This window comes from Streptomyces sp. NA04227 (assembly GCF_013364195.1).
Lineage (GTDB): Bacteria > Actinomycetota > Actinomycetes > Streptomycetales > Streptomycetaceae > Streptomyces.
Window position 1 is genome coordinate 1,160,866 of sequence record NZ_CP054918.1, and the last position, 115,343, is coordinate 1,276,208.

The following is a 115,343-nucleotide window of genomic DNA, read 5'->3' on the forward strand; positions in this document are numbered from 1 at the left end:
TCGGGCGTGCGGCGACCGCCGTGGAACGCGGGTTGTGGCGCGATCACCGGGGCTGGGGCGCGCTCTACACCGCCCTGTGCGTCTCGGGCGCCGTGGGCGCCGGAGCGCTCGCCGCGCGCGCGGTGCGCAACTTCCCCGTGGGCGCCGTGGCGTTGACGGCCACCGCCACCTGGGCCGTGGTCGGCGGCACCTCGCTGGCCCGTGAGGCGCAGGCGATCGGCGACGCCCTGGAGTCGGGCGACGTGAGCGCCGCCCGCGCCCGGCTGCCCCATCTGTGCGGGCGCGATCCACAGGCACTCGACGAGGCGGGCCTGGCCCGCGCCGTCGTGGAATCGGTGGCCGAGAACACCTCGGACGCGGTGGTGGGCGCCCTGGTCTGGGGCGCCCTGGCCGGGGTCCCCGGACTGCTCGGCTTCCGCGCGGTGAACACGCTGGACGCGATGGTCGGTCACAAGTCCCCCCGGCACCTGCGGTTCGGCTGGGCCTCCGCCCGCCTCGACGACCTCGCCGGAGCGCCCGGTGCGCGGCTCACCGCCGTACTCGCCGTGTGCGCCGGAGACGATCCGCGCGCGGCACTGCGGGCCTGGCGCGAGGACGCCCAGCGGCATCCGAGCCCCAACGCGGGCCCCGTGGAAGCCTCGTTCGCGGGCGCGCTCGGCGTCCGTCTCGGCGGCACGCTGTCCTACGCGGGCCGGGTCGAGCACCGGCCGGTACTCAACGGCGAGGGCCGGGACGTACGACCGGCCGACATCGCGCGGGCGGTACGGCTCTCGCGCCGTGTGACGGCGCTGGCGTTCGGAGTGTGCGCGGTGGCCGGACTGCTGCGCCGCCGGAAGGGTGTGCGATGACGACGGCCGGACGCGGCGGACTGCTGGTCGCGGGGACGACCTCGGACGCCGGCAAGAGTGTGGTGACGGCGGGCATCTGCCGCTGGCTGGTGCGCCGCGGGGTGAAGGTGGCGCCGTTCAAGGGCCAGAACATGTCGCTCAACTCCTTTGTGACCAGGGAGGGTGCGGAGATCGGCCGGGCGCAGGCGATGCAGGCCCAGGCCTGCCGTATCGAGCCGAGCGCGCTGATGAATCCGGTCCTGCTCAAGCCGGGCGGCGACCGCACCAGCCAGGTCGTCCTGATGGGCAGGCCGGTCGGCGAGCTGAGCGCGCGCGGCTTCTTCGGCACCGAGGACGCACGGCTCGGCTCGGGCCTGCACGGCGGCGGACGCGAGGCGCTCCTGGAGACCGTCGTGGGCTGCCTGGAAGAGCTGCGGGCCACGCACGACGCGGTGATCTGCGAGGGCGCGGGCAGCCCCGCGGAGATCAACCTGCGCCGTACCGACATCGTCAACATGGGCATCGCACGCGCCGCCCGGCTGCCGGTCCTGGTGGTCGGCGACATCGACCGGGGCGGGGTGTTCGCCTCCTTCTTCGGTACGACGGCGCTGCTCGCGCCCGAGGACCAGGCCCTGCTCGCCGGGTACCTGGTCAACAAGTTCCGCGGCGACGTCTCGCTGCTCACGCCGGGCCTGGACATGCTGCGCGGGCTCACCGGCCGCGCCACCTACGGCGTACTGCCCTTCCAGCACGGGCTGGGCATCGACGAGGAGGACGGCCTCAACGTCTCGATGCGCGGGGCGGTGCGCGAGTCCTCGGTGGCCGAGCCGTACGGCGAGGACGTGCTGCGGGTCGCCGTCTGCGCCGTACCGCTGATGTCGAACTTCACCGATGTGGACGCGCTGGCCGCCGAACCGGGCGTCGTGGTGCGGTTCGTGGACCGTCCCGCGGACCTCGCCGACGCCGATCTGGTCATCGTGCCCGGCACCCGCGGCACCGTGGGCGCGCTGCGCTGGCTGCGCGAGCGCGGGCTCGCCGACGCGCTGGCGCGCCGCGCGGCCGAGGACCGTCCGGTGCTCGGCATCTGCGGCGGCTTCCAGTTGCTCGGCGAGCACATCGAGGACGAGGTGGAGTCCCGGGCGGGCTCCGTCGAGGGACTCGGACTGCTGCCGGTGCGGGTGCGGTTCGCGCGCGAGAAGACCCTGGCCCGGCCGAGCGGCAAGGCGCTGGGCCAGCCGGTCGAGGGCTACGAGATCCACCACGGCGTCGCCGAGGTGAACGGCGGCGAGCCCTTCCTGGACGGCTGTCGCTCGGGCGCCGTCTGGGGCACGCACTGGCACGGCTCGCTGGAGACCGACGGCTTCAGGCGCGCCTTCCTGCGGGTGGTCGCCGCCGCCGCGGGCCGCCGCTTCGTGCCCGCGCCGGACACCTCGTTCGCCGCGCTGCGCGAGCAACAGCTCGACCGGCTCGGCGACTTGATCGAGGAGCACGCCGACACCGACGCCCTGTGGCGCCTGATCGAGTCCGGCCCACCGCCCGGCCTGCCCTTCGTGCCACCGGGGGCGCCATGACCACCGGCGAGGAGCGGGCCCGCACCCCGGGCCCCGCACGCCGTCCGCGGACGATCCCTGGCACATCCCCAGCCCAACCCCGTATCCCCGAAGGCCATCTGGAGGGCGAGCAGTGAGCAGCACCCCCTATCCGTTCACCGCACTGGTGGGCCAGGACGACCTGCGGCTCGCGCTGCTGCTGAACGCCGTGTCCCCGGCGGTCGGCGGCGTGCTGGTACGCGGCGAGAAGGGCACCGCCAAGTCCACCGCGGTACGGGCCCTTTCGGCACTGATGCCACAGGTGACGACCGTGGCCGGGTGCCGTTTCTCCTGCGACCCGGCGACGCCGGACGCGCGCTGCCCCGACGGGCCGCACGAGAGCGGCGGCGGTGTCGCGCGCCCCGCGCGGATGGTCGAACTGCCGGTCGGCGCCTCGGAGGACCGGCTGGTGGGCGCCCTGGACATCGAACGGGCCCTGGCCGAGGGCGTGAAGGCCTTCGAGCCCGGACTGCTCGCCGACGCGCACCGCGGCATCCTCTACGTGGACGAGGTCAACCTCCTGCACGACCACCTGGTGGACCTGCTGCTCGACGCGGCGGCGATGGGTGCCTCGTACGTGGAACGCGAGGGCGTGTCCGTACGGCATGCGGCGCGCTTTCTGCTCGTCGGCACCATGAACCCCGAAGAGGGCGAGCTGCGGCCCCAGTTGCTGGACCGGTTCGGGCTCACCGTGGAGGTGGCCGCCTCCCGCGAGCCCGAGCAGCGGGTCGAGGTGGTCCGGCGCAGGCTCGCCTACGACGAGGACCCGGAGACCTTCGCCGCCCGCTGGACGCCCGAGGAGCAGGCGCTGCGGGAGCGCGTTGCCGCGGCCCGCGCGCTGCTGCCCTCGGTACGGCTCGGCGACGGCGCGCTGCGCCAGATCGCCGCCACCTGTGCGGCGTTCGAGGTGGACGGGATGCGCGCGGACATCGTGATGGCGCGTACCGCGACCGCGCTCGCCGCCTGGGCCGGACGCGAGGACGTGCTCACCGAGGACGTACGCCAGGCCGCGCTTCTCGCGCTTCCGCACCGGCGCCGCCGCAACCCCTTCGACGCGCCCGGCCTGGACGAGGACCGGCTGGACGAGATCCTGGAGGAGAACCGGCCCGAGGAGCCGGAGCCGTCACAGGGCGCCGAACAGCCCGGCGAGGGCGAGGAACCCGGCGAACCGGAGCAGGGCACCGACCCGGAGGACGATCCGGACGGTCCGGGACCGGACGGCCCCGGCGGCGGCCTCCCGCCCCAGCAGGACGGGCCCCGGGACGGCCCGCCGCCCACCGACGCACCGGAAGCGACCGACTCCACCGAGGCCGAGGCGCCGGCCGTCCCGCCGCAGGGCCCGCAGCCCTCGGGCGTCGGCGCCGAGGAACAGCAGGCGGTACGGGCGGGCGAGCCGTTCCGTACCAGGACGCTCAGCGTGCCGGGGCTCGGCGAGGGCGCGGCCGGGCGACGGTCGCGGGCGCGCACCGAACTGGGCCGTACCACCGGCGCACGGCGCCCCAACGGCACCCTGACCAAGCTGCACCTGTCCGCGACGGTACGGGCGGCGGCGCCGCACCAGCGGGCGCGCGGGCGCAGCGGCCCGGGTCTGGTGGTGCGCCGTGAGGATCTGCGGCAGGCCGAACGGGAGGGCCGCGAGGGCAACTTGGTCCTCTTCGTGGTGGACGCCTCCGGTTCGATGGCCGCGCGGCAGCGGATGACCGCGGTCAAGGGCGCCGTTCTGTCGCTGCTCCTGGACGCCTACCAACGGCGCGACAAGGTGGGCCTGGTGACCTTCCGCGGCGCCTCGGCCGAAGTCGCCCTGCCGCCGACGTCCTCCGTGGACACCGCAGCCGCGCGCCTTCAGTCGCTGCCGACCGGCGGCCGCACCCCGCTGGCCGCCGGTCTGCTGCGCGCCCACGACGTCCTGCGCACCGAGCGCCTGCGGGACCCCGCGCGCCGGCCGCTGCTCGTGATCGTCACCGACGGCAGGGCCACCGCCGCGGGCCACCGGGCCACCGCACCGGACGGACCGCTGGCCCAAGCCGCCCGCGCCGCACGGCTGTTCGCCGCCGAGCGCACCGCCTGCGTCGTCGTCGACTGCGAGAGCGGCCCGGTACGGCTCGGGCTCGCCGGGCGGCTCGCCGAGGACCTCGGCGCCACCGTCACCACCCTGGACGGCCTGCGCGCCGACGCGCTCGCCGGGATCGTCCGGGACACCCGGGAGGCCGGTCCCGCGCGGACCGCCCGGGAAACCCGTCACACCATCACCTCCGGGAGGGCCGCGTAATGCCGCAAGGACAGCCCACCGTCGTCCCCGACGACGGTCTCACCACCCGCCAGCGCCGCAACCGCCCGCTGGTCCTGGTGCACACCGGCATCGGCAAGGGCAAGTCGACGGCCGCCTTCGGGCTCGCGCTGCGCGCCTGGAACCAGGGCTGGCCGATCGGGGTGTTCCAGTTCGTCAAGTCGGCGAAGTGGAAGGTCGGCGAGGAGAACGCGCTGCGCGTGCTCGGCGCCTGTGACGAGGGCGGCAGTGTCGACTGGCACAAGATGGGCGAGGGCTGGTCCTGGATCCAGCGCGAGCCCGCCGCCGGTGAGATGACCAACGAGGACAAGGCCCGCGAGGGCTGGGAGCAGGTCAAGCGGGACCTGGCGGCGGAGAAGTACAAGCTCTACGTACTGGACGAGTTCGCCTATCCGCTGCACTGGGGCTGGATCGATCCAGCCGAGGTCGTCTCGGTGCTGCGCGACCGGCCCGGCAACCAGCACGTGGTCATCACCGGCCGCAACGCCCCGCAGGAACTGCTCGACTTCGCCGACCTGGTGACCGACATGTCCAAGGTCAAGCATCCGATGGACGCGGGCCAGAAGGGCCAGCGAGGCATCGAGTGGTGACTTCGGTACCCCGGCTCGTCATCGCCGCACCGGCCTCCGGCAGCGGCAAGACCACCGTCGCCACCGGCCTGATGGCGGCGTTCACCGAACGCGGACTGGCCGTCTCCCCGCACAAGGTGGGCCCCGACTACATCGACCCCGGCTACCACGCCCTGGCCACCGGCCGCCCCGGCCGCAACCTGGACGCGTACATGTGCGGGACCGGCCTGGTCGCGCCACTGTTCGGGCACGGATCGCGGGGCTGCCAACTCGCCCTGGTCGAGGGCGTGATGGGCCTGTTCGACGGTGCGGCCGGCGCCGGTGAACTGAGTTCCACGGCGCAGGTCGCCAAGCTGCTCAAGGCACCGGTCGTCCTCGTCGTCGACGCCTCCTCGCAGTCGCGCTCGGTGGGCGCGCTGGTGCACGGCTTCGCCTCCTGGGACCCCGGCGTACGGCTGGCCGGGGTGATCCTCAACAAGGTCGCCTCCGACCGGCACGAGACGCTGCTGCGGGAGGGCCTGGACGGCTCCGGCGTACCGGTCCTCGGCGTCCTGCGCCGTGCGCCCCAGGTCGCCACGCCCTCCCGGCACCTCGGCCTGGTCCCGGTGGCGGAACGCCATCAGGACGCGCTCGGGGCCGTCCGCGCGATGGCGGCCCGGATCGGGGAGGGGTGCGATCTGGACGCGTTGCTCGCGCTGGCTCGTAGTGCGCCGCCGCTCGATGACGGGGCGTGGGATCCGGTGGAGGCGGTGCGGGGTGCGGGCGCTGGAGTGGGCGCCGGGGCCGGCGTGAGCGCAGGCGCGCAAGCGGGCTCGGACTCCGGCTCCGGCTCCGGCTCCGGCTCCGGCTCCGGCTCGGGCTCGGGCTCGGGCTCGGGCTCGGGCTCGGGCAGGCCGAGGATCGCGGTGGCGGGCGGTGCCGCGTTCACGTTCTCGTACGCGGAGCACACCGAACTCCTCGCGGCGGCGGGCGCCGAGGTCGTCCCCTTCGACCCGCTGCGCGACGAGCGGCTGCCCGAGGGCACGGCGGGCCTGGTCATCGGCGGCGGCTTCCCCGAGGTGTACGGGCCCGAGTTGTCCGCCAACGAGCCGCTGCGCGCGGCGGTCGCCGCACTGGCGCGTGCCGGGGCGCCCATCGCCGCCGAGTGCGCCGGACTGCTGTATCTCTCGCACTCCCTGGACGGGCGCCCCATGTGCGGCGTACTGGACGCGAAGGCGCGCATGTCCGAGCGGCTCACCCTCGGCTACCGCGAGGCGGTGGCACTCGGCGACAGCCCGCTCGACGCGGCCGGAACCCGGGCCCGCGGCCACGAGTTCCACCGCACGGTCATCGAACCCGGCGCGGGCGCCGCACCGGCTTGGGGGTTCACCACTCCCGAGCGCCGGGTGGAGGGTTTCGTCCAACGCGGCGTGCACGCCAGTTATCTGCATACGCACTGGGCAGCGCGCCCGGAAGCCGCGCGCCGGTTCACCGAGCGGTGCGCGGGCCGATGAGCCGGGGCGGGGCCAGGCAGGGGGCGGACGGTGCCGGGAACGGGCAGGGTGCGGACGGTGCCGGGGACGGGGAGAGTGCGGACGGTGCCGGGGACGGGGCAGGCGATGTCGGGGTACGTGCCGTCGGGACGCGAGCTGTCCGGGCGCGCGGCGCCGGGGACTGCGCCGGTGACCCCACCGCCGCCGACGAGTTGGTCCTTGTCGTAGGTGTCGGTGCCTCGACGGGTGCCGCCGAAGCCGAAGTGTCCGCTCTCGTAAGTGGCGCGCTGGCCACTGCGGACCAGTACCTCGCAGGGCCGCCCAGGCTCCGGGTGGCGGCACTGGCCACTCTCGACACCAAGGCGACGGAGCCCGCGCTCGTGGCGGTCGCCGCCCGGCTCGGGGTGCCGTTGCTCGCGTACTCGGCCGCGCGGTTGGCGGCCGTTCGTGTCCCCCACGCCTCCGACGCCGCGCTGTCGGCGGTCGGCACGCCTTCGGTCGCCGAGGCCGCCGCCCTCTGTGGTGGCGGTGAACTCCTCGTCCCCAAACGGAAGTCGGCGGCACACCCGGCCCGGGCGACCTGCGCGGTGGCACGTACCACCGCCCCCCAAGTTCCCTGGCCCGGCGGCGACTTCGCCGCGCCTCCACCCCCGGACGCCCTTCCCACCACTGAGTTCACAGACGCCTGTCCCGTAACCCCGCCCCCCGGAACAGGCGCGAGCACCCGCACTCCTCAGCACACCAGGACCAGCACGGCGATGCACCTCTCCCCTCCCGTACGCCCCGACGACCTGTCCCCCGACCGGGCCTCGGACCGCCACACGCACCCCCGAGAAGAGCGGACCGAAGCCCCCGCCCCCGCCCCCGCTCGCGGACACGGACATGACCTACGCCACCACGGCGACGCCGAAGTGCGCGACGACGGCGCGGAGTTGACCGACCTCGCGGTGAATGTGCGGACCGGCACTCCCCCGGCCTGGCTCGCCGAGCGGATCGCCGGTTCGCTCGGCGGGCTCGCCGCATACCCGGACGGACGCGCCGCGCGAGCCGCGGTCGCCGCGCGGCACGGGCTGCCGGTGGAGCACGTACTGCTGACCGCCGGTGCCGCCGAGGCTTTCGTCCTGCTCGCCCGGGCGCTCCCGGTGGCCCAACCCGTCGTCGTACACCCGCAGTTCACGGAGCCCGAGGCGGCGCTGCGGGACGCGGGACACCGGGTCGGCCGGGTGGTCCTGCCGGCGGCCGACGACTTCCGGCTGGACCCTGAGTCAGTCCCGGACGACGCCGACCTGGTCGTCATCGGCAACCCGACCAACCCGACCTCGGTCTTGCATCCCGCCGAGCCGATCGCCCAACTCGCGCGCCCCGGACGGTACTTGGTGGTCGACGAGGCGTTCATGGACGCGGTCCCCGGGGAGCGGGAGTCGCTGGCCTCGCGTACCGACGTACCCGGCCTGATCGTCCTGCGCAGTCTCACCAAGACCTGGGGTCTCGCGGGCCTGCGCATCGGCTACGTACTCGCCGCACCCGACACGATCGACCGCCTCGCCCACGCCCAGCCCCTCTGGCCGGTCTCCTCCCCCGCCCTCGCCGCCGCCGAGGCGTGCATGACACCGAGGGCTCTCGACGAAGCGGCCACGGCCGCCGAGCAGATCGCCCACGACCGCGCCGCCCTGCTCGCCGGTCTGCGCCGCTTCGCCCCGCACGGCCTGACCGTGGCGGGCCCCGCCGAAGGCCCGTTCCTCCTCGTCCGGGTCCCGCGCGCCGACACAGTACGCGCCCGCCTGCGCCAACTCGGCTTCGCCGTACGCCGCGGCGACACCTTCCCGGGCCTGGACACGGACTGGCTGCGCATCGCCGTACGGGACGAGGAGACCACCGGCCGTCTGCTCACGGCGCTGGAGAGGGCACTCGGAGAGCCCGAGTAGATCGGCGAGCCCGAGTAGATCGGCGAGCCCGAGTGGAAAGGCACGTCCCCGCCCCCGCTTTCGCCGCCCCGGCACCCACCCCGCCCGCCCTCGGCCCGAAGACCGAGAGCGGGGGGGCGGGCGCCTCACGCCCAGGTCACCGTGCCGCGCTCGCGCACTCGTGCGGCCAGGTCAGCCCCGACGGCGCCGAGCCAGTGCGAAGGCGCAGGCGCCCGCGCCGAGCAGGGCGATCGCGCCGCTCACCAGGTACGGGGTCTGGGAGCCACCGCCGGTGGCGGCGAGGTCGTCCTGCGAGGTCTGCCGCTCGGTCTGGGGCTCGGCCCCCGTCCCCGCGCCGTCCTTGCCCTCCGGCCGCTCGGGCTTCCCGGCCTCGTCTCCCCCGTCGTCGGGCCCGCCGGGCTTCTCCGGCTCCGCGGGCTTCCCGGGCTTCGCGGCAGGCGTCTCGCAGGTCGCCCCGGCCAGCGTGACCCGCCCCGTCACCTTGGCCACACCGAGCTTCAACGGGTCGACGGAGACGGCCAGTTCGAGTGCGGAGGCGGCGGCGGTACGGGAGGTGGTGTGGCGCTTGGCGAGGTCGAGTCGTACCTCGCCGACGCCCGGCACCGTCACCTGGGTGGTACCGCTCGTGGACAGTGTCACCTTCTTGCCGAGGACGGTCACGGAGCCGAGCAGGTTCGCCTCGGCGACCGGTTTGCGGCCCGTTTCGCAGGTGGCGCGGGAGCTGACCGCGCCGACCTCGATCAGGGACAGCAGGGGCAGCCCGGGCAGGTTCAGCTTGGCGTGGGCCAGTTCGGTGCGCCCCTCGGCCCTGGTCCCGCTCACGGTCGCCTTGGCGGAGGCCACGTCGGCGCGCAGCACGCTGAACGGCTTGCCGTGGTCGACGCCGTCGAGCCGGGCGGTCAGCGCGGTCTTCTCGGCGCTCTTCGGCGCCCGGACCTCGTTGAGGGTCAGGGTGAGCGGCACGTCGACGGTCTTGTTGAGCAGCGAGACGTCGAGATCGGTGCGCAGGACGACCGCACTGGCGCGCCCGGTGTCCGGCCGGTCCGTCGTGGTCGCCTGTGCGGTGCCCGCCCAGGCGGGAGCTGCCGGGACGGCGAGCAGGGCGAGGCCCGCGCAGCCCGCGGCGAGCCGGGGCACGGCGGTCCGTACGGACCCGTTTCGGGGCATGCGGAAGGAAGTGGTGCTGTTCAAGGTGGTGGGACCCCCACAGGAGATGTTCGGTGGAGGACGCCTTCGCGCACCCGGCACGAGGGGACCGGCCTTGGCCGCGTCGGCGTCCGTGCCGGGAATCCTGACTCAGATCGGGTGAACCGGCGGCAATCCGGGACCGGTTCACCCCAAAGGGGTGCACCGGCACCTTCATTCGATTTCGGCCCGGGTCCACAAGCGGCCAACGGCGGTCGCGGCAAAGGGAGTTCGGCTCCGCCCCGGCGCCCACCACAATGCGGTGGTCAACGACCGGCGCGGCAACGGGAGTTCAGCCCGCCCTCGCCGCCCCTCCCGTCAGCGAACCACCACTCCCCCCACCACCACATGCCGCGGATCCGCGAGCACCCGTACGTCCGCCCGCGGATCGCTGTCGTAGACGACGAGGTCGGCAGGGGCGCCCTCGTCCAGCCCAGGGCGCCCGAGCCAGGCGCGCGCGCCCCAGGCGGTGGCCGAGAGGGCTTCGAGGGGCGGGATTCCCGCGGTGACGAGTTCGGCGACCTCGTCGGCGACCATGCCGTGCGGCAGGGAGCCGCCCGCGTCGGTGCCGACGAAGATCGGTACGCCCGCGTCGTAGGCGGCGCGGACGGTGTCGTAACGGCGTTCGTGCAGCCGCCTCATATGGGCCGACCAGCGGGGGAACTTCTGCTCGCCGCCCGCGGCCAGCTTCGGGAAGGTGGCGATGTTGACGAGGGTGGGCACGATGGCGACGCCGCGTTCGGCGAAGAGCGGGATGGTGTCCTCGGTGAGGCCGGTGGCGTGCTCGATGCAGTCGATGCCCGCTTCGACCAGGTCGCGCAGCGAGTCCTCGGCGAAGCAGTGCGCGGTGACCCGTACGCCGAGCGCGTGCGCCTCGGCGATGGCGGCCTCCAGGGCGCCGCGCGGCCAGCAGGGGGTGAGGTCGCCCGCCTCGCGGTCGATCCAGTCGCCGACGAGCTTGACCCAGCCGTCGCCGCGCCCGGCCTCCTGGGCGACGAAGGCGGGCAGCAGGGCGGGCTCGATCTCGTGGCCGTAGTTGCGGATGTAGCGGCGGGTGCGGGCGATGTGCCGGCCCGCCCGGATGATCTTCGGCAGATCGGCGCGGTCGTCGATCCAGCGGGTGTCCGAGGGCGAGCCCGCGTCCCGCAACAGCAGGGCGCCCGCGGCCCGTTCGGCCAGCGCCTGCTCCTCGGCGGTCTCCTTCGGCACGGCGCCGTGCGCGTCGAGGCCGACGTGACAGTGCGCGTCGACCAGGCCGGGCAGCGCCCAGCCCTGGACGGTGCGCACCTCACGCGCTTTGGCCGGGCGTTCGTAGGTGATCCGCCCCGAGACGACCCAGAGTTCGTCGCGTACGTCCTCGGGCCCGACGAGCACCCGCCCCTTCACGTGCAGCACCGCGTGATCGCTCATGCCCGCACCCTAAACCGACGGGGCCGCGGGCTGGAGAGGGCCTCGGCGGCGTTCGGGCAACTAGGCGCGGCGAACGCCCAGTTGCCCGTGGAAACGCCGCTGGACAGGCTCTAGGAGACCTTGTCCGGGGGCGGCATGCCCTCTTCGACACTGGCTGCCGCCGGGTCGAGTACGCGGGCCAGGAAGTGCCGGGTCCGCTCGTGCCGGGGCCTGCCGATGACCTCGGCGGGCGGGCCCTGTTCGACGATGACGCCGCCGTCCATGAAGACGACCCGGTCGGCGACCTCGCGCGCGAAGCTCATCTCGTGGGTGACCACCATCATCGTCATGCCCTCGTCGGCGAGCATGCGCATGACGGCGAGGACATCGCCCACCAGTTCCGGGTCGAGCGCCGAGGTGGGCTCGTCGAAGAGCATCACCTCCGGGCCCATCGCCAGCGCCCGGGCGATCGCCACGCGCTGCTGCTGGCCGCCGGACAGGGACGCGGGGAACGCCTTCGCCTTGTCGGTGAGGCCGACGCGTTCCAGGTTCTCGGCGGCGATACGGCGTGCCCGCGCCTTGTCCCGGCCCAGTACCCGCCGCTGCGGCAGGGTGAGGTTGTCGGTCACCGACAGGTGCGGGAAGAGGTTGAACTGCTGGAAGACCATGCCGATGCGGCGTCGTACGGCATCGATGTCCACATCGGGGTGGGTGAGTTCGCTGCCGCCCACGAACACCCGGCCCGCGCTGGGCTCTTCGAGCAGGTTGACGCAGCGCAGCAGCGTGGACTTGCCGGAGCCCGAGGGCCCGATGACACAGACCACCTCGCCCCTGGCGACCGTGAGGTCGATGCCGCGCAGCACCTCGTTGGCGCCGAAGGACTTGTGCAGGTTCTCGACGCGGATCTCCGGTTCGCCGGGCGCCGCCGCCTCGTCGGGTGCCTTGTCCAGGGGCGTGCGCTTGCTCATCGGCCGGCCTTCCTCGCGAGCCTCGTGCCCGTCGTCCGCGCTCATCGGGTGGACTCCGCCGCCCGTGACTCCAGTTTGCGCACCACGAAGCCCAGCGGGACGGTCACCAGGAGGTAGCAGAGCCCGGCGACCAGGATCGGGGTGGAGTTCGCGGACTCGCTCGCCAAGTCCCGTCCGAACTTGGTCAGTTCGCGTTCCTCCAGGGTGACGCCGAGGAACAGCACCAGCGAGGAGTCCTTGAAGAGCAGAACGAGTTCGTTGGTCAGCGGCGGGATCACGATCCGGAACGCCTGCGGGATCACGATCGAGATCATCGCCCGCGGGTGCGAGAAGCCGAGCGAACGCGCCGCCTCCAACTGCCCCTTGGGCACGGCCTGGATGCCCGCCCTGATCGTCTCCGCCATGTACGCGGCGGAGACCAGACCGAGGGCGAGCGCGACCTTGCCGTACGTGCCGCCGGGGATCTCGGTGCCGGGGAAGGCCAGCGGGACGGCCACCCCGACGAAGATGAAGATCAGCAGGGCGGGCAGACCGCGGAAGATCTCGATGTAGATCCCCGCGAGCCAGCGGTACGGCGCCACCGACGACAGCCGCATCAGCGCGATCACCATGCCGAGCACCAGTCCGAGCACGAAGCCGGAGAGGGTGTACACCACGGTGTTGCGCAGCGCGATGGTGATGATGTCCGGGAAGAGTTCCTTGGCCAGGTCGGTCTGCGCGAACTGGTTCTTCAGCCGGTCCCAGTCCGCGCTGACGCCGATGGCGACCACCGCGGCGAGGAACACCGCGTACTGCAGTCCGCGCGAGATCGCCCGCTTCTGGCGCCGGGTCAGTCCGGTCCTGGTGGGGGTACGGCTGCTCTCGGCAGTGCTCATGACGCGGCGGCGGAGGGCTCGGCGGCCGACTGGTAGGGGCCGATCCACTTCTCGTACAGCTTCTTGTACGTGCCGTCGGCCTTGGCGTCCGCGATCGCCTCGTTGATGGCCTTCAGCAGCTTGGTGTTGCCCTTCTTCACCGTGATGCCGTACTGCTCACCGGTGTTGAGGTTCTCGACGACCTCGAAGGCCTTGGCGTTGTCCGGGTCCTTCAGCCAGCCCTGGACCACCGGGTAGTCGATGATGACGGCTTGGACCTGCTTGGTGCGCAGACCGTTCAGGACCGCGTCGGAGCTCTCGAAGGAGGTCGCGCCGAGCTTGTTCTTGGTCGCGTACTCCTCACCGGTGGTCTGCGCCTGGGCGCCGAGCTTCTTGCCCTTGGCCTTGAGGTCGTCGAGCGAGTCGATACCGCTGCCCTTGGCGACCAGGACGGCCTGCGTGGCCTCGAAGTAGGGGTCGGAGAAGTCGACGTTCTTCTTGCGCTCCTCGGTGATCGTCATGCCCGCGGCGGCCAGGTCGCACTGGCCGGAGTTGAGGGCGGCGCCGGTCTTGAAGTTCTCGAAGGGGATGTCCTGGATGGTCTGCTTCACCTTGAGCTTCTCGGCCACGAGGTCGACCAGCGCGACGTCGAAGCCCTGCACCTTGCCGTCGATGTTGGACTGGAACGGCGGGTAGGGCAGGTGCGTGCAGGTCGTCAGCTTGCCCTCCTTGACCACCTCGACGCCGCCCGCGGCGGTGCCTCCCTTGTCGTCCGAGGAACAGCCCGTGACGACTGCCAGCACGGCGGCGGCGGTGAGGGCGGCCAGGGTGCGGGCTCTGCGGCCGGGGACCGTCGGATTCACGGGGAACCTCCAAAGAAGAAGCGAACCGGCGGGCGGGGTTGCCGGTGTGCCGGTGGGGCTGACGGCCGGGCCGGGACCCGGTCGCCGTACGGGGCTTGGGGCGTGCCGACTGTACGACCAAATGCCGGTCCCCGCCCCGTAGCGGAAGGACCCGGCCGCCGCTGTGTCGTGATCCGGTCGGCGGGGGCCGGATCACGACGCGGAAGCGGCCGTTCCACTGCGCTCGGGGCACCGGTTTCCGGCCACCCCGTCAGGGCGGCGCGAGACCGGCACACAGATGCAATCACACCCCTCGCACCGACATCGGACCTGGTCCGCCGCTGGTCGTCGGTCCCGTGCGGGCACGGCTGCCGGTCCTGCGCGGGTGCGCCTGGGAGCGGTTTCCGGGAGGTGGTGGCCTGAAGGGGAAGCCCGCGGTCGATCGCCGCGCATGCCTACGAACTGGTCGGGTGCACACAGGCGGGCGGACCGGTCGTTCACGGACGACCTCGGGGCCGGATCCGCACGTTCGGGCGGCATGCGTGTACCGGACAGGCTTAGGGTCGAGTGAGGCCCTGCCCGCCCCGCACCGGAGAGCAGCACCGTGACGCACCCCTTTCTCGACCTGCCCCCGATGAGCGCCGCGCAGTTCGCCGCGATCGAGGAGCGGGTGGCCCGGCTCCTCGGCACCCGGCAGGACGTGGTGATCACCCAGGGCGAGGCGCTGCTGCCCCTGGAGGGATGCATCCGCTCGGCGGCCGGGCCCGGCACCACCGCGCTGAACGTGATCACCGGCCCGTACGGGCAGACCTTCGGCGGCTGGCTGCGCGACAGCGGGGCGAAGGTGGTGGACCTGGCCGTGCCCTTCGACGGGGCGGTCACGGCCGCGCAGGTGAAACGGGCGCTCGCGGACGAACCGGCGATCGACTTCGTCTCGCTGGTCCACGCGGAGGCCGCCACCGGCAACACCAACCCGGTCGCGGAGATCGGCGAGGCGGTGCGCGCGCACGGCGCCCTGTTCATGCTCGACGCCGTGGCCTCGGTGGCCGCGGAGCCGCTGCTGCCCGACGAGTGGGGCGTGGACCTGTGCGTGATCGGCGCCCAGAAGGCGATGGGCGGTCCGGCCGGGGTGTCCGCGGTCTCGGTGAGCGCCCGGGCCTGGCAGCGGATGGCGGACAACCCGACGGCTCCGCGCCGCTCCTATCTCTCGCTCCTGGACTGGAAGCAGCGCTGGATCGAGCCTGGGCGCACCGCCCTGCCGCACGCGCCCGCCCAGTTGGAGATGCTGGGCCTCGCGGCCTGCCTGGACCGCATCGAGGCGGACGGTCCCGCCGCGTTCGCGCACCGGCACGCGACGGCGGCCGCGGCCACCCGGGCCGGGGTGCTCGCGATGGGCGGCGGCCTGGAGCCGTACGTACGCGACAGCGCGGCGGCGGCCCCGGTGGCCACCACTCTGCGCACGACGGGCGGCATCGACGCCGCGGCGCTGGTGCGGTGCGCGCTGGCGCCCTCGGACGAGCTGCCGCTCGCCGCGGGCGGTGGCGCGCTGGCGGCGGAGCTGGTGCGGCTGAACCACTACGGGCCGATGGCCACCCCCGAGGTGGTCGACGCCGCCCTGTGCGCGCTCGGCGCCGGGCTCACCGAACTGGGCGGGTCCCCGGACGTACGGGCGGGCCGCAGGGCCGCGGCTGCGCTGTGGGAGTGAGCGCGGCGGGCGCGGCAGGGGCCGTCCGGCCGGGGGCGGCCCGGCATGGGGCGTGGACGGATGCGAGGAACCGAGGGGGGTACACGATGACGGGAATGCGACCCGGTGTGACGGCGTGCGCCGCGCGGGGAGGGCGTGAGCGCCGTGCGTGCGTCGTGTCCGCCGCCGGGTTCCCGGGCGACACGCGCCCTCGGGCCCTCGCGAGCTTCCGGAAGCCCGCGTGCGCGTCGCGCGGGAATGCGCCCCGGCGCACCACCGGTTCGGTCACTTTGCGCTCCGCACTTGTCACAGAGTGCCGTTCGGGGACTTCTGTGATATTCCCTCGGGGCAGCGGAACACTGAATTCACCATTATCTCACGAGAAACACTGGTGCGCTTTTTCAGCGTAGCTTCCCATTCGCTTCTGCCCTGTTTTCGGGAAGCTAAACGCAAAGATTGCGTGAGAACAGAGCCACGTAATTCGGGCTGGTCTCCGGAGAGTTACGGGCCTGTGACACACTCCACAGCTCGCCCGATACGCCCGAAACATCCAGGACAAATTCCATCATCTCGCCGGAGCTTTGTGCGGGCGGGCGCGCACGCGCGATAACACAGAAACGCGGTCTTGGTAACCCCTGCTGGCGATGCAATTTTCGGAATTGCTCGGTAAATTCAATTTGCATGACCGCTGCACAGGCAGACCTCGTACGTGCCCGCCAGGGCTTTGCAGAAATGCCGGAGGGACTGCGGCTCGACACCCCGGAGGTGGAGGACGGAGCCGCTGTCTGGCGCATTGCCCGCGACTCCAAGACCCTCGACCTCAACTCCTCGTACGCCTACTTGCTGTGGTGCCGTGACTTCGCCGGCACCTCGGTGGTGGCCCGCGACGAGAGCACGGATGAGCCGGTCGCCTTCATCACCGGCTACATCCGGCCCGAGCGCCCGCAGACCTTGGTGGTCTGGCAGGTCGCCGTCGACGCGTCGCACCGGGGTAAGGGCCTGGCCGCGGCCCTGCTCGAAGGCCTCGTCTCGAAGGTCGCCGAGCAGCAGGGAATCGACTGTCTCGAGACCACGATCAGTCCGGACAACGCCGCCTCCCAGCGCCTGTTCACCGCGTTCGCGGAGCGCAGGGGCGCGAAGGTCGCCCGCAAGGTGCTCTTCGACGCGGGCATGTTCCCCGAGGAAGGACACGAGCCAGAGGTGCTGTACCACATCGCCCCCCTGGCCCAAGCTTCGTGATCACACGGCCCGCGCTGCCTCGCGAGCCGTCCTCGACACCCCCTCTCTTCAAGCCCCCATCTCCCAGGAGATCGCTGTGACCATCACCCAGCCCGACCTGAGCGTCTTCGAGACCCTGGAGTCGGAGGTGCGCAGCTACTGCCGCGGCTGGCCCACCGTCTTCGACCGGGCGCAGGGCAGCCGTATGTACGACGAGGACGGCCACACGTACCTCGACTTCTTCGCGGGCGCCGGCTCGCTCAACTACGGCCACAACAACGCCGTACTCAAACGCGCGCTGATCGACTACCTGGAGCGTGACGGGGTCACCCACGGCCTCGACATGTCCACCACCGCGAAACGCGCGTTCCTGGAGTCCTTCCAGAACATCATCCTGCGCCCGCGCGACCTGCCGTACAAGGTCATGTTCCCGGGCCCGACGGGCACCAACGCGGTCGAGTCCGCGCTGAAGCTGGCCCGCAAGGTCAAGGGCCGGGAGTCGATCGTCTCCTTCACCAACGCCTTCCACGGCATGTCGCTCGGCTCCCTCGCGGTGACCGGCAACGCCTTCAAGCGCGCGGGCGCGGGCATCCCGCTGGTGCACGGCACCCCGATGCCCTTCGACAACTACCTCGACGGGCAGGTCCCGGACTTCCTGTGGTTCGAGCGGCTGCTCGAGGACCAGGGCTCCGGCCTGAACCAGCCCGCCGCGGTGATCGTGGAGACGGTCCAGGGCGAGGGCGGCATCAACGTCGCCCGTGCCGAGTGGCTGCGCCAGCTCGCCGACCTGTGCGAGCGCCGCGACATGCTGCTGATCGTGGACGACATCCAGATGGGCTGCGGCCGCACCGGCGCCTTCTTCTCCTTCGAGGAGGCGGGCATCGTCCCGGACATCGTGACGGTCTCCAAGTCCATCAGCGGCTACGGACTGCCGATGTCGCTGTGCCTGTTCAAGCCCGAGCTGGACGTCTGGGAGCCGGGCGAGCACAACGGCACCTTCCGCGGCAACAACCCGGCCTTCGTCACCGCGGCCGCCGCCCTGGAGACCTACTGGACCGACGGCGCCGCGATGGAGAAGCAGACCCTCTCCCGGGGCCAGCAGATCGAGGAGACCCTGGCCGCCCTGCGCGAGGAGCACAGCGCGGACATCAAGCAGTACCGGGGCCGCGGCATGGTGTGGGGCGCCGAGTTCCACGACAAGCCCAAGGCCTCGGCCGTGGCGCAGCGGGCCTTCGAGCTCGGCCTCCTGGTCGAGACCTCCGGCCCGGAGAGCGAGGTCGTCAAGCTGCTGCCCGCTCTCACCATCACGCCCGAAGAGCTGGACGAGGGACTGCGCACCCTCGCCCGCGCGGTGCGCGAGACCCTCTGACCGTCCCGCCGCCGGACTCCGAACAAGCAAGAAAGGCCCAGGCACACCGTGATCGTCCGTTCGTTCCAGGAGATCGAAGACACCGACCGCCATGTGAAGAGCAAGTCAGGCACATGGGAGAGCAAGCGGATCATCCTCGCCAAGGAGAAGGTCGGCTTCTCGCTGCACGAGACCGTCCTGTACGCGGGGACGGAGACCTCGATGTGGTACGCCAACCACGTCGAAGCCGTCCTGTGCGTCGAGGGCGAGGCGGAGCTGACCAACGACGAGACCGGCGAGAAGCACTGGATCCGTCCCGGCACCATGTACCTCCTGGACGGTCACGAGCGCCACACCCTGCGCCCGAAGACGGACTTCAGGTGTGTGTGCGTCTTCAATCCTCCTGTGACCGGACGGGAGGACCATGATGAGAACGGCGTCTACCCGCTGCTGACCGAGGAGGGCTGAGCGATGACCGTCACCCCGGAGATCACCGACCTGTACCCCAGCCGTGGAGCCACCGAGGTGGCCCTGCCGCGTACGGACCCGGTCGTCTGGAGCGCCCCCGGCGCCCCGGGACCGATTTCCGAGTCCGAGCTCACGTCGTACGAGCGTGACGGTTTCCTCGCCATGGAGCAGCTGCTCACTCCGGACGAGGTGGCCACGTACCGTGCGGAACTCGACCGCCTGGTGACCGACCCGATGATCAAGGCCGACGAGCGCTCCATCGTGGAGCCGAAGTCGCAGGAGATCCGCTCGGTCTTCGAGGTGCACCGGATCAGCGAGATCTTCGCCCGACTGGTGCGCGACGAACGGCTGGTGGGCCGCGCCCGGCAGATCCTCGGCTCGGACGTGTACGTCCACCAGTCGCGGATCAACGTGAAGCCCGGCTTCGGCGCGTCCGGCTTCTACTGGCACTCGGACTTCGAGACCTGGCACGCCGAGGACGGTCTGCCGCGCATGCGTACGGTGTCGGTCTCGGTCGCGCTGACCGAGAACTACGACACCAACGGCGGGCTGATGATCATGCCCGGCTCGCACAAGACGTTCCTCGGCTGCGCGGGCGAGACGCCGAAGGACAACTACAAGAAGTCGCTGCAGATGCAGGACGCGGGCACGCCCTCGGACGAGGCGCTGACCCGGTTCGCCGACGCACACGGCATCCGCCTGTTCACCGGCAAGGCGGGCGCGGCGACCTGGTTCGACTGCAATGCCATGCACGGCTCGGGGGACAACATCACCCCGTACCCGCGCAGCAACGTCTTCATCGTCTTCAACAGTGTGGAGAACGAGGCGGTCGAGCCGTTCTCGGCGCCCGTGCGGCGGCCCGAGTTCATCGGCGCGCGCGACTTCACGCCGGTGAGGTGACACCGCTGCCGTAGGCGGAGTCACACAGGCGAGACCAGCCGAGACAGACGAGAACGAGCAGGAACGAACAGGTGGACCCGGCCTCCCCCGTGGAGCCGGGTCCGCCTGCTTTCGCGCCCGCCCCCGTGCGGACCGCTTCGGGAGCGGCTCGTCCGTGCCGCTCCCGCCGGCAGATCACGGGCCCGGGTGGTCATGGCTGTCCCCCGGAGACTCACTTGGCCGGCCAAGGAGTCGACATGGACACTGTAGCCCAATGATTGGTCGACCAAGGTACCCTGGGGCGCGGCCTCGACGAACCGAACCGCGTGACGACCGAGGAGCCCCCGTGCAGACCGGACCCGCAGGACAGCGCGCCACCGCGCCACCCGCCGACCCCGACTGTCGCGGCGCCTCGTCGGCGGCGCGGTGCGGAGAGGTGAGCCATGCGGTGACGCGTGTGGCCCGGCTGCATCGGGCCACGGCGGGGCGGCTCCTGCGTCAGGCGGGGATCTATCCCGGCCAGGAGCTGGTGATGATGCTGCTGTGGGAACGCGGCACCATGCGGCAGTCGGAGCTCATCCGGTCCGTGGAGCTCGACCCTTCGACGGTCACCAAGATGCTTCAGCGTCTGGAGCAGTCCGGCCATGTGAGCAGGCACAGTTGTACCGACGACCGGCGGGCGGTGATGGTCGAGGCGACCGCGTCCAGTCGCGCGCTGCTGTCCGCCGTCCAGGCGGCCTGGGAACGCCTGGAGGACATCACCCTCGGCGGACTCGAACCGGACGAACGCGCCCAACTGCTCGCCCTCCTCGGCCGGGTGGAGGCGAACCTCTGCGCACAGACCGAGGAGGACGGCGCCAAGTGCCCCGGGACGGGCGGGAGTTGACCCTCACGGCCACTGCCCGCACCGCGCCCCCGGGCGTGGCTCAGCCGGAGAGCGCGTCGAGCAGCCGGTCCACATCGGCCGCCGCGTTGTAGAGGTGGAAGGCGGCGCGCAGATTGCCCGCCCGCTCGGAGGTGACCAGGCCCGCGTCGAGCAACGCGGCCTGGCGGTGGCCGAGTTGCGGCACCGAGACGATCGCGGAACCGGGTGCGGGCACGGGCTCGATCCCGAGCCGGTCGAGTCCGGCGCGGAAGCGGTCGGCGAGGGCGAGGTTGTGGGCGCGTACGGTCTCGGCCCCGATCTCCTCGACCAAGGCCAGTGAGTGCCGGGCGCCCGTGAACGAGTGCAGGCTCGGGCTCTCGTCGAACCGCCGTGCGGAATGGGCGAGTTCGGCGACCGGGCCGTAGCAGTTGTCGAAGGGGTGCTCCCCGGCCACCCAGCCCGCGAACGCCGGGATGAGACCGCCGAAGTCCTCGGGCACGGTCAGGAAGGCCACGCCCCGCGGCGACATCAGCCACTTGTAGGCGACGTCGACGGTGAAGTCGTAGTCGCTCGCGTCGAAGTCCAGCCAGCCAAGGCCCTGCGAGACATCGATACAGGTACGTGCCCCGTGGGCGGCCGCGGCCGTGCGGAGCGCGGGCAGATCGGCGATCCGTCCGTCGGCGGACTGCACGGCGCTGACCGACACCAGCGCCGTGTCCGGCCGCACCGATTCGGCGAGGCGTTCCAGCGGCACCATGCGCACCTTGAGGTCGGCGCGCATGTGGAACGGGTTGACCGCGGAGGAGAAGTCGCCCTCGGCGGTGAGGACTTCGGCGCCCGAGGGCAGCGAGGTGGCGATCAGTCCGACGAAGGTGGCGACCGAGGCGCCCGTCGCGACCTGCCGGACGGGGACGCCCGCGAGCCGCGCGTAACTCTCCCGCGCCGCCTCCACGTCGGCGAACATGTCCACGGGAGCGCCGTCGGCGACGGACTGCATCGCCTCGTGGATGGCGGTGACGGCACGGGCCGGGATCAGTCCCGTGCTCGCGGTGTTGAGGTAGGTGGACCGGGGGGCGAACTCGTCGCCTGCGAGGCTGCCAGCCAGATTCTCCATGCAGCCACTGTGCGGCCCGCCGTGCCCCCAGTCCATTGCGAATCCTTACGTGATACGTCCAAGGGATCCTTATGCATGCCCGCCGACCTGCGCTTCGGCAGGGCGTAGGGCGCCGTCGGGGGCGGAAATCCGGTCGGCGGTGAGTCGTTCGCGAAGGCCCAACATGCCGTCGGGCAGAGGCGGTTGACCTACGACGGACGCAGCCTCGGGGCGGCTCCCGGTCACGGGCGCGGCTTCCGCTGGGCGGCCCGTACGCCCCCGCCCGGCGGGTGGCCGCTCATCCCCCGAGCAGCGGTACCTCAAGGCGCAGCGCGAGGTGGTGATCGCCCTCGGCGGGCGGAAAGGCCGGATCCGGGGTCCAGCCGTGGTGCGCGTAGAAGGCCCGCGCCCGCGCGTTGTCCACATGGACGTCCAGGACCGCGAACCGGCGGCCCTGCCGCTGCCACCCGGCCACACAGGCCGCGTGCAGAGCGGTGCCGATCCCGGCCCGCCACCGGGCGGGCTCGACGTGGAACTGGTACAGCTTCACCGTCTCCTCACCCGCGCCCTCGGCGGTGCGGAACGAGGCGATGCCCGCCACCTCCGGGCCGTCCTGCGCGGGTGCCTGTCCCGCCTCGGGCACGGCGCAGAGCACCACCGTGTCCGGGCGCGCGATCACTTCGCGCCAGCGGCCCGGCCAGTCGATTCCGTCGTCCGGAAGACCGTCCGGGTAGTACGTGGAGCGGGCACGGTGGTGCAGGGCGGCGACCGCCTCGGCGTCGGTGGGCAGGGCGTTTCTGATCATGCGGGCAAGGACGTGCCGGTGGCCGTCGCGGTTCCGCCACTCCCCTGCCGTCACCACCCGCGGCGGCGCGCGGTCAGGGCCTCACGGCGTCCAGTGCGGGTCCCGGCCACTGAGACCGATCACCCGGTGGAGCAGCGGGGCGGACTCGGGGACCTCGATCACCGGCCCGAAGATCGGCGGGCGTTCCTCCTCCTGTGCGGCCATCGCGAGGAAGCCGTGCGCCGTCTCCAGGGCGGCCGGGTCGGGCCGGTAGTCCTGTCCGGTGGCGCGCGCCAAGTCCCAGGCGTGCACGACGAGTTCGTCGGCGGCCACGAGTCCCGCGACCTGGCCGGGGAGGTCCATGCCACCGGCCTGGGTCATGCCCTCCCAGGCCGCGGGCTCGCGCCAGGTCTCTGCCAGCGAGTCGAGAAGCCCGGGCAGTTGCGTGCGCCAGTCGGGGCCGATGTCCGGCTTGCTGGAGCCCGGATCCGTGCCGGTGAGCGGCCCGAGGTTCTTGCGGCCCGCCTCGCGGAAGGCCTCGGTCAGTCCGAGGATGTGGCCGAGCAGATGGCGTACCGCGTAGTCCGGGCAGGGCGTCGGGGCGTCCAGCTGGTCCTCGCGCACCGCACCGGCCAGGCGCAGGACCTCCTGTGTCTGCGGTCCCAGGTCCAGGGTGTCGGTCATGGTGCTGCTCCTTCCACGGCGCCCGGGCGGCGCGCGGATCGCTCTTCTCGGATCATCCGGCTGCAAGAGGTAGACCGCCCGGCCGGACGGAACTCATCGGAGGCAGCCACAACGGCGGCGGACAGCCGCGCCTGAGGTACCCGTACGAGGTCCGCGGTCCCGTCTGAGGTACCCGCCGCACGAAAACATGCGGCAGATGCCCGATCCTCTCCGCCGCGCCGCGGCCCAGCATGAACTGCCATGACAGGAACGATCGGGCGAGTCCTGCGGGACCGCAACGCGAGGCTCTTCCTCGCCTCGGTGCTGGTGTCCGGCTTCGGCTCCACCGCGATGTGGCTCACGGCCGGTGTCTGGGTGAAGGACCTCACCGGCTCCGACTCGCTGGCCGCGCTGTGCGCCTTCGCCCTGTGGGCGCCCGCGCTGGTGGGCCCGCTCCTCGGGGGCTTGGCCGACCGCACCCGCCGCAGACCGCTGCTGATCACCGGCAATCTGGTCCTGGCCCTGGTCACCGCCACGCTGTGCGTGGTGGGCTCGCGGCTCTGGTTCCTCTTCGCGGTGCTCGTGCTCTACGGCGCCCTGGGGCTCGTACTCGACGCGGCCGAGGCGGCACTGGTCGCCTCCGTGGTGGACGAGGAACTCCTCGGCCAGGTCAACGGGTTGCGGATGTCGGCGAGCGAGGGCACCAAACTGCTCGCGCCGCTGGTCGGGGCGGGACTGTACGCGGCGTACGGGATCCGCGCGGTCGCCGTCCTGGACGCGCTGAGCTTCCTGCTCGGCGCCCTGCTCGTGCTCGCGCTGCGGACCACGGAGCCCCGGCCCGAGCGCGGCGGCGCCGGACGGCTCGCCGGGACGCTGGAGGGCGGCCGGTATCTGTGGCGCTCGGCGGCGCTGCGGCCGCTGGTGCTCGCCGCGGGCGCCGTGATGCTGCTCGCCGGAGTCAACGGCGCGCTCGTCTTCGCGGTGGTCGACGACGGACTCGGCCGCCCGCCGTCCTTCGCGGGCGTGCTCTACGCGGCCCAGGGCGCCGGGTCCATCGTCTGCGGCCTCGCCTCGGGGGCCCTGCTGCGCAGGCTGGGCGAGCGGGGGCTGTGTGCGCTCGGCGCGGCGGTGTTCTCGGTGGCCCTCGCCCTGCGCGCGGTCCCCTCGGTCGAGGTGTCCCTGCTGTGCAGTGCGGCGATCGGTGCCGGACTGCCCTGTGTCCTGGTGGCCGCGCTCACCGCCGTCCAGAAGCGGACCCCGAACGCCCTGCTCGGCCGGGCCGCCGCCACCGCCTCCTCGGCGATCTTCCTGCCCAACGCCGTGGCGCTCGGCCTCGGTTCGGGCCTGGTCGCCGTGGTGGACCACCGGATCCTGCTGCCGCTCCTCGGCTGTCTGGGTCTGTGCTGCGCCGCGGCGCTCCTGCGGCTCCGGGCTCCTGCCGCCGAGCACCTCGCGTACGGAAGCGGCGGGGCCCGGGCAGCAGAAATCCCCCGGTGCGATCACGGAGATCGTCACCGGGGGACCTCGGGCTGAGGCGGCCGAGGCGGGTGGGCCCCGGCCTCGGCCGTCAGGCTTCTCCTACCGCCCCGCTGCGGTGGGTCAGTGCGCGATGACCGGCACCTTCGCCTCGTCCTCGGCGCCTTCGCCACCGGCCTCGGGCGCCTTCGGGACACCGGTGTTGATGAAGGTCGCCGCGATGAACGCGGAGACCAGGAGGATGCCCACCGCGACCCAGATGGCCGTGGTGTAGCCGTTGACCATGGAGTCCAGGCGCAGCAGCTCCATCGCACCGGCGTTCTTCGCGGTGTCGGCGACATGGTCGTCGAAGTACGACGTGGTGGCCGAGGCCGCGATGGTGTTCAGCAGGGCCGTACCGACGGCGCCGCCGACCTGCTGCGAGGTGTTGACCATCGCGGAGGCGACACCGGCGTCACGCGGCTCGATGCCCTGCGTGGCCAGCGACATGGCGGGCATGAACGCGGTACCCATGCCGAGGCCGAGCAGCAGCTGCGCGGGCAGCAGCAGGCTGGCGTACGAGGTGTCGACGTCCAGCTGCGTCAGCATCAGCATGCCGACCGAGCCGACCAGGAAGCCCGGGGCCATCAGCAGCCTCGGCGGAACCCGGTTCATCAGGCGGGCACCGATCTGCGTCGAGCCCGTGATCATGCCGACGATCATCGGCAGGAACGCGAAGCCGGTCTTCACCGGTGAGAAGTCCTTCACGATCTGCAGGTAGTACGTGAGGAACAGGAACAGGCCGAACATGCCGATGATGGCGAGTCCGAGGGAGAGGTAGGCACCGCCCCGGTTGCGCTCCAGGACCACGCGCAGCGGCAGCAGCGGCGCGCTCACCCGCGACTCGACGAACACGAACGCGGCAAGCAGCACCGCCGATGCGACGAACATGATCAGCGTGACCGAGTCGGTCCAGCCGTCGGACTCGGCGCGAGTGAAGCCGTACACCAGCGCGACCAGACCGCTGGTGGACAGCAGCACGCCGGGGATGTCCAGCGGCGAGCGGTTGCGGCTGAAGGAGGGCTCGGCGATGACCGCGATGGCACCCGCCGCGGCGATCACGGCGAACGGGATGTTCACGAAGAACGTCCAGCGCCAGTCCAGGTACTCGGTGAGGAAGCCGCCCAGGATCAGACCCACGGCGCCACCACCACCGGCGATCGCACCGAAGATGCCGAAGGCCTTGGCGCGCTCCTTGGCGTCGGTGAAGGTCACCGTGAGCAGCGACAGCGCGGCGGGCGCGAGCAGCGCGCCGAAGACACCCTGCAGGGCGCGGGCGCCGAGCAGCATGGCCTCGTTCTGCGCGGCGCCGCCGATCGCGGACGCGGCGGCGAAACCGACGAGTCCGGTGATGAACGCGCGCTTACGGCCCCACAGGTCGGCGATGCGGCCGCCGAAGAGCAGCAGACCACCGAAGGCCAGGGCGTAGGCGGTGATGATCCACTGGCGGTTGCCGTCGGATATGTCGAGGTCCGTCTGGACCGAGGGCAGTGCGATGTTCACGATGGTTGCGTCGAGCACCACCATGAGCTGGGCGAGGGCGATGAAGACCAGCGCTTTCCAGCGCCTGGGGTCGGGGGTGATCCCGGGGGACAACCCCGGTGAGGACTGAGACATATGAGCTTCCACCTTGCGGTACGGGGCGGTTGTACTGGTCGATCCTGCTGCGAAACCTGTGCCGAACGCCGTTGGTTTTCGAACCAGTTCGAAGGTTCACAGGACTTCGCGGGTCATTTGCTGTTTGGTTGGTCGGTTGGCACCGACACGGCGGGCAGCCCTGGGGGCGGCCCGGCCGGTGGCCGGTACACAAAAACGTGGGTGCCGTCGGAACTCCGGCAGAGCCGGAAGCGGTGCGGCAGGAGGCATGTGACCGCCCCGGGCAGGCACTACGGACCCGGGACCCGCGCGGGTCGACGTGACGCGGCGGTGTCGTGGAGCGGGATGCGCGGGCGCTCGGTGCGCCCTCATCCGTCCCTCAATGCCTCCAAGGTGGCCGGGACTCCCGGCAGCCGGGAGCGGGCGGGCGCCATCAGGCCGTCCAGGAAGACTTCCAGGTGGCGGCGCACGAACTGGTCCATGTTCAGGCACGCTGTCCCCGGCAGCGGCCTGGTGAGCTGGGCGAGGGCGACCATCAGGTCCCCGACGTCGACGTCGTCACGCAACTGTCCCGCCGCCCGCGCCTCGGTCATGAGCGCGCCGACGGCCTTGTCGATGCGTTCACGCGCGGCGACGAGATCGGGATGGTTCCGGTCGAATTCCGCGGACAGTGCCGGGCAGAGGGCGCCGATGCGCTTGTCCGCGGCACCGAGCGCGAAGGCACGCAGTGCGGCGAAGGCGTCCCCGCCGGGCTTGTTCGCCTCGACGAGCAGACGGCTCGCGAGCGCCTGCACACTGTCCATGACCTCCAGGAGGACCGCGTGCATCAGCTGCGTGCGGTCCGGGAAGTGCCGGTAGACCGTGGCGTTGCCGATACCGGCCCGCCGCGCGACCTCGTCCAGGGCGATCTCGGCGCCGTACTCGACGAACATCTCGCGCGCCGCGGCGACGATCCGTTCCCGGTTGCGCAGGGCGTCGGCCCGCGGCTTCGGGGCCCGGCGCTGTGTCTCGGTCACGGCACTCACGACGGCATTCCCCCATTCCTGGTCACAGTCGGTCATGGGGACCGACTCCTGGTACGCGATCCGGACAAGAACTCCCCGTTTCGCTCGGACACCACGGTAAACGGGGAAACAGTCCCCACTAATTCCACCGCGGGAGTGATCCGCGTCATAGCCGCCCTCGCGGGTCGGACAAAGCGGGACGAACAATTAGGAACCGCGACGGTGAGTTTGGCCGACCGAAGGCGTGTGAAGTAAGGGAACGGTAAAGCGGGGTCGCTCGTTACTCCTGGCATGACAGCTATGACCCCCGGCTCGAACATCCCCCTGCCCGTCTCGACGGTGGCCGTCGAGGTCGCCGCCCCGGTGCGGCTCGACGTGTCGGGCCTGCTGCTCACCGCCTCGGGCAAGGTGCGCTCCGACGACGACTTCATCTTCTACAACCAGCCCAATGGCCCCGGTGTGACGTATCAGGGCGGAGGCGGTGCGGCCCCCGACTCGGTCACCGTGAACACCGCCGCGCTGCCGCCGGGCATCGAGAAGATCGTCATCACCGCGAGCCCCGACGCCGCGGGCCAGACCTTCCAGGGCGTCGAGCCCACCGCGACGGTGCGCGACCCGGCCACCGGCTCGGTACTCGCCACCTTCACCCCGCCCCAGCTCGGCACCGAGACCGCCCTGGTGGTGGTCGAGGTCTACCTGCGCAACGGCGCCTGGAAGGTCCGCGCGGTGGGCCAGGGCTACGCGAACGGACTGGCCGGCATCGCCACCGACTTCGGTGTGACCGTCGAGGAACCGGCCGCACCCGCCCCGCAGGCCGCACCTCCCGCCGCGCCCCCGGTGGCCGCGGCCCCGCCGCCCCCGGCCTCGCCGCCCACTCTGCCCGGCACCCCCGACCCGCGGCTCGCCGCGCCTCCCGCGGCGGCTCAGGCCCCGGCCGCGCCCGCCGCCCCGGTGCCCGGCGCGGGCAAGATCAGCCTGGACAAGGGCCGGGTGAACCTGCAGAAGAACCAGACGGTCTCGCTGGTCAAAGGCGGCCGCCCGCTGCTCAGCCAGGTCAAGATGGGCCTCGGCTGGGAGCCTGCCTACCGCGGCAAGGACATCGACCTCGACGCCTCGGTCATCGCCTACGGCCCGCAGCGCAACCACCTCGACAGCTGCTACTTCGGCAAGCTGTCCATCCTCAACGGCTCCGTCAAGCACTCCGGCGACAACCTCACCGGCGAGGGCGCGGGCGACGACGAGGTCATCATGGTCGACCTGGGCAGGCTGCCCCAGGAGGCCACCGGTCTGGTCTTCACGGTCAACTCCTTCTCCGGCCAGAAGTTCTCGGACGTCGCCAAGGCGTACTGCCGCCTGCTCGACGCCCAGACCGGCGAGGAACTGGTCCGCTTCGACCTCACCGGCGCCGAGCCGCAGACCGGCGTGATGATGTGCAAGCTCATCCGCCAGTTCTCCGGCGAGTGGGAGATGACCGCCATGGGCTCCTTCGTGAAGTCCCGCACCGTACGCGGCATGGTCAAGCCCGCGGGGCAGGCACTGTGACCGTAGGCGCGAACTGACGCGAGGACCCCACGACACAGCTCAACACCGCGGCGCCGGACGGGAGTCCGGCGCCGCAGTGGTTCCGTGCCTCTGATCGCCCGCCTCCCCCAGCCCTATGGATATCGGGTTGCCGACGCCCGGGCCCCGGTGTTGGCTGGCCGGGACGAGACGGGGAGGCAGCATGCCGCGCAAGCCGAGGATTCTGACCGTGGACGGCCAGAGGTTCACGGTGACCAAACGGGGCTCGGGCGTCTACGACTTCGAGTGGGTCTCCGGCCCGAACCCGGGCTACGGCTTCACCACCTCGGTGCACGGCGCGAACCGGCTCACCGAGGCCGAACTGGAGGAATCCGCCCGGGACTTCCTCAGTCAGATCGACCCGGAGACGGGCTACATCGACTGATCTGCACGGGGGTACCGGGGGGTACGGGGGTCTCGTACGCACCGGTCGCCGGTCCCGTACGTCCCCGCGGCGGTCTTTGTGCGTCTTTACGGCGCTCCCGTACGTCCGTTGCCAGGGCGCCGATGACGCCCAGGTGCCCAACGCCCCTCAGGAACCGGCGACTTCGCGCGGCTTGTGCGGCTCGACCGGCGCGTCCGGCTGCCGTACCCGGATCCCCTCCACGAGCAGGGCCAGATAGCGCCCCGTGGTCTCGTCCGAGGCTCCCGGCCCGGCGAGTTCGGCGGCGGAGGTCACCGCGTGCACCAGACGCAGCAGATCGGCGGCGTCCAGGTCGCCCCGTACCTCGCCCGAGCTCTGCGCGGCGGTGAGCAGTTCCCGCGCCGCCTCCCTGATCCGGCCCGCGCAGAGCGAACCGTCCGGCGTGGCCGGGCCCGCGGCGGCCGAACCGAGCAGTGCACGCAGCCCCTTGACGCCCGCCATCTGCCGGGCGAAGGTCAGCATCCACTCCTGGAGAGCCACCCCGGGAGGTTCGGCCTCGGCCAACTCCCGTGCTCTGCACGCGACTTCCTCGACACTGCCCTCGTGCACGGCCTCCAGCAGATCGTGGCGGCTCGGGAAGTGCCGGTAGAGGGTGCCCGAGCCGACCCCGGCCCGCTTGGCGATCTCGTCGAGCGAGGCGTGCTCGCCGCGCTCGGCGATGACAAGTGCCGCCTCCCGCAACAGGCGTTCGTGGTTACGGCGTGCGTCGGCACGCATGGCTCTGGCCGGGCGCGGAACGTTCACCTCGGTCATGGACGCAGCTCTCACCTAAGTAACGGAATCCCCGCTCCTCGGTGCGGCGCGGGGAGGCATCATCGCACGCCCGGCGCCGAGTTCAAGAGGCGCTTTCACGCCCTTGAAGAGGCCGGGGGCCCGGCGCGCACGCCAGGCCCCCGCACCTCCGACTCCCGCTGCGGCGCGGTCAGTTCAGCCACGGCCAGTCGGCGTCCCGGCCGGCCTCCAGCAACGGGACGAGCCGGAAGGCCGCGTCCGTCAGTCCGCCGAAGGTGTGCCGGTTCGCGTCACCGCTCGGGCCGTGGCCCACCTCGTATCCGGCCAGGTTCCAGGTGTAGACGGGGACGTGCTGGGGCACCTGCGAGGTCGGGTCGCCGCCGCGGTGGTGCGTGTACTGCTCGTCGGTGACGATCAGTACACGGTCGTGGCGGCGGTAGTGACGCCGTACCGCCTCGGTGGTGTCGGTGCCGCCGAGGTCGCCGAACCGATCGATGATCTTGAGCACCGACTCGCCCTTGCGGTAACGCACCACGGCGCTCTCGGTTCCGAACTCGACCAGGTCCGCGTCCGCCGCGCGCAGCGCGAGCGCGGTGCCGAACACGGCGGCGCCGTCCGCCCTGGTGAGATCGGACCGCTCCGACAGCCGCGACCAGAACATCGACCCGGAGCGGTCCACCAGGATCAGGGTCCGGCCGGGCAGCGCGGGCACGTTCGCCAGGGAGTGCCCGAGGGCCTTCTCCAGCGGGTACGACCAGCGCAGCGAGGGCGCGTGCCGGTGGGCGGCGAGGTAGCGGAACGGGAACTGCCGCGAGCGCGCCACCTCTTCGGGGTCGCTGATCCTCGCGGCGACCCGGGCCGCGGTCTCGTCCGAGACACCGGCCTCGTCGAAGTTCCGCAGGTTGCGCACCAGCGCCATCGTGCCCATCGACGGGATCACGGCCTCCCAGGCCGCACGGTCCATCGGACCCTGCAGCCATCCGGCGAGCGCCTCCCAGGTCATGCCCGCCTCGGCGAGCCGCTCGGCGGCGTCCGGTGCGGTGACCACGGCGCGGCGCCGGTCCACGGGCAGCGCCATCAGCGCGCGGTGCGCCGTGAGCATCCGGGCGGCGGCGGGCGGGACCGCGTTCTCGGGGTGGTGCCGCCGGTCGAGCGCGTACTGGAACAACGGGCCCTGCCACGGCTTGCCCGGATCGGGCGCCGCGTGCACCAGGTTGAGTACGTCGCCGAAGCGGTAACCATGCGAGGCGGTGTCGTACTTGAGCAGTGCGCGGGCGTCGTACATCCGGCGCACCGCGTCGGCCACGCCCCGCTTGACGGGCTTGGGCACCGCACGGCCGTAGCGCGCGGTCCAGTAGCCGAGCAGTTCGCCCGGCTCGTCGGGGCGCCGCAGCACGGAGGCGATCACCTGACGGTTCGCGGGGCCCGTGGTGGCCCCGGCCTCCAGGCGGGCCCTGACGTACTCGGCGGCGCCGACGAGCGAGGCGGTACGCATCGCGCCGGGTCCGCGCAGCCAGCCGAGCAGGCCGGCGGTCCACTTGGGGTCCTCGACGGCGAGCCGTCGCACCAGCGCGGTGAACCGGTCGTCGCGGGCCTCGCCGCTCTCGTAGAAGGTCTGCTGCGTCACGAAGTTGGCGACCGCGAGCAGAAAGAGCTCGCCCCGCGCGTCCCGCAGCTCCCCCCGGCCGCCCTCGTGGGTACGGGCGCCGCCGCGGCCCGCCGAGCGGACCGGAGAAGTGATACGGGCGCGTGCGAAACGGGTGTTGAAACGCGCCATGAGAATTCCCCCGAATTCGATGTCTTGCGGTGTGCTTCGGTTTCTTGCGAGGCACTTCGGTTTCTTGCGAGGTCTTGGGCCCGGAACTCGGGCAGGGAAACGCGGAGCCCGAAAGGGCGCCGAGATCCGGAAAGGCACTGCGTGCATGCCCGTGTGCGCACAAGGCACGTACACACGAAGGGACATGAAGACGAGGGAGACGGAACACCGGATGCCCGAGGTCGAAGTCGGCGGCGGTACAGGTTCCGTATGCTCTACCCACTGAGCTACACCGGCCCAGAGCCGATGACGGGACTCGAACCCGCGACCCTACGATCAAGAAGTAACCGCTGCCTGCGCACCGGGCATCCGGCGCCTGCCTCCCGAGATCAGGTGGATCGCGGTGGGATTCTTGGAGAGAGAAGTAACCGCGTTCCGCGCACCGGGAGGTGCATGAAATTGTCCATCCGGAGTTCAGGGCGGCGGGACCATATTTGGTGCTCTGCCCCTGAGCTACACCGGCACGAATGCCGGTGGCAGGATTCGAACCTGCGACCTCCCCATTAAGAGTGGAAGTAGGTCCTGCCTTCGCACCCGGACAGAAAGAACTCTAGGCGGCGGGCCGCTTGTGGGGCCAAGGGTTTTTCGCGCCCCTCCGGGCCCGGCGTGCCCACGACTCCCTTTCACCGAGGGCCACTTGGGACGAAAGCGCGCCGCCGCCCACCGGAGGACCGGGGGCGGCGGCGCGTACGACGTGCCGCGGGGCGGCGGAAGGCGTCAGCGGCGGGGCTGGCGCTTCCAGGGGCCGGTGATGGCGTACATGATGCCCGGCTCCTGCACGTTGGCGAACAGGGTGCGGCCGTCGGGCGAGAAGGTGACCCCGGCGAACTCGCTGTACTCCGGCTCCTCGGCGGTGCCGATGTTGAGCTGGTTGCGGGCGATCGGGTACGTACGGCCGCTGTCGGTGGCGCCGAACAAGTGCTGGATGCCCTCGCCGTCCTCGGCGAGGATCAGGCCGCCGTACGGGGAGACGGTGATGTTGTCCGGGCCGTCGAGGGCGCCGTCCTTCGAGGGGTCCTCGTTGACGCCGAGCAGCACCTTCAGGGTGAGGGTGCGGCGGCCCGGGTGGTAGAACCACACCTGGCCGTCGTGCTGCTCGGGGCTCTCCTCGCGGGCGTAGGAGGAGACGATGTACACACCGCCGTCACCCCACCACATGCCCTCCAGCTTGCGGGCCCGGGTGACCTCGCCGTCCGTGAACTGCTTGCGCACCGAGACGGTCTTGGCGTCGCGGTCGGGGACGTCGATCCAGTCGATGCCGTAGACCGTGCCGATCTCGGTGGCGCGAGACAGGTCGTCCACGAACCGGCCGCCGGAGTCGAAGCACTTGAAGGCCTGGAGCACGCCCGCGTCGTCGGCGAGCGTGGCCAGCTTGCCCCGGCCGTGCTCGAAGCCGCGCGGCGGGGTCCAGCGGTAGAGCAGGCCGTTCGGGTCGCTGGCGTCCTCGGTCAGGTACAGGTGGCCCCGGCGGCGGTCGACCACGACCGCCTCGTGGGCGTAGCGGCCGAGCGCCTTGATGGGCTTGGGTTCCCGGTTGGCGCGCTCGTCCTCGGGGTCGACCTCGAAGACATAACCGTGGTCCTTGGTCATGCCCTTCTGACCGGCCTTGTCCTCGGTCTCCTCGCAGGTGAGCCAGGTGCCCCAAGGGGTGGCGCCACCGGCGCAGTTGGTGGAGGTGCCCGCGATACCGACCCACTGGCCGACGTGGCCGTCGCGGCGGACCTCGACGACGGTGCAGCCACCGGCGGCGGCCGGGTCGTAGACACGGCCCTCGGCGAGCGGCACCGGGTGCTCCCAGTCCGCGCGCTTGCCCTTGAGCTCGTGATTGGTGACCAGGACGGTGGCGCCGCGGCGGCCCTCGAAGGCGGCCGTGCCGTCCTGCTTGCCCGGGGTGAACTCGCCGCTCTCCAGCTTGGTCTCACCGGTGCGGGCGAGCACGCGGTACGAGAATCCGGCGGGCAGGGCGAGCAGGCCCTCCGGGTCGTCGATCAGCGGGCCGTACCCCAGCCCGTGCACCCGGTCGTGGTCGTCGTCGGAGCCCGCCGTCTCGGTGTCCTGCGTGGCGAGGGCGCCGGGCGCGGTGGCCAGGACGCCGACGGTGCCGACCAGAGCGACCCCGGCGCCTGTGTACGCCGAGCGTCGGGCGAAGTCCCTGCGAGTGAGCGACATGTGGTGTCTCCTGTGACCTTCGATGACCGAGGACCGGACCCGAAACCCCGGCCCGCGGACCTGCGCGCCTCAGGAGTGCGCGGGGGACCCGGGTTTCGGCCACACGGTTCCGCCCGTACATGGACAGCAGTTGAACGAGGGCCGAAGCGGGCGGATCTCCTTACCGGCATCTGGGCCGCGACCGCCGCCGCGCCGCCAGGAGTACGACGCGCGGCTCACCCGTGCACCGGCCCCGAAATCCCCCCACCGCTCACCGGGAGCTCAGCGGCCCGAGCCCCCGTCCCGCCTCAACTGCCCTTCTGCGAACGGGCCTTGAACGCGGCCTTGCGGGCCTCCTTGGCCACCCTCTTGTCGGGGTGCAGGCGCCCCATGGCCTCCAGGACCGCGGCCGTGGCCGGGTGGTCCACCCGCCAGGCGGACTCGAAGAAGCCGCTGTGCTGCTGGGCCAGGCCCTCCACCAGGGACTGGAGCTCGGGGGAGTTGCCCTCGGCGGCGAGCTGCGCGGCCAGGGTGTCCACGGTCAGCCAGAAGATCATCGACTCCGAGGGCGGGGGCACGTCCCGGGCCCCGTGCTCGGCCAGCCACACCCGGGCCAGACCGCCGAGCTCGGCGTCGTCCAGGACCTCCCGCAGGGCGGGCTCGGCGGAGGTGTCGACCAGCGACAGGGCCTGCTGACAGCGCAGCCTGCGCAGCGGGGCACCCTCGTCGCCGCCGCGCGCGGCGGCCAGCAACTCCCGTGCGGCGGCCAGGGTTTCGCGGTTGCCGAGCCACTGCTCGATCTCGCTCTGGGCGGCGGACTGCGGATATCCGGAGGTGCCGTCGAGCAGTGCGTCGGCGCCCTTGCCGGACAGTTCGCCGACCACCGGCGCCGCGATTCCGGCCTCGGCCAGCCGCGCCCGCATCCCGTACAGACCGAGCGGGGTGAGCCGGACCATCCCGTACCGGGTGACGTCGGAGTCGTCGACCGGGGCGGGCGCCGTCTGCTCGTCCTCCTCGGCCAGCAGCGCCTCGTCCACCGGCTGGAAGTCGACCAGGCCGATCGGCTCGATGAGCCGGAACTGGTCGTCCAGCCGCACCATGGCGCGGGAGACCTCTTCGAGGACCTCGTCGGTGGGCTGCTCCATGTCGTCGGGGACCAGCATCGAGGCGGCGAGCGCGGGCAGCGGTACGGGAGCCGGCTGGGCGGTGGAGTCCTCGCCGACGGTGAGCAGGTACAGGTTGCCGAGGACGCCGTCGAGGAAGTCCGCCTCGGCCTCGGGGTCCCAGTCCACCTGGTCCAGGTCGAGGGTGCCCTCGCCGTCCAGGGCGCCCAGGAGCCCGTCCAGTTCGGGCACACCGGCGTCGGCGAGCACGGTCTCCAGCGCGGTCAGCCACAACTGGAGGACGTCCTGCGGGGAGCCGGACAGGAGCCGGTCGAGTTCGGCGCCCCGGGTGACGGTGCCCTCCTCCTCGTCGGTGATCTCCACCAGTTCGCAGTCGACGGCGACCCGCCAGGCCTCACTGGCGTAGGCGGGGCCGTCCTCGTCCCCGGCGAGCCCCAGCGCGTCGGCCGCCGCCTCCAGTTGCTCGTCGACGAGCTCGCCGCCCGCACCCACCCGGGTGTCGGCGTCCGCCCACCGGGCCAGCCGTACCGCACGCGTGAGGAGCGGCGCGGCGAGCGCGTCCCGCGCGAGTTCCGCCTCGGGGCGCAGCCGCACCGGCGGCAGGGGGGCACTGTCTGGCATCGGATGGATCTCCTCCGGCGTAAGCGTCGACGAACCAGCGTAGAGGGTGCGCGGCGGTTCCGGCGTCAGCTCGGCGGCCAGTGGCCGGACCCGGCCGTTGTGGCCGAAGGGGACCGTCGCCCGCCACGTCCGCCCGGGCCGGCCGAACGGGCTCCCCGAACCCCTCGCCCCCTTTCGCCCGAGGTGCCCAAGTAACCCGGTTCATACGGTCTTTGGCCTGCGTACACCCGGCCAACCTTGACAACAGGTGCGGATGCGCACGAGATTGACGCGCGTAGAAATCGAACGCCGGTCTAGGACTCCGCGCCCCGCTCCAGCAGTGGCCCGCACAGCGGCACACGGCTTTGCGCTCCACCGTCCAGCCCGTCCGGCGCACTCCCCGTCCCCGGAGGGATTCCCTTGCCCAGCAAGACCACTTGGCGCCTCGCCGCGCTCACCGTCGCCGCCGTCAGCACCGCGACCGGCGCCGTGGTGCTCTCCTCGCCCGCCTCCGCCGACGAGGTCCGCGTCCACGACGTCCAGGGCGAGACCCGCACCTCCCCGCTGGCCGGTCAGCAGGTGACCGACGTCCCCGGCGTCGTCACCGGCGTCCGCACCTACGGCTCCAAGGGCTTTTGGATCCAGGACACCGAGGGCGACGGCGACGAGGCCACCAGTGAGGGCGTCTTCGTCTTCACCAGCTCGGCGCCCCAGGTCGCCGTGGGCGACAAGGTGCTGGTCGACGGCACCGTCACCGAGTACGTGCCCGGCGGCGCGAACAGCGGGAACCAGTCGCTGACCGAGATCACCGAGCCGACCGTCACCGTGGAGTCCTCGGACAACGAGCTGCCCGAGGCCGAACTCCTCGACGCCGAGAGCGTTCCGGACGCCTACTCCCCCGAGGGCGAGGGCGAGGACGGCTCGGTCAACGGCCTGCCGCTGCGCCCGGACACCTACGCGCTGGACCGCTACGAGTCCCTCGAAGGCATGAACGTCCGCATCGGCACCTCCCGGGTGATCACCGCCACCGACGCCCACTACGAGCTGTGGGTCACCGTGAAGCCGAAGGAGCGCCCCACCGAGCGCGGCGGCTCCCTGTACAACGGTTACTCCGCGCAGAACGGCGGACGGCTCCAGATCCAGTCCCTGATACCCGCCGCCGACCAGGCCTTCCCCAAGGCCGATGTCGGCGACACCCTGGCCGGACGGACCGAAGGCCCCCTGGACTACTCGCAGTTCGGCGGTTACACGCTGACCGCGCGCAGCCTCGGCGCCGTCGAGAAGGGCGGCCTGAAGCGCGAGAGCACCCGCCCCCAGCAGCGGGACCAGCTCGCGGTCGCCACGTACAACGTGGAGAACCTCGACCCGACCGACCCGCAGTCGAAGTTCGACCGCCTCGCCGAGGCCGTGGTGCGCAATCTCGCCGCGCCGGACGTGCTGGCCCTGGAGGAGATCCAGGACAACAACGGCGCCAAGAACGACGGCACGGTCGCCGCCGACGCGACGCTGGAGAAGTTCACCGCGGCGATCGAGGCCCAGGGCGGCCCGCGCTACGAGTGGCGCTCCATCGACCCGGTCGACAAGGCGGACGGCGGTGAGCCCGGCGGCAACATCCGCCAGGTCTTCCTGTTCAACCCGGACCGGGTCTCCTTCACCGACCGCCCCGGCGGCACCGCCACGGACGCCGTCGAGGTCCGCGAGAACGGGGACGGCAAGGCCGCGCTCAGCGCCTCCCCGGGCCGTATCAGCCCCGACGCCGACGCCTGGAAGAACAGCCGCAAGCCGCTGGCCGGCGAGTTCGTCTTCCGCGGCCGCACGGTCTTCGTGATCGCCAACCACTTCGCCTCCAAGGGCGGCGACCAGGCCCTGCACTCGCAGTTCCAGCCGCCGGTCCGCGGCTCCGAGGAGCAGCGCCACCAGCAGGCCCGCGAGGTCAACTCCTTCGTCAAGGACCTGCTCTCGGTCCAGAAGAACGCCCGGGTGATCACCCTCGGCGACATCAACGACTTCGAGTTCTCCGCGACCACCCGCCTCCTGGAGGACGACCGCGCGCTGTACTCGGCGATCAAGTCCCTGCCGAAGAAGGCCCGTTACTCCTACGTCTACCAGGGCAACAGCCAGGTGCTCGACCAGATCCTGGTCAGCCCCGCCGTCCGCGACCGCGGCTTCTCGTACGACAGCGTGCACATCAACGCCGAGTTCGCCGAGCAGAACAGCGACCACGACCCGCAGGTGCTGCGCTTCAAGCCGTGAACTCCCCTGTAGCCGAGGGGACTTGCACGCTCGCATAGGAACGTGGCCCGCGTCCGCCCGGACGCGGGCCACTCGCGTTGTCGTGGCAGGACCTCGTCGTGGCAGGACTTCACTGTGCTCGGTGTGGTCGGTCCTCACGCGGGGCGTCCTCACCCTCGGCGGACGGGCCGGGCGGGCCGTTCTCCCCGCCCGCGAGTGCGGCGGATTCCGGACCGTCCGTACCGTCGCCGTCGCCGTCGAGTGCGGCCCGGGCGGCGGCCACGAAGCGTCGGCTGGTGGCGAACCGCACACGCAGCGCGGCGGAGCGGGCGTCGGGCGCCAACTCGACGGCGCTGAGCGGGACTTCATGGCCACTCTCGCGCTGGTCACCCGCGCCGAACGTCGCCCGTTCACCCACCGCCCCGGCATGCGTACGGAACTCCTCGGCCAGTCCGCGTACGACCGCACGCCCGGCCCCGGCCACCTCCTCCGGCCCCGTGAGCTGAACCCGGATCAAGGCCTCGTCGACGGCACGCCGCGCGGTGAACCCCGCCTGCCAGGGCAGGGGTTCGGCGAACGGGCGGGCCGTCCAGCCCTCGTCCAGGACGCGGTAGGCGGCGTCCACCCGGCCGAGGAACTGCTCGTAGGCCAGGCCCCGGGCCTCCCGGCGGGCAGCCGCGCGCTGCTCCGCACGCTCCTCGCGTGCGAGTGCCGCCTGGTGCCGGAGCTGCCGCGCGGTCGTCCGGGCGGACACCAGGGCGGCGAGCCCGGCCGCCGCCAGCGTGGACAGCGCGGTGATCAGGGCTACGGCGACGGTGGGGTTCACGGGGGCATTGTTTCGCGGGACCTCGGCGAATACGAGGGGCTCGTACGCACCGAGAACACCTCTCGAAGCCGCGAGCTTCCTCAACGTCGACGATCTCTATCTGTGGCCTACCCGTCGAGCGGCAGGCTAAGTGCCCCGATCATCGCCGAGCTAAACTTGTACCGTCCGTAACATGATGGGTTACTTATGGCATTTCGGTATCGCTGATCAAGAAGGCAAAGAATCAACGCAATAAACCATAATCAGTCGCATTAGAAGCAGCTTCAGGCAGTGCCACTCCCACCAAGCTGCAACACTTTACAGCTACCGGCGGAGCCATGCCGTCAACAGTGCTCCCACTACGACACCGAGGAGCGAGGCGCAAAAGGTTGTCACCCTCTGCACTTCCTGTGTGTGTTGCGACTCGAGAATATCCAGTGTCTTCTCAGCGGTTTCCAGTTCGGCTTCGAAAGTCTCAGATAATCCCTTATGCGTGTAGGGGTGGATGATTCGAACAGAGCGATCAGCGTAAACACTAGAAATGAGATCCTCATCTGCCCTGAGTTCATTCACTGCGGTCAACTTCGCCTGAAGCAGGGAAAGCCTGAGCCCCAGCAAGTCGCGCTTGTTCCGAAATACACGCCTAAAGTAGGCAATCACTCCGCGCTGCGCATAAGTATCCGCCAGACCTTCAGCAAGCCCGACGGTAGACGTGGCGCGCTTCATCCTCTTCGCGCTATCAATTTTTACGCGGTAGAACGCCGAAATTTCTGGAATCAGCCAAGCGAAAACAAACTCGAGCGCATTCCCTAAGGATGTGGAGCCCTGTTCGTAGCAGAATCTGAAGTCATGGTAGCCCGGACGCTCCTTCACATCTACCGAAATTCCGTCGACCAGCTGTTCACCCTGACTCCCGGCAGCCAGGTAGAAATTTCCATGAAACGGCGACGGCCCCAGCTTCCGGATTCGGGTTTGATCACCCTGAAGCTTTCCTATTTCCCGTTTCAGGAACTCTCTGACTACAACCAGCGACATGGATGGAGTTCGGAGAGATGCGTCAGCCCCATCGCAGATTACGAAAGTTACAGGATGGCGGTGATTAAAATACGTACGGACGATAAAGTCCTCCGTATCACCCACCTTCCGAGACGCCCTAAGCCCTGACTGCACTCGACTCGGAATCGTGATCCTGAATTTCATCACGCCGGCCTCCGGGGTGAATTCTTTTGACTCACCCCATGGCGTAATTCCCGATTTTGGCGCAAACCCTCTTGAAATATTTTCAAGCTCGAGATCTCTTATTGCAGGAATCGCCTCCAGAGTGGCGTGAACACCACTTTTCCACTCTTCGACATCTTTTGCGCCAACGACCTCTGGAACAATGCACCCCACACCGAATGCTGCTTCCGTTTGCATCAATCCTCCTGCCGACTCTGGGCCGCTACCACTCTATCGATCTTGAGTGGGTTTACAGTCACAACCATGCGGTACTCGGAACGAATGCAGCGACTCGATACGTGAATATGACGGCTCCGCAGCAGCGACCGGTTCTCTACCAACGCACGAGTGTCCTCGCAGGCCGTCGAGGACGGCCTGCGAGGACACTCGGTACTGACTAATGCCGACCTGTCGGCCGCTCGGCAGCAGGTCAGGAGTTGTAGGGCGGCGGCGGAGGACGGCGGCCAGTGGTCAGTTGTGGCTGTGCAGCACCTCGTTGAGCCCGCCCCAGACCGCGTTGTTCGGGCGGGCCTCGACCGTGCCGGTGACCGAGTTGCGGCGGAAGAGGATGTTCGAGGCGCCGGAGAGTTCGCGGGCCTTGACGACCTGTCCGTCGGGCATCGTGATGCGGGTGCCCGCCGTGACGTACAGGCCCGCCTCGACCACGCACTCGTCGCCGAGCGCGATGCCGACCCCGGCCTCCGCGCCGACCAGGCAGCGCTCGCCGATGGTGATCCGGACGTTGCCGCCGCCGGACAGGGTGCCCATGGTGGAGGCGCCACCGCCGATGTCGGAGCCGTCGCCGACGACCACACCGGCCGAGATGCGGCCCTCGACCATCGAGGTGCCGAGGGTGCCCGCGTTGAAGTTCACGAAGCCCTCGTGCATGACCGTGGTGCCCTCGGCGAGGTGGGCGCCGAGCCGTACCCGGTCGGCGTCGCCGATACGGACGCCCTTGGGCGCCACGTAGTCCGTCATCCGCGGGAACTTGTCCACGGAGGTCACCTGGAGGTGCAGGCCCTCGGCGCGGGCGTTCAGGCGCACCTTCTCCAGGTCGTCGACGGCGACCGGGCCGAGCGAGGTCCAGGCGACGTTGGTGAGCAGGCCGAAGACGCCGTCCAGGCTCTGCCCGTGCGGCTTGACCAGACGGTGGCTGAGCAGGTGCAGCCGCAGGTAGGCGTCGTGGGCGTCGAGCGGCTTGTCGTCGAGGGAGGCGATGACCGTGCGGACCGCGACGGTCTCGACTCCGCGCCGGGCGTCGGTCCCGACGGCGCGGGCGGCGCGCTCACCGAGGAGCTCCACGGCGCGCTCCGTGCTCAGCCGCTCGGTCCCGGCCGGGCCGGGCGACTCGGCGAGCTCGGGCGCCGGGAACCAGGTGTCGAGAACGGTGCCGTCCGCGGTGAGGGTCGCCAGACCCGCGGCGACGGCGCCGGTGGTACGAGGAGCAGTGGTGTCGGTCATGAGGGCAACCTAACCGGCCGGGGCCGCGATGGGCGAACCGGTCTCACCGGGCGGTCGCGGCCCGCACACCCGCGGCCGCACGGCACGGCGGCCCGGCCCGAGGGCTCCGGTCAGGCGTGCGCCCCGCCCGCCGCGTTCAGGACCACCACACCCGCGATGATCAGCACGATCCCCAGCGCCTTCACGGCGGTCATCGGCTCCCCCAGGAACAGCGCCCCGATGGTGGCGATGGCCGCCGTACCCGTCCCGGACCAGATCGCGTACGCGGTGCCGACGCTCAGCGTCCTGAGCGTCTGTGCGAGCAGGGCGAAGGCGATCACATACCCCAGCACCGTGCCCAGCGAGGGCCACAGCCTGCTGAACCCCTCGCTGTACTTCATCGCCGTGGTGGCCGCGACCTCCGCGGCTATGGCTCCCGCGAGCAGCGCGTATCCCATGCAGGCGAGGGTACGTGGCGGTGCCACCGGCATCGGAGGGGCCCGGGTCACGGGGTCACACAGGAATCACGCAGGAGTCATCGAGGTCGAGGGCCGCCGGGACCGGTGGCGCCGCTCCTGTCACCTGTGGGACCGTCCGCGGCTCCCGCGAGGGCCGCGGTGACGATGCGGCGGCTCATCGGCGACGGGTCCGCGCCGAGTTCGGTGGGTGTGAACGACCAGACCAGGCGGCGTTGCTGGTCGCGGGTGGCGAACATCGCACTGGCGTAGCCGTACGTCTCACCGGTCTTGCCCCACCAGGTGACCCCGGCCACCGTGGCCGTCTGCAGTCCGTCGCTGTACCGGGCCGGGCTCCCGTCGAGCATCCGCACCTCGGCGGGCGGCAGGGTGAACATCCGCTCCAGCCGGTGCGCGGGCAGCAGATCGCCGGAGAACAGGGCGGTGAGGAAGCGTTCCAGGTCCCCGGTGCTGGAGACGATCTCACCGTCGGCCCAGGAGCTGGACATGTCGTACTCGCTCACGTCCGCCCGTGAACCGTCCTTCAGATCGAGATAGCCGTGTACGTAACTGCCGTGCAGGCGTGGGTCGTTGCCGTGGCTGGAGGGGAACAGGGTGTGGTGCAGCCCCAGTGGGCGCAGCAGGCGGCGCCGGATCTCGTCGCCGTAGCGTCGGCCGGTGAGCCGCTCGATCACCAGGGCCGCGAGCACGTAGTTGATGCCGCGGTACTCCTGCCGGGTGCCGGGGGCGAACTTCAGCGGGCTGCCGGTGACCGTGGCGACGATCCGGTGGGGCGTCCAGCGGTCGTACCGGTGTCGCAGCACCTCCTCGGGCGTCCGCCACGCGGGAAGCCCCCGGTGGTCGGGCAGCCCGCTGGTGTGGTTCAGCAGATGGGCCACGGTGATCGCGGCGAAGTCCAACGGCAGCAGCCCGGGCAGGAGTTGACGAACCGGGACGTCCAGCCGCAGCCGCCCTTCCTCGGCGAGCTGAAGCAGCACGGTGGCCACGAAGGGCTTGGTGATACTCCCCGCGCGCACCCGGTCGTCGAGCCCGACGGCACGGCCGGTCCGCAGGTCGGCCACGCCGACGGTGCCCTGCCAGCAGCCCGCCGACCCGCTGACCCGTAACTGAGCGCCGGTGGACCGGGGTTGGGTCAGGTCCGCGAGGGCGGCCCGGAGGGCACGCGGGGACGGGGGTGGCAGGACGGCGCTGCCCGGCTGGGTGGACGAGGGGGTGGAAGGTGAGCCGGTCGGCGGGTTGTGGAGCGGTCGCTCATGGCGGTGCGCTCGGTCCCGCGCGGAGGCGGGCGCGGCGGAGACGGCCAGTACGGCGCCGGTGGCGGAGGCGAGCAGCGCCCTACGGGACGGCCGGACACCTCGCGAAGTCACAAGCCGCGGCGACTGCGGCGACTGCGGCTCAACACCCTTGTACGGTCGGGGAGTTGGGGTGCGCGCGGAGGTTTTGGCGGGTTCGAAAGTCATGCCGCAAGCTTCGGGCGGCCAGCGGAAGCAAGCATCGGGGGATTCCCCCAGGAGAGCCCGGATTCGCCGCCGGGGCGGTCTCAGGGGCGCGGGTGCCGTCGTGTGTACCAAACGGGCCTCGGCGCCGCGTCACCCTGTGCGTCCCTCACGCCCTCCTCCGCCCCTGCACCCTGTTCCTCCGTCCTCCGGCCCCTCCTACTCCTGTCCCTCCCGCCTTTCCTTCTCCTCCTTCCCCTCCTGCTCCTCCTCTCCCAGCACCTGTCGCGTCCACCACGGGACCAGCCGGCTCGCCGCCACCGTGTCGTGGTCCCGCAGGGCGGCCTCCAACTGCTCGTACAGATCGGGGTGTTCGGCCGCTCGCGGGACGGCGAGCGCGGCCTCGAACTCCTGCCGGGCCCGCACCCGGTCCCCCGCCGCCGCGTACGCGAAGCCCAGACGGCGGCGTACGTCCACCTCCAGACGGGTGCGGTGCGGCTCGGAGCGCGGCGAGATACTCGCGTGTACGGCGAGGGCCCGGCCGTGCAGCCGGACCGCCTCCGCGAGGTCGTCCGCGACCGTGCCCAGCCTGGTCAACGCCACGGCCAGCAGCAGCGGTTCGCCGATCTCCCGCAGCAGTTTCTCGGCACGCAGCAGCACGGCCCGGGCCTCGCCCGGCTCACCGAGTGCCTCGTAGGTGTCGGCGAGGGTCAACAGGCGCTGGGCCACCGGCATCGGACGGCCGTTGCGCTCGGCGGCGGCGAGAGCGGCACGGGCGTCCGACAGCGCGCCGTTCACGTCCTGTCGCAGGAGCCGGCTCGTCGACCGTACTTCCAGCGCCACCGACACACCCCAGGCGTCGTTCGCGCGCTCCAGCGCCGGGATCATCTTCTCGGCGTCCGCCGCCGCCGCGTCGAACCGCCCCTGCCACACGTCCTGCACCCCGAGGCCGGTCAGCGCGAACGCCACCGTCCGCTCGTCCCCGCTCTGATGACCCAGGTCGAGTGCCTGCCGGAACCACGCGCTGCCCCGGTCCACCCAGCCCTGCAGATAGTCCAGCTTCCCCAGGGACAGCTTGACGGCGCCGAGCGGCAGCGGATCGCCGATGCGCTCGGCGGCCCGCAGTGCCGTCGTCAGCACCGTACGGCTGTCGTCGAACCGGTCGCGGTACATGAGGTAGTCCTGCAGCGCGAGGCCCAGCCGCACGGCGAGCGCGTCCTCGCCGTGCGCGGCGGCGAACTCCGGTACGTCGGGCAGGTCCGCGCCCACCTCGCTCAACCACCGCGCGGCGTCCCGCCGGTCGGTGAACCAGAACGGGCCGCGCTCGGGCACCCGGGCGTCGTCCCCGAAGAGTTCGCCCGCCTCGGTGTACAGCTCCAGTACGGCGCGGCGGGCCCGGGCGGTCTCCGCGGGTTCGGCGTCGGCCAGGTTCCGGGCGTGCACCCGCACCAGGTCGTGCAGGCGGTAGCGGCCCGGGCCGGGCTGGAGCACCAGGCTCGCGTCGTACAACTCCTCCAGGACCGTCTCCGCGTCGTCGACGCTCATCCCGAGCATCGCCGCCGGTGTCCACACGTCGAACTGTGGCGTCGGCGCGTACCCCATGAGCCGGAACGCCCGCTGATGGGTCTCGCCCAACTGCTCGTAGGACATCCGGAAGGCGGCCTCCACGCTGCGGTCCCCGGCGCTCAGTTCGGTCAGGCGCCGTTCGTCGCGGGCCATCCGGGAGGCCAGGTGCGCGGGCGACCAGGAGGGCCGGTGCTGCAATCGCGCGCCCGCGATCCGCAGGGCCAGCGGCAGACCGCCGCACAGCCGGGCCAGGTCGTCGACCGCCTGCGGATCGGCATCGGCGCGCGCCTCGCCGATCAGGCGGCGCAGCAGGCCCCTCGCCTCGGCGGCGGGCAAGGCCTCCAGCGTCACCCGCCGGTCCGCGTCGAGACCGGCGAGTCGCTGCCGCCCGGCCACCAGTACGTGGCTGCCCGGGCCCGCCGGAAGCAGCGGCCGGACCTGTGCGGCACTGCCCACGTCGTCCAGTACGAGCAGCAGCCGCAGCCCGCTGGTGGCGTCACGCCAGGCGGCGACCAGCTCGTCGAAGTCCTCGGGAACGTCCGCGTCCGCCATGCCGAGCGTACGGACCAGCCGCTGGAGCAACCGCTCGGTGGCGGGCCGTTCGCCGCCGGGCGAGTGGTGCGTACGAAGGTCGAGGTAGAGCGCGCCGTCCGGAAAGCGCGGGCGCAGCGTCCACGCGGCGTGCACGAGGAGCGAGGTCTTCCCCATGCCCGCGGGACCGTCGATCGTCGCGACGGTGACGGCGTCGCCCGGCCCGGGTGTGGCCAGCACGGCCAGCTCGGCGGCACGTCCGGTCAACCCGCCCGCGTTTCCGGGGAGTTCGTTGACCGCTCGGCGGGTCACGAACCCGGCTTGTGTCCTCGGGAGGCCGGGGTGGGCGGGGGGTGGGGGCTCGGGTGTGGGTCCGGGCGCGGGCGTGGAGGCGGGCGTGTGCGCGGGTGCAGCCCCGACACCGAGGTTTGCCCCGGCCCCGCCTCCGGCCGCCGACTCCCCCGCCCCATCGGCGGCCTTCGCTGCGGACGCATCCGGTGCCCCGGCGCCTTCGAGAGCGACCGGACCGCCGAGCACCGCCGTGTCGTCGTGCCGGAGTACCGCCGCGTGCAACTCCCTCAGGGCGAGGGAGGGTTCGGTCCCCAGGTCCTCGCGCAGCCGCTGCCGCAGCCCCTCGTACGTGGCGAGGGCCTCTCCCTGGCGGCCGGTGCCGTACAGCGCGCGGATCCTCAGCGCGAGCACCGACTCGTCGAGCGGATCGGTGTCCTGTGCCAGATCCGCGAGCGCTTCGCTGCCGCGGCCGAGCCGGATCAGACAGTCCAGCCGCCCTCGCCGCAGCGCGCCGCGCTCGATGAGCAGGCGCTGCCGTTCCCCGGCGGCGTACGGTCCGGGCAGCCCGGCGAGCGGTTCGCCGCGGAACAGACTCAGCCCCTGTTCGGCGGCGGCAAGGGCCCCCGAGGCGTCGCCGGAACGCAGCAACCGCCCTGTGTCGGCGGCGAGTTCGTCGAGCCGGGTGGTGTCGAGGCCGACGGCGGCGGCGAACCGGTAGCCGCCGAGGCCACTGCGGATCACCGAGCCCTCCTGCCCGACGCCCGGCTCGTCCAGGGCTCTGCGCAGGGCGTACACATAGCTCGGCAGCACCCGGTGGCCCGTCGGCGGCGGCTGATCGCCCCACACGCCGTCTATCAGCCGGTCGTTGCCGACCGGCCGCCCGCCGTGCAGCACCAGGGCAGCCAGCACCGCCTGTCTGCGGCCCGGCCCGATCGCCACCTCCCGACCGGCCCGCCAGGCCTGCACCGGACCGAGCAGCGCGATCCGCAGGTCCTCCTGTGCGCCCACCGTCAACTTCCCCCTGATCCGCCTGGATCACTGGATCATCAGAACTTCATCGCTATTGCATCGGCGCATCGCAGAGTTGGCAAGCCAGCGCAGGGGTCATGCCGGTGCTGGTTCCGCACGGGGGTCGGAACCAGCACCGCCATGAACCCTGCAATTACCCGCGCCCAGCGCGCCCGGTTCGCGGAGCCCGTCATGACCCCGGAGCTTGCCCTGATACTGAGCCGCCGCGGCCTCGTGCTGCACGGCTGGAGCGAGGGCAGCTTCCGCATTCGCACGGTGGACGGCCCCGTCGTGGGCCGCGCCGAGGCCGGAGGCGAGGCCTGGAACGCCTGGGCACGGCGCTACGACGGCCACCACGCCTTAGTGGCCACCGGCCTGCCCGGCCGCGACGCGGCGGTCTGCGCCGTCGCCGACCACGCCATCTGGGAGGACCTGACCCGCCTCCAGCCCCCCGAGAGCCCCCGGAGGTACCCCATGACGGGCACGGCACGCCGCCGCCTTCACAACCTCACCCGGGACGCCCACAAGGCCCGCGCCGCGGGCGACACGCTGCACACCGTCGAACTCCGCCTCAACCCGCCACGCTACGGAAAACAGGCCGCCCGCCGGACGACCCGCGGCGTCGACGAGGCGATCCGGGCGGTCGAGGGGGCGGGGTGGCAGTGCTGTGGGGTGGAACCGTGGCTGGGAACGGGGGCATTGCTCAGTTTTGTGCGGACACCTGGGCCATGGCCCACGGGCCGGTGAACCCGCCGTACGAGCCCGCTTCGCCCGTCGCCGGACGCTCGAACCCGTGACAAGCACCCAGGTCCGCCATCGGGCAGAAGGCCGCGCTTCGGCCTGTCCACGCTGACGCCCCCGGAGGCCGGGACCGGTCATCAGCCGACGGGCGATCGCCCCGGCCTCCAGCCGGAGCCGCGGTGCGGCCCGCGCGAGGCGGGGTTGCCCCTTTGCCACACCCTCATCGAGACGTCCTCGCCGAGCGACTTGACGTCACAGATGGCGAACTCAGTGTCGATGACGGAGTTTTCGTCGGCCAGTAGAACCTGCGTCGCGACCCTGTGCCGCGACCCTTGGCAAGATTTCGTATATGGAATACCTTTCGGTCCCAGACGGCGTTCGCCGGAAACGCGGCGCACCCTCGTCCGGTCCGCCGGCCGCAACCCTGCGGCTGCCACCGGTTGTCCCGGCAGTGGGCACGGGTCGGCGCGTGTCGGCACTTCAGTGATCCCCTGCACGGAGAAGGAGACAACCACCCATGTCCTTGCACAGTTCGCACGGCCCGAGCCGCAGATCGATCCTGCGCGGTGCGGCCGTCGCGGGAGCCACCACGGCGTTGTCGCCGATGGTCAACCTCTCCTCTGCCCAGGCGGCCTCCGGCAGTTATGCCATCCGCTACGACCTGGCCCGTCAGCAGACCATCCTGGGCCTGGGGTTCGAGATCCAGTCCGACTCGATCGGCTCCGGCAACAACGGTCTGCCCGACACGGTCACCGGCGTGCCGTACGACCTGACGGCAAGCGAGCGGACCCGCTTCTACCAGCAGATGCTCAAGGGCGGCCGCTCGGACAGGGGCTTTCGGTACTGTCGGCTCGCCATGGGCCTGTACTTTCGCGGTACCGATCCCAGCAAGAAGTTCATGCAGGACCGATACCCCGGCCAGGCGGCCCTGTTGGGCGACATGATCCAGCAGGCCGGGATCGAGGGCGCCGCTGTCGAGTACTGGTCACCCGCACCCGGCTGGAAGAGCAACGGCTCCTACATCAACGGCAGCCTCGCTTCGTTCGAGCCAGCGGCGCTGTCGGCGCTGGGCGATGCCATGATCGCCGACCTGGACTACCTGGCCGCGCGAGGTGTGCCGATCTCCATGTGGGGTCTGCAGAACGAACCGGGCATGAGAGCCCCCTACTCCGCCTGCACGTTTACGGGCGAACAGTACCGGCAGGCGTTCGCGGCGATCGCGCCCAAGATCAAGGCGAAGTATCCGCACGCCATGATTCACGCCAACAGCTGGGACGGCTGGCGCGGCCCCTGGGGACAGGCGGTCAAAGCGGACGCGGATGCCCTGCGTTACGTCGACGCCTGGACGTTCCACCACGAGGATAAGAACAGCGACCTCCAGTTCAGCGGCGACTTCACCTCCGGCGCTCTCGGCAAGCCGGTCTTCTGCAACGAGTACGAGTACATGACCAACGAAATCTCGAGCTACCGGACGGTCAACACCGCCCAGCACATCATGAACTGGATGGTGTTCCACGACGCACCGACCTGGTTCTGGCTCCACGCCCTCAAACCCACCACCAACGCCGAGGCCCCCGGCTTCTCCCTCGGCTACTGGCGCCCGCCTCACGACCAGGACTTCACCCGCTTCCCCGACGTCCCGGTCGGGCACTGGAAGTTCAACCCGATGAACTGGAACGCGGTTGCCGGATTCGTCAAGTACATGCCGTGGGACTCCGTCCGCTACATGGTCGACGAATCCACGCGGCTGAAGGACCAGCGCATCATGGCTTGGAAGACTCCTGCGGGGAAGCCGGTGTTCGCCCTCACCAACCGGTCCTCCACGGAGCCCTTCACCTACACCATCGACACCCAGACCTCGCAGGCCTTCAACGGCCGCCGGTACGGGCTGTCCACGAACGACAAGGCGCTCCCGCCCATCACGGGCCCCGAACTGAGCGTCACCGTCCCGCCGATGTCCATCGAGTTCTGGTTCGGCACGAGCTGACGAAGAGGCTGTACCGGAGTCCTCCACGGCGATCTGGACCGCTTGGCGGACATGGGTCCAGTCTCGCCCCGCACCCCCGGACCGGCGTCACCGCCCCAACACGGGGGGTGATGTCGGACGCCAGATCCCGGGCTCATACAGTTCGGATCGGAATCGATCACCGTTCCGGGGAGGGGACATCATGCGAGGAAGAACGCGCCGAAGACGTATCGCGCTGACCACTGCCGTACTGGCTGCCTGCGTGCTCGTCACGACGGGCTGCGGCGGGTCCGGGGGCAGTGAGCCCAAGGCGGTGAAGACGCCGGAGTACGCGGAGCCCGACGATCTGCCGGAGCGTATCTCCGTGGACGGCACCACCATTGTGGTCGGCTGGCCCAAGGCGACGACCAGCCTGCACCTCTACGAGGACCTGCGCTGTCCGGCCTGCGGGCAGTTCGAGAACGAGGGCAACGGGACCGAGGTGACGACGCTGGCCCAGGCCGGGAAGGCCCAGGCGCGGTACACGCTGGCGTCCTTCCTCGACGACCGGCACGGCGACGGGTCGAAGCGGGCGGCGAACGCCCTGCGCGCGGCCGTCGAGCGGGGCAAGTTCACCGAGTACCGCGAGGTGTTGTTCGCCGCGCAGTCCGAGGAGCCGGAGAACGCCTTCACCGCCCCGCGGCTGCTCGAACTCGCCTCGCAGGTGAAGGGATTGCGCGGCAAGGAGTTCGACGCGGCCGTGCGGACCATGAAGTACCGGGATTTCGTGCGCCGTTCGCAGCAGGCGTTCGAGAAGTCCAGCGTACGGAGCACGCCGAGCCTGGTGGTGGACGGGAAGAGGATCGACGGTGAGCTGGCGGACGTCGCCATGTACGAGCCCGGCGGGCTGACGTACCTCGTCGACAACAGCTCCGTCCTGATCGGACAGGACGGCGGCCCGGGCGTCCAGTAGCGGACCGGCGGGCAGGCCGCGGAAAACGCCGTGAGCCCCGGCCGAATACCGGCCGGGGCTCACGTGACGTGCGTGGAACGGGACGGACCGCTCTCAGACGTTGAAGCCCAACGCCCGCAGCTGCTCCCGCCCGTCATCGGTGATCTTGTCCGGGCCCCACGGCGGCATCCAGACCCAGTTGATCCGGAGCTCGTTGACGAGGCCTTCGGTCGCCGACTTGGCCTGGTCCTCGATCACGTCGGTGAGCGGACAGGCCGCCGAGGTCAGGGTCATGTCGATGGTCGCGACGTTGGAGTCGTCGATGTGGACGCCGTAGATCAGGCCCAGGTTGACTACGTCGATGCCCAGTTCGGGGTCGACGACGTCGTACAGGGCCTCACGGACCTCCTCCTCGGAGGCGGGCTTGCCCACCACGGGGGTGGCCACCGCTTCCTCCGCCACCTGGCTTGCGTCGCTCATGCGGTCTTCGCCTCCTGTTCGAGTGCCTGGGCCGTCGCGTCCTTCCACGCCATCCAGCTCAGCAGCGCGCACTTCACCCTGGCCGGGTACTTGGACACCCCGGCGAACGCGACCGCGTCCTCCAGGATCTCCTCCATGGCGTCGTCGGGTACCAGCTGCCCCTTCGACTGCATCAGTTCGAGGAAAACGGCCTGGATCCGCTGTGCCTCGTCGAGGTCCTTGCCGACCAGGAGTTCGTTCAGCACCGAGGCGCTGGCCTGGCTGATGGAGCAGCCCTGGCCCTCGTAGCTGACGTCCTCGATCCGGGTTCCCGCGTACTTCACACGCAGGGTGATCTCGTCGCCACACGTCGGGTTGACGTGGTGCACCTCGGCGTCGCCATCCCTGAGCCCCCGGCCGTGCGGGTGCTTGTAGTGGTCCAGGATGACGTCCTGGTACATCGAATCCAGCTTCACCGGTCAGTCACGTCCTATCCGAAGAAGTTCCGTACGTGTTCCAGGCCGTCGACCAGTGCGTCGATCTCGGCCGGGGTCGAGTACAGATAGAACGACGCTCGCGTGGTCGCGGGAATTCCGTACCGGAGGCAGACCGGGCGGGCGCAGTGGTGACCGACCCGTACCGCGATGCCCTGCTCGTCGAGGACCTGGCCCACGTCGTGCGGGTGGATGTCACCGAGCGTGAAGGAGATCGCGGCGCCGCGGTCCTCGGCCGTGGTGGGGCCGATGATCCGCAGGTCGGGTACGGCCTGGAGGCGCTGGACGGCGTACTCGGTCAGCGCGTGCTCGTGCTGGGCGATACGGTCCATGCCCACCGAGGTGAGGTAGTCCACCGCGGCGCCCAGGCCCACGGCCTGTGCGATGGGCGGGGTGCCCGCCTCGAACTTGTGCGGCGCGGGGGCGTACGTCGAGGAGCTCATCGAGACGGTCTCGATCATCTCGCCGCCGCCGAGGAAGGGCGGCAGGTCCTCCAGGAGTTCCTGACGGCCCCAGAGCACGCCGATGCCGGTCGGGCCGCACATCTTGTGGCCGGTGAAGGCCACGAAGTCGGCCTGCAGCGCCTGCACGTCGAGCGTCATGTGCGGGGCGGCCTGCGAGGCGTCGATGAGGACGAGCGCGCCGACCTCCTGGGCGCGGCGCACGATCTGCTCGACCGGGTTGAGGGTGCCGAGGATGTTGGAGACCAGGACGAACGAGACGATCTTGGTCTTCTCGGTGATGACCTCGTCGATGTTGGAGAGGTCCAGGCGGCCGTCGTCGGTCAGTCCGAACCACTTCAGCTTCGCGCCCGTGCGCTGCGAGAGCAGCTGCCAGGGAACGATGTTGGAGTGGTGCTCCATCTCCGTGATGACCACTTCGGTCTCGTGGTCGACGCGGTAGGGCTCGTCGGCCCAGCCGAGCATGTTGGCCACGAGGTTGAGCGCCTCGGAGGCGTTCTTGGTGAAGACGACCTCGTTGCGGCTGGGCGCGTTGATGAACTGGGCGACCTTGTCGCGCGCGCCCTCGTAGAGCGCCGTGGCCTCTTCGGCGAGTACGTGCACACCGCGGTGGACGTTGGCGTTGTGCTGCTCGTAGTACTCGGACAGCACGTCGATGACCTGGCGCGGTGACTGGGAGGTCGCCGCGTTGTCCAGGTAGACGAGTTTCTTGCCGTCGTGGAGCTCGCGCTCCAGGATCGGGAAGTCCTTGCGGATCGCCTCGGTGTCGAGGAGTCCGGTCAGGCCCTGGCGGGCAGTTGTCACGCGGATGCGCCTCCCTTCACGTATGCCTCGTAGCCCTCGTTCTCCAGCTTGTCGGCGAGCTCGGCGCCGCCGGACTCCACGATCTTGCCGCCGGCGAAGACGTGGACGTAGTCGGGCTTGATGTAGCGCAGGATGCGCGTGTAGTGGGTGATCAGCAGGGTGCCGACCTCGCCGCCCTCACGGACCCGGTTGACGCCCTCGGAGACCACGCGCAGGGCGTCGACGTCCAGGCCGGAGTCGGTCTCGTCGAGGATGGCGACCTTGGGCTTCAGCAGTTCGAGCTGAAGGATCTCGTGGCGCTTCTTCTCACCGCCGGAGAAGCCCTCGTTGACGTTGCGCTCGGCGAAGGCCGGGTCCATGTTGAGGCGCTGCATGGCCTCCTTGACCTCCTTCACCCAGGTACGCAGCTTGGGCGCCTCGCCGCGGATCGCGGTGGCGGAGGTGCGCAGGAAGTTCGACACGGAGACGCCGGGCACCTCGACCGGGTACTGCATGGCGAGGAAGAGGCCCGCGCGGGCGCGCTCGTCGACGGACATCTCCAGGACGTCCTCGCCGTCGAGGGTGACGGTGCCGCCGGTGACCGTGTACTTGGGGTGACCCGCGAGCGAGTAGGCGAGCGTCGACTTGCCGGAGCCGTTGGGGCCCATGATGGCGTGCGTCTCGCCCTGCTTCACGGTGAGGTCGACGCCCTTGAGGATCTCCTTCGTGGCGTTGTCGGCCTCGACGGTGACGTGCAGGTCTCGGATTTCAAGCGTTGCCATGGGTGCCTCAGGACTCCTGGGAGAGGGAGACGAGCACAGCGGCTGCTTCGCCGTCTCCTTCGATCTTTACGGGGTATACGGGTACGGGTCGCGTCGCGGGCAGGCCCGAGGGCTTGCCGGTGCGCAGGTCGAAGCTGGAGCCGTGCAGCCAGCACTCGATCTGGCAGTCCTCCACCTCGCCCTCGGACAGGGAGACGTTCGCGTGCGAGCAGATGTCGTGGATCGCGAACACCTCGCCCTCGGTGCGGACCACCGAGACGGGAGTGCCTTCGATCTCCACCCGCTTCGGAGTGTCCTCCTCCAGCTCGGCGAGGTCGCAGACCTTGACGAACGTCATGCCACGGCCTCCTCGAGCTCCTCCTCGATCTTGGCGAGGAGCCGCTCCTCGATGTCCGGGACACCGATCTGCTGGACCAGTTCGGCGAAGAAGCCGCGCACCACCAGACGGCGGGCCTCCTTCTCCGGGATGCCGCGGGCCATCAGGTAGAACAGCTGCTCGTCGTCGAAGCGGCCGGTCGCCGAGGCGTGGCCGGCGCCGACGATCTCACCGGTCTCGATCTCCAGGTTCGGCACCGAGTCGACCCGGGCGCCGTCGGTGAGGACGAGGTTGCGGTTCATCTCGTAGGTGTCGGTGCCCTCGGCCGCGGCCTCGATGAGCACGTCGCCGATCCACACCGCGTGCGCCGACTCGCCCTGGAGCGCGCCCTTGTAGACGACGTTGGACTTGCAGTGCGGGGTGTTGTGATCGACCAGGAGGCGGTGCTCCTGGTGCTGGCCCCGGTCGGTGAAGTACAGGCCGAACAGCTCGGACTCGCCGCCGGTGGCCGCGTAGCGCACCCGCGGGTGCAGCCGGACCAGGTCGCCGCCGAAGGTGACCACGACCGACTTGAAGGAGGCGTCCCGGCCGACGAGCGCGTTGTGCTGCGCGACGTGCACGGCCTTCTCGTCCCAGTCCTGCACGCTGACCACGGTGAGCTTGGCGCCGTCGCCGAGCAGGAAGTCGACGTTGGCGGCGAGCACCGCGTCGCCGGTGTGATCGAGGATGACCACGGCCTCGGCGAAGGCGCCCAGCTCGACGACCTGGTGGCCGAAGGCGACCCCGCCCTGGCCGTGCACCGAGATCCGGATCGGCTCGGTGAGCACGGTCTCCTTGGGCACCGAGACGACCGAGGCCTTCTCGAACGAGGAGTACGCCTGGGCGGCGACGCGGTCCACGGGGGTACCGGCCGCGCCGACGCGGGCGTCCTGACGCCCGACCGTCTCGACCACGACACCCTCGGGCGCGGACACCTCGACGCGCACCCCCGAGCCGTTCGCCACGGCGCTGCCGTCGTGCAGGCCCCGCAGGCGGTCCAGCGGGGTGAACCGCCATTCCTCCTCGCGGCCGTGCGGCACCGGGAAGTCGGCCACGTCGTAGGACGCCGGGGCGCTCATGCGCGTGGCGACGGTCGACTCGGCGGCGACGGCGATCGAGCCGGCGGTGGTGGAGCCCACCGGTGTGGTTCCTCCACGGACCTCGGTGCGAGTGTCCTCGGGGGAGTTCTGAGCCTCAGCCATGGCTGTCGTTGTGCTCTCTTCCTGCGGTCAAGGTGTTCCTGCTGCGGGGTGGTCACGGGCGGTGGCGGGGAGCGGTGGTGCGGTGCTGCCCCGGCCGCGAGAGGTACGGGCGTCCTGATCGTCCCGATACGGACGCCCGCCTGCTCGCGTGCCTAGCCGACCGAGCCCTCCATCTGCAGCTCGATCAGCCGGTTGAGCTCAAGGGCGTACTCCATGGGCAGCTCCTTGGCGATCGGCTCGACGAAGCCGCGCACGATCATCGCCATGGCCTCGAACTCCGACAGACCGCGGCTCATCAGGTAGAAGAGCTGGTCCTCGGAGACCTTGGAGACGGTCGCCTCGTGGCCCATGGACACGTCGTCCTCGCGGACGTCCACGTAGGGGTAGGTGTCCGAGCGCGAGATGGTGTCGACGAGCAGCGCGTCGCACAGCACGTTCGACTTGGCTCCCGGCGCGCCCTCGCCGATCTCGATGAGACCGCGGTAGGAGGTACGGCCGCCGCCCCGGGCCACCGACTTGGAGACGATGTTCGAGGAGGTGTTGGGTGCCATGTGGACCATCTTGGCGCCGGCGTCCTGGTGCTGGCCCTCGCCCGCGAAGGCGATCGACAGGGTCTCGCCCTTGGCGTGCTCGCCCATCAGGTAGACGGCCGGGTACTTCATGGTCACCTTGGAGCCGATGTTGCCGTCGACCCACTCCATGGTCGCGCCCTCGTAGGCGACGGCGCGCTTGGTGACCAGGTTGTAGACGTTGTTCGACCAGTTCTGGATGGTCGTGTACCGGCAGCGGGCGCCCTTCTTCACGATGATCTCGACCACCGCGGAGTGCAGGGAGTCCGACTTGTAGATCGGCGCGGTGCAGCCCTCGACGTAGTGGACGTAGGCGTCCTCGTCGACGATGATCAGCGTCCGCTCGAACTGGCCCATGTTCTCGGTGTTGATCCGGAAGTAGGCCTGCAGCGGGATCTCGACGTGCACGCCCTTCGGCACGTAGATGAAGGAGCCGCCGGACCACACGGCCGAGTTCAGCGAGGCGAACTTGTTGTCACCGACCGGGATGACGGTGCCGAAGTACTCCTTGAAGAGCTCCGGGTGCTCCTTCAGCGCGGTGTCGGTGTCCAGGAAGATGACGCCCTGCTCCTCCAGGTCCTCACGGATCTGGTGGTAGACGACCTCGGACTCGTACTGCGCAGCGACACCGGCGACCAGGCGCTGCTTCTCCGCCTCCGGGATGCCGAGCTTGTCGTAGGTGTTCTTGATGTCCTCGGGCAGGTCCTCCCAGGACTCCGCCTGCTTCTCCGTGGAACGCACGAAGTACTTGATGTTGTCGAAGTCGATGCCCGACAGGTCCGAGCCCCAGTTGGGCATCGGCTTCTTCTCGAAGAGCCTCAGGCCCTTGAGGCGGAGCTTGGTCATCCACTCCGGCTCGGACTTCTTGCTCGAGATATCCCGGACGACGTCCTCGTTCAGCCCGCGCTTGGCGGACGCACCGGCCTCGTCGGAGTCGGCCCAGCCGTACTCGTACTTGCCCAGGCCCTCGAGCTCGGGGTGAGCAGTCTCCGTGGGGAGTGTCATGCGGGGTTCCTCCCGGCCGTGCTTGCTGATGGGTTCTGTTCGTTCGTGGCGCCCGCGGGGTCGCTCACGCTGTGCGGAGCCTGATCCCCGCGTGGGATGTACGTCGTGCAGACGCCGTCCCCGTGGGCGATGGTCGCCAGCCGCTGGACGTGGGTCCCCAGCACCTCGGAGAAGAACTGGGTCTCCGCCTCGCACAGCTGGGGGTACTTCTCGGCGACATGGGCGACCGGGCAGTGGTGCTGGCACAGCTGCTCGCCCTGCTGCCGACCGGGTGCGTCACGCGCCGTAGCAGCGTACCCGTCCACGCTGAGCGCCTTTGCCAGCGCCTCGGTGCGCTCCTCGGGCCCTGCCGCGTCCACCGCGGCGCGGTAGGCACCGGCCTGTGCCTCGATGCGCTCGCGGGCGAAACGGGCGACGGCCTCGTCGCCGCCGGTGCGCGCGATCCATTCGAGCGCGTCGGCCGCCAGTTTGTCGTAGGACTGGTCGAAGGCGTCCCGTCCGCAGTCGGTGAGCGCGAACACCCGGGCCGGTCGGCCCCGGCTGCGGGCACCGTAAACACGCTGCTCACGGGCTTCGACCACGCCGTCGGCCGTGAGCGCGTCCAGGTGCCTGCGCACCGCGGCCTGGGTCAGGCGCAGTCGCCCGGCCAGATCGGCCACGGTGGACGGGCCGTGGTCCAGGATGGATCGCGCGACACGGTTGCGCGTAGGACGCTCCCCGGTCGCGAGTTCCTCCCGGGGAGCCTCGCCAGCCTTTTTCACAACGCCATTGTTGCGTAATTCAGCACGAGCGGACAAGCCGCTCAGGACGGCACTCCTGGTGGCTTCGATCACTAAGGGTCACCTAAGTGACAAGGCATGTACCGTACGCCGCTCGTGCGCGGGCGCCCGGATCACCAGGTCAGCGCCGCCCTCGCGGGCAGAGCCCCGGCGCCCGCCGCACCCGCGCGGCTCCCTAGACTCTGCGCCATGCGAAGTGAGCCCGTAGCCCGTCGTGACGACGAGCCCGTAGTCCATCTGCGTGGCCTCGCGAAACGCTACGGAGCCAAGACCGCCGTCGACGGCCTCGATCTGGACGCCGGCCCGGGGGTCACCGCGGTGCTCGGCCCCAACGGCGCGGGCAAGACCACCACCGTCGAGATCTGCGAGGGCTACCGCAGGCCGGACGCGGGCGCCGCCTATGTGCTCGGCCTCGACCCGGTGCGCCAGGCGGCCGAGCTGCGGCCGCGGATCGGTGTGATGCTCCAGTCCGGCGGCGTCTACTCCGGCGCCCGCGCCGAGGAGATGTTGCGCCACATCTCCAAGCTGCACGCGCACCCGCTCGACGTGGACGCCCTGATCGAACGCCTGGGCCTCGGCTCCTGCGGGCGCACCTCCTACCGGCGGCTCTCCGGCGGCCAGCAGCAGCGCCTGGCCCTGGCCATGGCGGTGGTGGGCCGCCCCGAGCTGGTCTTCCTCGACGAGCCGACCGCCGGTCTCGACCCGCAGGCCCGCCACGCGACCTGGGACCTCGTCCGCGATCTGCGCACCGACGGGGTCGGCGTGATCCTCACCACCCACTCCATGGACGAGGCCGAGGAGCTCGCCGACGACGTCGCGATCATCGACGCCGGCAAGGTCATCGCCCAGGGCTCGCCCGAGGAGCTGTGCAGGGGCGGCGCCGAGAACACCCTGCGCTTCACCGGCCGCCCCGGACTCGATGTGAACTCGCTGCTGATGGCGCTGCCCGCCGACTCCGCGGCGGTCGAGCTGACCCCGGGCTCGTACCGGGTCAGCGGCAAGGTGGACCCGCAACTGCTCGCCACCGTGACCACCTGGTGCGCACAGCACGGGGTGCTGCCGGACCGGATCTCGGTCGAGCGGCACTCACTGGAGGACGTCTTCCTGGAACTGACCGGCAAGGAGCTGCGCGGATGAGCGCACGAACCGCCATGAGTCTCGCGCCCCGGCCCGGCGCAGCCCCGCTGCCCCGCATGATCGCCGCGCAGGCCGTCCTCGAGACGAAGATGCTGCTGCGCAACGGCGAGCAACTGCTGCTGACCGTGGTGATCCCGACGCTGCTCCTGGTGCTGTTCGCCACGGTCGACATCGTCGACGTGAAGGACACCGGCGCCGAGGAGTCCATCGACTTCCTCGCCCCGGGCGTGCTCGCCCTCGCCGTCATGTCGACCGCCTTCACCGGCCAGGCCATCGCCACCGGCTTCGAGCGCCGGTACGGCGTCCTCAAGCGGCTCGGCAGCTCACCGCTCCCGCGCTGGGCCCTGATGACCGCGAAGACGCTGTCCGTACTGGTCACCGAGGTCCTCCAGGTCGCCCTGCTCACCGTCATCGCGCTCGCGCTCGGCTGGTCCCCGCACGGCAGTCCGTTCGCGGTGTTCCTGCTGCTGCTCGCGGGCACCGCCGCCTTCTCCGGGCTCGGGCTCCTGATGGCCGGGACGCTCAAGGCGGAGGCGACGCTCGCCGCGGCCAACCTGGTCTTCCTGCTGCTGCTTGTGGGCGGCGGCGTGATCGTCCCGCTGGACAAGTTCCCGGACGGCGTCCGCTCCGTACTCGAACTGCTGCCGATCTCCGCGCTCTCGGACGGGCTGCGTTCGGTGCTCCAGGACGGCGCCGGGATGCCGTGGCGCGAGCTGGGCATCCTGGCGGTCTGGGCGGTACTGGGACTCGGCGCCGCGGGGCGCCTGTTCCGCTGGGAGTGAGCGGCCGCTCCCCGGGTGCGGAGCCCCGCCCGCATCGCCGGACAGAACCCGGCATTCCACCCCTCGTGAAGCCGTGCACAAGCGGGCGCCTACGATGGTGCGCGTGCCGAAACTGACCCGCGCGGAGGCGATCTCCCTCCTGCGCAGCCCGCTCGCCTTCATCGCCGAACGCTGGACGCCCCAGCCGCGTACCGTGCGGCGCGCGGCTTTCGCCGCGCTCCTGATGTCCGTGGCCATCGTGGTCACCGGCGGCGCCGTACGCCTGACCGGTTCCGGCCTCGGCTGCCCCACCTGGCCGAGCTGCACCGAGGAGTCGCTCACCACGACCAGGGAAATGGGCCTGCACGGCGTCATCGAGTTCGGCAACCGCCTGCTCACGTACGTGCTGTGCGCCGCGGTGGGCTGGGCGATCATCGCCGCCCGGTCGCAGAAGCCGATGCGGCGTGGGCTGGTCCTGCTCGGCTGGACCCAGTTCTGGCTGGTCACGGGCAACGCACTGCTCGGCGGCATCGTGGTCCTGGTGGGCCTCAACCCGTACACGGTGGCCGCCCACTTCCTGCTCACCACGGCCCTGATCGCGGTCGCCGCGGTGATGTGGCACCGCACCGGCGAGGGCGACGAGGCACCGCGCCCGCTGGTCGGCAAGGTGGCGGTACGACTCGTCGGACTGCTGACCGTGCTCACGGGGTTGCTGATCGCGGCGGGCACCGTGGTCACCGGAACCGGTCCGCACGCGGGCGACTCCAGCGAGGTGGAGCGGATGCCGCAGGCCTGGGCGGACCCGGTCACCAAGGTGCACGCGGGGCTCGCCTGGGCCGTGGTCGTCCTGACCGTCGTTCTCTGGTTCGTGCTGAAGGCCGTGGACGCGCCGAAGGGCCCGCTGAACCGTACCCTCGCGTTCTTCGTGATCCTGCTCGCCCAGGGCGTCATCGGGTATGTGCAGTACTTCACCGACCTCCCCGAGATCCTGGTCGGCGCGCACATGCTGGGCTCGTGCCTGGTGTGGGTCGGCATCCTGCGGGTGATGCTCGCCCTGCGCGAGCGTCCCGGCGCCGCGCCTGACGTGCCGCGTCCGGCGAAGGGCCCGGTACTGGAAGGGGCCGCGGCCTCCTGAGGTCCGCCCCCGCCCCGCCCGAACCGCGCTCCGCCCAGCCCCCTCTCACCCGTACCGCGCCACCAGCGCGTCGATCGCCGACGCCAGGAAGTCCCGTGTCAGCTCGGCCCGTTCGCGCTGCCAGTCCTCGTCGCGCCGGACGCTCTGGCCGTACCTGCGGGCCCGGACGTCGACCACCAGTTCCTCGGGGGCGCCCGCCGACAGCAGTGCGTCCAGCGCCTCGTACTTGGTGATCAGCCGCCCCTCCTCCAGCGTCACCCGCGCCCGTGCGTGCGTCAGCAGGCCGAGGTCCACCCAGAGGTCCTGCTGCCACAGCTTGTCGGTGTCGAGTCGGGGCCGCCAGTAGTCGCGCTGGTCGCCGACGACGTAGGTGTTCAACTCCCGCGTGGTCACCGGGGGCAGTACGTCCACCGGGCCCGCGCCGAGGAACACCCGGCCGAAGGCGTGCAGTTCGCGGCGGGTGACCGGGCTGACGGGGCGCTCGAAGAGCTCGTTGTAGGCCCAGATCGTGTGGGAGCGCGCGGAGTCGTCGAGGTGGTCCGGATCCAGATAGCCGCAGTGCAGATGGTCCGCGAGCGGATGCTCGGCGCGCAGGTCCTGGTGCAGGCGCTCGAGGCGGCGCCGCGTGGCACGGCTGTCCGCACCGTCCAGGACCGCGATCAGGTCGAGGTCGCTGCGGCCCTCCTGGTAGTCGCCGCCCGCCAGCGAGCCGTGAGCCCAGACGGCGGTCGGGGCGAGTTCGGTGCGCAGTGCGGTCACGAAGTGGTCGAGCAGGGCAGACGTACGCTCATCCGGCATACGTACAGTCTTCCGGTTGCACCGGATTGGCTCCAGGCCGCGCGCCGGTCATGCCCACGGCAGGGCAGAAGGGCCGGAAAAAGCCGGGCACGGCGTAAACGTGCCCGGCTTCGCGGGTTCCCTGTGCAGCCCCCGGCCCGAGGGCGCCGCGCGTCGCACACGCACCGATCAGGTGCCCGACCGCGGGGCGTTCGGGGCGAGTTGGCCGCCGGAGCCTCAGGTGTTCTTGGGGCCGCCGATCTGGATACCGGCCATGCGGGTCCACTCGTAACGGCCGGTCTTCACCTTGGCGGCGAAGTCCCCGTCGAACTCCTCGTGGGTCTCGATGCCCGCCTTCTTCACGGCCTCTTCGGCGATGGCGACCGACGGTGCCACGAGGTTGCCCCACTCGCCGTCCTGGCCCACGAGCGCGATCCGCGCACCGCGCTCGCCGATGTAGGCGATCTGCCCCTCGGCACCGCCGTGTTCCTTGGCGAAGGAACCGATCTCCTTGGCGAGCTTGGCCGCACGGCGCTCGGCCCGTGCCGCCTGCTTGGTGTCGTCAGCCTGCTGCGTTTCTGCCATACCTGGATGCTACCGGCGCGTAGATCAAGCGGCGACGGGCCCAGTACGTGGTCTCGGCCACGTACGAGGCGAACCGGCGCACCGAAATCGGGCGATCGGGACGCGACCGGGAAGCGGCCCGGAAACCGGCGCGCGAGGCGCCGGTTTCAGCGCAGGAAGGGGTCGACCGCCACGGCCACGAAGAGCAGCGAGACGTAGGTGATGGACCAGTGGAACAGTCGCATCTCCTTGAGCTTCGCCCCGGTCGCGCCGCTCTTGGCGCGGTTCTGGAGCGAGTGCGCCTCCCAGAGCCACCAGCCGCCGGTGGCGAGCGCGACCGTCGTGTAGAACCAGCCCGTGTAGCCGAGCGGGGTCAGCAGCAGGGAGACGGCGACCATCACCCAGCTGTAGAGGACGATCTGCTTGGCGACGACCTTGTTGGAGGCGACCACCGGCAGCATCGGCACCCCGACGCGGGCGTAGTCCTCCTTGACCTTCATGGACAGCGGCCAGTAGTGCGGCGGCGTCCAGAAGAACATGACGAGGAAGAGGACGACCGGCGCCCAGGACATCGAGTTGGTGACCGCGGACCAGCCGATCAGGACCGGCATACAGCCCGCGATGCCGCCCCAGACGATGTTCTGCGAGGTGCGGCGCTTGAGGATCATCGTGTAGACGACGACATAGAACAGCAGCGCGCCGAGCGACAGCCAGGCCGACAGCCAGTTGACGAGCAGTCCGAACCACAGAGTGGAGCCGACCGCGAGAGTCAGGCCGAAGACCAGGGCCTCGGGCGGCGAGACCATGCCGGTGACCAGCGGGCGCTGCGACGTGCGGTCCATCAGCGCGTCGATGTCGCGGTCGATGTACATATTGAGCGCGTTGGCGCCACCGGCCGAGAGATAACCGCCGACACAGGTGATCAGCACCAGCCAGAGGTCCGGCACGCCCTGTTCGGCGAGGAACATCACCGGCACGGTGGTGATCAGCAGCAGCTCGATGATCCGCGGCTTGGTCAGCGCCACAAACGCCAGGACCCGGGCACCGGCCGAACGGCGGCCCGGTGTCGCGCTCGCGCCGGGCTCCTCCACGGTCCGTCCGGCGTGGGCGGTGCCCGCGCTCCCCTCCATGGCCTCTACGGCATGGACGGTGCCCCCAGGACGGGATTCAACGGCCGTCACGCACACCCCTGACAGAGACAAATCAAAGCGAGCCCTTCCCACATGAAGTACCGGTGAAGGCCCGCGCGTACCACGCCACTCTAGACGCTGCCCAGACCTCGCCCCGAGCCGGGGTCCGTCGTGTCCGCGGCCTCGGCGCCCCGGCCGGGCCGACCGGGGACACGCGCGCGAATGTGCCCGGCCGGGCACGGACGAGCCCTCGTCCGAGCGGGTGCCTTGTCATCTGTCGATCACCGTCCCGAAAGCGCCCGGACGCCTGCCGGGAGGCGGAGGACAGCCGGGCTCGGCACTCTGGTTTTTACGAGCCGAAAGAGTGCTCGTACGGGCGGTAGGCTCGGCAACGGCCGGTGAGATCAAGAACGCCGGCATTCGACATGTGGAGAGGAGCCCTGACTCAGGGTGAGCATCAAGCCGATCACCACAGACCTCGAGTGGACCGAAGCGGATCAGCGTGCCGTTGACACCGCTCGTGTTCTGGCAGCGGACGCGGTACAGAAGGTGGGCAACGGTCATCCCGGTACGGCGATGAGCCTGGCTCCGGCCGCGTACACCCTTTTCCAGAAGGTCATGCGCCACGACCCGGCCGACACCGACTGGACGGGCCGCGACCGGTTCGTCCTCTCCGCCGGGCACTCCTCCCTGACCCTGTACCTCCAGCTCTTCCTGGGTGGTTTCGGGCTGGAGCTGGAGGACATCGAGGCGTTCCGCACCTGGGGCTCCAAGACTCCGGGCCACCCGGAGTACGGGCACACCGCGGGCGTCGAGACCACCACGGGACCGCTCGGCCAGGGCGTGGCCAACGCCGTCGGCATGGCCATGGCGGCGCGCTACGAGCGCGGCCTGTTCGACCCCGAGGCGGCCCCGGGCACCTCCCCGTTCGACCACTTCGTGTACGCGATCGCGGGCGACGGCTGCCTCCAGGAGGGCATCTCCGCGGAGGCGTCCTCGCTGGCCGGGCACCAGAAGCTCGGCAACCTTGTATTGCTGTGGGACGACAATCACATTTCGATCGAGGGTGACACCGAGACCGCCGTCTCGGAGGACACCGTCGCGCGCTACGAGGCCTACGGCTGGCACGTCCAGCGCGTGGAGCCCCAGGCCAACGGCGACCTGGACCCCGAGGCGCTGTTCCACGCACTCCAGGCGGCGAAGGCGGAGACCGACCGTCCGTCGTTCATCGCGATGCGCTCGATCATCGCCTGGCCCGCGCCCAACGCCCAGAACACCGAGGCGGCGCACGGCTCCGCGCTCGGCGCCGACGAGGTCGCCGCGACCAAGCGTGTCCTCGGCTTCGACCCGGAGAAGTCCTTCGAGGTCACCGACGAGGTGCTCGCGCACACCCGCGGCCTGCTCGACCGGGGCCGTGAGGCGCGCGGCGAGTGGGAGAAGTCGCTCGCCTCCTGGCGTACGGCGAGCCCCGAGCGTGCGGAGCTCTTCGACCGTATCGCCGCCGGTGAGCTGCCCGTGGGCTGGGAGAAGCACCTGCCCCTCTTCGAGGCCGGCCACTCCCTGGCCACCCGCGCCGCCTCCGGCAAGGTGCTCCAGGCCCTCGGCCCGGTCCTGCCGGAGCTGTGGGGCGGCAGCGCCGACCTGGCGGGCTCCAACAACACGACGATCGACAAGACCTCGTCGTTCCTGCCGGTGGGCAACCCGCTGCCGGGCGCCGACCCGTACGGCCGCACGATCCACTACGGCATCCGCGAGCACGCCATGGCCGCGGCCATGAACGGCATCGCGCTGCACGGCAACACCCGTATCTACGGCGGCACCTTCCTGGTGTTCTCCGACTACATGCGCAACGCGGTGCGCCTTTCCGCGCTGATGCATGCGCCGGTCACCTACGTCTGGACCCACGACTCCGTCGGTCTCGGCGAGGACGGCCCGACCCACCAGCCGGTGGAGCACCTGGCCACGCTGCGCGCCATCCCTGGCCTGAACGTGGTGCGCCCGGCGGACGCCAACGAGACCGCGATCGCCTGGCGCGAGATCCTGCGGCGCTACTCGAAGGTGTACGGCAAGGGCACCCCGCACGGCATCGTGCTCACCCGCCAGGGTGTGCCGACGTACGAGCCCAACGAGGCCACGGCCAAGGGCGGTTACGTCCTTCAGGAGGCCGAGGGCGGCGAGCCGCAGGTCGTCCTGATCGGTACCGGCTCCGAGGTGCAGCTCGCCGTCGGCGCGCGCGAGGAACTCCAGGCGGCGGGTATTCCGACGCGTGTGGTGTCCATGCCGTGCGTGGAGTGGTTCGAGGAGCAGGACCAGACGTACCGCGACTCGGTGCTCCCGCCCGCCGTGGGGGCGCGCGTGGCCGTCGAGGCGGGCGTGGGTCTGACCTGGCACCGCTACGTCGGCGACGCGGGCCGCATCGTCTCGCTGGAGCACTTCGGTGCCTCGGCGGACGGCAAGGTGCTCTTCAAGGAGTACGGCTTCACCGCCGAAGCCGTGGCCGCGGCCGCCCGGGAATCCCTCGAGGCCGCACAGCGCTGACCCGAGAGGGGCCCGAGGACCGCGGACCGCGCGGCGCCCCGGCGCACGAGCACTCCGAGGCGCCGCCCGCCCCCTGCCCGGCGGCGGGCGGCGCCCACCCAGTGACCAAGCAGACGAAGCAGGAGATGCAGATTCCATGACCGACGCACTCAAGCGCCTCTCCGAGGAGGGCGTCGCGATCTGGCTGGACGACCTCTCGCGGCGGCGGATCACCTCCGGCAACCTCGCCGAGCTGATCGACCAGCAGCACGTCGTGGGTGTCACCACCAACCCGTCCATCTTCCAGAAGGCGATCTCCTCCGGTGACGGCTACCAGACGCAGGTCGCCGACCTCGCGGCCCGTGGCGTCACCGTCGAGGAAGCCATCCGCATGATCACCACGGCGGACGTCCGCGACGCCGCCGACATCCTGCGCCCGGTCTACGAGGCCAGCGGCGGCCTGGACGGCCGTGTCTCCATCGAGGTCGACCCGCGTCTGGCGCACCGGACCAGGGCCACCGTCGCCGAGGCCAAGCAGCTCGCCTGGCTGGTCGACCGTCCGAACACGCTGATCAAGATCCCGGCGACCAAGGCCGGTCTGCCCGCGATCACCGAGGTGATCGGCCTCGGCATCAGCGTCAACGTCACGCTGATCTTCTCGCTGGAGCGCTACCGCGAGGTCATGGACGCCTACCTGGCGGGCCTGGAGAAGGCGAAGGCCGCGGGCCTGGACCTGTCCAAGATCTACTCGGTCGCCTCCTTCTTCGTGTCCCGGGTGGACACCGAGATCGACAAGCGGCTCGACGTGCTCGGCACCGACGAGGCCAAGGCCGCCCGCGGCAAGTCGGCGCTGGCCAACGCGCGCCTGGCCTACGAGGCCTACGAGGAGGTCTTCTCCTCCGAGCGCTGGACGGCCCTGGAGCGTGCGCACGCCAACCGCCAGCGCCCGCTGTGGGCGTCGACCGGTGTGAAGGACCCCGCGTACAAGGACACCCTGTACGTCGACGAACTCGTCGCGCCGGGCACCGTGAACACCATGCCGGAGGCCACCTTGGAGGCCACCGCCGACCACGGCGAGATCCGTGGCAACTCCATCGCGGGCACCTACGAGCAGGCCCGCGCCGATCTGGACGCCGTCGAGAAGCTGGGCATCTCCTACGACGAGGTGGTGCAGCTGCTCGAGGACGAGGGTGTCGACAAGTTCGAGACCTCCTGGAACGACCTGCTCAAGTCGACCGAGGCGGAACTCAAGCGCCTCGCCCCGGAAGAGGGCTGACACCTTGCCGACTCACGAAGCCAACCCGCTTCGTGATCCCGCCGACCGACGGCTCCCGCGTATCGCGGGGCCGTCGGGTCTGGTGATCTTCGGGGTCACGGGCGATTTGTCACGTAAAAAGCTGATGCCCGCGGTTTACGACCTCGCCAACCGCGGCCTCCTCCCGCCGGGCTTCGCCCTCATCGGCTTCGCCCGCCGCGACTGGGAGGACGAGGACTTCGCCCAGATCGTGCACGACGCGGTCAAGGAGCACGCGCGCACCCCCTTCCGCGAGGAGGTCTGGCAGCAGCTGCTCCAGGGCATGCGCTTCGTCCAGGGCGACTTCGACGACGACGAGGCCTTCGAGCAACTGCGGTCCACCGTCGAGGAGTTGACCCGGGCCCAGGGCACCGGCGGCAACTACGCCTTCTACCTCTCGGTACCGCCGAAGTTCTTCCCCAAGGTCGTCCAGCAGCTGAAGAAGCACGGTCTGGCCGACCAGGAGGGCGGCTCCTGGCGGCGTGCGGTCATCGAGAAGCCCTTCGGGCACGACCTGGCCTCGGCCCGCGAGCTGAACGCGATCGTGCACGAGGTCTTCGCCCCGGACCAGGTCTTCCGGATCGACCACTACCTGGGCAAGGAGACCGTCCAGAACATCCTGGCGCTGCGCTTCGCCAACACGATGTTCGAGCCGCTGTGGAACCGCGGCTATGTCGACCATGTGCAGATCACCATGGCCGAGGACATCGGCATCGGCGGCCGGGCCGGTTACTACGACGGCATCGGCGCGGCCCGTGACGTCATCCAGAACCACCTGCTCCAGCTCCTCGCGCTGACCGCCATGGAGGAGCCCTCCTCCTTCGGCGCGGCGGCGCTGGCGGCGGAGAAGACCAAGGTGCTCGGCGCGGTACGGCTGCCCAAGGACCTCGGGAAGTCCACCGTGCGGGCGCAGTACTCGGCGGGCTGGCAGGGCGGCGAGAAGGTGATCGGCTACCTCCAGGAGGAGGGCATCGACGCCAAGTCGAAGACCGACACCTACGCGGCCATCAAGCTCGGCATCGACAACCGGCGCTGGGCGGGCGTCCCGTTCTACCTGCGCACCGGCAAGCGGCTCGGCCGCCGGGTCACCGAGATCGCCGTGGTCTTCCAGCGGGCCCCGCATTCCCCCTTCGACTCCACGGCCACCGAGGAGCTCGGGCAGAACGCCCTGGTGATCCGGGTACAGCCGGACGAGGGCGTGACGGTGCGCTTCGGCTCGAAGGTGCCGGGCACCTCGATGGAGGTGCGGGACGTGTCGATGGACTTCGCGTACGGCGAGTCCTTCACCGAGTCCAGCCCGGAGGCCTACGAGCGGCTGATCCTCGACGTCCTGCTCGGCGACTCCAACCTCTTCCCGCGCACGGAGGAGGTCGAGCTGTCCTGGCAGATCCTCGACCCCATCGAGCAGTACTGGGACAAGAACGGCAAGCCCGCGCAGTACGCGGCGGGCACCTGGGGCCCCGTCGAGGCGGAGCACATGCTCGAACGAGACGGACGGAGCTGGCGGCGGCCATGAAGATCGACCTTACGGACACCACGGCCAGCAAGATCAACAAAGCCCTTGTGCAGGGCCGCCGCGCGATCGGCACCCCCGCCGTCGGCATGGTGCTCACCCTGGTCATCGTCACCGACGAGGAGAACGCCTACGACGCGATGCGCGCGGCCGGCGAGGCCTCCCGCGAGCACCCCTCGCGCACCCTGATGGTCATCCGCCGCATCTCGCGCTCGCCCCGCGACCGTACGACCTCGCGTCTTGACGCCGAGGTACGGGTCGGCGCGGACGCGCGCTCCGGTGAGACGGTGGTGCTGCGGCTGTACGGCGAGGTCGTGGGCCACGCCCAGTCCGTGGTGCTGCCGCTGCTGCTGCCGGACGCCCCGGTCGTCGTGTGGTGGCCGGTCAACGCCCCGCTCGACCCCGCCAAGGACCCGCTCGGCAGCCTCGGCCAGCGCAGGGTGACCGACAGCTACGCGGCCGAGCAGCCGATCGAGGAGCTCAGCTCGCGCTCCGAGGCGTACACCCCGGGCGACACCGATCTGGCCTGGACCCGGATCACCCCCTGGCGTTCCATGCTGGCGGCCGCGCTCGACCAGGTGGACTGCACGGTCACCGGGGTCACCGTGGAGGGCGAGGAGTTCAACCCGAGCTGCGAGCTGCTCGCGATGTGGCTCGCCGAACGGCTCGGGGTTCCGGTGGAGCGCACGCTGTCCTCCGGTCCCGGACTGACGGCGGTACGCATGGACACGGACTGCGGGGCGATCTCCCTCGACCGCGCGGACGGTTCGCTGGCCACGCTGTCCGTCGAGGGCCAGCCGCAGCGTGCGGTGGCGCTCAAGCGGCGCGAGACGGCCGAGCTGATCGCCGAGGAGCTGCGGCGCCTCGACCCGGACGACACGTACGCGGCGGCGCTCAGCTTCGGGGTCGAGCACCTCTACGACGCCGCGAAGGCCTCCGGCGGGAGTCGGTCCGCCGGCTCGGAGTCCGCGGGCACGGAGCCCGCGGGCACGGAGTCCGGCGGCGAGCGGTCCGACGCCGCGGAGTCGGCGGGCGAGGCCGAGGCCAAGCCCGCCGCCAAGAAGGCGAAGGCTCCGGCGAAGCGGGCGGCCAAGTGAGCGCCCCGCAGCTGGTCGTGCACCGCGCCAAGGAGCTGATGGCCCAGGCCGCCGCGGCCCGCCTGATCACCCGCATCGTGGACGCCCAGTCCTCGCGCGGCAGCGCCTCGGTGGTGCTCACCGGCGGCCGCAACGGCAACGGCCTGCTCGCCGCCCTCGCCGCGGCGCCCGCGCGGGACGCGGTGGACTGGTCCCGGCTCGACCTGTGGTGGGGCGACGAACGCTTCCTGCCCGAGGGCGACCCGGACCGCAATGTCACCCAGGCCCGCGCGGCACTCCTGGACGCCGTACCGCTGGACCCGAAGCGGGTGCACCCGATGCCCGCCGCCGACGCGGGCGGGGCGGTGCACTCCGGCGATGCCGACGCCGCGGCCGAGGCCTACGCACGCGAGCTCGCGGCGGCGGCCGGGCCGGAGGACCACGCAGGGGTACCGGCCTTCGACGTACTGATGCTCGGCGTCGGTCCGGACACCCATGTCGCCTCGCTCTTCCCGGAGTTGCCCGCGGTCCGCGAGACCGAGCGCACCGTGGTGGGCGTGCACGGTGCGCCGAAGCCGCCGCCCACCCGTGTCTCGCTGACACTGCCCGCGATCCGGGCCGCCCGCGAGGTGTGGCTGCTCGCGGCGGGCGAGGACAAGGCGGGCGCCGTGGCGATCGCCCTCTCCGGCGCGGGCGAGATCCAGGCCCCCGCGGCGGGCGCCCGCGGCACGGCCCGCACCCTGTGGCTGCTCGACGCGGCCGCCGCCTCGCAGCTCCCCCGGGACCTGCTGCCGCCCGCGGTGGCCTGAGCCGGGACGGGACGGGCCGTACGTGGGAGTCGCTGCGGGGCAGCCGGTCGTCGGTACCGGTCAGCGGTACGGGTCAGCGGTACGGGTCAGCCGGTCCGCGGGAGCGGGCAGTTGCTCAGGCCGCGGACCGGTCGCTCGCCTCGGCGAGCCGGTACCGGCTTCCGTCCCGCTCCCGTACGAGCAGCCCCTCGCAGACGCAGTAGCGGCGCAGCGCGGCCGTGTCCTCGTGCACCTCGGCGAAGGCCTCGTTGACCTCCTGCTCGGTGTAAGTGCGGCCGGGCGCGAGGTACTTGGCGGTCAGATGGACGAGGAGTTCCTGGCGGACGGAGCGCCGGACCGGGATGGCGGTGAGCCGGCCCCCGGCGAAGAAGCCGACCAGGGCACGCGGCACGTCCGGCGCCGCCTCGGGCGGGGGCGGACGGCGGAACACCCCGGGATCGGCGTACAGCGAACCGTCCTCCGCTCGCCGTACGAGTCCGGCCTGCACCAGCCGCGCGAGCGGCCTGCGGACCTCCTCGACCTCGCGGGGCGGCAGTTGCCCGAGCACGATCCTCGCGTACAGGCGCTGTCGTTCCGGGTCCGCGAGCGCGGCGAGTACATGGTCCATGACGGTCCTCCGTGGGTGGTCTGCCCGCGCAGTCTTCTCCGCCCGGCCCTGGGCCGCATCCCAATTTCGCTACGGGCCGGCGCGGCCGTGTCCCCGCCGGGCCACCGCCGCGCCCGCTACGGGCGGCTCAACGCCCCCTGAACTCCCGGTACTTGGCGACCAGCGCCTGTGTCGAGGCATCAAGTCCGGGGACGTCCGCGCCGTCGGTGAGCGCGGGTTCCACGCGCTTGGCGAGCACCTTGCCGAGTTCGACGCCCCACTGGTCGAAGGAGTCGATGTTCCACACCGCGCCCTGGACGAAGACCTTGTGCTCGTAGAGGGCCACCAACTGGCCGAGCACGGACGGCGTGAGCTTCTTGGCCAGGATGGTCGTGGTGGGGTGGTTGCCCTTGAAGGTCTTGTGCGGGACGAGGTCCTCGCTCACACCCTCGGCCCGGACCTCCTCGGCGCTCTTGCCGAAGGCCAGCGCCTGGGTCTGTGCGAAGAAGTTGGCCATCAGCAGGTCGTGCTGGGCGATCAGACCGGGCTGGAGATCGTGCACCGGCGCGGCGAAGCCGATGAAGTCGGCCGGGATCAGCTTGGTGCCCTGGTGGATCAGCTGGAAGTAGGCGTGCTGGCCGTTGGTGCCCGGGGTGCCCCAGACCACGGGACCGGTCTGCCAGGAGACCTCCTGGCCCGAGCGGTCCACGTACTTGCCGTTGGACTCCATGTCGAGCTGCTGGAGATAGGCAGGGAACCGCGAGAGATAGTGCGAGTAGGGCAGCACGGCGTGCGACTGGGCGCCGAGGAAGTTGCCGTACCAGATGCCCAACAGGCCCATCAGCAAAGGGGCGTTGGCCTCGGGCGGCGCGGTGCGGAAGTGCTCGTCCATCAGGTGGAAGCCGTCGAGCATCTCCCGGAAGCGCTCCGGGCCGATCGCGATCATCAGGGAGAGCCCGATGGCGGAGTCGTAGGAGTAGCGGCCGCCGACCCACTCCCAGAACTCGAACATATTGGCCGTGTCGATGCCGAAGGCGGCCACCTTCTCGGCGTTGGTGGACAGCGCCACGAAGTGCTTGGCGACCGCGTCCTGTCCGGCCCGCAGCTCGGTGAGCAGCCAGTCCCGCGCGGAGGTGGCGTTGGTGAGCGTCTCGATGGTGGTGAACGTCTTGGAGGCGATGACGAACAGGGTCTCGGCCGGGTCCAGGTCGCGCACGGCCTCGTGCAGATCGGCGCCGTCGACGTTGGAGACGAAACGGACCGTCAACTCCCGGTCGGTGAAGGAGCGCAGGACCTCGTAGGCCATCGCGGGGCCGAGGTCGGAGCCGCCGATGCCGATGTTGACGACATTGCGGACGGGCTTGCCGGTGTGCCCGGTCCACTCCCCCGCGCGCACCCGGTCGGCGAAGGCGCTCATCTTGTCCAGAACGGCATGCACCTCGGGCACCACATTGGTGCCGTCCACCTCGGCCACGGCCTCGCGCGGGGCCCGCAGCGCGGTGTGCAGCACCGGCCGGTTCTCCGTGATGTTGATCCGCTCGCCGCGGAACATGGCGTCCCGCAGCCCGAACACGTCCCGGGCGGCGGCCAGTTCGCGCAGCAGCCGCAGCGTCTCGTCGGTGACCAGATGCTTGGCGTAGTCGATGTGCAGGTCCCCGACCTGGAGCGTGTAGGTGTCCGCACGCTCCGGACCGGCGGCGAACAGCTCGCGCAGCCGCACCTCGCCGAGCTCCTGCCGGTGCTTCTCCAGCGCCTGCCACTCGGCGGTCCTGTCGAGCCTGGAAGGGCTTGCTGCGTTCATCCGGGCGTCAGCCTTCTCTCTGTCCCTCGTCCTGACGTACGACGCGTGCCTCGCGCGTCCCCGTCCTGTGCCCCGCGGCTCCCAACTTAATTGATCAGGCGGCGGGTACGGGCAAGGCGAGGACCGGGGCGACGACAACGCGACAGCGGGGCGGCGAGGCTGCGAGAGGCTTCGCGCGAGGGCGCCAAGGACAAGCGCGCACGCCCGGGCGCGCGCCGTGCCACCGGGACGCAGGTCCCGTAAAACGCGTGCGGCCGGGCGCGCTTGGGCACCCGGCCGTTCTCAGATCTCGCCCCGCAGCTTGGCGAGGGCTTCGGCGAGGATCGCCTCGCCGTCCGCGTCGCTGCGCCGCTCCCGTACATACGCGAGGTGCGTCTTGTACGGCTCGGTGCGCGGCGGGTCCGGCGGGTTGTCCGCGTCCTGCCCCGCCGGGAAGCCGCAGCGCGGGCAGTCCCAGGTGTCGGGCACGGTCGCGTCGCTGGCGAAGCTGGGCTTGGTCTCGTGCCCGTTGGAGCACCAGAAGGAGATGCGCAGCCGGGGCGCGGACTCGCCACGCTCGGCCTCGCCCATCGGCCCCGCCCCGACCCGGCTTCCCCGGATCGCGTTGCCACTTGCCACGGTCGTAACTCCCTGCGTGAAGGTGCTGCACTGCGTCGGCAGCGGCTGAGCCGTGAAGGGCCTCGAAGGAATTGCCCCCTCCGCTGCAGCGCCTGAAGTCTACGTATCGCTCAACACTCGTCCGGTGAGGGGAGCATGGCCCCGGCGGACACGCAAGCCCCATGATAGGCCGCGCTCGAAGGCGCGTACCCGGCATGGGGCTCACGATTGGTCATTCGGCACGCTCTGCGTCAGTCGATCTTCATCAGCAGACCGAGTACGACGATGCAGGCGAACCACAGCGACCCGACCACGACGGTGATGCGGTCGAGGTTGCGCTCGGCCACGGAGGAGCCGCCGACCGACGACTGCATACCGCCGCCGAACATGTCGGAGAGACCGCCGCCCTTGCCCTTGTGCATCAGCACGAGCAGCATCAGCAGCAGGCTGAGAACGATAAGGGCGATCGAGAACCCCAATTCCACGACTGGACTTCCTTTCCGGGGGATTCCCTCGGATCTGTACGGACAGCGGGGCCGAAGCGTGCTCCGGCCCCGCAAGAGTACGACGTAACGGCGCTAGCGCATACTCACCGGTCTTTGCTACCGGTACCTACTGGTCCCTACTGGTCCTTGAAGCGCACGATCTTGACGAATTCGTCCGCGTCCAGGGCCGCGCCGCCCACCAGGGCGCCGTCGACGTCCGGCTGCGCCATGATCGCGGCCACGTTGGCGCCCTTCACCGAGCCGCCGTACTGGATACGGACCTTCGCGGCCAGTTCCGGCGAGTACAGCTTGGCCAGCTGGTCACGGATCGCGCGGCAGACCTCCTGGGCGTCCTCGGGGGTCGCCACCTCGCCGGTGCCGATCGCCCAGACCGGCTCGTAGGCGATCACGATCGACTCGGCCTGCTCGGCCGGGACGTCCCTCAGGCCGCCCTCGACCTGGGCGAGCGTGTGCTCCACGTGGTTGCCCGCCTTGCGGACCTCCAGGCCCTCGCCGACGCACATGATCGGGGTCAGGCCGTGCTTGTACGCGGCCTTGACCTTGGCGTTGACGATCTCGTCGGTCTCGTGGTGGTACTGGCGGCGCTCCGAGTGGCCGATGGTCACATAGGTGCACTTCAGCTTGGTGAGCATGGGGCCGGAGATCTCGCCGGTGAAGGCGCCGGAGTCCTGGGCCGAGATGTCCTGGGCGCCGTACTTGATCTTCAGCTTGTCGCCGTCGACCAGGGTCTGCACCGAGCGCAGGTCGGTGAACGGCGGGAGCACGGCGACCTCGACGGTCTCGTAGTCCTTGTCCGCGAGCGCGAAGGCGAGCTTCTGGACGTGGGCGATGGCCTCGAGGTGGTTGAGGTTCATCTTCCAGTTGCCCGCCATGAGCGGCGTACGGGTCTCACTCATCAGGTGTTCAGTCCTTAAGTGCGGCGAGGCCGGGGAGCGTCTTGCCCTCGAGGTACTCGAGGCTGGCGCCGCCGCCGGTGGAAATGTGGCCGTAGGCATTCTCGTCGAAACCGAGCAGGCGCACGGCGGCGGCCGAGTCACCGCCGCCCACGACGGTGAACGCAGGGCTGTCGAGCAGCGCCTGCGCGACGGCCCGGGTGCCGCCCTCGAAGTCGGGGTGCTCGAAGACGCCCATCGGGCCGTTCCAGAACACGGTGGCCGCGTCGGCGAGCTTCTCGGCGTAGAGCTTGCGCGTCTCGGGGCCGATGTCCATGCCCTCCTCGTCGGCCGGGATGGCGTCGGCCGGCACGGTGGTGGGGTTGACCGGGGCCTTGGTCTTCAGGTCCGGGAATTCGGGCGAGACCAGGACGTCGACCGGGAGCACGAACTCCACCCCGCGCTCCTTGGCCCGCTTCAGGTAGTCCAGGCAGGCCGGGACCTGGTCCTCCTGGAGCAGCGACTTGCCGACCTCGTGGCCCTGCGCCTTGAGGAAGGTGTAGGCCATGCCGCCGCCGATGAGGATGCGGTCGGCCTTCTCCAAAAGGTGGTCGATCACCCCGAGCTTGTCGGAGACCTTGGCGCCGCCGAGCGCGACGACGTACGGGCGCCGTACGTCCTCGGTGAGCTTCCTGAGCACCTCGACCTCGGCGCCGATCAGATAGCCCGCGTAGTGCAGCAGCTTCGCCGGAAGGTCGAAGACCGAGGCGTGCTTACGGTGCACCGCGCCGAATCCGTCGCCCACGTACACATCGGCCAGGGCGGCGAGCTGCTCGGCGAAGGCGTCGCGCTCGGCATCGTCCTTGCTGGTCTCACCCGGGTTGAAGCGCAGGTTCTCGATCACCGCGACCTGGCCGGGCTCAAGGCCGTCCACGGCCTCGTGCGCGGCGGGGCCGACGGTGTCCTGGGCGAACGCGACCGGCTTGCCGAGGAGTTCACCGAGCCGCTCGGCGGCGGGCAGCAGCGAGAAGGCCGGGTCCGGGGCGCCCTTGGGGCGGCCGAGGTGCGAGGCCACGACCACCTTGGCACCGGCGTCCGCGAGTGCCTTCACCGTGGGCAACACGGCGCGGATACGGCCGTCGTCGGTGATCACCCCGTCGGCGAGCGGCACATTGAGGTCGGCGCGGACGAAGACCCGCCGGGCCTCCACTCCCGCGGCGAGAAGGTCGTCGATCGTCTTCATGTACTGACTCCTGCATTAGCTCTGACAGAAAAATACGGGGGCGGGTGGCGCGCACGCACGACAGGGCCCGGGCAAGCGTGCCCGAGCCCTGTCGATCACATCGCACTGCCTTGCGTGACGGCTAACGGATCAGAGCCGGCCGCCCACGAAGACCGTGAGGTCGACGAGACGGTTGGAGTAGCCCCACTCGTTGTCGTACCAGCCGATGACCTTCACCTGGTTCCCCTCGGCCATGGTCAGCGAGGAGTCGAAGGTGCAGGACGAGGGGTCGGAGACGATGTCGGAGGAGACGATCGGGTCCGCGGTGTACGTCAGGCGGCCCTTCAGCTCGCCGCTCTCGGCGGCCTTCTGGAAGGCGGCGTTGACCTCGTCCTTGGTGACCTCGCGCTCCAGCGTGACGACCAGGTCGGTGACCGAGCCGGTCGGCACCGGGACGCGCATCGCGAGACCGTCGAGCTTGCCCTTGAGCTGCGGAAGGACGAGCGCGGTGGCCTTCGCGGCACCGGTGGTGGTCGGGATGATGTTCTCCGCGGCCGCCCGGGCGCGGCGCAGGTCCTTGTGCGGGAAGTCCAGGATGCGCTGGTCGTTCGTGTACGCGTGGACGGTGGTCATCAGGCCCTTGACGATGCCGAAGTTCTCGTCGAGAACCTTGGCCATCGGCGCCACACAGTTGGTGGTGCAGGAGGCGTTGGAGATGACGTTGTGCTTGGCGGGGTCGTACTGGTTCTCGTTGACGCCCATCACCACGGTGATGTCCTCGTTCTTGGCCGGAGCCGAGATGAGGACCTTCTTCGCGCCGCCCGCGAGGTGCTTGGCGGCGTCGTCGCGGCTGGTGAAGATGCCGGTGGACTCGATCACGATGTCCACGCCCAGCTCACCCCAGGGGATGTCGGCCGGGTTGCGCTCGGACAGGACCTTGATGGTGTGGTCGCCGACGGTGATGCTGTCCGCCGTGTGCGACACCTCCTCGGTCAGACGCCCCAGGATGGTGTCGTACTTGAGCAAATGTGCGGTGGTAGCGGTGTCACCCAGGTCGTTGACGGCCACGATCTCGATGTCCGCACCCTGGTCAAGGAGCGCCCGGAAGTAGTTGCGGCCGATACGGCCGAAGCCATTGATGCCTACGCGGATCGTCACGAAACCGATCTCCTCGTTGGTACGCCGGTTTTCGACGCCGGCGAGTTGAATGGGTTGTCCCCGACCGCCTCCGACCCTACCCCTCTCAACCCCCGTAAGTGACATCGAAACAACGCCCCCGAAACGGCCGGCGGCCCCTACCCGTGAGTACGGATGAGGACCGCCATGGTGGCCATCGGCGAGCGGGCCGGTCAACAGTGCCTACGCCCCTCGTGGCGCGTTCTCGGCCGCCTTTCGAAGAACTTCCGAGAACGCGGTTTTCTCTTTCTCAGCCTGCGAGATTTTCCGCGAGTTCCTCGGACAGGCTGGATTCCGTGCCCGGGATTCCGAGGTCCTGGGCGCGCTTGTCCGCCATGGCGAGCAGCCGCCGGATACGTCCGGCGACGGCGTCCTTGGTCAGCGGCGGGTCGGCCAGCGCGCCCAGCTCCTCCAGGGACGCCTGCTTGTGCTCCATGCGCAGCCGTCCGGCCGCCGCGAGGTGCTCGGGCACCTCCTCGCCGAGGATCTCCAGGGCGCGCTGCACCCGGGCTCCGGCGGCCACCGCGGCGCGGGCCGAGCGGCGCAGGTTGGCGTCGTCGAAGTTGGCGAGGCGGTTGGCGGTGGCCCGCACCTCGCGCCGCATCCGGCGCTCCTCCCAGGCCAGCACCGACTCGTGCGCGCCGAGGCGGGTCAGCAGGGCGCCGATCGCGTCGCCGTCGCGGACCACGACCCGGTCCACGCCGCGTACCTCACGGGCCTTCGCGGCGATCGACAGCCTGCGCGCCGCGCCGACCAGGGCGAGCGCGGCCTCGGGGCCGGGGCAGGTCACCTCCAGCGAGGAGGAGCGGCCGGGTTCGGTGAGCGAGCCGTGCGCGAGGAAGGCGCCGCGCCAGGCGGCCTCGGCGTCACAGGTGGCCCCCGAGACCACCTGCGGCGGCAGCCCGCGGATGGGGCGGCCGCGGCCGTCGACAAGGCCGGTCTGCCGGGCCAGCTGGTCGCCGCCCGCCACGACCCGTACGACGTAGCGCGAGCCGCGGCGCAGTCCGCCCGGGGCCATCACGATCAGCTCGGAACTGTGGCCGAAGATCTCCAGGATGTCGCGCTTGAGGCGGCGCGCCGCCATGGCGGTGTCGAGCTCGGCCTCGATCACGATGCGGCCGCTGACGAGGTGGAGTCCGCCGGCGAACCGCAGGATTGCCGAGACCTCGGCTTTTCTGCAGCACGTCCGGGTGACGGGAAGCCGGGAGATCTCGTCCTTCACCTCTGCCGTCATCGCCATGGGCCGATCCTTCCATGCATCCGAAAAATACGGTCGTACGCGGCGGCCAGCAGCTCCGGGTCGTGCCGGGGAGTCCCGTCGGGCCGTGCCACCGGCGCCAGTTCGACCGCGGCGCCGAAGCGCTCGGCGGCCTGCGTCAGCACGTCACGATCGGGCACGGCGGCCTCGTCGGCCAGCACCACGTCCAGGGCGAGTTTAGGGGCGTGTCGCCCCAAAACCTCCAAATGACGCTGCGGTGAGAAGCCCTCGGTTTCTCCGGGTTGTGGTGCGAGGTTCAGCGAGAGCACCCGGCGCGCCTTGGTCTCGGTGAGCGCCTGGAGCAGCTCGGGCACCAGCAGGTGCGGGATGACCGAGGAGAACCAGGAGCCGGGGCCCAGGACCACCCAGTCCGCGTCGAGCACCGCGGCGACCGCCTCGGGTACCGCGGGCGGGTCCTGCGGGAGAAGGTGGACCGACTGCACCTCGCCCGGGGTGAGCGCCACATTGGCCTGCCCGCGCACGGTGTCCACCTCCTCGGGCCGCTCCGGGTCGTGGCCGCGGACCAGGGCCTGGAGTTCCAGCGGCACCGCGGACATGGGAAGTACCCGTCCGTGTGCGCCGAGCAGGGTGCCGACCAGGTCGAGCGCCTGGACGTGGTCGCCCAGCTGTTCCCACAGTGCCACGATGAGCAGGTTGCCGACCGCGTGGTCGTGCAGCTCGCCCTGGGAGTGGAAGCGGTGCTGGATGACGCGCGCCCAGGTCTGGCCCCATTCGTCGTCGCCGCACAGCGCCGCGAGCGCCTTGCGCAGGTCGCCGGGCGGCAGGACGCCCAGTTCGTCGCGCAGCCGCCCGCTGGAGCCGCCGTCGTCGGCGACGGTGACCACCGCGGTGAGATCGCCGGTGATGCGTCGCAGGGCGGCGAGCGAGGCGGACAGCCCCATCCCGCCGCCGAGCGCGACGACCTTCGGCTGTGCCCCGCGGCGGCCGCCCCGGCGGGTGAGGGCGGACCGTGCCCGCGGCACGGTGGGGCTGTCCCGGAGCATCCGGCGCAGCCGGGAGGTGCCAGATGTCATTCGCGTCCCATGTCCCGGTGGACCACGACGGTTTCCACCCCTTCGGCGGCAAGTCTGGCGGCGAGCTTCTCCGACATTGCGACCGACCGGTGCTTGCCGCCGGTGCAGCCGATCGCGATCGTCACGTAACGCTTGCCCTCGCGCCGGTAGCCCGCCGCGATGAGCTGGAGCAGCTCGGTGTACTGGTTGAGGAACTCCTTGGCGCCGGGCTGGTTGAAGACGTACCCCGACACCTCCTCGTTGAGTCCCGTGAAGGGACGCAGCTCGGGCACCCAGTGCGGGTTCGGCAGGAAGCGGCAGTCGACCACGAGGTCGGCGTCCACCGGCAGGCCGTACTTGTACCCGAAGGACATCACGGTGGCCCGCAGCTCCGGTTCCTCCTCGCCCGCGAACTGGGCGTCCAGCTTGGCGCGCAGTTCGTGGACGTTGAGGCTGGAGGTGTCGATCACCAGGTCGGCGTCGCCGCGCAGTTCGCGCAGCAGTTCCCGCTCGGCCTCGATGCCGTCGACGATGCGGCCGTCACCCTGGAGCGGGTGCGGGCGGCGTACCGACTCGAAGCGGCGCACCAGGGCCTCGTCGGAGGACTCCAGGAAGACGATCCGGCGGGTGACGTGCTTGGTCTCCAGATCGGCGAGGGACTCCCGCAGATTGTCGAAGAAGCGCCTGCCGCGTACGTCGACCACGACGGCGATCCGGGCGACGTTGCCCTGGGAGCGCGCGCCGAGCTCGACCATGGTCGGGATGAGGGCGGGCGGCAGGTTGTCCACGACGAACCAGCCGAGGTCCTCCAGGCACTTCGCGGCCGTGGACCTGCCCGCCCCGGACATGCCGGAGATGATCACCAGCTCCGGGATCACCTGCTCGATGTCCGGTGTCTGTGAGTCCGCGGTCTGTGCGTCCGGGGTCTGTGCGTCCGGGGTCTGTGCGTCCGGGGTCTGTGCGTCCGGGGTCTGTGTGTCCGGGGTCTGTGCGTCCGCTGCCCGGGCGTCGGGTTCGCCGGGCTGCTGCCGGTCCGGGTTCTGTGTCTCGTGCTCGCTCATGTTTCCTGCCCCCGTCGTCGCTGTGAGGTGTCCGCGGTGGCGACCTGCTGCGGCGGGCCCGTGGTCCCGGGCTCCAGTTCCGCCGTCCAGTCTTCCGCCTCCGCGGCCTCCTCGCTTTCCATGATCTCTCCGGTTGCGGTGTTCACGGCGGGTGCGGCCGGGGCCGAGCGGGCGAGGGTGCCGAGAACGGTCTCGGCCGTCTTGCGCCCGACACCGGGCACCTCGCAGATCTGCTCCAGGGTCGCGGCCCGCAGCTTCTTCACCGAGCCGAAGTGCTTTATCAGCGCGTGTTTGCGCGTCTCGCCGAGACCGGGCACCGCGTCGAGCGGTCCGGACCGCAGGCGCTTGGCGCGCTTGGAGCGCTGATAGGTGAGCGCGAAGCGGTGCGCCTCGTCGCGCACCCGTTGCAGAAGGTACAGGCCCTCGCTGGTACGCGGCAGGACGACCGGATCGTTCTCGCCGGGCAGCCACACCTCCTCCAGGCGCTTGGCCAGGCCGCACACCGCGACGTCGTCGATGCCCAGCTCGTCGAGCGCCTTCTGCGCCGCCGCGACCTGGGGCTGCCCGCCGTCCACGACGACCAGCTGCGGCGGGTATGCGAACCGCTTGGGGCGCCCGTCCTCCTCGCGGATCTCGCCGGACAGCGGTTCCTCCGGCGCCACACCGTTCGCCCCGCCGTTCTCCCCGCCGCCGGTGCCCTCCTCGGCCCACTCCCCCGTACGTTCCTTCTCCGCGATGTAGCGGCGAAAGCGCCGGGCCACGACCTCGTGCATGGAGCGGACGTCGTCCTGGCCCTCGCCGTGCCAGACCTGGGTGTCGCCGACGCGTCCCTTGATCTGGAAGCGGCGGTACTCGCTCTTGCGGGCCAGGCCGTCCTCGAAGACCACCATGGAGGCCACCACGTCGTCGCCCTGGAGATGCGAGATGTCGTAGCACTCGATGCGCAGCGGCGCGCTGTCCAGGCCGAGTGCCTCGGCGATCTCCTCCAGGGCGCGGGAGCGGGTGGTGAGGTCGGAGGCGCGTTTGGTCTTGTGCAGGCCGAGCGCCTGGAGGGCGTTGCGCTCGACGGTCTCCATCAGGGCGCGTTTGTCGCCGCGCTGCGGCACCCGCAGGGAGACCTGTGAGCCGCGGCGGGCGGTGAGCCATTCCTGCACGGGCTCGACGGGGTCGGGCAGCGCGGGGACGAGGACCTCCTTGGGCACCGCGTCGCCGCGCTCCTCGCCGTAGAGCTGCTGGAGGGCGTGCTCGACGAGGTCGCCGGTGGTGACGGCCTCCACCTTGTCGGTGACCCAGCCGCGCTGGCCGCGCACCCGGCCGCCGCGGACGTGGAAGATCTGTACGGCGGCCTCGAGTTCGTCCTCGCTGACGGCGATGAGGTCCGCGTCGGTGGCGTCGGCGAGGACGACGGCGTTCTTCTCCATCGCCTTGCGCAGGGCTTCTATGTCGTCCCGCAGCCGGGCCGCGCGCTCGTACTCCATCTCCTCGGCGGCCTCGGTCATCCGGGCTTCGAGGCGGCGGATGTAGGTGCCGGTGCGTCCGGCCATGAAGTCGCAGAACTCCTCGGCCAGTTCCCGGTGTTCGACGGGGTCGACCCGGCCGACGCAGGGCGCTGAGCACTTGCCGATGTAGCCGAGCAGGCAGGGGCGGCCGGTGCGGGCGGCGTTCTTGAAGACACCCGCGGAGCAGGTCCGTACCGGAAAGACGCGGAGCAGCAGGTCGACGGTGTCGCGGATGGCCCAGGCGTGGCCGTAGGGCCCGAAGTAGCGCACGCCCTTCTTCTTCTGACCTCGCATCACCTGTACCCGCGGGAACTCCTCGTTCATGGTGACCGCGAGGTACGGATAGCTCTTGTCGTCGCGGTACTTGACGTTGAAGCGGGGGTCGTACTCCTTGATCCAGGAGTACTCCAGCTGGAGCGCCTCGACCTCCGTGGAGACCACGGTCCACTCGACGGAGGCGGCCGTGGTGACCATGGTGCGGGTGCGCGGGTGCAGGCCCGCGAGGTCCTGGAAGTAGCTGGCGAGCCGTTGGCGCAGGCTCTTGGCCTTCCCGACGTAGATCACCCGGCGGTGCTCGTCGCGGAAGCGGTAGACCCCCGGGGAGTCGGGGATCTGCCCCGGCTGGGGGCGGTAGCTGGAGGGGTCGGCCATGATTCACACCCTACTGGCGGACACCGACAGCGCGGGCCCGCCGAGGGTGCCGCGAGGACTCCCCCTGCGGGCCCGCGCGGGCCCCGGTGCGGGGGCCTCAGCCCCCGCGAGGATGGTGGTCCGACCGGACCTCAGCCGGTACGGCGGCGTGCGCGCAACAGCCGTGCCCCGCACAGTCCGAGCGCGGCCAGGGCGCCCGTACCGGCAAGGGCGCTCGCGACGGTGACGGCGGATCCGGAGGACTCGCCTCCGGCCTGCGCCTGCTGCACGGGCGCGGTCCCGGAGGCCTGCGCCCCCTTCGCGCTCCCGGGCGCCTGCGCGGTGCCGCCTCCCTGGTCGAAGCCGCCCGCCTCTCCCTTCCTGTCGTACGCGGAGCCGGGCAGCTTGTCCGCGTAGGCGCGGTGCACGCGGTCCCGGTAGGCGGTGAGGCTGGTGCCCCGGGTGCCGATCGCCTTGCGGGCGTCCTCGTCGAGCGGCAGGACGCGGTTGCCGCGCTGCACGTACCAGGCGCCGATCTGCGGCTCCTGGAAGACCGTGCCGCCGGGCAGCTTGCGGGCGCCGAGGGCGGCGTGACGGGTTTCGTCGTCGCCGGTCGCGATGTTGACGACCTGCCACTCGCCGCCTTGCCGCGCGGTCCACACCGAGGCTTTCTGGCCGTCGGAGGAGACCGCCGCGGTGGCGAGGAACTGCACCTCGCCGACGGGGGCGCCGCTGTCCCCGGCCACGAACCGCGGCGACAGGTAGTGGACGGGCACCGTCTCGCGGCCCACCTTCGGGTCCGCGGCCGCACGGCTGACCGCGCCGTCGCGGGCGAAGAACCGGGACAGGGTCTCCAGGGTCCGCGGCGAGCCGGCCGCCTCGTACGCCGCGGCGACGGCGGCGGGCGAGGGTGCGGCGGGTGCGGGCTCCGCACCCGCCTCGGTGGCCGTGAGACCGAGGGCGAGGGTGGCGGCGGCGCCCGTGAGGCAGGCGGATGCGAGACGGCGGCTGTGTGCTGTGGTCATCGTCGTCACGCACCGATCCGGTAGAGCGAGTGGGTCCAGTCGAAGGTGTTGTTGTCGACGTACCAGGAGTGCGAGGCCCAGTTGTAGCGGTCGCTGGAGGGCCACGGGTCGCCCCAGTACACCCAGTTGTTCGCGGTGTCGAAGCCATAGACGACGTGCATGTGGCCGCCGCCGCTGGTCCAGCCGATGCGGGTCTCGACCGGACGGCCCGCGTTGATCTCGCTCTGCACGGTGGAGTAGTTGAGCGGATAGCCGACGTAGGAGCCGGAGCCGATGCCCGCCCAGTCGAAGGCGTTCTGGACGTCACCGAGGGTGGCCTGGTTGTTGGGGCACTCGGTGCCGGTGCTCCGGCCGAACGCCGCGTTGCAGAAGGTGTTCTGGCTGTAGTCGTGGCCGTAGAAGTCCGCGATCGTGTTGCCGCTCGCGGCCCAGCACCAGTTGTCCTTCTCCTGCGCCTGCATGGTGATGCCGAGGCGGTTGGCGGCGCGAAGGGAGGCCGCCGGGGCGCTGCCCGGGTCCTCGGGGGCGGTGGCGGCGGAGGCCGTGGTGGCGGGGACGGCGACGAGGGCCGCCGTGGCGAGTACGAGCGCGGACAGACGTCTGCGGCGATGGGGGGTGCGGAGTGTGAGACGCATCGTGTTCCTGCCTGCCGTGGGGTGGAGGAGGTGGAAGCACGTCCGGACGTTGCGGATGAGCATCGGGTGTTGTCCAGTGCAGGTCAACACGCTTCAATACGGGATGACCCGCCGACGTGAACAGTCGGCGTACGGATGTGAACACGCCGCCGCGCCCGACCAGCGCGGCCCCACAGCCCGGACGCACCGCCGCGGCCGGGGGGTGTGAACATTCACAGAGAGGCCCTGTGTATGCCCCACGCCGGCCATGTGGACGCCGCGACGGTACGGCTGGAAGAAGCGCTGCGCACCGGCCCCTTCCACCTCGCCCTGCGGGCCGCGCTCGCCGCCCGCCGGATGCCCCTGCAACGTGTGCAGCACCATCTCGCCCGGCGCGGGGTCAAACTCGGTGTGACCAGCCTGAGTTACTGGCAGCAGGGCGCCCGCCGACCGCAGCGCCCCGAGTCCCTGCGCGCGGTGCGGCTCCTGGAGGACATCCTCCAGCTCCCGCAGGAATCGCTGATCCGGCTGCTCGCCCAGCCTCCCGAGCGTCCCGACCGGGAACGGCCGCCCGCCCGCGCGTATCGCGCCATCACGGGTGAGTCGCAGGTCGTGGAGCGGCTCCTCGGCGGTCTCGACGCACCCCTGGACGGCGGGCTGCACACCCTCAGTCACCACGAGAGCGTACGGATAGGTGCCCGCCGCGAGCTCCTGGAGCGCGACTCCCACCACATCGTCCGGGCCCACGGCGAGGGCGTGGACCGCTATGTGGTCATCCACCAGGGCGACCCGGGCTGCGCCCCGGACCGGGTCGAGGTGCGCGCCCTGGAGAACTGCCGCCGCGGGCGGGTGCGCTGGGACGAGGCCTCCGGTGTGCTGGTCGCCGAGCTGCTCTTCGACGTACGCCTGAACATGGGCGACACACACGTGTTCCGGTACGGGATCGGCGACGGCACCGCCGGGGTGGCCACCGAGTACATGCGCGGTTTCAGTTTCGCGGGCGGGCAGTACGCGCTCCAGGTGCGGTTCACCGAGGGCGTGCTGCCGGTGCGCTGCCACCGTTTCGCCCGGCTCACGGCCACCGCGCCGCCCAGCGAGCGCCGCGATCTGACCCTGAGCGGGCACCACCGCTCGGTGCATCTGGTGGAGACCGAGGTCACCACCGGCATCCTGGGCATCGGCTGGGACTGGGACTGAGAGGCGCCAGCCCGCGACCGCGGGTCGACCCCGGCCTCAACTCCCGTGCACCACAGGCGTGTTCACGCCTCCGGACCGGCGACCAGCTTTCCGCCGGTGACCTTGAGCGGCACCTCGGGCAGCGGCTGCGTCGCCGGGATGTGGAGCACCTCGCCCGTGGTGGCGTCGAACTTGCTGCCGTGGCAGGGGCAGATGAGCGTGGTGCCCTCGACCCGGTTGATCGGGCACCGGCCGTGCGTGCAGATCGTGCTGAACGCCTTGTAGGTGTCGCCCTTCCTGCTCACCACCACGTTGTGGTCGTGGAAGATCTCGGCGCCGCCGTCCGGGACGCCGTCCGCGGAGCCGAGGTTCACCGGTGCGGTGGGGGTGGACCGGTTGGCGTTGTCCTCGGTGCCGCAGGCGGTGAGGCCTATACCGGCGACGGGGACTGCGGCGGCACCCCGCAGCAGGGTGCGGCGGGCGGCGGGACGTTGCGACACGGGACTCCTCGGCGCTGAGCGGATACGGACGGGGGCCGGGTGACCGGGTGCGGCGGACCCCTCGCCGTCCGGGCAGCGCGTACGCGCCGAAGCGGGGGCCGACGGCCTGCGCGCGCCCCGCGCCCGTCGTGCCGCACGACCCTATCGCCGGTGATCGTCGGGCCCGTGCCCGGTACCCACCGGGCGCCCGGCGTACGCCGGTGCGGGCCGGGCCGACCGCGCCCACCTGCGCACTCCTGTGCGCTCCCCCGTACCCGCCCGGTCCGCGCGCCCGGCCGCTCGCGATACGTTCTCGGGAGCAATGGCACGAAGACACAACGACACCACGCCGCACAGACGCGCAAACACCACGCACACACACCACGAGCAGACACAACGAGAGGGAGCAGCACCCGTGATCGTCGTCGCCGGGGAGGCCCTGATCGATCTCGTCCCCAAGGGGGCGGGCGCACGGGCGCCACTGATTCCCTCGCCGGGCGGCGGCCCGTACAACACGGCCGTGGCACTCGGCAGGCTGGGCGCCCGGCCCGCGTTCTGCTCGCGGATCTCCTCGGACGCCTTCGGGCGCACGCTGCTCGACGGTCTGGAGGCCGCGGGCGTGGACATCGGCTGGGTGCAGCGCGGCCCGGAGCCGACCACGCTGGCGGTGGCCACGGTGGGCGCGGACGGTTCGGCGCGGTACTCGTTCTACGTCGAGGGCACCGCCGACCGTCTCTTCGCGGTGCCGGACCGCCTCCCCGAGTCGATGCGGGCGATCTGCTTCGGCACCTGCTCGCTGGCCCTGGAACCGGGCGCGAGCGCCTACGAGAAGGTGCTGCGGGACGCCTCCGGGCGCGGTGTGTTCACCATGCTGGACCCCAACATCCGCCAGGACCTGATCCCCGACGCCGAGGCCTACCGCTCCCGCTTCCGCTCCTGGCTCCCGCACACCACCCTGCTCAAGCTCTCCGAGGAGGACGCGGGCTGGCTGGGCGGCTCGGCGGCCGAGTGGCTGGCGCAGGGCCCCTCGGCGGTGGTGCTGACCCACGGCCGCGAGGGTCTGGAGGTGGTCACGGCCCAGGGCAGGATCGAGGTGCCGGGTGTCCCGGTGGCCGTCGTGGACACCATCGGCGCCGGGGACACCGTCAACGCCGCGCTGCTGCACCGGCTTTCGGCCCATGACGCCCTCGCCCCGGCCGACGCCCTGACCGGCCTCGGCGAGGAACAGTGGCGCGACGTACTCGGCTACGCCGCCCGCGCCGCCGCCCTGACCTGTACGCGTCCGGGCGCCCAGCCTCCGTACGCGCACGAGCTGGACTAGCGGGACCGCCGCCGGACGGACGCGGCGGCGATGCAGGAGGCAACGGCAGAGGGCGGACGCACCGGATGCGTCCGCCCTCTGCCGTTGCCGCGTACGAGTGCCGCGTACAAGTGCCGCCTACGAGCGAGCCGTCAGCCCGCGCTCTTCTTCGCCGCCGTCTTACGGGCCGCCGTCTTCTTGGCGGTTGCCTTGACGGGCGCCTTGGCGGTGGCCGCGTTCTTGCGGGCGGCGGTCTTGCGCGCGGGCTTGGCGGCCGGGCTCGCGTCGCTGATCCGGTCCGGGCCGAGGATGTCGCGCAGGAACTTGCCGGTGTGGCTGGCCGGTACCGCGGCGACCTGCTCCGGGGTGCCCTCGGCGACCACGAGTCCGCCGCCACTGCCGCCCTCGGGGCCCATGTCCACCAGCCAGTCGGCGGTCTTGACGACATCGAGGTTGTGCTCGATGACGATGACCGTGTTGCCCTTGTCGACGAGGCCGGACAGCACGCTGATCAGCTTGCTGATGTCCTCGAAGTGCAGGCCGGTGGTGGGCTCGTCCAGGACGTACACGGTGCGTCCGGTGGAGCGCTTCTGCAGTTCGCTGGCGAGCTTCACGCGCTGCGCCTCGCCGCCGGAGAGCGTGGGCGCGCTCTGGCCGAGCCGTACGTAGCCGAGGCCGACGTCGTTGAGCGTCCTGAGGTGGCGCGCGATCGCGGGCACCGCCTCGAAGAAGCCGAGGGCCTCCTCGATCGGCATGTCCAGGACCTCGGCGATGGACTTGCCCTTGTAGTGGACTTCCAGGGTCTCCCGGTTGTAGCGCGCGCCGTGGCAGACCTCGCACGGCACGTACACGTCCGGCAGGAAGTTCATCTCGATCTTGATGGTGCCGTCGCCGGAGCAGTTCTCGCAGCGCCCGCCCTTGACGTTGAAGGAGAACCGGCCCGGCAGATAGCCGCGCACCTTCGCCTCGGTCGTCTCCGCGAAGAGCCGCCGCACGTGGTCGAACACCCCGGTGTACGTGGCCGGGTTGGAGCGCGGGGTGCGGCCGATGGGCGACTGGTCGACGTGCACCACCTTGTCCACGAGGTCGTCGCCGTCGACCCGGGTGTGCCGTCCCGGCACGTTCCGGGCGCCGTTGAGCTCGCGCGCGAGGTGGGTGTACAGGATGTCGTTGACCAGGGTGGACTTGCCCGATCCGGAGACTCCGGTGACCGCGGTGAGCACACCGAGCGGGAAGGACACGTCGATGTCGCGGAGGTTGTTCTCGCGGGCGCCGTGCACGGTGAGCCTGCGCGCCGGGTCGATGGGGCGCCGCAGCGCCGGCAGCGGGATCTGCTTCTTGCCGGAGAGGTACTTGCCCGTCATCGAGGTGTCGTTGGCGAGGAGTTCCTTCAACGGGCCGCTGTGCACGACCTTGCCGCCGTGCTCACCGGCGCCCGGGCCGATGTCCACGACCCAGTCGGCGACCTTGATGGTGTCCTCGTCGTGCTCGACGACGATGAGGGTGTTGCCCATGTCGCGCAGCCGGACCAGCGTTTCGATGAGCCGGTGGTTGTCCCGCTGGTGCAGGCCGATGGAGGGCTCGTCCAGGACGTAGAGCACGCCCACGAGTCCGGAGCCGATCTGGGTGGCGAGCCGGATGCGCTGTGCCTCGCCGCCGGAGAGCGTGCCCGCCGCGCGGTTGAGGGAGAGGTAGTCCAGGCCGACGTCGACGAGGAACCGCAGCCGCTCGTTGACCTCCTTGAGGACCCGCTCGGCGATCTTCTTGTCGCGGGCGTTCAGGGTGAGTTGCCCGAGGAAGTCGGCGCAGTCGCTGATCGACATCGCGGCGACCTCGGCGATGGACTTCTCCATCACGGTGACCGCGAGCACGATCGGCTTGAGCCGGGTGCCCTCACAGGTCGGGCAGGGCACCTCGCGCATATAGCCCTCGAAGCGCTCGCGACTGGCGTCGCTCTCCGCCTCGCTGTGCCGCCGCTTCACGAACGGCACGGCCCCCTCGAAGGCCGTCGTGTAGACCCGCTCGCGCCCGTACCGGTTGCGGTAGCGGACCTCGATCTGGGTCTTGTGGCCCTGCAGCAGTGCCTTCTTGGCGCGCTGCGGCAGCCCGGCGAAGGGGATGTCGGTACGGAAGCCCAGCGCGTCGGCGAGCGCGCCGACCAGGCGCCCGAAGTAGTCCTTGGTGTGGCCGTGCGACCAGGGGTGGATGGCGCCCTCGTCGAGCGACTTCTCCTCGTCGGGGACGATCAGCTCCGGGTCGACCTCCATCCGGGTGCCGATGCCGGTGCAGTCCGGGCAGGCGCCGAAGGGCGAGTTGAAGGAGAAGGAGCGCGGCTCCAACTCCTCGAAGGAGAGGTCGTCGTAGGCGCAGTACAGGTGCTCGGAGTACATGCGCTCGCGCTCGGGATGGTCCTCGGGGAGGTCCACGAAGTCGAGTACGACCATGCCGCCGGACAGGCCGAGCGCGGTCTCCACCGAGTCGGTGAGGCGGCGCTTGGCGCTGTCCTTGACGGTGAGGCGGTCCACGACCACCTCGATGGTGTGCTTCTCCTGCTTCTTGAGCGTCGGCGGCTCGGTGAGCTGGACGGTCGTGCCGTCCACCCGGGCGCGGCTGTAGCCCTTGGTCTGCAGATCGCTGAACAGGTCGACGAACTCGCCCTTGCGCTCGCGCACCAGCGGCGACAGCACCTGGAACCGGCTGCCCTCGGGCAGTTCGAGCACCTTGTCGACGATGGCCTGCGGCGACTGGCGGGCGATCGGCCGCCCGCACTCGGGGCAGTGCGGCTTGCCGACGCGGGCGAACAGCAGCCGCAGATAGTCGTAGACCTCGGTGATGGTGCCGACCGTGGAACGGGGGTTGCGCGAGGTGGACTTCTGGTCGATGGAGACCGCGGGCGACAGTCCCTCGATGAAGTCGACATCGGGCTTGTCCATCTGGCCGAGGAACTGCCGCGCGTACGAGGACAGTGACTCGACGTAGCGGCGCTGCCCCTCCGCGAAGATGGTGTCGAAGGCCAGCGAGGACTTGCCCGAACCGGAGAGACCGGTGAAGACGATGAGCGCGTCACGCGGGAGGTCGAGCGAGACGTTCTTCAGATTGTGCTCGCGCGCGCCACGGACGATGAGACGGTCGGCCACGCCGGTCCGCACCTTTCGTGAGAGAAGCCAGGGGCGGGGCCCCTGCGTCCTCAAGACTATGGGGGGCCGCCTCGGCGATGGACTGGTTGGGGAAATCCCGGAACTCATCCAAGGATGCCTGATACCGCGACAGAGCTTATAGCACGCCCTTTCGAATTGTGACGGCGGACGGACCGCTTCACCCGAAGAGGTGGCGGGGCTAGGGTCAGGACCATGAACGATCATGGGCGTGACCTGGCAGCCCTGCACGGGGCCACCGAGCGACTGCTGATCGCGGTCGGCAAACTGGACAACGCGGCCGTGGCCGCGCCGTCACGGCTTCCGGGCTGGAGCAGGGGGCACATCCTCGCCCACCTCTCCCGCAACGCCGACGCACTCGTCAACGTCCTCACCGGACGCCCGATGTACGCGAGCGCCGAGGCGCGGGAGGCCGACATCGAGCGGGACGCGGACCGCCCGCTGGAGACGCAGCTCACGGATCTGCGCGAGAGCGAGGCCCGGTTCGAGGAGACCTGCGCGGCCCCCGCCGACTGGTCGCGGACCGTGGAGCTGCGCAACGGCGTCATGGACTCCGCCTCGCGGGTCCCCTTCCGGCGCCTGGTGGAGATGGAACTGCACCATGTGGACCTCGACATCGGCTACGAACTCGAGGATCTGCCCACCGAGTTCCTCCAGCAGGAGATCGCCTTCCTCACCCAGCGCTTCCGCGGCAACGCCACGGTCCCGCCGGTCCTGATCCGGCAGGCGGACGGCCGCAGCCTGACCACGGGCCGCGCCGGGGACGACGCGATCACCGTCACCGGTTCGCAGGCGGAACTGGTCGGCTGGCTGGCCGGCCGCAGGCCCGGATCCGCGCTGACGACGACGGGCGGCGAACTGCCCGTACTGCCCGCTCTGTAGGACCCGTACCGCCCGCGCGAGGAGGCCCTCCGCGCGCGGGCCTGTCGGTGGGCCTGAGTAGGCTGGTGCCATGACCTACAAGGGTGATGTGACGGTCGGCGGCCCGGCGGATGTGCACGAACTCACGGACCTGATGATCTCCAAGGTCGCGGTGGGGCCGATGGACAACAACGCCTATCTGCTGCGCTGTCGCGCGACGGGTGAGCAGTTGCTGATCGACGCCGCCAACGACGCGGCGACCCTGCTCACGCTCATCGGTGACGACGGCATCGGCGCCGTCCTGACCACGCACCGGCACGGTGACCACTGGCAGGCGCTGGCCGAGGTCGTGGCGGCCACCGGCGCCCGTACCTACGCGGGGCGCGAGGACGCCGAGGGCATCCCGGTCGCCACGGACGCGGCCCTGGACGACGGCGACACGGTGCGGGTGGGCCAGGTCGAGCTGACCGCCCGGCACCTGGTCGGGCACACCCCGGGCTCGATCGCCCTGGTCTACGACGACCCGCACGGGCACCCGCACGTCTTCACCGGCGACTGTCTCTTCCCCGGCGGCGTGGGCAACACCTTCGACGACGCCACGGCCTTCGCGCGCCTCATCGACGACGTCGAGACGAAGATCTTCGGCGCGCTCCCCGACGAGACCTGGGTGTACCCGGGCCACGGCAAGGACACCACGCTGGGCGCCGAGCGCCCGCACCTCGCGGAGTGGCGGGCGCGCGGCTGGTGACGTGCCGGGGCGCGCGCCCCGGCTCCGTTCCCGCCTCATCGACCGGTCGGCGCCCGTCCCGCGGCGGGCGCCCCGTACCGGCTGCCCGGCCGCTCAGCCGGTGGCGTCCCCAGTCCCGGCGAGCGCGGCCACCCGCTCCACGGCGAAGGCGTAGCCCTGGATCCCGCAGCCCGCGATGACGGCGTCCGCGCGCAGCGAGACGTACGAGTGCCGCCGGAACTCCTCGCGCTTGTGCACGTTCGACAGGTGCACCTCGACGACGGGCAGTCCGTCGCAGGCGCTGAGCGCGTCGAGGATGGCGACCGAGGTGTGCGTGTACGCGGCCGGGTTGATGACGATGCCGCAGTGGCTCTGCCGTGCCTCCTGGATCCAGTCGACGAGCTCGCCCTCGTGGTTGGACTGGCGGAAGTCCACGGTGCCGCCGTGCGCGGCAGCCGTCTTGGCGCACAGGGCCTCGGCGTCGGCGAGGGTGTCGCTGCCGTAGATCTCGGGCTGCCGTGTTCCGAGCAGGTTCAGGTTCGGCCCGTTGAGGATCATGATCGGGGCGCTTGCCAGGGTGCGCGGCACAGGGGTCCTCCGGGTGTCGTGGGTCACGTGCTTGGGGCCAGGATCTCGCACGGCCGGGCGGGTGCCGGGGCCGGGTCCCCGGGGTGTGGCGGGCCGGCGGCGTCCGGGGCAGGGATGCCCGGTCAGGGGGTTCAGGGGCTTCAGGGGGTTCAAGGGCTTCAGGGGGTGAACGCGAACTCCAGGTAGGCCACGAGCACCACCAAGTGCACGCCGCCCTGCAACAGCGTGGCCCGGCCGGGCACCACGGTGAGGGTGCCGACCACGACCGTGAGCAGCAGGAGCACCATGTGCGTCGCGCCGAGGCCGAGCACCAGCGGTTCGGACAGCCAGACGGTGGCCAGGGCGACGGCGGGGATGGTGAGGCCGATGCTGGCCATGGCGGAGCCGAGGCCCAGGTTGAGGCTGATCTGTACGCGGTCCCGCCGGGCGGCGCGTACCGCGGCGATGGTCTCCGGGAGCAGCACCAGCAGCGCGATGATCACTCCGACGACGGCCTGCGGGAACCCGGCCGCCTCGACACCGGACTCGATGGTCGGGGACACCGCCTTGGCCAGGCCCACCACGCCGACAAGTGCCAGGCAGAGCAGCAGCAGACTGCGCAGGGCGGTGGCGCGGGCGGGTCGCGGGGCGTGGTCCTCGCGGGAGATGACCTCGCCCTCGGCGGTGACCGGCAGGAAGTAGCTGCGGTGCCGGACGGTCTGGGTGGTGACGAAGAGCCCGTAGAGCACCAGCGAGGAGATCGCGGCGAAGGTGAGCTGGACGGTGCTGAACTCGGGGCCGGGTTTGCTGGTGGTGAACTTCGGCACGACCAGGGTGAGCGTGGCGAGGGTCGCCACGCTGGCGAGCGCGGCTCCGGTGCCCTCGGAGTTGAAGACGGCGACCCGGTGCCGCAGCGAGGTGACGAGGAGGCTGATGCCGACGATGCCGTTGCAGGTGATCATCACGGCGGCGAAGACGGTGTCGCGGGCCAGGGTGGCCGCCTTGTCGCCGCCGTCGGCCATCAAGGTGACGATGAGCGCGACCTCGATGACGGTGACCGCCACGGCGAGCACGAGGGAGCCGAAGGGTTCGCCCACGCGGTGTGCGACGGTCTCGGCGTGGTGCACCGCGGAGAGTACGGCCAGGGCCAGGACCAGTGAGACCACGGCGACCGCGAAGCCCGGCAGATCCCGCCCCCAGGTCAGTACCAGCAGCACCACGGCCGCCACCGGAACCACCGAGGTCCACCGCACGGCCGCACGCCACAGGTCGCTCTTCCCCATGCCCGGATCCTCACAGCTCGGGAAGGTTTACGCACATACGGCGGCCGCCCCGTACGCCGGGGCGGCCGCCGTCCTGTGGTCGTTGCGCGTGCGGGGTCAGGCGTCGATGCGCGCCTTCTCCTCGGCCGCTGCCGCGGCCTCCTGCTTGCGCGAGGCGATCAGGCTGGTGACGGTCGTGACGACCAGCACCGCGCAGATGACGCCGAGCGAGACCGGGATGGAGATCTCGGGCACGTGCACGCCGCTCTCGTGCAGGGCGTGCAGCACCAGCTTCACGCCGATGAAGCCGAGGATCACCGAGAGCCCGTAGCTGAGGTGGACCAGCTTCTTCAGCAGGCCGCCGATGAGGAAGTACAGCTGGCGCAGCCCCATCAGGGCGAAGGCGTTCGCCGTGAAGACGATGTACGGGTCCTGGGTCAGACCGAAGATCGCGGGGATCGAGTCCAGGGCGAACAGGACGTCGGTGGTGCCGATGGCGAGCACGACGACCAGCATCGGCGTCATGACGCGCTTGCCGTTCTGCCGCACCCAGAGCTTGGTGCCGTGGTAGCGGTCGGCCACTCCGAAGCGGCGCTCGGCGGCCTTGAGCAGGCGGTTCTCCTCGAACTCCTCGTCCTCGCCGTCCTGCCGGGCCTCCTGGATCAGCTTCCAGGCGGTCCAGATGAGGAAGGCGCCGAAGAGGAAGAACACCCACGAGAAGCTGGCGATGATCGCGGCACCGGCCGCGATGAAGATGGCGCGCAGGACGAGCGCTATCAGTACGCCGATCAGCAGGACGCGCTGCTGGTACTGCGTGGGCACCGAGAACTTCGCCATGATCAGCACGAAGACGAAGAGGTTGTCGACGCTGAGCGATTTCTCGGTGATGAACCCGGCGAAGAACTCACCGGCGGGCTGTCCGCCACCGAAGGCCCACAGCCCGAGGCCGAAGGCCGCGGCGAGCGCGATCCAGACCACGGTCCAGATTCCGGCCTCCTTGAGGGAGACCTCGTGCGGCTTGCGCCCGATGAAGAAGTCGATGGCGATAAGGGCACTCAGGCCCACGACGGTCAGGACCCAAAGGGTCGTCGAAACATCCACTGCGCCTCCGGCAGTACGAAACGTCATGGTCAGCGTCATCGCTGCCGGAGGTCTCTTCCACCCGGGGGTCTACCGCCCGCCGGGCCGATGCTCCGGGACCGTGACCGGTCCGTACTGACGGAGACACCGTGCAGGGAATACTCCCCTCCGCACCAAAGAACAGTACACGAATCACCAAGGAAAGGTAAAGAGCTAGGTAAAGGAGAGCCAAGTCACCTGGTGGGAGGGGTGGTTGAGGCCTTGCCCCGAGCCCGGCACGGGAGGGCGGGACGAGGCAAGGGAAGGCGCAGAGCGCGGGCGGGCGATGCGTGGGCGGCGCGGGTACCCGGATGGCGCGGGCTCCCGCACGGGGACCCGTGTCATACGGACAGGCCTAGCGGCGGTACTCGCGGGCCGCCGCGATCTGGGACAGCACCTGCGGGACGATGTGGCTGCCCGCGGGGGCCAGCGGCGGCTCGTACGTCCAGGTGTGGCCCACCCAGGGGTCGGCGAGGTGGTCGTCGGCGACCGGGGTCAGCCGCATCAGGCTCCGCCAGAGCGGGTCGAGCAGCGGGCCGTAGGCGGCGGACTCCTCGCGGTCGGCGATCATCATCAGATGGACGCCCACCGCGGGGCCCTCGTCGGCGAGGTAGCGGAGCTGGGTGACGGCGCGGTCGTCGAAGCCGTGCGGGAAGTCGTTGACGACGAGCAGGTGTTCACCGGTGTCGATGTCCGGCGGCAGCGAGTCGACGGCCTGGCTGCGAATGGCCATCTGCACCAGGTCGACGCGGCGCGTGAGGTGGGCCAGTACCGCCGAGACTCCGGCGGCTCCCGCGGCGGGCGGCGCGGCCAGAACTCCCGTACGCAGCAGGGGTTCGAAGGCGGTGGACGCGGCCGCGGCGGGGTCGATGACGTGTACCGAGTAGCTGCCCGCGGGGTGGGCGGCCAGCAGGCGCGCGGTGAGTGCGAGCGCCGTTTCGAGGGCGAGCCTGCGCAGGTCGTCCTCGTCGGTGAGGGTGGCTCCGGAGGCGTGGTGGGCACCGCTGTCGATCCACAGTCCGCGTTCCAGCGGCAGCCGTACCAGCATCGGGATCCGCAGCGGGCTCTCGGGCAGGTGCAGGTCGCCGAGGCGCACCGCGAACGGCTGTTCGGTGGGCGGCTGCCAGCCGTGCCAGACGGGGTTGTCCCAGCGGGCGTAGGCCGGTGGCAGGGCGGGTTCGACTACCTCCGCCTCGACGGTGAGCTGGGCGAGGTCGCGGTCGAGTACCTGGCGGGCCCGGTCGACGAGTTCGGTGTTGCGGGCCTGGGCGGCGGCGCGGGCGGCCTCGGCCTGGCCGCCGATCCGGCTGCGCGGGTCGGACAGGGCCTTGTCGAGTTCCTGTTCCAGACGGGAGTCGGCGAAGTCGACGGCGCTGCGGTAGGCGGCGACGGTACGGGCGAGGTCCTCGAAGACGCCCCAGACCTGGTTGTACAGGCGCTCTTCCATGGACCAGCCGTTGGCGTCCCCGGCGACGGGCGCGGGCGGCTGCGCGGGATCGGCGGCGGGCGGCGGTGCGGCACTCCGGCGGCGCGGGTGGGTGTAGTCGACGGGGCCGGTGGCGGCCGGAGCCGGTGCGGAGGCCGTCGGGCCATGCGGGTCGGGTACGGCGTGGATGCCGGGCACCGTCTGCGCCTCGGGTGCGGTGTGCGGGTCGGGCGCCGTGTGTGCGTCGGGGACGGTGTGCACGTCGGGTGCGGCGGCGGTGCGGACCCGGGTGTCCTCGCCGGAGCGTGACGGGGGTGCGGCGACGGAGCGGGCGAGGCCGCGCGCGACGGCCTCCTCGATCGCGGCGGCCAGTTCGTGCGCCTCGGAAAGGCCCTGGTCGCGCAGGAGTTCGGCGAGGCCGCCCGCATAGCCCTGGCCGACGGCGCGTACCTTCCAGCCCCCTGCCCTGCGGTACAGCTCCAGGGCGACGACGGCGGACTCGGCGGCGAGCCCGGTGATCGTGTAGCTGGCGATCTCGGTGGCGTCGGCGCCGGTCACCGAGACGAACGGGGCGGCGAAGGCGCCGAAGTGGGCGGGGCCGCCGCCCGCGCCGGGCAGGGCGAGCAGGATGTGCACACGGTGGACCTCGGCGGGCAGTGCTTCCAGGTCCACGGCGAGCCGGTGGTCGGCGGCGGCCTGCCGGGGTACGTCGAGTCCGGGCAGGGCGGGGCTGCCGGGGTGGGCGACCCAGTCGGTGCCGCGTACCCGGTCGGCCTCGTCGCTGAGCGTGGCGCCCGCGGCGACCGGGGCGCCCGCGGACACCCGGATCTCCAGTCGGGTGGTGGTGAGGGCGTGGTTCTGCCCCCGTACCAGCTCGGCCGTCATCGCCTGTTTCCCCCTGCTTCAAGGCCGCCGCCGTGGCGGGGCCGTCGACTCGCCCCGCCACCCCCGGCAGGCCGTGTGAACCGTGCGCCGTGCGCACCGGGTGTCCGCGTGGTGCGGAGCGCCCGTTACAGGTGCGGCAGGATCGCGGGCATCAGGTCCTGGAAGGTCCGGCCGTTGGCCGGGCTGCCCAGGGCCGTCATCTGCCAGCCGCTGCCCGCGCGGTGCACCTTGGCCATGATCTGCGCCGTGTACTGGCCGCCGCCCGCGAGCGTGTAACGGGCCAGCTCCTGGCCGTTGGTCTCGTCGACCAGACGGCAGAAGGCGTTCTGCACTTCCTGGAAGGTCTGGCCGGTGAAGGAGTTCACCGTGAAGACGATCTGGTCGATGTGGACGGGCACCCGCTGCAGGTCGACGAGGACGGCCTCGTCGTCCCCGCCCTGGCCCACGCCGCCGACGAGGTTGTCGCCGGTGTGCCGCACCGAGCCGTCGTCGCTGACGAGGTGGCGGAAGAAGACCACGTCGACCGGCTGCTTGTCGGCGAAGAGGACGGCCGAGGCGTCGAGGTCGATCTCCCGGGTGCGCGAGCCGAAGAGGCCGCGGCGCGGGGCGGCCTGCCAGCCGAGCCCCATGCGCACCGCGCTCAGCGAGCCCCCGTCGTTCTTCTGCAGGTTGATGGCCTGCCCCTTGGTCATGTTGACCGTCACGCGCTCTTCCCCTCAGTGAGCTCTTGCCCCGCGGTGACCGCGGTCGTGCTGAAAACCCTACGCAGCGCCACTGACAGCGCCCTCCTCCGGGCGGACTTTGTGTCGGTCTTGCAACACAGCAGGCCCGGGCCGCCACCGGTGTGCGATCCGGGGCGCACCTGTTCGCGGTCAACAAGGTGTGCGGGCGCGGGAGTTACGGGAACCCCGCCGCCCCGGCGCACCAGGAGCGCGGCAGTGGCGGTCCCGGGCGCCCGGGACCGCCACTGCCGCCTCAGGCGAGTCCGGCGTCCCGCATCTGCCGCAGTTCCTTCTTCATCTCGGAGACCTCGTCGCGCAGCCGGGCCGCGATCTCGAACTGCAGGTCGGCGGCGGCCGCCCGCATACGCTCGGTCATGTCCTCGATCTGCTGGGCGAGTTCGGCGGCCGGGCGGTCGGTGGGCACGGTCTTGCCCGCCTTCTTCCCGGCCGTCTTCTTGCCGCCCTCGGCGCCGGTCTTGCCGAGCGCGGGCACCGGAGCCTTGGCGCCGCCCTCCTTGCCCTGGCGGTAGCCCGTACCGAGGAGTTGTTCGGTGTCGACGTCCTCGCGGGCGATGGTGGCGACGATGTCGTTGATCTTCTTGCGCAGCGGCTGCGGGTCGATGCCGTTGGCGGTGTTGTACGCGACCTGCTTCTCCCGGCGGCGGTTGGTCTCGTCGATGGCCTTCTCCATCGCCGGGGTGATCTTGTCCGCGTACATATGGACCTGGCCGGAGACGTTGCGCGCCGCACGGCCGATGGTCTGGATCAGCGAGGTGCCCGAGCGCAGGAAGCCTTCCTTGTCGGCGTCGAGGATGGCCACCAGGGAGACCTCGGGCAGGTCGAGGCCCTCGCGCAGCAGGTTGATGCCGACCAGGACGTCGTAGTCACCGGCCCGCAGTTCCCGCAGCAGTTCGACGCGGCGCAGGGTGTCGACGTCGCTGTGCAGATAGCGGACCTGGATGCCGAGTTCGAGGAAGTAGTCGGTGAGGTCCTCGGCCATCTTCTTGGTGAGCGTGGTGACAAGCACCCGCTCGTCCTTCTCGGTGCGCCGGCGGATCTCGTGCACCAGGTCGTCGATCTGGCCCTCGGTGGGCTTGACCACGACCTCGGGGTCGACCAGGCCGGTGGGGCGGATGATCTGCTCGACATGGCCGTCGCCGCGGGAGAGTTCGTAGGTGCCCGGGGTCGCCGACAGGTACACGGTCTGCCCGACGCGTTCCTGGAACTCCTCCCATTTCAGCGGCCTGTTGTCGAGCGCGGACGGCAGCCGGAAGCCGTGGTCGACCAGGGTCCGCTTGCGGGAGGCGTCGCCCTCGTACATCGCGCCGATCTGCGGCACGGTCACATGCGACTCGTCGATGACGAGCAGGAAGTCCTCGGGGAAGTAGTCGAGCAGGGTGTTGGGTGCGGTGCCGGGGTCGCGCCCGTCGAAGTGCATCGAGTAGTTCTCCACGCCGGAGCAGGAGCCGATCTGGCGGAGCATCTCGATGTCGTAGCTGGTGCGCATGCGCAGCCGCTGGGCCTCCAGGAGCTTGCCCTGCTTCTCCAGTTCGGCGAGCCGCCCGGTGAGCTCCTGCTCGATGTCGCGCACGGCCCGCTCCAGGCGCTCGGGACCGGCGACGTAGTGCGAGGCGGGGAAGACGTAGAGGTGCTCGTCCTCGCTGATGACCTCGCCGGTGAGCGGGTGCAGCGTGGACAGCGCCTCGATCTCGTCGCCGAACATCTCGATACGGACGGCGAGTTCCTCGTACACCGGGAAGATCTCGATGGTGTCGCCGCGCACCCGGAACGTGCCGCGGGTGAAGGCGAGGTCGTTGCGGGTGTACTGGATGTCGACGAAGCGGCGCAGCAGTTGGTCGCGGTCGATCTCCTCGCCGACCTTGAGCGGGACCATGCGGTCCACGTACTCCTGCGGGGTGCCGAGGCCGTAGATGCAGGAGACGGAGGCGACCACGATGACGTCGCGTCGGGTGAGCAGCGAGTTGGTCGCGGAGTGCCGCAGCCGCTCGACCTCCTCGTTGATCGAGGAGTCCTTCTCGATGTAGGTGTCCGACTGCGGGACGTACGCCTCGGGCTGGTAGTAGTCGTAGTACGAGACGAAGTACTCGACGGCGTTGTTCGGCAGGAGTTCACGGAACTCGTTGGCGAGCTGTGCGGCCAGGGTCTTGTTGGGCGCCATGACCAGGGTGGGGCGCTGGAGGCGCTCGATCATCCACGCGGTGGTGGCGGACTTGCCGGTGCCGGTCGCGCCGAGCAGGACGACGTCCTTCTCGCCCGCGGTGATGCGCTTTTCCAGCTCCGCGATGGCGGTGGGCTGGTCACCGTTGGGCTGGTACTGGCTGACGACCTCGAAGGGCGCCACGGTGCGTTCGATCTGGGTTACGGGCCGCATGAAACCACCGTACGGCCTGCCACTGACAACGGGCCGTGCCCGGCTCGGCGGGGGCCGCGAGCACGGCGGTTCAGCGGTTCTGCGGGGTGCGGGCCCGGGGCCGCTGGTGCGGAATGCGACCGCCGGGGTTCACCGCCGAGGACATCGGTTCGGGGTTCCCGCGGGTGCCGCGGGTGTGCTGCGGGCGGCCCATCACGGTCATCGGGTCGAAGACCACGATCGCGGCGACCAGGAGCAGGAAGAACAGCGGGCCGGCGAGGAGCGGCGCGAGCAGTTCGGCGGGCGAGTCCCCGCCGGGCACGGTCGCCGTCGCGGCCTGCTGGTAGGGCTGTTCGTGCAGATGGACGGTGACGGCGGCCATGCCGGTGTAGTGCATGCCGAACGAGGCGAGGCCCAGGACCAGGCTGGCGCCGATGCTCCAGGCGAAGCCGCGTACCTGTCCGGCCGCCCACAGCGCGGTGATCGCGGCGACCACCGCGATCACCACCGAGGCGGCCACGGTCAGCGTGTTGTATTCCAGGTGGCCGTCCAGCCGCATCCCGGCCATGCCCAGGTAGTGCATCGAGGCGACGCCCAGTCCGGTGAGTGTGCCGCCGGTGAACAGGGCGGTGCCGCGGGCGCCCCGGAAGCCCACGATGAAGATCCCCACGCCGACCATGAGGATGGCCACGGCAAGGCTCGCGAAGGTGGTGAGCCGGTCGTAGTGGATCTCGCTCTCCTTGACGGTGAATCCCATCATCGCCACGAAGTGCATCGACCAGATCCCGGAGCCGATGGCCGCCGAGGCGAGGGCGAGCCAGCCGGCCCGCCAGGACTTGGCCACCACCATCGACCGCACGGTGCACCGCAGGCCGAGGGCGCCGCCGAGACAGCCCATCAGGAATGCCACGACAGGCGTGACGAGCCCGTAGCTGAATCCGTCAACCGTGCCCTGCATGCGCGGTGCCCTTCCACCCTGTCTCGCCGTGAGGTGCTGGTGTCCTTGCTCGTCCTTCCCGTGGGCGGGACGCCCTGGCTGAGCAGAGATTATGACCCGTCCAGGAACGTACGAACGATTTTCCGCAAAGAATCACGGCCACTCCGCAATGTGCCGCCGCAGTGAGCAAAAGAGCGGCCCCCTTCAACCTGTGGCCATCCTGAACCTGCCCCCCGTTGACTCTCCGCTGCCAGCCTTGACCCGTACGTGACGTCAGACACGAGGAGTAGCCGTGCTCACACGCGCAGCAGTCGCCACCACTACCGCCGCGATCTCAGCCGTCGTGTTCCTGCAGCCCGGGGCTCCCGCCCAGGCCGCGCCGTCCGCCAGGGCCGCCGAGGAGATCACCGTCATCTCGCACCGGGGCGCCTCCGGCCATGCGCCGGAGAACACGCTCGCCGCCGTCGACAAGGCACGTGAGCTGGGCTTCGACTGGGTCGAGAACGATGTGCAGCGCACCAGGGACGGCGAACTCGTCGTGCTGCACGACACGGACCTGAAGCGCACCACGGACGTGGAGCAGGTCTTCCCCGACCGCTCCCCGTGGAAGGTCGCCGACTTCACCGCCGCGGAGATCGCCCGCCTGGACGCGGGCAGCTGGTACGGCCAGGAGTACGCGGGCGCCCGGGTGCCCACACTGAAGCAGTACCTGGAACGCGTCGACGAGAACCGGCAGAAGCTCCTCCTGGAGATCAAGGCGCCGGAGCTCTACCCGGGCATCGAGAACGACGTGCTGCGCGTCCTCGGCGAGCAGAACTGGCTCGACGCCTCCCACCTGGCCCGCCGCCTGGTGGTGCAGAGCTTCAGCGCGCCCTCGCTGCGCACCCTGCACGCCGAGCGCCCGGACGTCGTCACCGGCTTCCTCGGCGCTCCCCCGGTCTCGGAACTCGGCGCGTACGGACAGTTCGCGGACCAGATCAACCCGAGCGCGGCCACGCTGACGGCGGGCTACGTGGACGCGGTGCACGCGGTGCGCGGCGCGCACGGCAAGCCGCTGACGATGTCGACCTGGACCGTCAACGACGCGCAGACCGCGCGCCGGGTCGCGGGCTACGGCGTCGACGGGATCATCACGAACGTTCCCGACGTGGTGCGCGACGCCATCTCGTCGAGCTGAGCCGTACCGCCCGGGTCGCGGCGAGGGAGGGTGCCGTCGGGACGGCTGAGGCTGAGGGAGGGATGCCGTCCGGACGGTGGGTTCGTGTCGGGGGCCCGCTGTCCGGACCGCGGGGGCACTGTCAGTGGCGGTGCCTACGGTGGTCGTATGAAGAGTGAGAACGCCGCGGGGTCCGGTGCCAGTGTTGATGCCGGTATCGAGACCGGTGTCAATGCCGGTCTCGATGCCGGTGAGGACGGCCGGGGTGGGCGGCGGCTGGTCTGGACGGTGCGTGCCACCGACATCGGTCCCCTGCTGCTCGCCGCGACGGAGCAGGGCCTGGTCAATGTCGTCTTCCATGCCACGGACCGCGTCCGCGACCGGGCACTGGAACGGCTGGCCGCACGGCTGGGAACCGAGCCTGTGCACGAACCCTCCTCGGACCTGCTGGCGGAGCCGATACGCCAGCTCGATGCCTACTTCGCGGGCCGCCTGCACGCGTTCACGCTGCCCCTGGACTGGCGGATGCTCTCGGGAGCCCGGGGCTTCAACCGGCAGGTGCTCGAAGAGCTGACGGCCGGGGTGCCGTTCGGCAGCGTGGCGGGGTACGGGGACCTGGCGGCGAAGGTCGGGCAGCCCGCTGCCGCGCAGGCGGTCGGCGTGGCCATGGGCTCCAACCCGCTGCCGGTGGTGGTGCCCTGCCACCGTGTGGTGGAGAGGGACGGTGGCATCGGCGGTTTCGGCGGCGGGCTGGAGACCAAGCGTCAGCTCCTCGCCCTGGAAGGAGTCCTGCCGCAGCCGCTGTTCTGACGGCCGGGCGGAGAGACGGAGGTCCGGCCAACAGGGTTGTGCACGGTGGGGGTTTGGCCCGCGCGCGAGGTCGCCAGGATGAGAGGAAAGTCCCGGAGCGCGGAGGTGTGCGGTGCTGGTTGTTTCCGACGAGGTCGCTCAGGCACTGACGGCGGGCCGTCCGGTCGTCGCCCTGGAGTCGACGATCATCGCCCACGGCCTGCCCCGCCCGCGCAATCTGCGCGTCGCCCTCGAACTCGAAGCCCTCGTACGCGAGGAGGGCGCGACACCCGCGACCATCGCCGTACTGGACGGACGCGCCCATGTCGGCCTCGACGAGGCGCAGTTGGAGCGAGTCGCCCAGGACGACACGGTACGGAAGCTGAGCCACCGGGACCTGCCGCTCGCGACGGCGACGGGGGCCAGCGGTGCCACCACCGTCTCGGCGACCGCGCTGCTCGCCTCGCGCGCGGGAGTGCGCGTGTTCGCCACCGGAGGTCTCGGCGGGGTGCACCGCGACTGGACGTCGACCCAGGACGAGTCGGCCGACCTGGGACTGCTCGCACGGACCAGGATCACCGTGGTGTGCGCGGGTGTGAAGTCGATCCTCGACGTCCCGGCCACGCTGCAACGCCTGGAGACATTGGGCGTGGCGGTCGCGGGCTACGGAACGGACCGTTTTCCCGGCTTCTACCTGACCGACTCGGGCAACCCGGTCGACTGGACACTGCACACACCCGAAGAGGTCGCCGCGGTCATGCGCGCCCAGGACGCCCTGGGCACCGAGGACTCCGCACTGATCCTCGCCCGCCCGGTGTCCCGCGCCGAACAGCTCGACCCGGAGCTGCACGACCGGGTGTTGCACGCGGCGCTCGCCGAGTGCGAGGCGAAGGGCGTCAGCGGACAAGCGGTGACACCGTTCCTCCTGGAACGCCTCACCGAGGGCACGGCGGGGGCGTCTTTGGAGGCGAACCTCGCCGCGGTACGGGGGAATGTGAGGCTGGCGGCGCGGGTCGCGGGTGCGTGGGTGCGGGGGTGAGTCGGGCGGGGGTGGGTCGTCCCCTGGCGGGTCACTCGGTGGCGGGTCGCCCGGTGGTGGGTCATCCAGTGGCAGGCCGCCCGGTGGTGGGTCGCGCGATCGGGGCAGTGGCCTCGGCTACAGACGCGGCTGCAGGTCGGGGGGCGGCTGTGGATCCGGACGTGGCTACAGCTCCGGCTCCGGCTCCGGCTCCGGCTCCGGCTGTGAATGCGACCCCGGCTGCGGCCTGGGAAAGTCTCCTCGTGCTCGGTGACGTGGTCACCGATGTCGTGGCCCGGCACCGGCAGCCGTTGGCGCCCGGCACGGACACGGTCGCCACGATCCGTACCGTGCCAGGCGGAGCGGGCGCCAACGTGGCGTGCTGGGCCGCACGTTGGGGTGCCCATGGGGTCCGGCTCCTGGCCAGCGCGGGCGCGGACTCCGCGGACTGGCACGAACAGGCGTTGCGGGAGGCGGGCGTTCGGCCTCATCTCGTCGTCGTGCCCACGGAGCCGACGGGGACGGTGATCTGTCTGGTCGACGAGAGCGCGGCGGCGGAGCGCACCTTCCTCACGGCGACCGGCGCCTCGCTCGCCCTCACGCCCGACCACTGGTCGGCCCACGGCCTGGACGGCGTAGCCCACCTGCACATCTCCGGCTACCTCTTCTTCTCCGAACCGTCCCGGTCGACGGCGGCCGCCGCGCTCGCCGAGGCCCGGGAGCGCGGCGTGCCCGTGAGCGTCGACCCGGCCTCGTCCGGCTTCCTGGCGGAGCAGGGAGTCGAGAGATTCCTCACGACGACCCGGGGCGCCGGGATTCTGCTGCCCAACCTGGACGAGGCACGCCTGCTGACCGGCCTGCCGGACCCGGTGGACGCCGCGGCCAAGCTCAGCCGCCAGTTCCCACTGGTGGTCGTCACCCTCGGCGCCGACGGCGCGCTGGTCGCCCGCGGCGGGTCGGTCTCGCGCCGGGTGCCCGCACCCGCGGTGACACCGGTCGACACCACCGGCGCGGGCGACGCCTTCACCGGCGCCTTCCTCACCGCCCTGCTCGCGGGAGCCGACCCGGAGCATGCGGCCGAGGAGGGGTGCCGGGCGGGCGCCGAGGCGGTGGTCGGCGTGGGCGGGCGGCCGGGCAGGGAGAGGAACGAGGGATTCGGAGAAGGACGGCTGCCGCAGAGGCGGCGGTAGAAGGCCGACCGGAGGGCGTATACGACACGGCACGCTGCCGGTCATGCGTGACGACGGGAGGCGGGAGGCGGCAGGCGATAACGGAATCGGTCACACAATGTGCCTGGTTGCTCACCAAAAACGGAGCGGAACCTTCCGTTCCCACAGGCCTGAACGGCGTTCTTCGCCGGGTGGCAGACTTGCCCGCCAAGTGCAGTCCACAGCGCGAGGAGCCCAGATGTCCATGGCCGGCAACCTACGGAAGGTCGGTAGCCTTCGAGGGGTCGACAGCCTTCGGAGGGTCGCCCGCCTCGCCCGCAGGCGACCCCGGGTCGACCTCAGCCATCCGGCACGCTCGCCCCTCGGCTCCGCCGTGGTCAACTGCGTGACCTACCGGCGCGGCATACGCCAGTCCGGCAGCAGCGACGTCCGCGACGCCGTACGACACGTACGCAAGCACGGCGACGGATTCGTCTGGCTGGGCCTGCACGAACCCAGCGAGCGGGAGTTCGCGGACATCGCCGATCTCTTCGATCTGCACCCGCTGGCCGTGGAGGACGCCGTACTCGCCCACCAGCGGCCGAAGTTGGAGGAGTACGGCGAGACCCTCTTCGCCGTCTTCAAGACCTGCTGCTACGTCGACCACGCCCAACTCACCGCCACCAGCGAGGTGGTGGACACCGGCGAGATCATGGTCTTCGTCGGCCGGGACTTCGTGATCACAGTGCGCCACGGCCGGCACGGTTCGCTCGGCCACGTACGGGAGGACCTCGAAGCCTCTCCCGAGCAGTTGGCGAAGGGACCGGCGGCGGTGCTGCACGCGATCGCCGACCATGTGGTGGACGACTATCTCAAGGTCACGGAGTGCGTGCAGTCCGACATCGACCAAGTGGAAATGGAGGTGTTCGCCAAGGACGGTGAGCGGGCCGACCCCGGGCGCATCTATCAACTGAAGCGAGAACTCCTGGAGTTCAAGCGGGCCGTCGTACCGCTGGGCCGCCCGGTCCAGACGCTGGCCACAGAGCCACCCCCGGTGGTCCCACCGGAGATACAGGCCTACTTCCGCGACGTGTCCGATCACCTGCTCCGGGTGGCCGAGCAGGTCGCCGCCTTCGACGAGCTGCTCAACTCGATCCTCCAGGCACATCTCGCGCAGGTGACCGTGGCGCAGAACGCGGACATGCGGAAGATCACCGCATGGGCGGCCGTGATCGCGGTGCCGACGATGGTCTGTGGCGTGTACGGCATGAACTTCGACTACATGCCCGGACTTCACGCGCGGTACGGCTACGCGGTCCTGCTCGCCGTGATCGGCGCGCTCTGCTTCGGCCTCCACCGGGGCTTCCGCAGGAACGGGTGGTTGTGATGACGGATTGATGCGGTGACGGTCGAGGCACTGACGCGCTGAAGCGCTGAAGCGGCAATGTCAGTGGAGTGGCAACGGCCTGCCGGGCCGACGAAGTCGGGTCCGATCCGTGCCCGCCGGACCCGGGTCCTCGTCAGACCGGCCAGACGGCCAGACCGTCGGTCTGCGTGAGGAGAGCGTCAGGTGCGCGCGTAGATGCTCTCCACCCAGTCCGCGAGCTGATGCTCGCTCAACTCGGCCGCCAGGTCCGCCTCACTGATCATGCCCACGAGCTTCTTGTCGCGGATGACCGGCAGCCGGCGGATGCGGTGGTCCTTCATCTCGCCGAGGACCTCGGACACATCGGCGCCCGCGTCGATCCAGCGGGGCGTGCCCTTGGCCATCTCACCGGCGGTGGTCTGGGCGGGGTCGTGCCCCATGGCCACACAGCCCACGACGATGTCGCGATCGGTGAGGATTCCGCACAGCCGCTCGTTCTCGTCGCTGATGGGCAGAGCGCCGACATCGAGTTCGCGCATCAACTGCGCGGCGCGGTCCAGGGTTTCATGGGCGGGAATCCACTGGGCCCCGGGGTTCATGATGTCTGCAGCGGTGGTCATGCAGTGCCTCCCGGTACGGCCGGCGCGGCGCGGGACGCGTCGCAAATCCCGGCTTCTTCATTGTGGGGGCGGGGCGGGTGGCCCGCATGTGCGGAGAGGGCGGGGCGGTCGTGGGGTGGGGTGGAGGGCGTGGGTGGGGTGGGGGCGGGGCGGGGGGGGAGCCCCCCCGGGGGGAGAGAGCAGAACTTCGGAGCGGAACGCGACTTCAGGGACTGCCAGATGATCGGCGGATCGTCGCAGGGCCCCAGCCCCCGGCCAACGCCCCTCACCCACTCCACGCCGGATGCCGCGGATCATCGGCCCGTACCACCACGTCCGCCGCGGCCGTCGGATCCGCCTCCGCCTCGTAGCGCGCCAGGGCCGGGAGGGTCCACTGCTGTTCCTCGGGGGTGCGGCGGCGCAGGGCTGCCGGGGAGAGTCGTAGGTGGGCGGTGAGGTCGAAGGGGAACCAGTGGTGCAGGAGCATCGGCCCGTGCAGCAGGAGTACGCCTCCGGGTGGGAGTGTGACGTATGGGCTGCGGGTGGCGCGGTCGGTGGCCGGGTCCCAGAGGTCGGGCAGGACGCGTCCGTCGCCGCCCGGTTCCAGCGGAGTGAAGACCTCACGCCAGAGGGCCTTGATGTCGAACCAGCCGTCGAAGTACGAGTCGGGGTCCTGGTGACCGAACTCGAAGCGCAGGGAAGCCGGACGCAGAAAGCCTTCGGTGCCGATCACCGCGGCCGGGCGGCCACGCAGGCGCAGTTCCTCGGCGATGCGTTGGGCGAGTGCCTCCGGTTGCGCCGCGGGGGCGCCGTCGAGGGCCATGCGCGGGCGCGTGCCGCCGTCGTCCGGTTCGACGGCGAGCAGCCGGTCGGCGAGTGTCGCGCCGAGCCTTTCCCAGGTGATGGCTTCGAGTCGCATCCGGTCATCATGCCGCGCTGTTCGGCGGCTCGGGGCGCCGTAGGGCTGGGGTATCGCGCACGGAAACTCCGCTCCGTCCAGTCCTTGCGGTGGTGTCCTGGCCGCTCCCGGCCGACACTCTCATGGTCACGTGTTTTCGATTCTCCGATTCCCTACCCCCCTCGGCTCCCTCGACTCCCTCACTCCGCGACTCCGCGACCTCGCGACCCGGACCGCGGCACCGCTTACGGACCCACCCCCCACCCACACACCATTCCCCTCCCCCTCCCTCCACTCCCCTCCCGCCCAACACCTCCCCGGAGCAGTCATGATCGACGGACCGTATTTTGTACTCACCGTGCTGGGCGCGCTGTTCTGCGGTGTGGTGGCCGGAGTCTTCGTCGCGTTCTCGACGTTCGTGATGCGGGGGCTCGCCGCGCTCCCGTCGGCCCGTGGCATCGCCGCGATGCAGGCGATCAACGTGGCGGCGGTGCGGGTGGGGTTCATGGTGTTCTTCCTGGGCGCGGCGGCACTGAGCCTCGTCCTGGCGATCATCACCCTGATTCAGTGGCCGGACGAGGGCAGCATCGAACTGCTGCTGGGTGCCGCCCTCTACCTGGCCGGGTGCTTCGGCGTGACGGTGACGGCGAACGTGCCCCGTAACAACGTGTTGGCGGAGCTCGACCCCGAGTCACCGGAGAGCGAGGAGTACTGGCACACGTACCTCGCCGAGTGGACCGCCTGGAACCACATCCGCGCCGGCGCCGCGCTGGCGGCCTCCGCCTGCTTCCTCCTCGCCATCGCCTGAGAGGGCGCGCCCACCCGAAGCCGAGCCCGCGCACGAGCCCCCGCCCGCACCCGCACCCGCACCCGCACCCGGAAGCACTCCCCACACCCAAAGCGCCCAATCCACCCAACCGCCGTATCGTGGCCCAAGGGGCACCCGAAAGCGTCTCCGCTACAGCTAGGGAAACCCCCATGGCCGACCCCAAGGGTTTTCTCCACACCCCGCGCAAGGACTGGCCGCGCCGTCCCGTCGAGGAGCGGGTCGGGGACTGGGACGAGGTGTATGTGCCCGGGGGCCTGCTGCCGATCATCGCGGAGCAGGCGGACCGGTGTATGGACTGCGGGGTGCCGTTCTGCCATCAGGCGTGCCCGCTCGGGAATCTGATCCCGGAGTGGAACGACCTGGTGGCGCGGGACGACTGGCAGGACGCCTCGGACCGGCTGCACTCGACGAACAACTTCCCCGAGTTCACCGGGCTGCTGTGTCCGGCGCCCTGTGAGTCGGGGTGTGTGCTGGCGATCAATCAGCCCGCGGTGACGATCAAGAACGTGGAGGCGGCGATCGCGGACCGGGCCTGGGCCGAGGGGCTTGCCCCGGCGCGTCCGCCGGACCGTCTTTCGGGGCGCACGGTGGCGGTGGTCGGCTCGGGGCCCGCCGGTCTGGCGGCGGCACAGCAGCTGACGCGGGCGGGGCACACGGTCGTGGTGTACGAGCGCGACGACCGGCTCGGCGGTCTGATGCGGTACGGGATTCCGAGTTTCAAGATGGAGCGGCGCCATCTGGAGCGCAGACTGCGGCAGTTGGAGGAGGAGGGCACGCGGTTTCGGGTGTCGACCCGGGTGGGCCGCGATGTGGACGCGGCGGAGTTGCGTGCGCGGCACGACGCGGTCGTACTGACGGTGGGTGCCACCGCGTCACGTGAACTCCCCTTGCCCGGGCGGGGGTTGAGTGGGATTCATCAGGCGATGGAGTATCTGCCGCTGGCCAACCGGGTGGGCGAGGGAGACTTCGCTGTCTCGCCGGTCGACGCGGCGGGCCGGCATGTGGTGATCGTGGGCGGCGGTGACACGGGCGCGGACTGTCTGGGCACCGCGGTCCGGCAGGGCGCGGCGTCCGTGACGCAGTTGGACATCTATCCGCAACCGGCTCAGGGGCGCGACGAGTTGGCCGAGCCCTGGCCGACGCATCCGAAGGTCTACCGTCTGACGGCCGCGCACGAGGAGGCGGGCGCCCTGCGCTCGGCGCCCGCGGCCGATGCGGATGCCCGGCTGTTCGCGGCGTCGACGGTGCGGTTCACGGGGGACGCCTCGGGTCATGTGCGTGAGGTGCATCTGGTGGAGGTGGATGGGGGGCGCCGGGTGAAGGAGGGTTCGGAGCGGGTGCTCGGGGCCGATCTGGTGCTGCTGGCCCTGGGGTTCACTGGTCCGGATCCGGATGACGGGATCGCCGAGCAGCTGGGTCTGCGGATGGACGCGCGCGGTACGTACGTACGGGACGAGGGGTTCGCGACCGGTGTGCCGGGGGTGTTCGTGGCGGGGGATGCCGGGCGCGGGCAGTCGTTGATCGTCTGGGCGATCGCGGAGGGTCGCTCGGTGGCGGCGGCGGTGGACCGCATGCTGACGGGCCACGACCGGCTTCCGCGGCCGGTCGGACCGTTCGACCGGCCGATGGCCGCGTAGCCGGACGGACTCCCGCGTACCGGCGGACGCCACACACGGGGCTCACCGCACCGACGGACTCACCGGACCGGCGAGGACGGCTGTACCTGCATCTGTGTTACGTGCACGGCTGCACCTGCAGCTGCACTACGTACACGTCTGTACCTGCATTTGTACCTACGCTCCCCCAACTCCCCCAACTCCCCCTCCCACCTCACACCTTGCGCGCAACCGCCCCGAACCCGGGCATCGGCTGGAAGTCCTGCTGGCCCTCGACGGGTTCGCCGAGTTCGGGATGCCAGGTGTCGATGACGGCGACGCCGGGGTCGACGAGTTCGAGTCCGTGGAAGAAGCGTTCGACTTCGTGGCGGTCGCGCAGGGCGAGGGTGATGCCGCTGTTCTTGTAGAGCTCGTCGGCTTCGGCGGCGCCCTTGGGGGTGAACTGCCCGGTGCCGTGGGACAGCATGAGGTAGCTGCCCGTCGGGAGCCCCTGCAGGAAGGCGTCGACGAGGTCGTAGGCGCCGTCCTCGTCGGTGATGAAGTGGAGCAGGGCGATGAGGGAGAGGGCGACGGGCCGGGTGAAGTCGAGGGTGTCGCGGGCGCGTTCGAGGATGTCGGCGGGGTCGCGGACGTCGGCCTGGAGGTAGGCGGTGCGGCCCTCGGGTGTGCTGCGCAGCAGGGCTTCGGCGTGGGCGAGGACGATGGGGTCGTTGTCGCAGTAGACGACGCGGGCCTCGGGCGCGGTGCGCTGGGCGATCTGGTGCAGGTTGGGCTCGGTGGGGATGCCGCTGCCGATGTCCAGGAACTGGGTGATGCCGTGTTGGGCGAGCCAGCGGGTGGCGCGTTGCATGAAGGCGCGGTTGGCGCGGGCCATGATCGGGATGCGCGGTTCGATGGCGAGGAGCTTGCGGCCCATTTCCTCGTCGACGGGGTAGTTGTCCTTGCCGCCGAGCCACCAGTCGTACATGCGGGCCGGGTGCGGCTTGCTGGTGTCGATGCGCGAGCCGGGGGCGCGGTCGTGCCCGGTCATCTGGGCTCCTGGGGGTCGTGGGCGGTGGACGGCCGGTGTCCCGGGCCATGCGTGGCGAGTGCCGTGCGGACCGGGCCGTGAGTGGCGGGTGCCCTGCGGCGGCCCGGGCGGGGTCGGGGCGGAGTTGGGCGGAGCGGAGTCGCGTCGAGCGGGGTCAGGAGAGCAGGAAGTCCGCTTCCCCGGCCTTGGCCCCGAGGATGAACGCGGAGATTTCACCCGTGGTGTAGATCAGCGCGGGGCCGTCGGGGTCGGCGGACTGGCGGACGGCGACCCGGCCGTCGGCGAGCTTCATGGCCTCGACGCAGTTGCCGCCGTTGCCGCCGCTCCACGGCTTGTGCCAGCCCTCGCTGCCGAGTTCGCGTGCGGGCATCCCGTTGTATATGCGCTGGGCCGGGGGATGATCCATTCAGTACTCCTGACGGAGATCCCGGAGGATCTCCTTCGTGCGATGTGCCGTCGCGGCCTGCGCCGCCATACGGTCCATGACCTCGAGGTGAGTGGCCACTTCGGGGCGTGCGTCCAGGTAGACGGCACCGGTCAGGTACTCGCTGTAGACCATGTCGGGGAGTTCGGGCATGGCGAATCGGAACAGCACGAAGGGCCCGTATGTGCCGGGGTGGGGGCCGGAGGCGAACTCGGCGACCTGGAGGGTGACGTTGGGCATCTCCATCGCCTCCAGGAGGCGGTCGATCTGGGCCCGCATGACCGCGGAGTCCCCGGCGGGGCGGCGCAGCGCGGTCTCGTCCATGACGACCCACAGGCGTGGTGCGTCCTCCTCGCGGGTGAGGAGTTGCTGGCGTTGCATGCGCAGCGCGACGTGCCGCTCGATGTCCGCGGGCACGGTCTGTCCGAGGGCGCCGGAGGCCATGACGGCGCGGGCGTAGTCCTCGGTCTGCAGGAGGCCGGGGACGAAGTGGGGGTCGTAGGAGCGGATGAGGCTGGCTGCGCCTTCCAGGCTGACGTACATGGAGAACCAGCCCGGCAGGATGTCGTGGAACCGCTGCCACCAGCCGGGTTTGTTGGCCTCTTCGGCGAGGCTGATGAAAGCTTCCGCCTCGTCGTCGGCCACTCCGTAGGACTTCAGGAGGAGTTGGAGGTAGGGGATTTTGAAGCCGACCTCGGCCATCTCCATGCGGCGGACGGTGGCGGGGGCGACGCGCAGTACCTTGGCGGCTTCCTCCCGCTTGAGGCCCGCGCGTTCACGCAGGTCCTGCAGACGTCGGCCGAGTACGACCTGGCCGACCGTCGGCGCGGACCGCGGCTCGCTCACGTCGTTCCTCCACGATGTCCCAATCCGGTCCGGAGCCGCCCCAACTGGGCGTGTCCGGCACGCTGTTGCGAGCAGTGTGCCATGGGCTGCCAGGAAGGCCCACACCACTCTGCACTTTTCAAAGTGCCACTTGCCAAGTGTTCGTGGCGCGGCGATAGTGGCAAGCGTGACTAGGTCCGCGCCGTTAGGCACAGACGCCGCCGCAGCGGCCCGGGGAACCGTCGGTACGGCGGTCTCCGAGCAGCCCGGTGAGCGCCGTTTTCACTTCGAGCTGGCCCCGCACCCGGGTTCCGCCGCGCGTGCCAGGCGGCTGACCAGGGACCGGCTCGATGGCTGGTCGATCTGCGCGGACACCTGTGAGGCGGCGGAACTCGTCGTCTCCGAACTGGTGACGAACGCCATCGTGCACACGGCGTCCCGGCGCATCGTCTGCGAACTCCGCGACGAGGCGGGCACCTTGCGGATCGCCGTGCGCGACGAGGGTTGTACGGCCTCGGGTCCGAGTCCCTCGCCACAGCGGCCGGAGGAGGAGCACGGGAGGGGATTGCTCCTCGTCTCGGCGGTCTGCTCGTCGTGGGGGGCGCAGGAAACCGGTCCCGGACTGCTGGTCTGGGCGGAACTGCCCCGAGGCCGGACATCGAACGAGCGCGGCGGTACGTCGGCGGTCACAGCGGAAGGGCGGGCACCGGTATGGGCGTGAGCGCAGCTCCCGTGCGGACACTGGACGGTCTCGTCCGTCTCGCGCGGACGCGTCGCTCCCCCCTCACGAGTGCCCCGCTGCGGCTGAGTCTGCCCGGCGACATGTCGACCCCGCTCGGCTGCGACGCGGTCGAAGTGCCCGCGGGCTACGGCCGGTTGCTGCTCGCCCGGCTGCCGCGCGCCGGCTGTGTCTACGCGGACGGCTCGCGCTGGTGGTGGATCGTTCCCTCGGACTCGGACGTGGCCCTGCAGTGGCCCGAGCCCGCGCACTACACCACCGGTGCCCTGGTGCCCGACGTGCCGCGCCCTCCGGGGCTGATCCATCGCCCGGACGCGGAGGTCCCCTACACACCGCCCATTCCGCTGTATCTGGCCCTGTGCCGGCTCACCGGCACCCCGCCCGCGTGGACCCGGCCGGTCGTCGCCTGACCGTCGCGCTCCGGGACCTTTCCCCGGTTCACAAGACCTTTCTCCGGTTCAGGTGCAGCTGAGCCCCGGCCCTCACGGCAGCCGGGGCTCAGCTGTGTCCGGGCTCGCCGGGTGGTGGCCGGAGTGCGGGGGGCTCATGTCCCGTTCCCGGGGCGCATGTTCGCGCCCGGCTCGCGGCCTCGTGCAGAAGCGCACGGTCTCGCGTACTCGCGCAGGGGGAGCACGGCCTCGCGTATGGAGGCACGTTCCTCGGTGCCGCGCTCCCGTACGCCGGTCAGCGCGCCAACGCGCCCCGCAGCATGAGCCCGTGGTGCCTGCCCAGCCGGAGGAACTCCCAGAGCGCGACGGCGCTCACCGACACCGGGGCGCCGAGCACCAAGCCCACCCGGACCGGCAGCGGCGTTCCCTCGTAGGCGCCGGTGAACAGGTCGCGGACGGCCATCACCCAGACCAGGACCACGGTGAGCAGGGGCGGCACCACTTCGTGGATGTCAGTCCTCGTACTCGTCGTGGTACAGCACCCCGTCGTTGCCCGCCGGAGCGCCCAGGGCGGAGGCGCGGCCCGCGGGTTTCTCCCAGTCCTCGCGGCGGCCGAGGGCGGTGAGGTCGAGCAGGCTGCTGGTGGAGCCGAGGCCGTCCAGTCCCCTGGCGTAGGTGGAGTAGGTGTGGAAGACGCGCTCGCCGTCGCGCAGGAAGCAGCTCAGGCCGGGCAGGTCGTAGGGCTGCTCACCGTCGACGTAGTAGCCGGTTCCGGCGCCGCGGTGTTCCTCCTCGGTGCGGTAGTTGTACGCGACCGGGGCCACGGACTCGTCGAAGGAGACGTGGAAGTCGTAGGTGAAGTCGCTGCCGTGGGCCGAGTACCAGGGGACCGTCCAGCCCATGCGCGCCTTGAAGGGCAGGATCTTGCGGTACGGGGCGCGGGAGACGGCCGCGAACGTGGTGCCCCGGGCGTTCAGGTGGGCGAGGTGGCCGATCTGGTCCAGGAAGGCCGAGCAGCTGCGGCATCCTGCGTCCCATTCGGGCTGGAACATGAAGTGGTAGACGACGAGCTGGTCGCGGCCCTCGAAGAGCCCGGCCAGTGTCACCGGCCCGTCGGACCCCTCGAAGAGGTAGTCCTTGTCGATCCGCACCATGGGCAACTCGCGGCGCTCCGCGTTGAGTTCGTCGCGTGCTCGGGTGGCCGCCTTCTCCTTGGCGAGCAGCGTCCTGCGCGCTGCGAGCCACTCCTCGCGGCCGACGATCCTCGGCAGTGCCATGGTCTCCCCCTTCGGGTGCGGTCCTGACCGGCGTCCTCACGGACGTCCTCACGGGTCAGACCGGCGGGGGTCGCGGAACTCATCGGTGCGGGCGGGGATTTCCGGAACTCGTGCGGGAGGGGCGCACGCACCGGGCGGGCCGAGTACCCGCGCCGGCGCGTGCCCCGGGTGCGTCAGCCCGCGGTGCCGCGCGGCAGGACGGTGGCGAGGACGCCGGGCAGCGGGTACCAGTCCGCGGAGGCGATGCTGGCCCGGTTCTCGGCGAGTTGGGCGACCCGCGCCCGCGCCTGGGCCTCGGTCGGATTGACGCCGTCGATCGCCGGGGCGACCTTGTGGGCGTCGGTCATGACGACGAGGTAGTTGTTCGCGGCGTACCAGCGGGTGTCGATGCCGCCGCCCAGGTAGGTGGCGGCGTCGCCGTCGAAGACGACGAACCACGGGCGCAGCGAGGCGTCCTGGTAGCGGGTGCGCGGGTCACCGGCGGCGGCCTTGTGCACGGCGGGGAACGCGGCGGCCTCGCCGAGCCGGCCGGCGGCGGCCAGGTCCCGCAGGTGGGTGGCGTACTCGCGGTCGGTCCACAGGGTGTCGGCCGGGTTGGACTCCTCGACGGTGCCCGGGATCAGCTCGACCAGGAACTTCCCGGCGAGCGCGCCGCGTTCGGGCCAGGCACCGGCCTTGGAAGCCGAGTCCAGGTCCGGGTGGGCGCCCAGGAGGTCGGCGGG

Annotated in this window: 101 protein-coding genes (2 of these 101 only partly in view); 40 read left to right on the forward strand and 61 right to left on the reverse strand. The window is 70.9% G+C overall.

The annotated features are described in order from the left end of the window. The 6 genes from HUT18_RS04755 to cobC all read left to right on the forward strand — a co-directional run. On the forward strand, positions 1-848 hold the 3' portion of the coding sequence (locus HUT18_RS04755; protein ID WP_176098077.1) for a cobalamin biosynthesis protein. Its footprint begins 97 nt before the window's first position; 848 of the gene's 945 nt are visible here — the last part of the coding sequence; its start codon lies beyond the left edge, outside the window; its stop codon occupies positions 846-848. Next, on the forward strand, positions 845-2,398 hold the full coding sequence (locus tag HUT18_RS04760; RefSeq protein WP_176098079.1) for a cobyric acid synthase: 1,554 nt from the start codon (positions 845-847) through the stop codon (positions 2,396-2,398). The genes HUT18_RS04755 and HUT18_RS04760 overlap by 4 nt, the downstream gene beginning before the upstream one ends. A 112-nt stretch (positions 2,399-2,510) precedes the next feature. Then, positions 2,511-4,685 (forward strand): putative cobaltochelatase, encoded by a 2,175-nt coding sequence (locus HUT18_RS04765; RefSeq protein ID WP_176098081.1) that lies wholly within the window; start codon positions 2,511-2,513, stop codon positions 4,683-4,685. Then, a complete protein-coding gene (gene cobO, locus HUT18_RS04770) occupies positions 4,685-5,293 on the forward strand; it encodes a cob(I)yrinic acid a,c-diamide adenosyltransferase (protein WP_176098083.1) in 609 nt (202 codons plus the stop codon). Before HUT18_RS04765 ends, cobO begins: the two co-directional genes overlap by 1 nt. After that, positions 5,290-6,765 (forward strand): cobyrinate a,c-diamide synthase, encoded by a 1,476-nt coding sequence (locus tag HUT18_RS04775; protein WP_176098085.1) that lies wholly within the window; start codon positions 5,290-5,292, stop codon positions 6,763-6,765. Before cobO ends, HUT18_RS04775 begins: the two co-directional genes overlap by 4 nt. Then, entirely contained in the window at positions 6,762-8,669 is a 1,908-nt protein-coding gene (gene cobC / locus HUT18_RS04780; RefSeq protein WP_254878425.1) for an Rv2231c family pyridoxal phosphate-dependent protein CobC, read from the forward strand. The genes HUT18_RS04775 and cobC overlap by 4 nt, the downstream gene beginning before the upstream one ends. Positions 8,670-8,840: 171 nt before the next feature. Here cobC and HUT18_RS04785 read toward each other — a convergent pair whose 3' ends face one another. From HUT18_RS04785 to HUT18_RS04805, 5 genes are all read right to left on the reverse strand, one after another. Then, positions 8,841-9,836 carry an SCO1860 family LAETG-anchored protein gene (locus HUT18_RS04785; RefSeq protein WP_176098087.1) on the reverse strand — a complete coding sequence of 332 codons (996 nt, stop codon included), beginning with the start codon at positions 9,834-9,836 and terminating at the stop codon, positions 8,841-8,843. 336 nt (positions 9,837-10,172) lie between these two features. Beyond that, entirely contained in the window at positions 10,173-11,264 is a 1,092-nt protein-coding gene (locus HUT18_RS04790) for an amidohydrolase family protein (protein WP_176098089.1), read from the reverse strand. A 110-nt stretch (positions 11,265-11,374) separates the two neighbouring features. Further along, entirely contained in the window at positions 11,375-12,211 is an 837-nt protein-coding gene (locus HUT18_RS04795) for an amino acid ABC transporter ATP-binding protein (RefSeq protein WP_176098091.1), read from the reverse strand. A 41-nt stretch (positions 12,212-12,252) separates the two neighbouring features. Then, positions 12,253-13,086: an amino acid ABC transporter permease gene (locus HUT18_RS04800; RefSeq protein WP_176098093.1), complete on the reverse strand. Its 834-nt coding sequence runs from the start codon at positions 13,084-13,086 to the stop codon at positions 12,253-12,255. Next, positions 13,083-13,928 (reverse strand): transporter substrate-binding domain-containing protein, encoded by an 846-nt coding sequence (locus HUT18_RS04805; RefSeq protein ID WP_176098095.1) that lies wholly within the window; start codon positions 13,926-13,928, stop codon positions 13,083-13,085. The genes HUT18_RS04800 and HUT18_RS04805 overlap by 4 nt, the downstream gene beginning before the upstream one ends. Positions 13,929-14,511: 583 nt before the next feature. On the opposite strand from HUT18_RS04805, the gene HUT18_RS04810 reads away from it, so the two are divergent. The 6 genes from HUT18_RS04810 to HUT18_RS04835 all read left to right on the forward strand — a co-directional run bounded on the left by HUT18_RS04810 (position 14,512) and on the right by HUT18_RS04835 (position 20,390). Further along, positions 14,512-15,612 carry an alanine--glyoxylate aminotransferase family protein gene (locus HUT18_RS04810; protein ID WP_176098097.1) on the forward strand — a complete coding sequence of 367 codons (1,101 nt, stop codon included), beginning with the start codon at positions 14,512-14,514 and terminating at the stop codon, positions 15,610-15,612. A gap of 660 nt (positions 15,613-16,272) precedes the next feature. Next, complete coding sequence (gene ectA / locus HUT18_RS04815) at positions 16,273-16,830, forward strand: diaminobutyrate acetyltransferase (RefSeq protein ID WP_176098099.1); 558 nt, start codon at positions 16,273-16,275, stop codon at positions 16,828-16,830. Between the two features lie 76 nt (positions 16,831-16,906). Continuing rightward, a complete protein-coding gene (ectB, locus tag HUT18_RS04820; RefSeq protein WP_176098101.1) occupies positions 16,907-18,178 on the forward strand; it encodes a diaminobutyrate--2-oxoglutarate transaminase in 1,272 nt (423 codons plus the stop codon). 48 nt (positions 18,179-18,226) lie between these two features. Beyond that, positions 18,227-18,625, forward strand: a complete 399-nt coding sequence (locus tag HUT18_RS04825; RefSeq protein ID WP_176098102.1) for an ectoine synthase — start codon at positions 18,227-18,229, stop codon at positions 18,623-18,625. Positions 18,626-18,628: 3 nt separating this feature from the next. Beyond that, positions 18,629-19,525 (forward strand): ectoine hydroxylase, encoded by an 897-nt coding sequence (gene thpD, locus HUT18_RS04830; RefSeq protein ID WP_176098104.1) that lies wholly within the window; start codon positions 18,629-18,631, stop codon positions 19,523-19,525. Positions 19,526-19,850: 325 nt separating this feature from the next. After that, positions 19,851-20,390: a MarR family winged helix-turn-helix transcriptional regulator gene (locus HUT18_RS04835; RefSeq protein WP_254878426.1), complete on the forward strand. Its 540-nt coding sequence runs from the start codon at positions 19,851-19,853 to the stop codon at positions 20,388-20,390. A gap of 40 nt (positions 20,391-20,430) precedes the next feature. Here HUT18_RS04835 and HUT18_RS04840 read toward each other — a convergent pair whose 3' ends face one another. The 3 genes from HUT18_RS04840 to HUT18_RS04850 form a co-directional block, all read right to left on the reverse strand. Continuing rightward, positions 20,431-21,483, reverse strand: coding sequence for an aminotransferase class V-fold PLP-dependent enzyme (locus HUT18_RS04840; RefSeq protein WP_254878427.1), 1,053 nt, complete (start codon positions 21,481-21,483; stop codon positions 20,431-20,433). 277 nt (positions 21,484-21,760) lie between these two features. After that, positions 21,761-22,267 (reverse strand): GNAT family N-acetyltransferase, encoded by a 507-nt coding sequence (locus HUT18_RS04845; protein ID WP_176098110.1) that lies wholly within the window; start codon positions 22,265-22,267, stop codon positions 21,761-21,763. Between the two features lie 81 nt (positions 22,268-22,348). Then, complete coding sequence (locus HUT18_RS04850; protein WP_176098112.1) at positions 22,349-22,930, reverse strand: TIGR03086 family metal-binding protein; 582 nt, start codon at positions 22,928-22,930, stop codon at positions 22,349-22,351. A 240-nt stretch (positions 22,931-23,170) separates the two neighbouring features. Here HUT18_RS04850 and HUT18_RS04855 point away from each other — a divergent pair, with 240 nt between their 5' ends. Then, positions 23,171-24,442, forward strand: a complete 1,272-nt coding sequence (locus tag HUT18_RS04855) for an MFS transporter (protein ID WP_176098114.1) — start codon at positions 23,171-23,173, stop codon at positions 24,440-24,442. A 66-nt stretch (positions 24,443-24,508) separates the two neighbouring features. Here the strand turns inward: HUT18_RS04855 and HUT18_RS04860 are convergent, their stop codons facing one another. Next, a complete protein-coding gene (locus HUT18_RS04860; protein ID WP_176098116.1) occupies positions 24,509-26,041 on the reverse strand; it encodes an MFS transporter in 1,533 nt (510 codons plus the stop codon). A 347-nt stretch (positions 26,042-26,388) separates the two neighbouring features. Next, positions 26,389-27,081: a TetR/AcrR family transcriptional regulator gene (locus HUT18_RS04865; RefSeq protein WP_176098118.1), complete on the reverse strand. Its 693-nt coding sequence runs from the start codon at positions 27,079-27,081 to the stop codon at positions 26,389-26,391. Between the two features lie 243 nt (positions 27,082-27,324). On the opposite strand from HUT18_RS04865, the gene HUT18_RS04870 reads away from it, so the two are divergent. Then, positions 27,325-28,566: a TerD family protein gene (locus HUT18_RS04870; protein ID WP_176104296.1), complete on the forward strand. Its 1,242-nt coding sequence runs from the start codon at positions 27,325-27,327 to the stop codon at positions 28,564-28,566. 181 nt (positions 28,567-28,747) lie between these two features. Then, a complete protein-coding gene (locus HUT18_RS04875; RefSeq protein ID WP_176098120.1) occupies positions 28,748-28,969 on the forward strand; it encodes a hypothetical protein in 222 nt (73 codons plus the stop codon). A 147-nt stretch (positions 28,970-29,116) separates the two neighbouring features. Here the strand turns inward: HUT18_RS04875 and HUT18_RS04880 are convergent, their stop codons facing one another. From HUT18_RS04880 to HUT18_RS04895, 4 genes are all read right to left on the reverse strand, one after another. Then, the gene (locus tag HUT18_RS04880; RefSeq protein ID WP_176098122.1) at positions 29,117-29,761 is read right to left on the reverse strand and encodes a TetR/AcrR family transcriptional regulator; all 645 of its coding nucleotides are present in this window, start codon (positions 29,759-29,761) and stop codon (positions 29,117-29,119) included. 169 nt (positions 29,762-29,930) lie between these two features. Further along, positions 29,931-31,517 (reverse strand): TROVE domain-containing protein, encoded by a 1,587-nt coding sequence (locus HUT18_RS04885; protein ID WP_176098124.1) that lies wholly within the window; start codon positions 31,515-31,517, stop codon positions 29,931-29,933. Positions 31,518-32,273: 756 nt separating this feature from the next. Further along, a complete protein-coding gene (locus HUT18_RS04890; protein ID WP_176098126.1) occupies positions 32,274-33,725 on the reverse strand; it encodes an alkaline phosphatase PhoX in 1,452 nt (483 codons plus the stop codon). A gap of 287 nt (positions 33,726-34,012) precedes the next feature. Then, positions 34,013-35,449: a hypothetical protein gene (locus HUT18_RS04895; protein WP_176098128.1), complete on the reverse strand. Its 1,437-nt coding sequence runs from the start codon at positions 35,447-35,449 to the stop codon at positions 34,013-34,015. A 399-nt stretch (positions 35,450-35,848) separates the two neighbouring features. Between HUT18_RS04895 and HUT18_RS04900 the strand changes: the two genes are divergently transcribed. Further along, positions 35,849-37,681, forward strand: coding sequence for an endonuclease/exonuclease/phosphatase family protein (locus tag HUT18_RS04900; RefSeq protein ID WP_176098130.1), 1,833 nt, complete (start codon positions 35,849-35,851; stop codon positions 37,679-37,681). A 109-nt stretch (positions 37,682-37,790) separates the two neighbouring features. On the opposite strand, the gene HUT18_RS04905 is transcribed toward HUT18_RS04900, so the two are convergent. The 6 genes from HUT18_RS04905 to HUT18_RS34130 form a co-directional block, all read right to left on the reverse strand. Then, the gene (locus tag HUT18_RS04905; protein ID WP_176098132.1) at positions 37,791-38,486 is read right to left on the reverse strand and encodes a hypothetical protein; all 696 of its coding nucleotides are present in this window, start codon (positions 38,484-38,486) and stop codon (positions 37,791-37,793) included. Between the two features lie 303 nt (positions 38,487-38,789). Next, positions 38,790-39,881: a hypothetical protein gene (locus tag HUT18_RS04910; protein WP_176098134.1), complete on the reverse strand. Its 1,092-nt coding sequence runs from the start codon at positions 39,879-39,881 to the stop codon at positions 38,790-38,792. A 273-nt stretch (positions 39,882-40,154) separates the two neighbouring features. Further along, positions 40,155-41,144, reverse strand: coding sequence for a 2,3,4,5-tetrahydropyridine-2,6-dicarboxylate N-succinyltransferase (gene dapD / locus HUT18_RS04915; protein WP_176098136.1), 990 nt, complete (start codon positions 41,142-41,144; stop codon positions 40,155-40,157). 110 nt (positions 41,145-41,254) lie between these two features. Next, positions 41,255-41,581, reverse strand: a complete 327-nt coding sequence (locus tag HUT18_RS04920) for a multidrug efflux SMR transporter (protein WP_176098138.1) — start codon at positions 41,579-41,581, stop codon at positions 41,255-41,257. 77 nt (positions 41,582-41,658) lie between these two features. Then, positions 41,659-43,059, reverse strand: coding sequence for a serine hydrolase (locus HUT18_RS04925; RefSeq protein WP_176098140.1), 1,401 nt, complete (start codon positions 43,057-43,059; stop codon positions 41,659-41,661). A 195-nt stretch (positions 43,060-43,254) separates the two neighbouring features. Then, positions 43,255-46,431: a BTAD domain-containing putative transcriptional regulator gene (locus HUT18_RS34130; protein WP_176098142.1), complete on the reverse strand. Its 3,177-nt coding sequence runs from the start codon at positions 46,429-46,431 to the stop codon at positions 43,255-43,257. Positions 46,432-46,572: 141 nt separating this feature from the next. On the opposite strand from HUT18_RS34130, the gene HUT18_RS04935 reads away from it, so the two are divergent. The 3 genes from HUT18_RS04935 (at position 46,573) to HUT18_RS04945 (ending at position 50,090) form a co-directional block, all read left to right on the forward strand. Then, positions 46,573-47,178: a hypothetical protein gene (locus HUT18_RS04935; protein WP_176098144.1), complete on the forward strand. Its 606-nt coding sequence runs from the start codon at positions 46,573-46,575 to the stop codon at positions 47,176-47,178. A 511-nt stretch (positions 47,179-47,689) separates the two neighbouring features. After that, the gene (locus HUT18_RS04940; RefSeq protein ID WP_176098146.1) at positions 47,690-49,159 is read left to right on the forward strand and encodes a hypothetical protein; all 1,470 of its coding nucleotides are present in this window, start codon (positions 47,690-47,692) and stop codon (positions 49,157-49,159) included. A 181-nt stretch (positions 49,160-49,340) separates the two neighbouring features. After that, entirely contained in the window at positions 49,341-50,090 is a 750-nt protein-coding gene (locus tag HUT18_RS04945; RefSeq protein WP_176098148.1) for a thioredoxin domain-containing protein, read from the forward strand. Positions 50,091-50,183: 93 nt separating this feature from the next. On the opposite strand, the gene HUT18_RS04950 is transcribed toward HUT18_RS04945, so the two are convergent. The 8 genes from HUT18_RS04950 to HUT18_RS04985 form a co-directional block, all read right to left on the reverse strand. Further along, positions 50,184-50,549 carry a metal-sulfur cluster assembly factor gene (locus HUT18_RS04950; RefSeq protein ID WP_176098149.1) on the reverse strand — a complete coding sequence of 122 codons (366 nt, stop codon included), beginning with the start codon at positions 50,547-50,549 and terminating at the stop codon, positions 50,184-50,186. Beyond that, positions 50,546-51,004: a Fe-S cluster assembly sulfur transfer protein SufU gene (sufU, locus tag HUT18_RS04955; protein ID WP_176098151.1), complete on the reverse strand. Its 459-nt coding sequence runs from the start codon at positions 51,002-51,004 to the stop codon at positions 50,546-50,548. The genes HUT18_RS04950 and sufU overlap by 4 nt, the downstream gene beginning before the upstream one ends. Positions 51,005-51,018: 14 nt before the next feature. Further along, positions 51,019-52,287 carry a cysteine desulfurase gene (locus HUT18_RS04960; protein ID WP_176098153.1) on the reverse strand — a complete coding sequence of 423 codons (1,269 nt, stop codon included), beginning with the start codon at positions 52,285-52,287 and terminating at the stop codon, positions 51,019-51,021. After that, complete coding sequence (sufC, locus tag HUT18_RS04965; RefSeq protein ID WP_176098155.1) at positions 52,284-53,048, reverse strand: Fe-S cluster assembly ATPase SufC; 765 nt, start codon at positions 53,046-53,048, stop codon at positions 52,284-52,286. The genes HUT18_RS04960 and sufC overlap by 4 nt, the downstream gene beginning before the upstream one ends. A 7-nt stretch (positions 53,049-53,055) precedes the next feature. Next, positions 53,056-53,385, reverse strand: coding sequence for a non-heme iron oxygenase ferredoxin subunit (locus tag HUT18_RS04970; protein WP_176098157.1), 330 nt, complete (start codon positions 53,383-53,385; stop codon positions 53,056-53,058). Continuing rightward, on the reverse strand, positions 53,382-54,605 hold the full coding sequence (gene sufD, locus HUT18_RS04975; protein ID WP_176098159.1) for a Fe-S cluster assembly protein SufD: 1,224 nt from the start codon (positions 54,603-54,605) through the stop codon (positions 53,382-53,384). The genes HUT18_RS04970 and sufD overlap by 4 nt, the downstream gene beginning before the upstream one ends. 152 nt (positions 54,606-54,757) lie before the next feature. Next, positions 54,758-56,179, reverse strand: a complete 1,422-nt coding sequence (gene sufB / locus HUT18_RS04980) for a Fe-S cluster assembly protein SufB (protein ID WP_176098161.1) — start codon at positions 56,177-56,179, stop codon at positions 54,758-54,760. Then, complete coding sequence (locus HUT18_RS04985; RefSeq protein WP_176098163.1) at positions 56,176-56,940, reverse strand: metalloregulator ArsR/SmtB family transcription factor; 765 nt, start codon at positions 56,938-56,940, stop codon at positions 56,176-56,178. The genes sufB and HUT18_RS04985 overlap by 4 nt, the downstream gene beginning before the upstream one ends. Before the next feature lie 207 nt (positions 56,941-57,147). On the opposite strand from HUT18_RS04985, the gene HUT18_RS04990 reads away from it, so the two are divergent. From HUT18_RS04990 to HUT18_RS05000, 3 genes are all read left to right on the forward strand, one after another. Continuing rightward, positions 57,148-58,095 carry an ABC transporter ATP-binding protein gene (locus HUT18_RS04990; RefSeq protein WP_176098164.1) on the forward strand — a complete coding sequence of 316 codons (948 nt, stop codon included), beginning with the start codon at positions 57,148-57,150 and terminating at the stop codon, positions 58,093-58,095. Then, positions 58,092-58,877: an ABC transporter permease gene (locus HUT18_RS04995; RefSeq protein WP_176098166.1), complete on the forward strand. Its 786-nt coding sequence runs from the start codon at positions 58,092-58,094 to the stop codon at positions 58,875-58,877. Before HUT18_RS04990 ends, HUT18_RS04995 begins: the two co-directional genes overlap by 4 nt. 94 nt (positions 58,878-58,971) lie before the next feature. Further along, a complete protein-coding gene (locus HUT18_RS05000; RefSeq protein ID WP_176098167.1) occupies positions 58,972-59,991 on the forward strand; it encodes a heme A synthase in 1,020 nt (339 codons plus the stop codon). Positions 59,992-60,036: 45 nt separating this feature from the next. Here HUT18_RS05000 and HUT18_RS05005 read toward each other — a convergent pair whose 3' ends face one another. The 3 genes from HUT18_RS05005 to HUT18_RS05015 form a co-directional block, all read right to left on the reverse strand. Continuing rightward, positions 60,037-60,789, reverse strand: coding sequence for a nucleotidyltransferase domain-containing protein (locus HUT18_RS05005; RefSeq protein ID WP_176098168.1), 753 nt, complete (start codon positions 60,787-60,789; stop codon positions 60,037-60,039). A gap of 216 nt (positions 60,790-61,005) precedes the next feature. After that, a complete protein-coding gene (locus HUT18_RS05010; protein WP_176098169.1) occupies positions 61,006-61,353 on the reverse strand; it encodes a hypothetical protein in 348 nt (115 codons plus the stop codon). Positions 61,354-61,499: 146 nt separating this feature from the next. Continuing rightward, entirely contained in the window at positions 61,500-62,519 is a 1,020-nt protein-coding gene (locus HUT18_RS05015; protein WP_176104297.1) for a heme o synthase, read from the reverse strand. A gap of 393 nt (positions 62,520-62,912) precedes the next feature. Here HUT18_RS05015 and tkt point away from each other — a divergent pair, with 393 nt between their 5' ends. From tkt to pgl, 5 genes are all read left to right on the forward strand, one after another. Further along, complete coding sequence (gene tkt / locus HUT18_RS05020) at positions 62,913-65,000, forward strand: transketolase (RefSeq protein WP_176098170.1); 2,088 nt, start codon at positions 62,913-62,915, stop codon at positions 64,998-65,000. Between the two features lie 136 nt (positions 65,001-65,136). Beyond that, the gene (tal, locus tag HUT18_RS05025) at positions 65,137-66,255 is read left to right on the forward strand and encodes a transaldolase (protein WP_176098171.1); all 1,119 of its coding nucleotides are present in this window, start codon (positions 65,137-65,139) and stop codon (positions 66,253-66,255) included. 4 nt (positions 66,256-66,259) lie between these two features. After that, positions 66,260-67,789, forward strand: coding sequence for a glucose-6-phosphate dehydrogenase (zwf, locus tag HUT18_RS05030; protein WP_176098172.1), 1,530 nt, complete (start codon positions 66,260-66,262; stop codon positions 67,787-67,789). Next, on the forward strand, positions 67,786-68,883 hold the full coding sequence (gene opcA / locus HUT18_RS05035) for a glucose-6-phosphate dehydrogenase assembly protein OpcA (protein WP_176098173.1): 1,098 nt from the start codon (positions 67,786-67,788) through the stop codon (positions 68,881-68,883). Before zwf ends, opcA begins: the two co-directional genes overlap by 4 nt. Further along, complete coding sequence (pgl, locus tag HUT18_RS05040) at positions 68,880-69,671, forward strand: 6-phosphogluconolactonase (RefSeq protein ID WP_176098174.1); 792 nt, start codon at positions 68,880-68,882, stop codon at positions 69,669-69,671. The genes opcA and pgl overlap by 4 nt, the downstream gene beginning before the upstream one ends. Positions 69,672-69,786: 115 nt before the next feature. Here pgl and HUT18_RS05045 read toward each other — a convergent pair whose 3' ends face one another. The 13 genes from HUT18_RS05045 to HUT18_RS05105 all read right to left on the reverse strand — a co-directional run bounded on the left by HUT18_RS05045 (position 69,787) and on the right by HUT18_RS05105 (position 83,552). Then, complete coding sequence (locus HUT18_RS05045; RefSeq protein ID WP_176098176.1) at positions 69,787-70,278, reverse strand: DUF2087 domain-containing protein; 492 nt, start codon at positions 70,276-70,278, stop codon at positions 69,787-69,789. A gap of 127 nt (positions 70,279-70,405) precedes the next feature. After that, positions 70,406-72,058, reverse strand: a complete 1,653-nt coding sequence (gene pgi, locus HUT18_RS05050; RefSeq protein WP_176098177.1) for a glucose-6-phosphate isomerase — start codon at positions 72,056-72,058, stop codon at positions 70,406-70,408. Positions 72,059-72,340: 282 nt separating this feature from the next. Next, entirely contained in the window at positions 72,341-72,676 is a 336-nt protein-coding gene (locus HUT18_RS05055; RefSeq protein WP_176098179.1) for an RNA polymerase-binding protein RbpA, read from the reverse strand. Positions 72,677-72,906: 230 nt separating this feature from the next. Beyond that, the gene (gene secG, locus HUT18_RS05060; protein ID WP_176104298.1) at positions 72,907-73,134 is read right to left on the reverse strand and encodes a preprotein translocase subunit SecG; all 228 of its coding nucleotides are present in this window, start codon (positions 73,132-73,134) and stop codon (positions 72,907-72,909) included. Between the two features lie 143 nt (positions 73,135-73,277). After that, positions 73,278-74,057 (reverse strand): triose-phosphate isomerase, encoded by a 780-nt coding sequence (gene tpiA / locus HUT18_RS05065; RefSeq protein WP_176098181.1) that lies wholly within the window; start codon positions 74,055-74,057, stop codon positions 73,278-73,280. Positions 74,058-74,064: 7 nt separating this feature from the next. Then, the gene (gene pgk, locus HUT18_RS05070; RefSeq protein ID WP_176098183.1) at positions 74,065-75,276 is read right to left on the reverse strand and encodes a phosphoglycerate kinase; all 1,212 of its coding nucleotides are present in this window, start codon (positions 75,274-75,276) and stop codon (positions 74,065-74,067) included. 129 nt (positions 75,277-75,405) lie between these two features. Beyond that, positions 75,406-76,413, reverse strand: a complete 1,008-nt coding sequence (gap, locus tag HUT18_RS05075) for a type I glyceraldehyde-3-phosphate dehydrogenase (RefSeq protein ID WP_176098185.1) — start codon at positions 76,411-76,413, stop codon at positions 75,406-75,408. A gap of 268 nt (positions 76,414-76,681) precedes the next feature. Beyond that, the gene (whiA, locus tag HUT18_RS05080; protein ID WP_176098187.1) at positions 76,682-77,671 is read right to left on the reverse strand and encodes a DNA-binding protein WhiA; all 990 of its coding nucleotides are present in this window, start codon (positions 77,669-77,671) and stop codon (positions 76,682-76,684) included. Beyond that, positions 77,662-78,723, reverse strand: a complete 1,062-nt coding sequence (gene yvcK / locus HUT18_RS05085; protein WP_176098188.1) for a uridine diphosphate-N-acetylglucosamine-binding protein YvcK — start codon at positions 78,721-78,723, stop codon at positions 77,662-77,664. Before yvcK ends, whiA begins: the two co-directional genes overlap by 10 nt. Next, a complete protein-coding gene (gene rapZ / locus HUT18_RS05090; RefSeq protein WP_254878428.1) occupies positions 78,720-79,763 on the reverse strand; it encodes an RNase adapter RapZ in 1,044 nt (347 codons plus the stop codon). Before rapZ ends, yvcK begins: the two co-directional genes overlap by 4 nt. Beyond that, complete coding sequence (uvrC, locus tag HUT18_RS05095; RefSeq protein WP_176098189.1) at positions 79,760-81,913, reverse strand: excinuclease ABC subunit UvrC; 2,154 nt, start codon at positions 81,911-81,913, stop codon at positions 79,760-79,762. The genes rapZ and uvrC overlap by 4 nt, the downstream gene beginning before the upstream one ends. 131 nt (positions 81,914-82,044) lie before the next feature. Further along, positions 82,045-82,917, reverse strand: coding sequence for a hypothetical protein (locus HUT18_RS05100; RefSeq protein WP_176098190.1), 873 nt, complete (start codon positions 82,915-82,917; stop codon positions 82,045-82,047). Positions 82,918-82,922: 5 nt separating this feature from the next. Further along, positions 82,923-83,552, reverse strand: coding sequence for a papain-like cysteine protease family protein (locus HUT18_RS05105; RefSeq protein WP_176098191.1), 630 nt, complete (start codon positions 83,550-83,552; stop codon positions 82,923-82,925). 231 nt (positions 83,553-83,783) lie between these two features. Here HUT18_RS05105 and HUT18_RS05110 point away from each other — a divergent pair, with 231 nt between their 5' ends. After that, positions 83,784-84,728, forward strand: a complete 945-nt coding sequence (locus HUT18_RS05110; RefSeq protein ID WP_176098192.1) for a hypothetical protein — start codon at positions 83,784-83,786, stop codon at positions 84,726-84,728. Positions 84,729-84,790: 62 nt separating this feature from the next. Here the strand turns inward: HUT18_RS05110 and HUT18_RS05115 are convergent, their stop codons facing one another. After that, a complete protein-coding gene (locus tag HUT18_RS05115) occupies positions 84,791-85,207 on the reverse strand; it encodes a Rieske (2Fe-2S) protein (protein ID WP_176098193.1) in 417 nt (138 codons plus the stop codon). Between the two features lie 394 nt (positions 85,208-85,601). On the opposite strand from HUT18_RS05115, the gene HUT18_RS05120 reads away from it, so the two are divergent. Continuing rightward, the gene (locus tag HUT18_RS05120) at positions 85,602-86,507 is read left to right on the forward strand and encodes a carbohydrate kinase (RefSeq protein ID WP_176098194.1); all 906 of its coding nucleotides are present in this window, start codon (positions 85,602-85,604) and stop codon (positions 86,505-86,507) included. A 131-nt stretch (positions 86,508-86,638) separates the two neighbouring features. On the opposite strand, the gene uvrA is transcribed toward HUT18_RS05120, so the two are convergent. Continuing rightward, positions 86,639-89,623 carry an excinuclease ABC subunit UvrA gene (gene uvrA, locus HUT18_RS05125; RefSeq protein WP_254878429.1) on the reverse strand — a complete coding sequence of 995 codons (2,985 nt, stop codon included), beginning with the start codon at positions 89,621-89,623 and terminating at the stop codon, positions 86,639-86,641. A 213-nt stretch (positions 89,624-89,836) separates the two neighbouring features. Between uvrA and HUT18_RS05130 the strand changes: the two genes are divergently transcribed. Next, complete coding sequence (locus tag HUT18_RS05130; RefSeq protein ID WP_176098198.1) at positions 89,837-90,523, forward strand: maleylpyruvate isomerase family mycothiol-dependent enzyme; 687 nt, start codon at positions 89,837-89,839, stop codon at positions 90,521-90,523. A 70-nt stretch (positions 90,524-90,593) separates the two neighbouring features. Then, a complete protein-coding gene (locus tag HUT18_RS05135) occupies positions 90,594-91,250 on the forward strand; it encodes an MBL fold metallo-hydrolase (RefSeq protein ID WP_176098200.1) in 657 nt (218 codons plus the stop codon). 93 nt (positions 91,251-91,343) lie between these two features. On the opposite strand, the gene aroQ is transcribed toward HUT18_RS05135, so the two are convergent. The 7 genes from aroQ to HUT18_RS05170 all read right to left on the reverse strand — a co-directional run bounded on the left by aroQ (position 91,344) and on the right by HUT18_RS05170 (position 100,539). Next, positions 91,344-91,817 carry a type II 3-dehydroquinate dehydratase gene (gene aroQ / locus HUT18_RS05140; RefSeq protein ID WP_176098201.1) on the reverse strand — a complete coding sequence of 158 codons (474 nt, stop codon included), beginning with the start codon at positions 91,815-91,817 and terminating at the stop codon, positions 91,344-91,346. A 158-nt stretch (positions 91,818-91,975) separates the two neighbouring features. After that, a complete protein-coding gene (locus HUT18_RS05145; protein WP_176098203.1) occupies positions 91,976-93,079 on the reverse strand; it encodes a calcium:proton antiporter in 1,104 nt (367 codons plus the stop codon). 96 nt (positions 93,080-93,175) lie between these two features. Next, complete coding sequence (locus tag HUT18_RS05150) at positions 93,176-94,159, reverse strand: TerC family protein (RefSeq protein WP_176098205.1); 984 nt, start codon at positions 94,157-94,159, stop codon at positions 93,176-93,178. A 373-nt stretch (positions 94,160-94,532) separates the two neighbouring features. Continuing rightward, a complete protein-coding gene (locus tag HUT18_RS05155) occupies positions 94,533-96,488 on the reverse strand; it encodes a TerD family protein (protein ID WP_176098207.1) in 1,956 nt (651 codons plus the stop codon). A 125-nt stretch (positions 96,489-96,613) separates the two neighbouring features. Continuing rightward, positions 96,614-97,192 (reverse strand): TerD family protein, encoded by a 579-nt coding sequence (locus HUT18_RS05160; protein WP_176098209.1) that lies wholly within the window; start codon positions 97,190-97,192, stop codon positions 96,614-96,616. A gap of 271 nt (positions 97,193-97,463) precedes the next feature. Next, positions 97,464-99,602, reverse strand: coding sequence for an excinuclease ABC subunit UvrB (uvrB, locus tag HUT18_RS05165; protein WP_176098211.1), 2,139 nt, complete (start codon positions 99,600-99,602; stop codon positions 97,464-97,466). A 70-nt stretch (positions 99,603-99,672) separates the two neighbouring features. Then, the gene (locus HUT18_RS05170; protein ID WP_176098212.1) at positions 99,673-100,539 is read right to left on the reverse strand and encodes an MHYT domain-containing protein; all 867 of its coding nucleotides are present in this window, start codon (positions 100,537-100,539) and stop codon (positions 99,673-99,675) included. Between the two features lie 271 nt (positions 100,540-100,810). Between HUT18_RS05170 and HUT18_RS05175 the strand changes: the two genes are divergently transcribed. The 5 genes from HUT18_RS05175 (at position 100,811) to HUT18_RS05195 (ending at position 106,016) form a co-directional block, all read left to right on the forward strand. Next, positions 100,811-101,695, forward strand: a complete 885-nt coding sequence (locus HUT18_RS05175) for a glycerophosphodiester phosphodiesterase family protein (protein ID WP_176098214.1) — start codon at positions 100,811-100,813, stop codon at positions 101,693-101,695. 147 nt (positions 101,696-101,842) lie between these two features. After that, positions 101,843-102,484 carry a methylated-DNA--[protein]-cysteine S-methyltransferase gene (locus HUT18_RS05180; protein WP_176098216.1) on the forward strand — a complete coding sequence of 214 codons (642 nt, stop codon included), beginning with the start codon at positions 101,843-101,845 and terminating at the stop codon, positions 102,482-102,484. A 112-nt stretch (positions 102,485-102,596) separates the two neighbouring features. Next, on the forward strand, positions 102,597-103,502 hold the full coding sequence (locus HUT18_RS05185; protein ID WP_176098218.1) for a pseudouridine-5'-phosphate glycosidase: 906 nt from the start codon (positions 102,597-102,599) through the stop codon (positions 103,500-103,502). Positions 103,503-103,705: 203 nt separating this feature from the next. Continuing rightward, positions 103,706-104,671, forward strand: coding sequence for a carbohydrate kinase family protein (locus HUT18_RS05190; RefSeq protein ID WP_176098220.1), 966 nt, complete (start codon positions 103,706-103,708; stop codon positions 104,669-104,671). A 217-nt stretch (positions 104,672-104,888) separates the two neighbouring features. Continuing rightward, entirely contained in the window at positions 104,889-106,016 is a 1,128-nt protein-coding gene (locus HUT18_RS05195) for a magnesium and cobalt transport protein CorA (protein WP_176098222.1), read from the forward strand. Between the two features lie 179 nt (positions 106,017-106,195). Here HUT18_RS05195 and HUT18_RS05200 read toward each other — a convergent pair whose 3' ends face one another. Continuing rightward, positions 106,196-106,615 carry a CBS domain-containing protein gene (locus HUT18_RS05200; protein WP_176098224.1) on the reverse strand — a complete coding sequence of 140 codons (420 nt, stop codon included), beginning with the start codon at positions 106,613-106,615 and terminating at the stop codon, positions 106,196-106,198. A 265-nt stretch (positions 106,616-106,880) separates the two neighbouring features. Continuing rightward, entirely contained in the window at positions 106,881-107,513 is a 633-nt protein-coding gene (locus tag HUT18_RS05205; RefSeq protein ID WP_176098226.1) for a uridine kinase, read from the reverse strand. Between the two features lie 307 nt (positions 107,514-107,820). Between HUT18_RS05205 and HUT18_RS05210 the strand changes: the two genes are divergently transcribed. Continuing rightward, positions 107,821-108,300 (forward strand): DUF1772 domain-containing protein, encoded by a 480-nt coding sequence (locus tag HUT18_RS05210; protein WP_176098228.1) that lies wholly within the window; start codon positions 107,821-107,823, stop codon positions 108,298-108,300. A 170-nt stretch (positions 108,301-108,470) separates the two neighbouring features. Beyond that, positions 108,471-109,958 carry a glutamate synthase subunit beta gene (locus HUT18_RS05215; protein ID WP_176098229.1) on the forward strand — a complete coding sequence of 496 codons (1,488 nt, stop codon included), beginning with the start codon at positions 108,471-108,473 and terminating at the stop codon, positions 109,956-109,958. 193 nt (positions 109,959-110,151) lie between these two features. Here HUT18_RS05215 and HUT18_RS05220 read toward each other — a convergent pair whose 3' ends face one another. The 3 genes from HUT18_RS05220 to HUT18_RS05230 all read right to left on the reverse strand — a co-directional run bounded on the left by HUT18_RS05220 (position 110,152) and on the right by HUT18_RS05230 (position 112,237). Then, positions 110,152-110,967 carry an SAM-dependent methyltransferase gene (locus tag HUT18_RS05220; protein ID WP_176098230.1) on the reverse strand — a complete coding sequence of 272 codons (816 nt, stop codon included), beginning with the start codon at positions 110,965-110,967 and terminating at the stop codon, positions 110,152-110,154. A 154-nt stretch (positions 110,968-111,121) separates the two neighbouring features. Further along, complete coding sequence (locus HUT18_RS05225; RefSeq protein WP_176098232.1) at positions 111,122-111,373, reverse strand: DUF397 domain-containing protein; 252 nt, start codon at positions 111,371-111,373, stop codon at positions 111,122-111,124. Then, positions 111,374-112,237, reverse strand: a complete 864-nt coding sequence (locus HUT18_RS05230) for a helix-turn-helix transcriptional regulator (RefSeq protein ID WP_176098234.1) — start codon at positions 112,235-112,237, stop codon at positions 111,374-111,376. Positions 112,238-112,403: 166 nt separating this feature from the next. On the opposite strand from HUT18_RS05230, the gene HUT18_RS05235 reads away from it, so the two are divergent. Then, positions 112,404-112,937 carry an ATP-binding protein gene (locus HUT18_RS05235; RefSeq protein WP_368661504.1) on the forward strand — a complete coding sequence of 178 codons (534 nt, stop codon included), beginning with the start codon at positions 112,404-112,406 and terminating at the stop codon, positions 112,935-112,937. Next, positions 112,928-113,365 carry a hypothetical protein gene (locus HUT18_RS05240; RefSeq protein WP_176098238.1) on the forward strand — a complete coding sequence of 146 codons (438 nt, stop codon included), beginning with the start codon at positions 112,928-112,930 and terminating at the stop codon, positions 113,363-113,365. Before HUT18_RS05235 ends, HUT18_RS05240 begins: the two co-directional genes overlap by 10 nt. 274 nt (positions 113,366-113,639) lie before the next feature. Here the strand turns inward: HUT18_RS05240 and HUT18_RS05245 are convergent, their stop codons facing one another. The 3 genes from HUT18_RS05245 to HUT18_RS05255 form a co-directional block, all read right to left on the reverse strand. Then, on the reverse strand, positions 113,640-113,846 hold the full coding sequence (locus tag HUT18_RS05245) for a hypothetical protein (protein ID WP_176098240.1): 207 nt from the start codon (positions 113,844-113,846) through the stop codon (positions 113,640-113,642). A 10-nt stretch (positions 113,847-113,856) separates the two neighbouring features. Further along, positions 113,857-114,621: a DUF899 domain-containing protein gene (locus tag HUT18_RS05250; protein WP_176098242.1), complete on the reverse strand. Its 765-nt coding sequence runs from the start codon at positions 114,619-114,621 to the stop codon at positions 113,857-113,859. Positions 114,622-114,794: 173 nt separating this feature from the next. After that, positions 114,795-115,343: the 3' portion of a phosphatidylinositol-specific phospholipase C domain-containing protein gene (locus tag HUT18_RS05255; RefSeq protein ID WP_176098243.1), read on the reverse strand. Its footprint extends 495 nt past the window's final position; the window shows 549 of its 1,044 coding nt (coding positions 496-1,044); the start codon falls outside the window, past its right edge; the stop codon is at positions 114,795-114,797.

Bases quoted from the DNA above. Each gene is read 5' to 3' on its own strand.
- HUT18_RS05110 (WP_176098192.1), top strand. From the start codon at position 83,784: ATGCCCCACGCCGGCCATGTGGACGCCGCGACGGTACGGCTGGAAGAA.
- HUT18_RS05225 (WP_176098232.1), bottom strand. From the start codon at position 111,373: ATGGATCATCCCCCGGCCCAGCGCATATACAACGGGATGCCCGCACGC.
- HUT18_RS05155 (WP_176098207.1), bottom strand. From the start codon at position 96,488: ATGACGGCCGAGCTGGTACGGGGGCAGAACCACGCCCTCACCACCACC.
- thpD (WP_176098104.1), top strand. From the start codon at position 18,629: ATGACCGTCACCCCGGAGATCACCGACCTGTACCCCAGCCGTGGAGCC.
- HUT18_RS05000 (WP_176098167.1), top strand. From the start codon at position 58,972: ATGGTGCGCGTGCCGAAACTGACCCGCGCGGAGGCGATCTCCCTCCTG.
- sufB (WP_176098161.1), bottom strand. From the start codon at position 56,179: ATGACACTCCCCACGGAGACTGCTCACCCCGAGCTCGAGGGCCTGGGC.
- HUT18_RS04860 (WP_176098116.1), bottom strand. From the start codon at position 26,041: ATGTCTCAGTCCTCACCGGGGTTGTCCCCCGGGATCACCCCCGACCCC.
- whiA (WP_176098187.1), bottom strand. From the start codon at position 77,671: ATGGCGATGACGGCAGAGGTGAAGGACGAGATCTCCCGGCTTCCCGTC.
- tal (WP_176098171.1), top strand. From the start codon at position 65,137: ATGACCGACGCACTCAAGCGCCTCTCCGAGGAGGGCGTCGCGATCTGG.
- HUT18_RS05100 (WP_176098190.1), bottom strand. From the start codon at position 82,917: ATGACCACAGCACACAGCCGCCGTCTCGCATCCGCCTGCCTCACGGGC.
- HUT18_RS04945 (WP_176098148.1), top strand. From the start codon at position 49,341: ATGCGAGGAAGAACGCGCCGAAGACGTATCGCGCTGACCACTGCCGTA.
- dapD (WP_176098136.1), bottom strand. From the start codon at position 41,144: ATGACCGACACCACTGCTCCTCGTACCACCGGCGCCGTCGCCGCGGGT.
- HUT18_RS05195 (WP_176098222.1), top strand. From the start codon at position 104,889: ATGTCCATGGCCGGCAACCTACGGAAGGTCGGTAGCCTTCGAGGGGTC.
- HUT18_RS04950 (WP_176098149.1), bottom strand. From the start codon at position 50,549: ATGAGCGACGCAAGCCAGGTGGCGGAGGAAGCGGTGGCCACCCCCGTG.
- HUT18_RS05170 (WP_176098212.1), bottom strand. From the start codon at position 100,539: ATGCAGGGCACGGTTGACGGATTCAGCTACGGGCTCGTCACGCCTGTC.
- HUT18_RS04935 (WP_176098144.1), top strand. From the start codon at position 46,573: ATGAACCCTGCAATTACCCGCGCCCAGCGCGCCCGGTTCGCGGAGCCC.
- HUT18_RS05240 (WP_176098238.1), top strand. From the start codon at position 112,928: ATGGGCGTGAGCGCAGCTCCCGTGCGGACACTGGACGGTCTCGTCCGT.
- HUT18_RS04760 (WP_176098079.1), top strand. From the start codon at position 845: ATGACGACGGCCGGACGCGGCGGACTGCTGGTCGCGGGGACGACCTCG.
- HUT18_RS04840 (WP_254878427.1), bottom strand. From the start codon at position 21,483: ATGGAGAATCTGGCTGGCAGCCTCGCAGGCGACGAGTTCGCCCCCCGG.
- yvcK (WP_176098188.1), bottom strand. From the start codon at position 78,723: ATGACATCTGGCACCTCCCGGCTGCGCCGGATGCTCCGGGACAGCCCC.
- HUT18_RS04970 (WP_176098157.1), bottom strand. From the start codon at position 53,385: ATGACGTTCGTCAAGGTCTGCGACCTCGCCGAGCTGGAGGAGGACACT.
- HUT18_RS05220 (WP_176098230.1), bottom strand. From the start codon at position 110,967: ATGACCGGGCACGACCGCGCCCCCGGCTCGCGCATCGACACCAGCAAG.
- HUT18_RS04920 (WP_176098138.1), bottom strand. From the start codon at position 41,581: ATGGGATACGCGCTGCTCGCGGGAGCCATAGCCGCGGAGGTCGCGGCC.
- HUT18_RS04790 (WP_176098089.1), bottom strand. From the start codon at position 11,264: ATGAGCGATCACGCGGTGCTGCACGTGAAGGGGCGGGTGCTCGTCGGG.
- HUT18_RS05205 (WP_176098226.1), bottom strand. From the start codon at position 107,513: ATGCGACTCGAAGCCATCACCTGGGAAAGGCTCGGCGCGACACTCGCC.
- HUT18_RS05145 (WP_176098203.1), bottom strand. From the start codon at position 93,079: ATGGGGAAGAGCGACCTGTGGCGTGCGGCCGTGCGGTGGACCTCGGTG.
- HUT18_RS04895 (WP_176098128.1), bottom strand. From the start codon at position 35,449: ATGCCAGACAGTGCCCCCCTGCCGCCGGTGCGGCTGCGCCCCGAGGCG.
- ectA (WP_176098099.1), top strand. From the start codon at position 16,273: ATGACCGCTGCACAGGCAGACCTCGTACGTGCCCGCCAGGGCTTTGCA.
- HUT18_RS04875 (WP_176098120.1), top strand. From the start codon at position 28,748: ATGCCGCGCAAGCCGAGGATTCTGACCGTGGACGGCCAGAGGTTCACG.
- HUT18_RS05180 (WP_176098216.1), top strand. From the start codon at position 101,843: ATGAAGAGTGAGAACGCCGCGGGGTCCGGTGCCAGTGTTGATGCCGGT.
- HUT18_RS04890 (WP_176098126.1), bottom strand. From the start codon at position 33,725: ATGTCGCTCACTCGCAGGGACTTCGCCCGACGCTCGGCGTACACAGGC.
- pgi (WP_176098177.1), bottom strand. From the start codon at position 72,058: ATGAACGCAGCAAGCCCTTCCAGGCTCGACAGGACCGCCGAGTGGCAG.
- HUT18_RS04870 (WP_176104296.1), top strand. From the start codon at position 27,325: ATGACCCCCGGCTCGAACATCCCCCTGCCCGTCTCGACGGTGGCCGTC.
- sufC (WP_176098155.1), bottom strand. From the start codon at position 53,048: ATGGCAACGCTTGAAATCCGAGACCTGCACGTCACCGTCGAGGCCGAC.
- HUT18_RS05010 (WP_176098169.1), bottom strand. From the start codon at position 61,353: ATGGCAGAAACGCAGCAGGCTGACGACACCAAGCAGGCGGCACGGGCC.
- HUT18_RS04940 (WP_176098146.1), top strand. From the start codon at position 47,690: ATGTCCTTGCACAGTTCGCACGGCCCGAGCCGCAGATCGATCCTGCGC.
- HUT18_RS04800 (WP_176098093.1), bottom strand. From the start codon at position 13,086: ATGAGCACTGCCGAGAGCAGCCGTACCCCCACCAGGACCGGACTGACC.
- cobO (WP_176098083.1), top strand. From the start codon at position 4,685: ATGCCGCAAGGACAGCCCACCGTCGTCCCCGACGACGGTCTCACCACC.
- HUT18_RS05135 (WP_176098200.1), top strand. From the start codon at position 90,594: ATGACCTACAAGGGTGATGTGACGGTCGGCGGCCCGGCGGATGTGCAC.
- HUT18_RS05005 (WP_176098168.1), bottom strand. From the start codon at position 60,789: ATGCCGGATGAGCGTACGTCTGCCCTGCTCGACCACTTCGTGACCGCA.
- HUT18_RS04795 (WP_176098091.1), bottom strand. From the start codon at position 12,211: ATGAGCAAGCGCACGCCCCTGGACAAGGCACCCGACGAGGCGGCGGCG.
- HUT18_RS04880 (WP_176098122.1), bottom strand. From the start codon at position 29,761: ATGACCGAGGTGAACGTTCCGCGCCCGGCCAGAGCCATGCGTGCCGAC.
- uvrC (WP_176098189.1), bottom strand. From the start codon at position 81,913: ATGGCCGACCCCTCCAGCTACCGCCCCCAGCCGGGGCAGATCCCCGAC.
- HUT18_RS05200 (WP_176098224.1), bottom strand. From the start codon at position 106,615: ATGACCACCGCTGCAGACATCATGAACCCCGGGGCCCAGTGGATTCCC.
- tpiA (WP_176098181.1), bottom strand. From the start codon at position 74,057: ATGAGTGAGACCCGTACGCCGCTCATGGCGGGCAACTGGAAGATGAAC.
- HUT18_RS05215 (WP_176098229.1), top strand. From the start codon at position 108,471: ATGGCCGACCCCAAGGGTTTTCTCCACACCCCGCGCAAGGACTGGCCG.
- cobC (WP_254878425.1), top strand. From the start codon at position 6,762: ATGAGCCGGGGCGGGGCCAGGCAGGGGGCGGACGGTGCCGGGAACGGG.
- HUT18_RS05210 (WP_176098228.1), top strand. From the start codon at position 107,821: ATGATCGACGGACCGTATTTTGTACTCACCGTGCTGGGCGCGCTGTTC.
- rapZ (WP_254878428.1), bottom strand. From the start codon at position 79,763: ATGAGCGAGCACGAGACACAGAACCCGGACCGGCAGCAGCCCGGCGAA.
- HUT18_RS04785 (WP_176098087.1), bottom strand. From the start codon at position 9,836: ATGCCCCGAAACGGGTCCGTACGGACCGCCGTGCCCCGGCTCGCCGCG.
- HUT18_RS05250 (WP_176098242.1), bottom strand. From the start codon at position 114,621: ATGGCACTGCCGAGGATCGTCGGCCGCGAGGAGTGGCTCGCAGCGCGC.
- sufD (WP_176098159.1), bottom strand. From the start codon at position 54,605: ATGGCTGAGGCTCAGAACTCCCCCGAGGACACTCGCACCGAGGTCCGT.
- pgk (WP_176098183.1), bottom strand. From the start codon at position 75,276: ATGAAGACGATCGACGACCTTCTCGCCGCGGGAGTGGAGGCCCGGCGG.
- HUT18_RS04850 (WP_176098112.1), bottom strand. From the start codon at position 22,930: ATGACCGACACCCTGGACCTGGGACCGCAGACACAGGAGGTCCTGCGC.
- uvrB (WP_176098211.1), bottom strand. From the start codon at position 99,602: ATGCGGCCCGTAACCCAGATCGAACGCACCGTGGCGCCCTTCGAGGTC.
- HUT18_RS04845 (WP_176098110.1), bottom strand. From the start codon at position 22,267: ATGATCAGAAACGCCCTGCCCACCGACGCCGAGGCGGTCGCCGCCCTG.
- HUT18_RS04990 (WP_176098164.1), top strand. From the start codon at position 57,148: ATGCGAAGTGAGCCCGTAGCCCGTCGTGACGACGAGCCCGTAGTCCAT.
- HUT18_RS05045 (WP_176098176.1), bottom strand. From the start codon at position 70,278: ATGGACCATGTACTCGCCGCGCTCGCGGACCCGGAACGACAGCGCCTG.
- HUT18_RS05130 (WP_176098198.1), top strand. From the start codon at position 89,837: ATGAACGATCATGGGCGTGACCTGGCAGCCCTGCACGGGGCCACCGAG.
- HUT18_RS05105 (WP_176098191.1), bottom strand. From the start codon at position 83,552: ATGCGTCTCACACTCCGCACCCCCCATCGCCGCAGACGTCTGTCCGCG.
- HUT18_RS04995 (WP_176098166.1), top strand. From the start codon at position 58,092: ATGAGCGCACGAACCGCCATGAGTCTCGCGCCCCGGCCCGGCGCAGCC.
- HUT18_RS04885 (WP_176098124.1), bottom strand. From the start codon at position 31,517: ATGGCGCGTTTCAACACCCGTTTCGCACGCGCCCGTATCACTTCTCCG.
- opcA (WP_176098173.1), top strand. From the start codon at position 67,786: ATGAAGATCGACCTTACGGACACCACGGCCAGCAAGATCAACAAAGCC.
- HUT18_RS04865 (WP_176098118.1), bottom strand. From the start codon at position 27,081: ATGACCGACTGTGACCAGGAATGGGGGAATGCCGTCGTGAGTGCCGTG.
- HUT18_RS04855 (WP_176098114.1), top strand. From the start codon at position 23,171: ATGACAGGAACGATCGGGCGAGTCCTGCGGGACCGCAACGCGAGGCTC.
- HUT18_RS04910 (WP_176098134.1), bottom strand. From the start codon at position 39,881: ATGCAAACGGAAGCAGCATTCGGTGTGGGGTGCATTGTTCCAGAGGTC.
- HUT18_RS04925 (WP_176098140.1), bottom strand. From the start codon at position 43,059: ATGACTTTCGAACCCGCCAAAACCTCCGCGCGCACCCCAACTCCCCGA.